This is a genomic window from Flavitalea plasmicola, assembly GCF_030546645.1.
In the GTDB taxonomy this organism is placed as follows: domain Bacteria; phylum Bacteroidota; class Bacteroidia; order Chitinophagales; family Chitinophagaceae; genus Puia.
In genome coordinates, this window is the sequence record NZ_JAUOTO010000008.1 from 1 (window position 1) to 115,343 (window position 115,343).

The window sequence follows — 115,343 nt, forward strand, 5'->3', positions numbered from 1 at the left end:
CTGTTGATGGATGAGTAAAAGTCCAGTGGTGCCGAATTTACAGCGACGGAAGGCACATAGCTGTCGGGAATAACAAAGGGGAAAACCTGCAGCGCCTAATCAAACCTGAAACCTATAACCTAAAACAACCTAAAACAACTCAAAACAACCCAAACCCAAAAACAACCTACTTCAACACCACCCCTCCCAACGCCGGCAAATGCACCCGTACCTCATACCTATCCAGATCCTCATCCACCAACCTCACCCCCACCGAAGGATTAAACACATCCCCCGTCCCCCAATATTTCCGGTCATCACTATTAAATATCTCCTTCCACTCCTTTTTTCCCGACGCGTACACCGGCCAATCCATCCGCACCACAGGCGTAAGATTCAATATCACCAGCAGATCCTCCGCCGGATTCTTCCCTTTACGTCGATAGACGATAACACATTCATCCCTATGCGACAGATCGATCCACTCAAATCCATACATGGAGAACTGGTTCTCATACAATGCCGGCTCGCTCCTCAATAACAGGTTCAGATCCCGCACACAATCCTTCAGTCCCCTGTGACTGTCATATTGCAGCAGATCCCAGGGCAGCTCGCTCTTGTAATTCCATTCCGACGTCGATCCAAATTCGTCCCCCATGAAAAGCAGCTTCCCGCCCGGATGCGTCATCATATAGGTATACATCGCCCGCAAATTGGCAAACTTCTGCCAGTCGTCTCCCGGCATCTTATAAAGCATGGGCGACTTGCCATGCACGACCTCGTCATGGCTCAGCGGCAGCATGAAGTTCTCATCATAAAAATACATCATACTAAAGGTGAACTTATCCTGGTGATGCTTGCGGTTGATGGAGTCGAGCTTGAAGTAATTCAGCGTATCGTGCATCCAGCCCATCATCCACTTCATTCCGAAGCCAAGACCGCCTGCAAAAGTAGGACGGCTTACCCCCGGCCAATCCGTCGCTTCTTCGGCGATGGTCTGAACATCCGGAAAATCCCGGAAGATCGTCTCATTCAGGTCTTTGATAAAGGCAATTGCCTCCAGATTGCCATCCCCGCCATATTCATTGGGTTCCCACCCGCCTGCCTGACGGGAATAGTTCAGCTTCAGCATGGAGCTCACGGCATCCACCCGTATCCCGTCCACATGATAGCAGTCCAGCCAATACCGGGCATTGCTGATAAGAAAGCTCTTCACCTCCCCACGCCTGTAATTGAATATATAGCTGTTCCAGTCGGGATGAAAACCCTTACGCATATCCGCATATTCATAGGTGTTGAGCCCATCGAAGAGATACAGACCATGGGCGTCATAAGGAAAGTGAGAGGGCACCCAGTCCAGTATGACGCCGATGCCCGCCAGATGAAAAGCGTCCACCAGCGCCATAAAGCCCTGCGGATCGCCAAATCGTGAAGTAGGGGCAAAATAACCGGTCCCCTGATAGCCCCAGCTCCCGTCAAATGGATGCTCCATCACAGGCATCAGCTCCACATGCGTAAAACCCATCTCCTTTACATAAGGCACCAGCCGCTCCCTGATCTGGTCATAGCTATTATAACGCTCTTCGTCATTTTTGTCCGGCCGCATCCAACTGGCGAGATGCACCTCGTATACGCTCCAGGGGGCCTGCAGTGAATTGTGCTGCTCCCGCCGCTGTAGCCATTCACCATCATTCCAATGGAATTTCAGGTCCCAGGTGATCGAGGCCGTATAAGGACGCTTCTCCCAAAAATAGGCATAAGGGTCGCCTTTGTCCAGCTCCTGCCCCTGTGTGTTCCGGATATGATATTTATAGGCTTCCCCCTGGGGCAGATCGGGTATAAAGCCTTCCCAGATCCCGCTCCGTTCCAGCCGCACAAATAAAGGATGGCTCTGTGGGTTCCATTTGTTGAAATGACCGATAACAGATATATAGGTGGCGTTCGGCGCCCAGACGGCGAAATAATGCCCATCCGTTCCCCCCACGGTCATGCGGTGCGCCCCAAACAGCTTGTAGAGCTGGTAATGCGTACCCTGTTGAAAATTTTTAATATCCTCATCCGTGAACAGGGAATAGTTCCACACAGGCTTCGTAGTGTCTACGAAATGGATGTCTTCATACTGGGGTGAGTGGGATGTAGCCAATTTTTATTTTTTTTATGCAATTGAACAATTTCTGCATCTGGGCGATAATCACATGCAACATGTGGGTGGAGACCAGGTCTTTAACGTAAATTTAAGGCATCAGTCTTGCATAACCCTTTTTTTACGGATAATTTGTACCCTGAACCCTGGCACAAACCTGTTCATTGAGAAACACATACTTAAATCCATTATTGAATCTTATTCATGCGCCTCCTAATTGCTTTGACCCTGGCCGTCTTTCTGCCTTTTTACTATGCCGTTGCACAATCCACCCCTCCTTCAAAGCCTTTCCTCGCGATAATAAGCGGTCGTCTTGCAGACAGCATCGAAAAGAAGAACCTTTCCAATGGTTCCGTCCTGCTGCTGCAAAAATCGGACTCGATTATCTTCCGGCATGCCCGTACGGATAAAGACGGCAATTTCGAATTGAAGGGTATCCCCCCCGGGCACTACCTGCTGCTGGTGACCTATCCCGCCTACGCCGATTATGCCGACGAGCTGGAAATAACGGACGCTCTCCCCCACGTTCTCCATCCCATTAGCCTGGTGCTGAAAAGCAAGCTGCTGGAAGAAGTGGTGGTCAATGGCAGCAAAGGCGCCATCCGTTTGAAAGGCGACACCATCGAGTTTAAGGCGGATAGTTTCCGGACCCAGGCCGGCGCCACCGTGGAAGAGCTGCTGAAAAAGCTGCCCGGCATCCAGGTGGACAGCAAGGGCAAGATCACCGCCCAGGGGCAATCGGTCCAAAAGGTCCTGGTAGACGGAGAAGAGTTCTTCGGCGACGATCCCACCCTGGTCACGCAAAACCTCCGGGCCGACATGGTGGACAAAGTACAGGTGTACGACAAAAAAAGCGACCAGGCCGCCTTCACAGGCATCGATGACGGCGAAAGGAACAAGACCATCAACCTGAAGCTAAAGGACAATAAGAAGAATGGCTACTTCGGCAAGCTCAGCGGAGGACAGGGCACCGACGGCTATTACGACTACCAGGCCATGTTCAACTTCTTCCGTAAAAAAATGAAGCTGGCCGCTTATGGTATTATCTCCAACACAGGCAAGACGGGCCTGGACTGGAGGGAAAGGGATAATTATGGTCAAAGCAATGCAGGTAACATCGATTATGATGAGACCACCGGCAATTTTCAGTGGACAGGCGTAAGCAATGACTTCGATTCCTGGTCCGGACGTTACGAAGGTCAGGGCATTCCCTCTGTCAAGACCGGCGGCCTGCATTATAATGATAAGTGGGATGACGAAAGGCAATCCATCAACGGCAACTACAAGGCCATGCAGCTGAACGTCAACAACACCAGCACTACCAATTCGGAGAATATCCTGCCGGATTCCTTTTATTTCAACAACCAGACGAAACGCTCCTTCGACCACATCATACGCCATAACGCGGACGGCACTTACGAGATGAAATTCGACTCCACCTCCAGCATCAAGCTCATGGCCAATGGCGGCGTCGATCATAAGACGACCTACAGCGATTTCACCTCTGAGGCCCTGAACAAGGACAGCGTTGTGACAAACAGGAATACCCGTACCCTTTCCACCGTCGGCGACAACCGCGCATTCAACAGCAATATACTTTGGCGAAAAAAGCTGCCTAAAAAAGGACGGACCTTTTCGTTCAACCTGCGGGAAAACTACACCAGCAATGTCTCCAACGGCATACTGAATTCTAACACCCAGTTCTTTGACAACGGCTCGCTGACCCATGACTCGCTGATCGATCAGCATAAGGATTTTCATACGGAAAACATTCTTTTGGACGGCAAGATCACTTATACCGAGCCACTCTCGAAAGTATCTTTTCTGATAATGAACTATGGCCTCTCCGTGAACAACAGCCATTCCAACCGCAATTCCTATAACAGATCGCCGGATGGGAAATACACAACACTTGATTCCCTTTACAGCAACGATTATCAATTCAACGTGCTTACCAATACGGGCGGTCTCGCCTATTCAATGGTAAAGCAAAAGATAAGGATGAATGCCGGGACCAATGTCGCCTTCACCCGGTATGACCAGCGCGACCTGCATATGGATACGACTGCTAAAAGAAGATTTACCAACTGGTATCCCAACGCCAGCATGACGTACTCCTTCTCTTCCCAAAGAAGACTTGCTTTACGCTATAATGGCTTTATGAACCAGCCCAGCCTCAATCAGCTCCAGCCCATTCGTACCAATGACGATCCGCTGAACGTCTACGTTGGCAACCCCAACCTTAAACCTCAGTTCGTCAACCGTTTTGGCCTGAACTTCAATGACTATAAGATCCTGACGGACCGTGGTATCTGGATCGACGTCTCCTATTCATTTACGGAGAATGCCATCAGCAGCAATGTGCTGGATACGATGGGCAAAAGAAGCAGCCAGTCCATCAACGTGGATGGGAACCATAACTATTCAGGCTATCTGGGATATAATTTCAAGTGGAGAAAACCAGCGCTCAACTTCTACGTCTTTTCGAATTTCAATATCAGCAGCAACGCCAATATCATCAACAACATTAAGAATACCACCAACAACGGCAGCTATACTTTCGGGTTCAGCATCTTCAAGTCAAAGGAAAAGAAGTATGAAGCCAGCATCCGGCCGTCCGCTACCTATACAGACAGCCGCTCGTCGATCAACACGCAAAAGCCCGTGAAATACTGGACCTATTCCCTTCAGCCCGAATTCGATGTCTACCTGCCTTTGAAGTTCCAGGTCCATGGCGAAGCCGATGTCAACATCCGGCCGAAGAACGACGCTTTCAGGGGCAATCTCAACAATACCCTTATAAATGGCTGGCTCGGCAAAAAATTCCTGAAGAACGACGCGCTGCTCATAAAAGTCGTAGGGAACGACCTGCTCAATCAGAACGTTGGTTTCAACCGGACAACAAATAGTAACTTTATCAGCCAGAATACCTTTACCAATATCAAGCGGTTCTATATGCTGTCTGTCGTCTGGAACTTCACCAAGGCTGGTACCCCCGCACCCGACAACCGTTAACCATTACAAGACCTATTTATGAAAATATTTGTCGCAACACTTCTTTTACTGCTAACCGCAGGTTTACTGCAGGCGCAGGCGCCTAACGCCATTTTCCTCTCCCAGGGAAAGATCGAGTTCGAAAAAAAACTCAACCAATACGCCCAGCTGGATAATGACGACACCTGGTCAGAGCTGCAGAAAAAAACACTTTCCCAGTTCCGGATCACCTATTTTGACCTCATGTTCACCCGCACGAAGACACTGTACAAACCCGGCCGGGAAGGCAGCGGCACGGCCATGGGCTGGTTCTCGGAAATGCCGGCACAGGAGAATGTCATTTACTCCGATCTGGAGGAGGAGAAAAGCGTCAGTCAGAAAAAAGTATTTGAACAATTATTCCTCGTGCAGGACAGCATCCGCAGGATCAGGTGGAAACTGACCGACGAGACACGTACCATCGCCGGTTTTTCCTGTCGTCGCGCCAACGCCATTATTATGGACTCGATCTATGTGGTAGCCTTTTATACGGATGAGATACTCACGTCCGGCGGGCCCGAATCCTTCAGTGGCCTGCCCGGCATGATACTGGGCGTAGCCCTGCCGCACCAGCATGTTACCTGGTTCGCCACCAAGGTTGAAGCTATCAATGTAAACGATGCCCAGCTTGTATCACCGCAAAAAGGGAAAAAAACAGACAACGCCGCTTTTAAAGAGACGGTCAACGCTGCGCTCAAAGATTGGGGTAAATATGCGCAGCGCTTCCTCCAGGCCATATTTCTGTAAGATCAATCTCCTGAACCAAATTTCTTCAGTTCGAGGATCAGCATTTGCCTTGGTTGAACTTCTATGGGACGATGCAATGGATAATTCATCCCCGTCAATATATCCACCGCTTCGGTAAACCCGGAAGTCCGCTCTGTATAGCGGCCCGCTTCCACTATCGCTGGAATTGAATCCGTATTCATGGCGCATAAGATCGTCTGCTGCGCATCGTACCGGAAATAAACATACAGCCCGTTCTTCGGCACATACTGCATCATCTTTCCCGTGCGCAGGGCCGATGAGCTTTTACGGAACTGCGCCAGCTTCCGAACCAGCCCCTGCACTTCTCTTTCTTCCGTAGAAAGCCCCTCGCCTGTAAAGGCGTTCTTCCTGTCTCCCTGCCATCCGCCTGGAAAATCCAGCCGGACCCAACCGTCCGGGTTGGCAAAGCCTTTCATCAGGATCTCTGTCCCGTAATATAACTGGGGAATGCCCCTGCAGGTCAGCAACCACTGGATCCCCATTTTCTGTTTAGCCACATCCTCACCCAGTTGGGAGAAGATCCGGCTCATGTCATGGTTATCCAAAAAGATGACATTACGCATCGGGTCTTTATACAGAAAATCATTGGCCATGGTATTGTACAGTTTCATCACCCCGTCTGTCCCCCCGGATTTCTCCGTCAGCGCAGGCACAATGCCGTAGAAATTACATTGAAAGTCCACCGCTCCCTGCAGGTTGCTTTTATAAGCATTGATAAGGTTGTTCTCTACAAAAAAAGCCTGGTTGGCCGTCCCATGCACCCAGGCTTCACCAAACAGGGTGATCTTCGGATACTCGTCCGTCAGCGCTTTATTACACCGGTTCATGAACGCAAGGTCATTGTAGATATACGTATCGATCCGCCAGCCATCCACCCCAAAGGTTTCCACGCACCAGATGGCATGCTGAATGAGAAAATTAGCTACGTACGGATCCCCCTGGTTGATATCCGGCATCTCCGTAGTGAACCAACCGTCGCTGGTGATCCTGGCATCGGCCGCCGCCGCATGGGGGTCCATCAGTGGCTGATCCCGGTAGCTTGTCTGCGTGAATTGCGGCCATTGATGCAGCCAGTTCTTCGAAGGAGCATCCTGCACCAAAAAATGAAAACGCCCTACATGGTTGTACACCGCATCCTGTATCAGCTTCATGCCCCTCCGGTGCAGCTCGCCGCTGAGCTTCTTATACAGGGCGGCGCCACCCAGCCGGGCATCGATGGTATAATGGTCCGTGAATGCATAGCCATGCTCTGTCCGGTCGGGCATATCATTCTCCAGCACTGGCGTCATCCACAAAGTAGTAGCCCCCAGCCCCTGCAGATAGTCCAGATGGTCGATGATCCCCTGCATATCACCTCCGTGTCTCAAAAAGATGGAATCCCTGTCCAGTGACTGATCCCGCATGCCGGGAACACGGTCGTTACCCGGATCGCCATTGCTCCACCTGTCAGGCATGAGGAAATAAATAAAATCGGCGCTGGTAACCCCCTGGGCAAACCTGGTGCCATTGCCGCCATTACGCGCAAGCAAAGGATAGTCGATTACTGTGTCAACACCGCTGCCTTTCAACCGTATCTTCACCATGCCCGGGCGGGCCCCCTGCCCGATCCGCAAATCCAGAAATAGATAGTGCGGATTTTGTGCGGGAGACATTTTAACCAGTTGTACCCCGGGATAGCTGATGGCCACCGAGGGGGCGGCTGTCCAGCGGACATCCCGTATCATCAACTGCACCGAAGCTTGTTTCATTCCCACCCACCAATTGGCAGGGTAGACTTTAATTCCATCCCCCGCCTGCAACGACCCGGAAAAAGCCAGGAATAAAATAAGGAAAGCTTTTCTCATATCTGTAGTCTTGTAAATTAAACGCCCGCGGCAAACCCCGCCTTCTCCTGCTGTATCCTTATAGCACCTCCGTCATACACGAACAGCACGCTGATGGCCGCGCAAATAAGACAGAACCCCGCCAGTACGATGGCATAGATGGGTTGATTACCATAAATATGTTTGACGATCCACCCGCCAAAGAGCCCGTTGATGATCTGTGGCAGCGTGATAAAGAAATTGAAGATCCCCATATAGATCCCCATTTTGCCGGCAGGTATACAGCCGCTGAGGATCACATATGGCATGGCGAGTATGCTGGCCCAGGCAAGCCCTACGCCTACCATGGACCAGGTCAGCATCGCCGGGTCCTTGATGAAAAAGATAGAGATAAGCCCGATCCCCCCCGCCACCAGGGACAGGGCATGGGTGAGCTTCCGGCCAATGCGGTTGGCAATAGGCGTTAGTAAAAGCGCATACATCATCGCAATGCCATTATAGACGGCAAAAGCGCTGCCTACCTTATTGCCCGCCTCATTATAAGCCACGCTCTTCGCATAGTCTCCCGACAATCCGTAGACATGCGTGGCAACGGCATCCGTCGTGAATACCCACATGCTGAACAGCGCAAACCAGCTGAAGAACTGCACCAGCCCCAGCTGCTTCATGGTCTTTGGCATCCGGATAAAATCCTTCCATATCTGCCCCACGCCCTCTTTTTCGACGCCTGCCTCCGGCTTTCCATGATATCTTTCATACTCATCAGGCGGATACTCCCGGGAAAAGATCACCGTCACGAGGATGGCAAGGATAAATACGGCCGCCCCGATATAAAAGGCATATTTGATATTATTGGCAATCCCGTCGGCTGCGGCGACCTTACTGACACCTAGCGCAGCCAGTATGTCAGGCAATGCCGAACCCACCACCGCCCCCAGCCCGATCAGAAAGGTCTGCACGGAAAATCCCAGGGTCCGCTGTCTGTCCGGAAGATTGTCGGCTACCAGGGCACGGAATGGCTCCATGGCGACGTTGAACGACGCATCCATCACCATCACGAAGCCGGCGCCCACCCATAATGCTGGAATCCACCCCGCCATCCCGCCCGAATTCGGCAACAGCACCAGCGCCATAGAAGAAAGCAGGGCGCCTGTCAAAAAATACGGCTTACGCCTGCCCAGCCGGTTCCAGGTCCTGTCACTGTAATGTCCGATCAATGGTTGTACGATCATCCCCACCAGGGGCGCCACGATCCAGAACATAGGTAGCTGGTCCACGTCCGCGCCGAAGGAACGGAGGATGCGGCTGGTATTCGCATTCTGTAAAGCAAATCCAAACTGGATACCCATGAAACCAAAGCTCATGGTAAACACCTGCGCGAGGGTCAGGCTCGGCTTAACGGCCGGCCCCTGACGGGAAAGACCAGGGGAAGGGGAAGATGCCATAGCAATCGTTGATTATGTAAAAAATACACGTTAGCCGGCGCAAAGCTTCCCGGACCGGCCCGGGAAGCTTACATGAATTGCATTATATCACAAACCCATTCGGCAGCACAGCCCCTTTCTTGATCACCACAACTCCTTCCTTCACATTGTACAGCGAATGGTCAGTATTCTCCAGGTGATGTCCTCCATTGATGCGCACATCGTCCCCGATGCGGCAATTCTTATCTACGATAGCATTACGGATATAGCAGCGATGCCCGATGCCCACCGTGGGTAGACCATGGCTCCGGGCCTGTTCGATCTCCTCGATGGTCTCATAAAAGTCTACGCCCATCAGGTAACTGCTTACAATGGTGGTACCCGTACCGATCCTGGTGCGGATACCGATGATGCTGTTCTCGATGCGTGACGCATTGATGATACACCCTTCCGCAATGATGGTCTTTTCCAGCGTGGTGCCGCTGATCTTGGCGGGAGGCAGCATACGGGCACGGGTGTAGATCGCTTTTTCGTTGTCAAAAAGGTTAAAATCGGGGATATCCTTGGTAAGCCCCAGGTTGGCCTCGAAAAAAGAAGGGATATTTCCGATGTCTGTCCAGTACCCTTCATACTGATAGCTGACGACCTTGTATTTTTCCAGGGATTGGGGAATTATTTCCTTCCCAAAGTCCGTGGATTCCACATATTCGTTCTGCAAAAGCTCCGACAGCAGCTGCCGGTTGAATATATAAATGCCCATGGACGCCAGGTAATGGCGGCCCTGGGCGTGCATGGCAGGACCCGTATCACTGACCCAGGGGGGCAGCATATCCTTCTTTGGCTTTTCGGTAAAGGAGGTGATATAGCCGTTCTCATCCATCTTCATGATCCCGAAATCGGAGGCTTCCTTATCATTCACCGGGATCGTGGCGATGGAAATATCAGCCCCTTTCTCTTTGTGATGCGCCAGCATTTCCATAAAATCCATCTGGTACAGCTGATCGCCGGAAAGAATGAGCACATATTCGCTGTCAAAGGGTCCCAGATGCCGCAGACATTGCCGTACGGCATCGGCCGTACCCTGGTACCAGGTGGGATTATCCGGCGTCTGTTCAGCAGCCAGGATATCCACGAAAGCAGAGCTGAAAGCGCTGAAATGATAAGTATTCTTAATGTGGCGGTTAAGCGATGCCGAGTTGAATTGTGTCAGCACAAACATCCTCGTGATCCCGGAGTTCAGACAGTTCGAGATGGGAATATCGACAAGCCGGTACTTCCCGGCGATCGGTACGGCCGGTTTGCTTCTGCTGGCGGTCAACGGATACAACCTGGTGCCGGCGCCCCCTCCCAATATGACAGATAAAATCTCTTTAGACATATACAAGCGGTTTATGAATTTGAACGATTTTTTTACCCTACCTAAAGTTACTTATTACAAATCCTAAAATTATACCTAATAATTTCTAATTCCGTGCCATTAACCATATCGTTAACATCCCCGCAACGTTGACCCTATCCCCTGATCGACTCGTAAAGCCGCAGGTAGGACGTCACACTCAATTCCCAGCTGAAATCCAGCTGCATGATATGCCGGCGGATCTCCTTCAGCTTTTCAGCCTGCTGGTATAGCTCCGTCGCTCTCCAGATACCATGTGTAATATCTCCGACGGTGACGTGATTAAATCGAATGCCATATCCTCCCTTATCTCCATAGTCTATCACTGTGTCATGCAGCCCGCCCGTATTCCGTACCACCGGGACCGTACCATACCGCAGCGCATACAGCTGGTTCAGGCCGCAAGGCTCCACCCGGGATGGCATAAGTATAAAGTCTGCGCCGGCATAGATAAGGTGGCTCAATGCCTCATCATACCCGATATAAACATTATAGTCCTCCCGTGACAGCGCTTTCATGGCATTCATCCTGCTTTCGACCTCCGGAAAACCGCTGCCCAGAATAAGAAAGTTCATTCTGCGGCCCGTGTAATAGAAGGAGTCCTCGATGGCCTGCGGCAGCAGGTCCGCCCCCTTCTCCCCTACCAGCCGGCCGATGAAAGTGATCAGCGGCTTTTTCGGATCCAGCTGGAAACGCTGACAGAGCAGCTCCTTATTCTTACGCTTACCCTCCTCCACCGTATCCACCGTATAGTGATCTTCAAAATAGCCGTCCTTGGCGGGGTCCCACACTACATTGTCGATCCCATTGAGAATGCCAGAGCACTTCCCCCGTTCGTATTCCAACAGTGCCTCCAGCCCATTGGCACTGCTCCTCATTTCTTCCAGATAAGTGGGACTGACGGTGGTCACTTTCCAGGCACACTTGATACCGCTGGCCAACGGATTGATGGCGCTGCCCCAGCCCAACATCCCTGTCTTCCATGTATCATAGGCCGGGATATAAGTGCTTTTGTCCCATCCCATCCAACCCTGGTATTGCGCATTATGAATGGTCAGCACCGTGGGCACATCGGCCAGGGACTGATATGCATAGCAGTATTTAAAAAAGAAAGGGATCAATGCCGTATGGTGGTCATGGACATGCACAATGTCCGGCCGGTGCTTCCAGGACACGATCCAGTCCGCCACCGCCACCTGGAAAGCCGTGAACCGTTCAGTATCATCCGTATATCCATACACTTTCTCCCGGTCCAGCAATCCATATATGTCCACCAGGTAAAGATCGAACCCCAGCTTCCCCGTCTGCTCCTTGATCACCGTATAGTTAAACCACCAGCTACCAAGATGGGTATACCCCTTGTGGACCACCTCCCATTGATTGGCATAAAGGAATTTTGTCCGGTACATCGGCATGACAACTTTAGCAACATGCCCCAACTGACGCTGGTATTTGGGTAATGCACCTACTACGTCGCCCAACCCCCCGGCCTTGGCCACCGGATAACACTCCGCCGATACATGTATTATTTCCATTAAATTGTATTAATGCTTAGGCTGTAGGTTGTAAGACAATTGCCATTCAATTTAGGGAAGGTTTTCCATTTAATACTCCGAGGGCGATGAAAAAATTTTTCGCGTCATGAAAACGTGCTATTTTCAACCCCTAATTCCAAAACGGACAGCAATATGCATCAAAAAACCAACTGGGCTCAATTTGGTACCCTCATCAGCGTCTTCTTCTTCTGGGGCTTTGTAGCGGCAAGCAACGATATCCTTATACCCGTATTCAAAGAGAAATTCATGTTGTCACACGCGCAGAGCCAGCTGGTGTCAATCGCGTTTTACGTTGCTTATACGATAGGGTCTATCATCTATATACTTATTTCCAAATCGGTGGGTTCCGACCTGCTCAACAAGATCGGTTATAAGAATGGCATTGCGGTGGGACTGATCATCTCCGCGATCGGCACGTTGCTGTTCTATCCTGCAGCCAACACATCATCTTTTACCCTGATGTTGTCCGGGCTGTTCATCGTGGGACTGGGATTTTCCCTGCAGCAGATCGCTGCTAATCCTTTAGCAATCGTCATCGGCGACCCGGCGACGGGGTCACAACGACTGACCATGGCTGGCGGCGTAAATAATTTTGGCACTACCATCGGACCGTTGCTGGTCAGCTTTGCCATTTTCGGAAGCGTAAGCGCCGCAAATACACATGCCAGCATCGAGGCCGTAAAGACGCCTTATCTTATATTGGGTCTTGCCTTCGTCCTGGTGGCCGTCTTCTTTAAGTTCTCTTCCATTCCTAATAAGATCGACCTGGATACTGTCTCCGCAGAAGCTTCTGAGAATGACAGTAAATTGTTGCACCGCAAGTCGGCTATTTCCTACCCTCAATTATGGATGGGCATGATCGGTATCTTCGTATATGTAGGCGTGGAAGTTTCCACCGCCAGCAATTTACCAAACTACCTGAAGGAGGACCTTGCGATCTCTACGGATAAAGTAGCCCCGTTCATATCCCTTTATTGGGCCAGTCTCATGATCGGCCGTTGGACGGGTGCCGTGGGCGCATTCAATGTGGGCAAGAGCGCTGCGCAGGTGATGCGTTTTGTCATGCCTTATTTGGCGTTTGGAATTTTCCTGATCGTAAACAAGATCGCCCAGCATGACATCACTCCTTTCTATGTATATGCGTTGGTGATCGTTGTAATGATCATCGGAGACCTGCTCAGCAAGGGCAATCCGGCAAGGATGCTTCTGATCTTCTCCTCCTGCGGGATCGCCGCACTTGTCACAGGGATGTTGACGTCTGGCATGGTGAGCGTTTATGCTTTCATTAGCGTAGGACTATTCTGCAGCACCCTCTGGCCCTGCATATTTACCCTGGCCGTAACTGGTCTGGGCAAGCACACCAACCAGGGTAGCAGCTTCCTGATCATGATGATCATGGGAGGAGGCATCATCAGTCTTTTGCAGGGCGCGCTGGCCGACACCGCACTGGGGATCCATTACAGCTACATCATGGGCGCAGCCTGCTTCGCATACCTGGCCTTCTACGCCATCCGGGCTAAAGCACTGCTAAAATCTCAGGGAATTGATTTTGATGCCTTGCAAAGCAGCGGAGGGCATTAAATCTTGCCCTATATTTGCAATCCGCTTATGCAAGCGTTCATAATCCACAAAACCCAGCGTTCATGGCAAAAGCTGCTTCTTCTTACGAATCATTGGCCATCGGCATTGATATCGGGGGCACAGGTACAAAGTTTGGCATAGTTGATCGTATAGGCAATGTATTGTTCTCCAGTGAGATCTCCACAAGAGGACACTCGCAGGTAGAAAGCTTTATCGATGAGCTGCATCACCATCTGTCCATTCTCATTGAAAAAGCCGGCGGCACGGGCCGTATGCGTGGCATAGGCGTAGGCGCTCCCAACGGCAATTACTACAGCGGTACCGTGGAATACGCACCCAATCTCCCCTGGAGAGGTATCATTCCCCTGGCCAAGCTTATACAAAATAAATTCCAGCTCCCTACGATCCTCACCAACGACGCCAACGCGGCCGCCATCGGAGAAATGATGTACGGCGCCGCCAAAGGCATGAAGGACTTTATCATGATCACCCTGGGGACGGGCGTGGGCAGCGGTATCGTAGCCAACGGCAAGCTGATCTATGGCCACGATGGCTTTGCCGGCGAACTGGGTCATACCATCATTATTCCCCACGGCCGCCTGCACGAAGGCACGGGTAAATATGGATCCCTGGAAAGCTACGCTTCCGCCACCGGTGTAAAGCTGACAGCCATCGAAATGCTGGAGAAAAGCCAGGATGCCAGCCTCCTCCGCGATATCCCTAAAAGTCAACTGGATTCAAAAAAAGTATATGACGCCGCCATCCAGGGCGACAAGCTGGCCAAAGCCATCTTTGATTTCACGGGAGAGATCCTGGGCCTGGCCCTGGCCAACTTTGTCATGTTCTCCAGCCCTGAAGCCATCATCCTGTTCGGCGGCCTTACCAAAGCTGGCGACCTTATCCTGAAGCCTACCCGTGACAATATGGAAAGCAACCTGATCCAGGTGTTCCAGAATAAAGTGAAGATTCTTGTCAGCCATCTCAAAGAGTCCGACGCTGCCATCCTGGGCGCCAGCGCCCTGGTCTGGGATATGAAATTATAGATTAAAAATCAGTGGGAATGACCACCCCGCTCCCGGATGAGAAAAACCGCCGGCACAGGCCGTTCGCCTTCTTTGTCAGAAGGCCTGATCGTCGGCTTGCCGTTCACCAGCATACTGCTGCTGCCACCCCCATCCAGGTTCAGCGCTTCATAACATTTAAGGTCGAAAAGGAGCTTTGCCTCCTGTTCCAGCGTGGCGCCTTCGGCCACCCCCGGAGCGCGGCCCTGTATGACCAGCACGATCAGGATGCCGTCCTTCGTATACCCCATAGCGGTACGAGGGTGCTTGTCCTGCTCGCCCCCTGAGAATAATTGCTCTTCTTTATAGGTGATCCTTATGCGGCCATCATGAATAAGCACGGGGCCCCCTCCTACCGCCGTACGCATCTTCCACCACTTCCATTCGATGTCCCGGAGGTCATAGATCGAAGGATCACTTACTTCGCCTTTGGCGACCACCGGCATCTCTTCAAAAGCATAAGGACGCAAGCGGGAAGAGTCCGTAAAAACCCAGGCTACATCAGCCCTTCTTTTCCGGTCGATCCCAATGGCGCCCCGCGTAGGGTAATAATAGACGAGAGAATCATCTCCCCGTCCCTTTAACGAGGGTACGCTATAGGCCACCAGCTTACCATCCTTCATCACCATGCTGATGTTCTCGCTGGTCTCGAAGGAAAAAAAAGTGCAGTTCACCACCAATAAAGGAAATTGTTCCAGCTGGTAGTATTGACTGGGTGTAAATCTCTTACCCTGCCCTACCTGGTCTGAGAAAAGCAGGTGTTTGTCTTTCAGCCGGGCAGAAACATAGTAGGCTATGAAAGGATGACCGTCCAGGCTGTCGGTTCTCCGGTATACATGCACGGAAGGCGGCAATGGCTGGTAAGCGGAATCCACATTTATCCATCCCTTCTGAGCCTCAAGCTGCAAGCTACAGGCTACAAGAAGGCATAAGATAAGTTGCTGGCCCGGCATATATTAAACTTCACTTGTAGCTTGCAGCTCGTCGCTCACAGCCCCTTTCCCCGCTTCCCACTGGGCCCGTCCATAGCCTGGTACGACATGACGCTCGCTGTGATAGGATGACCTTACCAGAGGGCCGCTCTCAACATAATCAAATCCCAGTTCATAGCCGATCTCCCGAAGCTCCGCAAACTCGTCGGGATGCACAAATCGGACAACTGGCAAATGTTTTTTCGTGGGTTGCAGATATTGCCCCAGAGTGATCACGTCCACGCCGCTGCCACGCAGGTCCCGAAGTGTTTGTACTACTTCCTCCTTGCGCTCTCCCAGCCCCAGCATGATCCCGCTCTTCGTACGCATGTTCCCTTCCTTCAAAGCTTTCAGCGTCTCCATGCTACGCCAGTATTTGGCCTGTATCCGCACCTGGCGGGTAAGCCTTTCCACTGTCTCGATATTGTGGGAAACCACCTCAGGCGCCGCCTCGATCAACCTGGCTATATTCTCCCGCTCCGCTTTGAAATCGGGTATCAGGGTCTCCAGCGTAGTATGGGGATTGAGGGCCTTCACCGCCCGGATAGTATGCTGCCAGATAATGCTGCCGCCATCTTTCAGCTCATCCCGGTCCACAGACGTAATGACGGCATGTTTCACCTTCATGAGGTAAATGGCTTCCGCTACCCTTTGCGGCTCATCCCAGTCCACAGGGTCAGGACGACCGGTAGCCACGGCGCAAAACCCGCAGCTCCGGGTACAGATATTCCCCAGGATCATGAATGTGGCCGTTCCCTCTCCCCAGCATTCACCCATATTGGGACAATTGCCGCTTTCACAGATCGTATGTAGCTTATGGGTATCAACCAGCCCGCGGACATGCTTGTAGCTTTCACCGATGGGAAGCTTAACGCGTAACCAGTTGGGTTTCTTTGTTTTAACCTCCTGACTGGAATCGGATCCCCCGCACGGAGAACCATTAGGTTGTTCTTGCATGATGCAAATTTACGCACTTTCTCTTAGCTGCAAGCGACAAGCTTCAAGCGACAAGTAGGGGCTTAATAAATCCTTAGCTTGCGGCTTGCAGCTAACAGCTTGCAGCTACTTTCGACTGCCGAACATGATCTGGACATATGCATTAAAGAAAAAAGTCTTCTGAGGCACCAGCAGGAGCTGGGGTATTTTTGAGAAGTAATATTCGCCTGTCAGCCCCACTTCGATGGCCGTAACGGTCTGGTTAAGCCGGGCATAGTCGAAACGCAGGGCTCCCTTGGCATTCAAACCGGGCTTTATCTTCAAATGTCCCCACCCTACAGTAAAGCCCGAAGCCCCTGTAACAAAATAAGAACTCGTATCGCTGACAAGGTCAAGATAGGTCTTACGGGAAGTTTCCTGTGTCTGGGTATTCTGCACATCCACATAGTAAGGTTTCAGCATTCCAAGGGAAATGCCGCCTGTATAGAGCGCCGTCACCGCTACGCCGTTCTTATTCCCCTTTCCGCCGATGAGATGCTGCTGCCCCACTGCCATCTTGAATATATAAAAATTGTTCAGCTTATAAGGCACCAGGGAGCTGTAGTTGAACTGATCCTGCCCCGAGGATACCTTGTGCTCCTTGGGACTTTTCTTTTCATTTAGCTCAAACTGGTACAGCATCGTCCTGGTAGGCGTCATGAACTTTCCCTTCTCGAAATTTATGCCGTAACCGTCTGTTGCCAGGCGAATGCCGAAGATATTATGCTTGTTGAAAATAAGATCCCCCTCCTCCTCCATCCTTATCAGGTTATCGATCCTTTGCCGCTTGGCATTCTTCCTGCCCCGTCCGGGTTGGGAGACACCCGTGCTGTCCTGGGCGAAAAGGGTTATGCAGATCAGCAGGCTCAGCGTAGACAAGAAAAGTTTCTTCACTGGGGATGTTTTAATTATTCTCGCGTAAATTTAGGTAAAAAAGAACAATGACCTCTACAGTTATTTACGTAGGAGAATTACGAACGGTTGCCACTCACCTGCAATCCGGGACCGATATAGAGACAGATGCCCCCGTGGACAACCAGGGGAAAGGCGAGCGATTTTCCCCCACCGACCTGGTCGGCACTTCCCTTGCAGCCTGTATGGCGACCACCATGGCCATTAAAACGAAGGATCTTGGCCTGAACCTGGAAGGCATGAAGATCTCCACGTTGAAGATCATGAAAGCCGACCCCCGCCGCATCGGCGGTATTGAAATTACCTTTGAATGGCCCCCCAGCTTCCAGGCAGACGAAAAACAAAAGCTCATACTGGAACGTATAGCCCACACCTGCCCCGTGATGTACAGCCTCCATCCGGACATCGAAGTAAAGGTCGAATTCAACTGGGATAAGGTTGCCTTACCGGCCTGATCCTAATAACGCCTTTCCAACAGCGCATTGCAGGCAATGTCTGGGTACACAATATTCCCTTCGCAGCTCCAGCAAGGCCTGGCTGTCGCCTGCATGCCTGTTGTTGACGCCAACACGGGCCCATCCGGCCGTAACGGCATTTTTTTCCGGGCCCAGAACCCTTAACCATCGATTGGCCTTGTCATGATGGGCAGGCTCATTCCTGGTATTCCCATACGCGTATAAAAGAGGTATAAAAGCATTGATAAAAAGGCTGTCCTGCAAAGACTTGCCCAAACGCTTCACCCGGCGTGCCGCCGGTCTGTCAGGTATATAATGTTCTTCCCAATACGGCCCCGCAGTCACTTCCATCAGCCCCCTCAGCTCCCCCGGCTCCCTGGCCTCGATCAACCGGCTGAACCAGGAAGAGCAGGCGCCCACCAGTCTTGCCAATTGCGCCAGCCGTATAGTGGGAAAGCCCGCCGGACGCATACGCAGGAAGTGCACAGGCACTGGTATGGTCTCCAACCGGTGCTTAAGGCGCAAATGACGAAATTCCTGTTGCAGCCACCGTGGATGATCATCCTTCAACACCCCTTCCAGCAACCCGGCCTGGCCCAGCAACAACGCTTCTACCCGCCCTTCCGCATTGCGTTGCCGGGCTAGCAACGCGGCAGACAGGCTCCTGGCGATCATCTCAAAAGCGGTCCCATTCACCGTTCCTCCGAAAGCCCGTGCCATCAGCCACCAGCATGTCTCCTCCCAATGCCAGTGGTTGCACGCAAGCATGGCGCCGACGGAACTGGCCTTGCGCCGCAGCCGGGCTTCCAGCAATTTCGCCTTCCAATTCCGCCACACGTCTTCCGTCACGTCCGTCAACTGCCCCTGACAAGCCACAAAGCTCCGGTCCCTCATCCACTGCCGATACTTGTCCAGGAGCCATTTCGGCACACGGTTTTCCAGCACCAGCGTAGGCATGTTCCGCTCCACTGCATCGTTTGTCCAAACGACATGAAGGATGACATTGCGATAATTCTTATCCGTTTGGTGGGCATGCCGGTCCCAGTCCGAAGCTACCACATGCAGCTCGACAGCGCCAAACCAACAGGTATCCCCTATTTTTATTTTTGCATCGAGGAAATCAGGCCCCTGGTGGACATTGAGCAGTCCCGGCGACAAGACCTGCACCTTTTCGCCTGTGGTTACCCGGAGGTCCCGGGAATTGAAATATTGATATTGCCAGATGTACTGTAATAATGCTTCCTTCATAGCTCTCCAAACTGCGCCAGCTCCTGCACCACGCGGCTGACAGGAAGGCCCATCACGTTGTAAAAATCCCCTTCGATACCCCGGATGCCTACTACCCCTATCCATTCCTGGATGGCATAGGCCCCTGCCTTATCATATGGACGGTATTTATCTACATACGCCTCGATCTGCGCTTTCGTTAGCTCATGGAACCAGACAGCCGTACTGTCCGCAAAAGCAACCTCCTGGTCTCCCCTGGAGAGGATCACGCCCGTTATCACCTCATGCTGATTGCCTGTCAGCCGCATCAGGATGTTGACCGCATCATCCCTGTCCCTGGGTTTGCCGATGATATCTCCCTCCAATACCACCACCGTGTCTGCCGCCAGTACGATCCTGTCGGAAGTAAGCTGCTTTTTCACCGCCAGCGCCTTATTCCGGGCTATATGCACAGGCACCAGCCCCACCGGCAATCCCGTCGGGTACGTCTCCGGTGTATCCGCGACAATGACCTCAAAGTCAACTTCTGCCCATTCCAACAACTGTTTGCGGCGGGGAGACCCGCTGGCAAGTACGATACGTTCCATCATCCTATACTATTTTTATAAAGATCATCGATAATATGCCGGCCAGCATCACCCCCTTGATGTAGCTGCTCAGCAAGTGATATTCGGCCACGGTCACAGCCTTATATAATCTGCGCAGGATCCAGATCAACGGCAGGATCAGCAGGATCGCGCAATAAGGCAGAACGATCCACCACCCATTCTGCAGGACATAGAACTGGATCACCACCAGACTGCCGATAAGCACCACCAGCCAGGTGGCCGCAAACACCTTGGCAGCATTCACACCCCATACGATGGGCATGGTCCTGCATCCATAACGGGCATCTCCATGCATGTCCTCGATGTCCTTCACCACTTCCCGGATCAGCGATATGATGAAGGCAAACCCGCCGTACAGTATCGCGAATTTGAACAACCTCGACAGCAAATAATGGTATACGGGATCCCTGAAGATCACCAGCCTGAACTCCGCCACATACATTACAAGGATCACCCAGGCCGTCATAAGAGAAATAAGAACATTGCCGATCAGGAGCTTGCGCTTGAACGTAGTGCTGTAAAACCATAACAGGACCACACAACCGAGATTTCCCAGCGCCACGAATGGATTATGCACTTTCAGACTCACGTAGGCGCCGATCACAACACCCACGCCGGAAAGGATCCAATGCCATAAGATGGTCCAGCGTCGCTTGATTATCTTTTCCACCACCAGTCTGTCCGGCTTATTCACCCGGTCGATATTCAGGTCGAAATAATCGTTGATGATATAGCCGGCCGCCGCGATCAGGATGGAAGATAATGACAACAGGTAAAACCATGGAGGCCGCAGTACATTTTCATATCCCGTAAAATTTCCTGATTGGAAATCAGGCAGAAGAATACAGTAATAGAAAAGCACCTGCGTCAGAACGATAAATACAAGGTTAGGCCATCGGATCAACCTGAAAAAAGCGCCCAGCAAGCGGGTCATATAGGATAGTTTAGCCATTACTTTGAGGCGATTGAAGTATCCAGATCCCAATGACCGTTCAGCTTCAGGACTTTTTCAATTACATCCCGCACACACCCGTGGCCCCCGTTGAAGGAGGAGATATAGGCTGCAATATGGCGTATCTCCGGGGCCGCATCCGCGGGCGCACAAGCCAGCCCCACCTGCTTCATCACCCCATAATCAGGGATATCGTCTCCCATGTACAACATATCCTCCATCCGCAGACCATGCTCCTGCATATAAGTACGCAGCTTCTCCTTTTTATCCTTCACGCGCAGAAACACATCCTCCACGCCCAACCCCTTCAGACGAAGCCGAACGCCCTCCGACTGCCCCCCGGAGATCACCAGCACCTTGTATCCTTTTTTGATGGCCAGCTGCAGCGAATAACCATCTTTCGTATTCATCGTCCGCCATTGCTCCCCCCCTTCCGTCACTTGTACGCTGCCATCCGTCATTACCCCATCCACATCGAATACAAAAGTTCTGATCGACTTAAATTTTTCAAGAACGCTCATAGCTTAATAGTTTAACTTATCCTGCCTGTCAATGTGTGCAAAACTACCTTAATCCCGGGAAAACTATCTTTCAAATTCATTCCTGGCTCATCTCCCTGATCTGGCGGGTAAACAGCGTATATACCTCTCTAATATCCTTATAGTTACCTATCAATGATAAATGTCTTTCGATCGTTGCCCCATCGCCCCGTGCCGCCGGACCTGTCTGTGCATCCCCGGGCGCTATCCGCGACAGTCGCCCGGCTGTTTCCCGGATCAGGGGAAGCAGCATGGAAAAATCAGCTCCTTCCGCACGGCAATATTCGTCCGCCAGCACATACAAATGGTTGGTGAAGTTATTCACCAGCACGGCAGCCAGATGGAGCTTCAGCCGCGTCTCATTGTCCGCCTCCTTCACCTGACCGCTGATGCTTCGGGCAAGATCGGCTATCCGTTGCCGGTCGTCGGGATCGTTGGCATCCACCAGGAAAGGGATCTCCGGGTACGGCCGCAGCTCCCTGCGAAGGCTTTGCAGGGGGTAAAGCACCCCGCTGTGTGCACTCACCTCCAGCAATATCTCCCTGGGTACGGACCCTGCGGTATGCAGGACCAGCCTGCCTGGCAGGGACAGCACGCGGCCCAATCCCCTGAGCGCATCGTCCGAAAGCGCCACCAGATAGACATCGGCGTCCGGCGAGATATCCTCCCAGCGGGAAACATGCCCGCATGCTAATTCCTGCGCCAGCTGCGCAGCGTGCACAGGCTGCCGGCTGAACACCTGCAAGATCCGGTGTCCCGCCTCCCGGAACTGGCTGCCCAGCACCGTCGCGACATTTCCTGACCCGATGATTACCATCCGCATAGTATCTTCGTTTTTATATGAACTTCCAACAAAAGCTGGCCCTTCGGTATGTACGCGCCAAACTCCATATCCTCTCGCTCGTGTCTCCCGAACGGGCAGCTAAAAAAGCGTTTCAGCTTTTCTGCACACCCCGCCGGAAATCCCCCACAAAGCTGCCCCCGTTGTTTGAAAAAGGGGAAAACCTTTCCTTCCGGCTGGAAGATCACGTCGTTCGCGGCCACCGCTGGCTGCCACACCAGGCATCCTCCGACAGTCTTAAAAAAGCCCTCATCGTGCATGGCTTCGAATCTTCTTCCCGCAATTTCGAACAATATGTCGGCGCATTGCTGAAAAAAGGATACGAGGTCCTGGCCTTCGACGCTCCCGCCCATGGCCTGTCCGGAGGAAGACGCATCACCCTGCCCCTGTACACGGACATGATCCGGACGGTCTATGACCAATATGGACCTGTCCACGCTTTTATGGGACATTCCCTGGGAGCCCTGGCACTGGCCCTCTTCCTGGAATCCATCCCCCACGACGACACCACCCGGATGGCCCTCATAGCGCCTGCAGTGGAAGCCACCTTCGCCGTGGACATGTTCTTTCAGTTATTGGAGCTGTCGGACGAAGTGCGTACAGCATTTGAAGCCTACGAGTACCACCTCTACGGCCTCCCTTTCTCCTGGTTCTCCCTGAGACGGACCCTCGATAAAATAAAGGCTGACATATTATGGGTGCAGGATGAGGAAGATACGATCACTCCGTTGAAAGATACGCTCCCCGTAAAGGAAGAGAGACGTCCCAATATCCGCTTTATCATCACCCGGGGATTGGGACACCGGAAAATTTACCGCGATATGAAGGTCGTGCAGCAGGTGGTAGCCTTCCTTTCCGAAGATCAATGATTCCTTCCCTCCACCATCGGCACAAAGGAAAAATTGTCGAATGCCTCCTCATCGACACCGCCATCCGCGCGTTTGGTGAGACGCAGCATCCGCTGCACCTGGCCCTCACCCGACATCCCTACAGGAATTACCATTTTTCCACCCGTCTTCAATTGCTCCACCAGCTTCGGAGGAATAAAGGGGGCCGCGGCCGTTACGATCACTTTGTCGAAAGGACCATAAGTAGGCAGGCCCTCGAAACCATCTCCGTAAAATAATTTCAGGTTCCTGTATTTTTTCAGATAAGGAAATACCTTATTGGCCTCGAAAAGCTTTTTCTGACGCTCGATCGTATACACCTGGGCACCCATCTCTGCCAGCACGCTGGCCTGGTAAGCGCTGCCCGTGCCGATCTCCAGCACTTTTTCAAATGGCTTTACCTCCAGCAGCTGGCTCTGGTAGGCCACCGTATAAGGTTGTGAAATCGTCTGCCCCTCCCCAATAGGAAAGGCACGGTCCTCATACGCCGTCTTGTCCAAAGCCGAATCCATAAAAAAATGCCTGGGTATGTTTAGCAAGGCGTCCAGCACCCGCTCGTCGGAAATGCCTTTCTGACGGACGAGATCCACCAACTGCTTACGCATGCCCTTGTGCCTGTATGTATCTTCGAATGTTCTCATAATAGCTTCAGCCTGCAAGATAAAGCGTTTGAAAAATATTTATCCTAAACATTTTTCTTTAGTACGGCATGAACCCTTAAATTGTCGCTTATTTTATCTTCAACCACTGCAAAATGAAAATGAAAACAGGCGTTCAGCTGGCATTTATGATGTTCGTAGAGTATTTCATCTGGTGCTCCTGGTATGTCACTATGGCAACTTATATGGGAGAGCACCTTCACTCCTCGGGCATTCAGATCGGTGCGGCATACAGCGCACTTGCCATCGCCACCATGATCTCCCCTTTTTTCATCGGTATGGTTGCCGACCGTTATTTCTCCGCTGAACGCATCATGGGTGTCATGCACCTCCTCGGCGCGGTCCTCCTCTTTGTCGCTTCGACCATTAAAGGTAATTCTGCCTTTTACTGGATCATCCTCCTCTATTCACTGCTCTATATGCCGACCATCGCATTGTCCAACAGCGTCGCCTTTCACCAGATGTCTGATCCCGGCAAACAATTTCCCTGGATCCGCGTCTTCGGGACCATCGGATGGATCGTCGCGGGTTTGCTGGTAGGTTACCTCGGTTGGGAGAAATCCAATGCTACTTTCCACCTGGCCGCGGGAGCTTCCCTCGTCCTGGGCATTGCCAGCTTTTTCCTCCCCAACACCCCTCCCAAAGGCGTCGCTGCCGATGCCTCATCCTCACTGGGGACACAGGCTTTCGTCCTCTTCAAAAACCGTCCCTATCTGATCTTTTTCATAGCCGCTATCCTGGTTTGCATCCCCCTCTCCTTCTACTATGGCTTCGCCAATTCCTTCCTGAATGAGCTGGGTATGAAAAATGCCGCAGGCAAGATGATCATGGGCCAGATCTCGGAAGGTCTCTTCATCGTGGCCATCCCTTTCCTTTTCAACAGCATCGGGGTCAAAAAAATGCTCCTGCTGGGCATGACGGCCTGGATCCTCCGCTATATTTGCTTCGCCTACGGTAATATTGAGACCAGCAGCTGGATGTTGTACGCAGGCATCATCCTGCACGGCGTTTGCTACGACTTTTTCTTCGTCACAGGATATATGTATACGGAAAAGAAAGCAGGTCAGCAGATCAAGAATGCCGCCCAGGGACTTTTCACCTTTGCCACCTACGGATTAGGCATGTTCATCGGCACGTGGTTCTCCGGGTACATTGTCGACGGATATGCGGCAGGTACAGGGCATGACTGGAAAGATATCTGGCTCGTACCCGCCTACATCGCCGCAGGCGTCCTTATCTATTTCATCTTATTCTTCCGGGAAAAAAAACAATTGCCCAATAATTAAACCATCTTATATGCAAAAAATTGCCATGCTGGGCTCAGGCTTCATCGGCCGGTTCTATGCCGAATCCATCCAGGGACAACGCAGCCGCGATAAGATCATCAGTATCTACTCCCGCAGGGAAGAGTCGGCGAAGAAATTTGCCGCAGATTATGGTTGCAGCCATTGGACCACGGATATGGAAGCCTCCATCGCTCATCCCGAAGTCGATGTCGTCTGTATCTCCCTGCCGAACAACTTACATGAGGCAGCCGTCATGCTTTGCTGCAAACACAAAAAAGCCGTCATCTCCACCAAGCCACTGGGACGCAACGCCGCGGAAGCCAAACGGATGCTGGAAGCCGTAGAGACAGCCGGCATCTTCAATGGCTACCTGGAAGACCTCGTCTATACACCGAAATTCCTCAAATCTTATGACAGCGTAAAGAATGGCGCATTAGGCCGGATCCTTTGGGCCAAGTCCCGCGAAACACACCCCGGCCCGCACAGCGAATGGTTCTGGGACATCGGGCAGGCAGGCGGAGGATGCATCCTCGACCTGGGTTGCCATTGCGTGGAGATCGCACGCACCTTCATCGGTAAGGATATAAAGCCCATAGAGGTCATGTGCTGGGCCGACACACAGGTGAAACCCATCGATGCTGAAGACCATGCCATCGGCCTGGTAAAATACGAGAATGGCGCCATCGGTCAGTTCGAGGTCAGCTGGACTTTCCGGGGAGGTATGGACCTGCGCGACGAAGTAATGGGCACCGAAGGGACTATCTGGATGAATAACTTTTTACGCACAGGCCTCGAAATGTTCACCACAGGCAAGGGCGCCGATTACGTGGCGGAAAAAGCAGAGAGCAATACAGGCTGGCTTTTCCCCGTAGGCGATGAGCTCAATGACCTGGGCTATAACCACATGTTTACCGATATGTTCAACGCCATCGAGAAAGGTACGGCCCCCCGCGAGACATTTTACGACGGCTATGTGGTGAATGCCATCCTGGACGCTGCTTATCGCTCCGCCAAATCCAAATTGTGGGAACCTGTACAGCTGGACGTCTGGCGCGGCCGCACCGGCGTCAGCAAGGACAGCCACCTCACCGAGTACGATGCCGAACATTACCTGGTGAAGGAAGAGGTCACCCATTACGGAGCAAAAAAAGTCATCCTCAAACACAAGGCTACCGGGAAGATCAGCGAGCAGACTGTCAATTAAGCAACAGCGCAAATATGTTCATAAAGGCCGCCCGGATATTCGCCGTTTGCTGTGGATTGGCAGTACTGATTTTCTCCGTCCTGCGCGATATCCATTATGACAAAGAATTTCCGGGCGACCTTCGCAATCGTATCGTCGGCGCAAGAATGATCGAAGACGGTCATTCCCCCTATTTTTATAAGTGGCGGAAAGGCGACGGCCTTCGATACTACGATCCCACGAACTTTGATACCGTCAAACCCTCCGCCTGTACATCCACGCCTTTCATTCATCATCTGCTGCGTCCCCTGGCGGACCAGCCCCAGGCGAAGATCTCGCAATACTGGCTGGTCCTGGAATACCTCATCCTGACAGCAATGACGCTCTTTGCCTTTTACCATGCAACAACCAGGGGACAAAAATGGGCCGTCCTTGCCATAGCGCTGCTTTTCCTGCTGACCAATGCCTGGAAATGCCAGGTGTCTCACGGACAGACCTACCTGCTGATACCGGCCTTTGCCACGGTGCTGTTTGCATGCCTCCGGCGCAGGGAAAATATAGGATGGGCCCTGCTGGGAGGACTGGCTGCCGCTTGTATGATGCTGATCCGCCCTTATGCCGTTCTCTTTTTTTTACCCCTGCTATTGCACTTACGGACCTTTCCCCGGAAATGGTTGCTGGCTTTCCTTATCCCGGGCCTGTTGCTGACCGGCTGGATCATCACCAGCCGGTGGGAATACAGCCTCTGGCAGGACTACGCCAGGATGCTGCAGGAACACCTGAAAATAGCGCAGGACCTGCCGCATGACATCCAATACAACGAGCCCGATCCCCATTACCCGCACTGGGAAGGCATAGACCAAGCCATAACCCGCGATGCCATGGCCCACACCCTGTCGAAAGTTTACTCGGAGAATGGCAATATATTCGTATTGTATCGATTGCTGCTGCACCGGAAATTACCGGTGGCCGCACTGGCTGTGCTTAGCCTGGGCACTATCCTGACACTTACGACCCTCTTTTACCGCCGGAACTGCACCCCCCGGCCCGGATCCACTGCGTCAGACCTGACTAGGATGGCTATTTTCGGGTTCTGCCTGTATATGATCGCCGACCTCTTTTCACCCATCTACCGGCACCAGTACTACACCGTGCAGTGGATATTCCCCTTGCTGCTGGCGGGTTCTATCTGGTCTCCGCGATGGAGGACGTGGTACATTGCAATGGCGGCGGGCCTTCTGCTCAGTATCATTCACCTTCCTTTTCTGAAAATGGCCAATACAGTGGGGGAATACATGATCCTGCTGGCATTATTGGCTATATCAGGGCTTTCCCCGGAGAACATAAGCCGTAAATCACGCCAGTAAGGACTTCCCAATTCGCGGAAAAAGCTATGCACACTCGGTGGAAAACATAAGCATTGTTTTTTAGATGTCTATGTTATTTTTGGGTTAGTTCTTTAACGGACGGGGGGCTTCCTACCCCCAACCTTCGATTAAGAACCTGCCGCCCGATACCGTTCTAGTTGGAATTTATTCGAGCCACTGATGTTCACCTAATGTGTTAATCTGCAATCTGTTTTAAAAATGGAGCACGGAAACGAGATCTTATTGAAAGAAAATAAGGACAGGTTTGTCATCCTTCCGATTAACTATCCCAAAGTTTGGGAAATGTATAAAAAGCATGAGGCCAGCTTCTGGACGGCCGAAGAGATCGACCTTGGTCCGGACCTCCAGGACTGGGCTAAGCTAAATGATGGCGAACGCCATTTCATCTCCCATGTACTGGCCTTCTTCGCCGCCAGCGATGGTATCGTGAACGAGAACCTCGCCGTCAACTTCATGAGTGAAGTGCAGCTCCCCGAAGCAAGGTGCTTCTACGGTTTCCAGATCATGATGGAAAACATCCATTCCGAGACCTATGCCCTGCTGATCGACACCTATATCAAAGACCCTCAGGAAAAATATCGCCTGTTCCATGCCATCGAAACGGTCCCCGCCGTCCAGAAGAAGGCCGAATGGGCCCTCCGTTGGATAGAAGGGGGGAATTTCGCCGAAAGACTGGTGGCGTTCGCCGCCGTGGAAGGCATATTCTTCAGCGGCAGCTTCTGCTCCATCTTCTGGATGAAGAAGAGGGGGCTCATGCCCGGGCTTACTTTCAGTAACGAGCTGATCAGCCGCGACGAAGGGCTCCATTGCGAGTTTGCCTGCCTGCTGTATAGTATGCTGCAGAACAAGCTCTCCCAGGATGAAGTATACGCCATCATCGGCGATGCCGTCCGCATCGAAAAGGAATTTATCACGGAAGCATTGCCCGTTGACCTCATCGGTATGAATGCCCGTTTGATGCAGCAGTACATCGAATTCGTGGCCGACCGGTGGCTGGGTGAGCTGGGCTATCCTAAAATGTTCAACGCATCCAATCCATTCGACTTCATGGAAATGATCTCCCTGCAGGGAAAAACCAACTTCTTTGAAAAAAGAGTGGGAGATTATCAGAAGTCTGGCGTTATGTCCGGAAAGGAATCGCAGACCTTCAGCCTGGAAGAGGACTTTTAGCCCTCCCGCTGCTAATAAAACTACTAACCCATTAAGAATACATTATGCAGGTCATTAAAAGAAACGGCAAAAAAGAATCCGTGAAATTCGACAAGATCACGGCACGTATAGAAAAGCTCTGCTACGGGCTCGACAGGAGATTTGTCAACTCCATCGACGTCGCCAAAAAAGTGATCGAGGGCCTCTATGACGGCGTGACCACGACTGAACTGGATAACCTGGCCGCTGAAACAGCCGCCTCTCTCACCGTGAAACATCCGGATTATGCGTTGCTGGCCAGCCGCATCGCTGTAAGCAACCTCCATAAGAACACTATCAAGAGCTTCTCCGGGACAATGAAGTTGTTGTACGAATGCACCGACAGCAAGACTGGCAAGCTGGTGCCCCTGCTGTCCGACGACATATGGGAAGTCATAAGCCTGCATGCGGAATTGCTGGACTCCACCATTATATACGACCGTGACTATGGCTTCGATTACTTCGGGTTCAAGACCCTGGAGAAATCTTACCTGCTGAAAGTGGATGGCAAGGTGGTAGAGCGCCCCCAGCACATGTACATGCGCGTAGCGCTCGGCATTCATAAAGAAGATATCGACAGCGCTATCAAGACCTACCATTTGATGAGCGAACGCTGGTTTACACATGCCACTCCTACCCTCTTCAATGCAGCCACGCCCAAGCCGCAGATGAGCAGCTGCTTCCTCCTCACCATGAAGGACGATAGCATCGATGGCATCTATGACACGCTCAAACAGACGGCAAAGATCTCCCAGAGCGCCGGAGGTATCGGCCTCTCTATCCATAATATCAGGGCCACCGGCTCCTACATCGGGGGAACCAATGGTACCAGCAACGGTATCATTCCCATGCTGCGCGTATTCAACGACACGGCCCGCTATGTGGATCAGGGCGGCGGCAAACGCAAAGGCGCCTTCGCGATCTATCTGGAACCCTGGCATGCGGACGTGTTCGAATTCCTCGACCTGCGCAAAAATCATGGCAAGGACGAGATGAGGGCCCGGGACCTGTTCTATGCCCTTTGGATCCCCGATCTGTTCATGAAGCGCGTGGAAGCCGGCGGCGACTGGAGCCTCTTCTGCCCCCACGAAGCGCCAGGACTGGCAGAATGCTGGGGAGAAGAGTTTGAAAAGCTGTATACCCGGTACGAAGCGGAAGGCCGCGAACGCAAGACCGTTAAAGCCCAGGACCTCTGGTTCGCCATCCTGGACGCCCAGATAGAGACAGGTACTCCTTACCTGCTGTACAAGGATTCCGCCAACCGCAAGAGCAACCAGCAAAACCTGGGTACCATTAAGAGCTCCAACCTCTGCACCGAGATCATCGAATACACATCCCCCGACGAAGTAGCCGTGTGCAACCTCGCCTCCCTGGCCCTGCCCCGGTTCGTCTCCAATGGCGTATTCGATCATCAGAAGCTATACGACGTCACTTACGAGGTAACGAAGAATCTCAATAAGATCATCGACGGCAACTATTATCCCGTGGAAGAAGCGCGTAACTCCAATATGCGCCACCGCCCCATCGGACTCGGAGTACAGGGCCTGGCAGATGTGTTCATCTTGCTGCGTCTCCCCTTCGAGAGCGATAAGGCCAAGCAGCTGAATAAAGAGATCTTCGAGACCATCTACTTTGCGGCCATGACGGCTTCCAAGGACCTCGCTAAGGTCGAAGGCGCCTACGAGACCTTCCCCGGCTCTCCCGCTTCCAAAGGCATCTTCCAGTTCGATATGTGGAATGTAGAACCCACTCTCCGCTGGGATTGGTATCGCCTCAAGGACGAAGTGATCAAATTCGGCGTGCGCAACTCCCTGCTGGTAGCGCCCATGCCCACCGCCTCGACCTCCCAGATCCTGGGTAACAACGAATGTTTCGAACCCTACACTTCCAATATTTACGTGAGAAGGGTGCTCAGCGGAGAATTCGTGGTAGTGAACAAGCACCTGCTGAAAGACCTGGTGGACCTCAACCTGTGGAATGACGACATGAAGAATAAGATCATTTCCCACAACGGCTCCATCCAGCAGATTGAAGAGATCCCCGCCGATATCAAAGAGATCTACAAGACCGTCTGGGAGATCCGTCAGCGTAATATCATCGACATGGCCGCCGACAGAGGCGCCTATATCTGCCAGTCGCAATCCCTTAACCTCTTTGTTGAGACTCCTTCCGCCAGCAAGCTGACCTCCATGCATTTCTACGCATGGAAAGCAGGACTGAAGACAGGCATGTACTACCTGCGCACACAGGCAGCTTCTCAGGCCGTACAGTTCACCGTGGAAAAACAAGGAGGCAAAATGGTCGAGCCGCTGGTGAGCCAGCATAGCCTGAAGGTAGTGGAAGGCAGTGGCATCGAAGACATAGCAGGCCCCTCCTGCAGTATGCAGGACGGATGCGTCACCTGCAGCGCATAGCATAACTCATAAAAAAAACCGGGCCATCTCATTAGATGCGCCCGGTTTTTTTATACATCAGATCGTTTATTTCCCCACCGTATACTTCACCTCTTCCGTCACCCCCTTCCATTGATCCGTCCGGAAAGGCACGGCAGGCAACCCGTCCTTATTAAAAAGATTCGCCTCCCCTGCAAAGTCCGCCCAGCCATAACGCACCGCCACCGGCGCCGTAACACCGTCCTGCCATACCGTCACCGTATTCCCTTCGATGAAAGCCTTCGCATAATGCCACTGATGGTCAGTCCCTGCCACCTCAAAGCCCCGCAGGTATCCATACACGTCCGGCGTGCTCAAGCCGCCACCCACATGATCGAATTGAAGCGTCACCTTGTCCCCACTGGCCTGCATCGACTTATACACAGGCCCGCTGTATTCCAGCGATTGGCCATAGATGTTATGCAGTGCGATGTAGGCCAGCCGCTTGCCGACATCCTGCTTATTCTTTGGATGAATATCCGTGGCATTTCCAATATCCGTCGTCACGGCCATCCCCGTATTGGGCAATGACAAGGTCATCGCCTGCGCCTCCCGCAATTCAGCCCAGGAACTGCCCTTCCCGCTGTTGCCATTTCCGGCATTGAAGCTGGCCAGCTGCACGAAATAAAAAGGGAAATCGCCCTCCTTCCAGCGCGCACGCCAGTCCATGATCATTAACGGGAATCCCTTTCTGTATTGGTATGCCCTGCCCGCATTAGCCTCACCCTGGTACCAGATAGCGCCCCGGATGGTATAAGGTATCAACGGATTGATCATCGCGTTGAACAACAACGTGGGAGCGCTGTTCGGCCCCACGGCTGTACTCATTGCGATGTCGGCAACCCGGAACGACCATTCTCCCGCCAGCGGCAGCTCATGGTCGCCGATGGTGCATTTGAACTCACCCGCATAAATGCCTCCCCCGCCGCCCGTGTCAAGTACGCGGACAGCGATGACATTCCTGCCGGCTTTCAGTAGCCCCGCCGGTATGTTATATTGGCGTTGGGCGGCATAATTGGTCGTCGCGCCCACCTTTGTCCCATTGACGTAAGTCTCATCCGCATCGTCTATCTCTCCCGCCGCCAGCACCGCAGCTTTCCCCGCATCGGCTTCGGAGACCTCGATAACCTTTCTGAACCAGACAACACCATCCAAAGCGTCCAGTCCCAGACCGGCCTGCTCCCAGGTCCCGGGTACCTTCATATGCGGCCATTTGCTGTCATCCAGGTCCGCCGATGCATATTGCGCCTCTTCTCCGGCTGCAGGCATGGAGCCCTGCAGACCAAGGACCACTTTTGTCAAGGCTTCTTTCTTCTGCTGAGCAAGCACTTTCATATCCGCTAAAGGAGGCATGGAAGTGATCATGTCCTTATATTCGTCACTCTGCTCGAATGCACCCTTGCTGGTCCAGGTCTCCACCATGGTGCCGCCCCAGGAAGTATTGATCAGTCCAATGGGAATATGCAGTTTTTGATAAATTTCGCGGGCGAAAAAATAGGCGGTGGCGCTGAAATCTCCCGCCGTCTCCGGACTGCAGACCTTCCAGTCCCCGCTGGGAATATCTTCCTGTGGAGCAAGCGCCGTTGTGTTGGGGACTTTGATGTGACGAATGGCGCTGTAGTCTGCTGCAGCGATCTCCTGCTGATAATTGTTGATCCTTCCCCAGCCGGCTATCTGCATCTCCATATTGGACTGGCCACTGCAGATCCAGACCTCTCCTACCATGACATTGCTGAAAGTCCTGGCAGGACCGCTTTTGCCGGTGACCTTCAGCTCATAAGGGCCACCCGCTGATTCCGGACCAAGCTGCAAGGACCAACGGCCTTGCTTATCCGCTTTGGCCATTCTGGTCTGACCGTGGAATGAAACAGTGATCTTTTCTCCGGCACTCCCCCATCCCCAGACATTAATGGGCTTATCGCGCTGGAGCACCATGTTATCACCGAAAATACGGGGAAGAGAGACAGAGGCAAAAAGGGAAATAGTTACAAATACAAAGAAAGCAAGCAAACAGGTCTTTTTGATCATATGGAACGTTATTAATATCCTTATTTCAATTTCATGTCCTTGATAACGCCTTCGATACGGGCGTTTAGCTCCGCATGGGCACGGTCGAAATCCGCCGCATTCGACAGTTTGGTATGGACGCTGAAATAGAATTTTATCTTGGGCTCCGTACCGGAAGGCCGGGCCGATATTTTCGTGCCGTCCTCCAGGATGAACTGCAGCACATTGGACTCCGGTAGCAGGATGGCCCAGCTCGCTCCTGTCTGGAGGTTCTTGCCGCTCCGCAGCTGGTAATCCAGCAATTCCACCACTGGCGAGCCATTGATCGTAGAAGGTGGCTGGCTTCGGTAAGCCGTCATCATATCAGCGATCTCCTTTTGTCCGTTCATCCCCTTCTTGGTAATGGAGATCAAAGACTCCTTGTAAAACCCATATTGAACATATAGCTCTATCAGCTTGTCGTAGAGGGTATGCCCCTTGTCCTTTTCGTAAGCCGCCATCTCGCAGAGCAGGGCCACAGCACTGACTGCATCCTTGTCCCGCAGGCGATCCCCGATCATCAGTCCATAGCTTTCCTCACCCCCGATTACATAATGCTCGGTATCCTCTTTCTCCTTAATAAGCTCGGCGATATATTTGAAACCGGTAAGTACGTTGTAGCATTTTATATCATTGCGCCGGGCGATTTCATCGATGAGATCGGTGGTTACGATTGTCTTGACAACCATATCATTAGGCTGGGCTATGCCTTTTGCTTTCCGGGCTTCGATCATGTAGTTGAATGCCAGGACCGCCGTTTGATTGCCATTCATCAGTACCCACTCGCCCTTTTTGTCCTTAATGCCAATGCCTACCCGGTCGGCATCCGGGTCAGTACCCAGTAAAATATCCGCGTCTATTTGCTTGGCCTTCTTCAACCCGATGCTCATCGCCTCGCTTTCCTCCGGGTTGGGATAGATCACAGTAGGGAAGTTGCCGTCAGGAGTAGCCTGTTCATCCACGACATGAACATTGCTGAACCCGAAACGCTGAAGCACTTCCGGCACCAGTTTGATGCCCGTACCGTGAATAGGCGTATACACGATACGCAGATTATGTTGTTTTTCAATTACTTCAGGGTATACAGACAGGTCCCGGACCATGCTGATATAGGCTTCGTCCATGTCCTTACCGATCATCGTGATATTGGCTTCCCCCCCTCCCCATTTCACCTCATCGACAGAGGCGATCTTCTCCACCTCCTTTATTACATTCTTGTCATGCGGAGGCACCAACTGCCCCCCATCATCCCAGTAAGCTTTATAGCCATTGTATTCCTTTGGGTTATGACTGGCCGTACAAACGACGCCCCCCTGGCACTGTAGCTGGCGGATCGTAAAGCTTAGTTCAGGCGTAGGCCGGAGAGATTGAAACAGAAACACTTTTATCCCATTGGCAGCGAATACGTTAGCGGTAGTTTCCGCGAAAAATCGGCTGTTGTTCCGGCTGTCATGCGCAATGGCTACCCGGATCTCTTTACCAGGGAAAGACTTCTTCAGATAATTAGCATAGCCCTGGGTAGCCATTCCAACCGTATATTTATTCATGCGGTTGGTCCCTACGCCCATAATTCCCCGAAGTCCGCCCGTGCCGAATTCCAGGTTCCGATAGAAACTTTCGGTCAATTCAGTGGGGTTCTCCTGCTTCAACCGCAGGATCTCGTCCTTGGTCGCCTGATCATAATTTCCTTTAAGCCATGATTCCGCTTTATCCTGTATTGAGACATCCATATCGTTCGTTTTTGCTGTTTGATGAACCCTCGTTCACTAAATTATTGGTTAGGAGGCTAATTTCGGTAAGATCGATAATATTAACAAATCTGACGAGAAAGATTCCCTGGCACTGCGTTATTATTGATAGAAATACTAAATTTGTTACGTCAATCCCCTGAAATACCTCTCACAGAAGTATAACTTCCCATTCACAATATCCGGTGAGAAAATTGCTTCGTTTCTCTGTACCGTTTGATGATGATTTAATTTGTACACCTCTTAACCGGATATCTGGATGACAACTTATTTGTTATTACGCGACAACAAGCAAAGCGGCCCTTATTCCTTCGATGAGTTGAAGGAAAAGGGATTAAAGGCTTATGACCTTGTATGGATTGAAGGCAAGAGCGCAGCCTGGCGCTATCCCAGTGAGATAGAAGAGCTGATCGCCTTCGCACCCATAGTGGAAGAACAACCATTTGATCGTTTCTACAAAAAGCCTTCCCAAATATCGAATGTCCGTCCTTCGGGTAACGAGCCTTCGGCTCGTCCGGGGATTATATCGGCTGCCCCTGCCGGTGAACGGGCTTCTTCCAACCCAATGGTCGCAGCCTCCGTTATGTCCGGCGATACATCCGCGGTTCCCGGCAAACGTATCATCTACGTCACCCTTCCAGCAGGAAAGTCGATCCCGGCCGCCCGTACCCCCGTCCAGGAACAACCGCCCGCGCGAAAAGAAGTAGCGCAGCCCCCCTTGCATGAAAAATATTTGCCGGACCATTCCGCCGCCCCGCAGCCTGCCTTATCACAAGATATGCCTGAGGAGAATCCTTCTCATTACCTGGAAGACTGGAAAGCGGGTGTGGAAATAACGCCCCGTGCCTACAGGCCCCGTCGGTCGTCCCGTCTCGGCCAATCAGTAGTCATGGTACTGACAGTGGTAGCCCTGCTGGCGGCCGGGATCTTCATTGGACTTTCCATTAACAAAAGCTCATTGGGGTTCATAAAGAACGCCTCGCTGCATGACGGCAAGGACAAGCCGGCGTCAGTCAATACCTCTCCCGTGGATCATTCTTCCCAGCCTTTGGCCATTAACAGTCTGCCTCCTTCCATTCCGGCCAGGGATGTCGTTCCAGCTAAAGATAGCATTGTCGCAGCAGCTCCTGCAGGAGCCGCAATAACAAAGGTGCCCGCTCCTAAAGTAAGCAGTCCTGTCAGGGGAAAAGCCGTACCTGCCATACAAAAGTCTCAGGCTGCCGTCACAACAGCCAGGGACTCGTCACTGCTGGCCACACCTGCCGTCCACAGGGAGTCCAGCCACCGGGCAGATATATCCGTGGAGAAAGTAGACAAAGATGTCATCCGGAATAATTTGTCAAATCTTGTCTCCCTCGGCGCCAGTGGCTATACGGTGGGTACATTCGGAGGTATATCCGGTCTGCAGCTCACGGTGAGCAACCGTTCCGTTTACGCATTGGACCTTGTCGTGGTCGAAGTGCAGTATATTCAGGCCAATAAAAAAGTATTTAAGACGGAAAACCTGTATTTTCGAGGTATTGCACCAGGATCAGCGCTGATGCAGGAGGCACCTAAAAGCTCCCGAGGCATAAAAATACAGTACAAGATCACGCTGGTTAATTCAAAAGAGCTGGGTTTGTCCTATTCGGCATTGTAACAAATGAGCCCACGCTGAATCTGATAACTATGGGTTAACGCTTACTCTTTCTCATTTGGCATAGTAGTTGAAACCATGTTACATCCCCTGGTCCCCGCCCCTGTTCAGTAATTGAACTCTTTAAATCGACTTTGTATGAAAAATGCAATGGTGCAACTAGGATTAGTTGTAATAGGCATTGGAAGTATTCACGCTGTTAAACTATTACACACCTCGACTATTCACGCACGGATATCTCCCGCCACGGCCGCTGAGAAAGTTTGGGCTATTCACGGTAAGGATTCTTTGAGGATGATGAGCGATGCCGACGGTCATTATTATTTCATCACACTCCACCCGGGCTATTGGGAACTGAAGGTCGACGCCAAAAAGCCTTACAAAGACATCATAGTCAAATCCGTCGATGTACCTCCGGGGACAGAAAAGGACATGGGCGAATTCACACTGATACAATAATATTTTCAATTACTGTAGGGACGCCATTATCTTTACGTCCTTATGCAAAAGATCCTTCTTTTTGGTGCCGGCAAATCAGCTACCTGTCTGATACAATTCCTGGAAGCCACCGTCACTAGCCGCGAATGGCAGCTGGTGGTCGCCGAAAGCAACCTGCAACTGGCAAACTCCAAACTGGGCAATTCGCACTGCGCTAAAGCCGTACAGGTCAGCGTGGAGGACCAACAACAACGCGATGATCTGATCCGGGAAGCCAGTATCGTCATTTCCCTCCTGCCGCCAGCCCTGCATTTTCTCGTTGCAGCATCCTGCATACAATGGAAAAAACACTTATTGACAGCCTCCTATCTCGACGATAAGATAAAAGCCCTGGAGCCGGCCATCAGGGACAATGGACTTTTGTTTCTCTGTGAAATGGGCCTGGATCCAGGCATCGATCATATGAGCGCCATGCAGCTGATCCATGGTATTCAGCATACAGGAGGCAGGATACATTATTTCCGATCTCACACGGGAGGCCTGGTATCACCTGTCAGCGACAACAATCCATGGCATTATAAGATTAGCTGGAATCCCCGCAACGTCGTACTGGCGGGGGCAGCCGGAGCAAAATACCTGGAGAACGGGCAGGTGGTCTCCCGCACCTATAAGGAATTATTCCGGCAGATCAATGCCGTCAAAGTAAAAGAGCTGGCTTCGTTGGCATGGTATCCCAACCGGGACTCTCTCTCCTATATTCCCGTTTATGGATTGGAGGGGATAAGTACTTTTATCCGCACCACCCTCCGTTATCCTGACTTTATCAAAGCCTGGGATCCTGTCATACAGGCAGGCCTTACGGATGATAGCAATCCCATTACGCAAACCACCGTCGCACAATGGTCAGCAGCTATAGAGCCTCTCATCAATGAAACCAATCGCCCGCAGCTGGAATACCTGGGACTTTTCGATAATACCCCCATTCCCGTGTCGGCCCGCACTTCGGCCGATGTCCTGCAATACCTCCTGGAAACCCGCCTCGCCATGGCCCCCGGCGATAAAGACATGATCGTTATGCTGCATGAGCTGGCTTATACCGACGCAGAGGGACGTCCGGCCGCTACTTCCAGCAGCCTGGTCGTCCATGGCGAAGATCATCTGCGGACCGCGATGGCAAAGACCGTGGGGTTGCCATTGGGCATCGCGGCCGTGTTAATACTGGATGGAAAGATAAAGCTGAGAGGGCTTCACATACCCATTCTCCCGGAGATCTATACGCCAGTTATGGAAGATCTCGCCCGCCAAGGCATCCATTTTAAAGATGAACATTCCTAGTTCACCTCTATGTTCAACGTGTTGAGGATATGATAATCGATATCCCTGAAATACACCGTGTACTTTCCTTTTTGCAGGTACAGCAGATATAATTTCTTCCCGCCCGCAATATAGGTCTGGTCCGCAGGCACCAGCTGCCAGGGTTTGTTCTCGTTCTGTAGCACCTCATCATGGTAATAAGCCTGTACAAGAAATACAGCTGGTGAGCTGGGTTTTACGGTGACAGGCTGCCGCAGCCCCCCTAGGTTAAGCCAGGCAGGCCTGCCGTCCTGGTAAGTCGTGGGAGGATGAATGACGGACAGATCGTACAAGTCGCCATGTATGACATTGACTGGACTATTGTTCACCAGCGCTATGGAAGGCGTCTTCAGGGGATATTTTTGCAGATAAGCCTGGTATAACACCCGGCCATAACCGAAATTACTTTCTTCCGTCATATCCGTCTGGTCGATGGTAAGCGGATCGATACCCGACATTCTTGAAAAGGCCAATGCCATGGGCACAAAGCCATCTTCCCCCGCCTTCTCGCTGATATGCGTATACCCGGCCACCACCAGCATCTTTGATGACGTGTCCTCCTGTAAGGCCCGGTAGATATTCCTGGCCCCGATAGAGTCCCGGGTAGCAGGCAAATGTCCCATTGCCGTATCAACATAGGGCACAAGGCGGTAACCCATCGCCAGGGCTGCCCGCACCAGCTCTCCCATCACAGGTTCTGCCGTATAATAACCCGTGGACAATCGCAGCCGGGACAGCTCCCGGCTGGAAGAATTATTCAGCATTTCCATTGCCAGCGTATGATACCCCTCCTTGTAAAGATCCGCCAGCAAGGACAGCACAAAGGCGCTATGCTGCGGTTTATCATGGGCCTCATTGATCATCACTACCCGCCTGTTCCGGGCGGCAAAATGGATGTATTTCCAGGCATCTACATGCTCCACGTCACGTATTCCCTCCACCATACGGAATACCTTATGACGGGTGGCATCGTCAACGCTGTCATAGCTTTTTTCCAGATATTGCATCGCCGTCTGATAATCACCTGCAAATGCAAAGTACTCGCTGAGCTCGCTGTAATACCCTTTATCCGTGTAGATCTTCCTGAACTTGTCTTCATCCTTGAATGCATGGTAGAAAGGGAATAAGTAATGCAGGTTTCCCTTGGGCATCAGCGTCAGAACATTCAGTCGCGGACTATACCCCGTCGGTATTTCCCGTTTGCTATGCGCCTGCAGCTGCTCGACAGGCACCAATGCCTGGGCATAAGCACCATATGCCACGAAAATAAAGGCCACAGGCAGTAAGATCTTTCTAACAAACGTCATTTGGCCTGCAATATCGCCAACTCTTTGTTAGAAAAAGCCTAAATCACCCAGCTTCCCCCGTAGTTCCTGTACCCCCTGGGAAGCGGGCCGCTCGATAGCCTCCAGATTGGGAATGGAAGAAGTGTAAGGGATCTTCTTATCCACGATGAATTTTGGGACCATACTGCGCGCAAAATCCACCAGCCCGGCTGCAGGATAGACTGCTAACGATGTACCCACGATGACAAAGACATCGGCCGATCGCACCAGGGGAATGGCCTCCTGGATCATGGGCACAGGCTCCTCGAACCACACGATATGCGGTCGCAATTGCGCTCCATCATCCGCCATCTGCCCCAGACGCATATCCTCCCTTATATCATAGATCAGGGACTCATCCATTTCGCTGCGCATCTTGAATATCTCCCCGTGAAGGTGAAGCACCCGCGTGCTCCCCGCCCTTTCATGCAGGTCATCGATATTCTGCGTAATAATATGTACGTCGAAATCCTTTTCCAATTCGGCCAGACCCACATGCGCGGCATTCGGCTCCGCCTTGCACACATCCCTCCTGCGCATATTGTAAAAATCCAACACCAGCTGCGGATTGGCGGCCCACGCTCCCGGCGTGGCCACTTTCGTCACTTCATATCCCTCCCAAAGCCCGTCGCTGTCCCGGAAAGTCCGCAGGCCGCTCTCCGCGCTGATACCCGCGCCGGTGAGGACCACCAGCTTCTTCTTTTTAGTTGCAGTTGCCATGGCCGTAAATTACACAATACCCGGCATTCTTCTTTTCGGGATCATCATTCATTAACCACTTTAATTGCCGCCTTCGTTCCCCGCCACAGCCCCCCTCCCGGTCAACGGCCGCCTTCTCTTCCACCACATAAAACCCAATGCTCCCATCAGCAACAATGGCCATAGACCAACCAATCCCACTATCAACGAGGAGACCCAAAACCAACCGGCTTTAAAAGAATCGCTCAGCTTCCGGAGAAGCGAAGGTTCCACCTCATGCTGAACAGATGCATCCAGCATCTGATAGAAATTCAGCTGGATAGTGCTATAAGCCGCAGCATGCCCAAGGTACGCGATCCTGCCTGCCGCGCCCTCGATCTCCGCTTGTATATTATCGATCTCATGCTGCGTCTGTACGATGTCTTCCCTTGAATGAGACTGCTTCAACATCTCTACATATCGATCCCTCACCTGCCTGCGCGTCTCCAGTCGTGACCGGGTATCCACTATCTGCATCGTCACGTCCTCCGTGGTGATCTTCTTACTCACCAGCTTATCACTGTCCGAGGCCAGCTGCATGACAGTCTCGTCAAAACGATCGACCGGAACCTTTATCGTAATATTATTCTCTATCTTATAAGCCGACTCGTTCTGCTCTTCCTGCGCGATATAACCTCCGGCTGCCTTCACCTGCTCATGCAGCCGTGCCGTGTACGCCTTGAAGTTCTTTACCTCTACATTGAGATTGCCATTCCTTACGATCTTCTTGTCCCAATCCGGATTTGGCGTAAGCGGCGAATGCCCATTCCCGGCAGCCTTCTCTTTTTTCGGGTCACCAGGTTGAGGCCCCGGTTGTTCGTCCATACCTGCGACCGCGGTCGACGAGTCCATGGCCGACGTATTTTCAAGCCTGGACGCCTGGCTGACCACCTTTCTTTCCATCACATCCGATTTTTCAGCATTAGGGTGTTGAGCCGCGTTATTACAGGCAATAGCCAGTACCACCGGCAGCAGCGCCGCCGGCAAGATGAATTTCTTCGCCATCATAAAATTTGTTTTGAGTGTGCTGAGTTACAGATAAAAATGCAGGGAAAACGCTTATTACCTAAACGAAAAGTGGCCGGCCACAGACATTGATACCCGTAGCCGGTAAAAAGTAACCGCAAAGAATTGTTAATGGAATAATAAAAGGCCGTCTATTCCCCTGCCAACTCCAGGATGACCTTCCACTCAGCCTCCTTGACCGTCTGCACAGACAGCCGTCCCAACCGCACCAGGTCCATGGTGGCCAGTCGCTTGTCTGCTTTCACCTGCGCCAGGCTCACCGGATGTTTGAGCTTCCGCTCAGGCTTGATATCCACGGCCAGCCACGCTACCTCTTCCGTTGTTGGGTCCTGATATGATTCTTTCGCGACCTTGGCAATGCCCACGATCTCCGTCGCGCCGGTGCTATGATAATATAATACTTCATCTCCCTTCTTCATCCCCCGTAAATTATTACGTGCCGCATAGTTGCGCACGCCATCCCAGCGCGTTTGTTTATCCTTTACCAATTGATCCCAGCTATATACTTCCGGCTCTGATTTCACCAGCCAATATGCCATATCATTAATTTTTTTCGAATGTACAACAAAAAAAAGGGCACCTATAAATCCATACCCTGACATTTCACCGTATGTATTTGATTCAAAGGATCTTGTTGAAATTCCTGCCGGCGCAGGTACAGGGGCGTCATCCTCGTCATCAACAACGTTTAATGCCTAAATAAGACATAAGAAATTGGTTATCAACACCTATCCGCAAGCAGGGGTTTTTACCGAAGCAACTTTTGAAAAAAAGTTGCTTTTTTTAAATCTAAAAGTCACCGTCCTACGTATGTTTATCCGAGGCCTGGTTTTAACCCTATTTAACGCTTGCGACAGGTTGTTTTAAGGGTCAAGACCATCCGGTTACAATTGTAACTTGGGTGGTCTTATTTTTTTAGGTCAAGTATGCCCCTCCTATAAAATTAATCAGCGATTTACCAACACATCAGCTATATGCATGGTCTTGATGGGGTACCCCTTATGCTTAATATACCCCTCCAGATGCATCAGGCAGGAAAGATCCGTAGAAATAATATAATCAGCCCCCGTCTGCAGGGCATTGTTTACCTTCTGGTCCGCCATGGCTACGGAAATAGATTCAAACTTGACTGCAAAGCTGCCCCCAAATCCACAGCAGGTCTCCACATCGTTCATCTCCAGGAGCTCCAGCCCCTTCACCCGGGACAGTAGCCGTCTGGGCTCCTCCTTTATGCGGCATTCCCTAAGGGCTGCACAGGAATCATGATAAGTAGCCTTCCCGTGTAAGGAAGCCCCAACATCCTCCACGCCCAGCACATTTACCAGGAAATCGGAGAATTCGAATATCCGCTTTCCCAGGTCTTTCACCGTATTGTGAAGAGAAGAATTATTAAATAACGTAGAATAATAATTGCGTACAAATCCAACGCAGGAAGCGCTGGGCGCCACCACGTAATCATGTCCGGAAAAATCCTTCAGGAACTTGGTGCAGACCTCCCTGGCCTCATCCCGGAACCCGGCATTAAAGGCCGGCTGGCCACAACAGGTTTGATTGGCGTTGTACGTTACTTCGGCGCCTGCACGCTCGAGCACGCTCACCATATTGAAGGCCGTCTGCGGATACAGCTGATCTACAAAACATGGTATGAATAACTGGACTGTCAGGGCGCTGTGGGCTGTTTAAAAGTTTTAAGCAGAGAGATCATCTTCAGCGCAGTGATGGCAGCTTCTTCTCCCTTATGACCGTGCTTGCCGCCAATGCGTTCATCCGCCTGCTGCTGATTGTCGACGGTCAGTACGCCGAAAATGGTAGGCACCGGCATCGACATGTTCAGTTGCAATATCCCGTCTGTCACCGCCCGGCATACATATTCAAAATGAGGAGTATCTCCCCGCAACACACAACCCAGGGCGATAAAGGCCCGCGGACGATCGTCCTTATATTTGTGCACCTCCCAGAATGCCTTTATCCCAAACGGGATCTCGAAGGCGCCGGGCACGGTGATCACCTCCTGCACTTGCGCCCCCGAGCGCTCCAATGCAGCCCGGCAACCCTCTTCCAGGGCATCTACGATGGCTGCATTCCATTCGGTACGTACAATAACTACACAGGCATCCTTTTCCTGCAGGATGCCTGTATCGGACTGTAATAAGCTGCTCTTATTGACCTCTGCCATAAATTACTGTGTTACACCTAACCTTGCCAGGTACTTGTCGATCTCTGTTCCCCTGGGCGTGCCGGGATATTTATCCTTGACGATCTTGTACATGGCAATAGCCTCCTGTGTTTTACCCATGCTCTCATATAAATAGCCGCAACGGAAAAGATATTCAGGAGAAAAGAGCTCGTCCTTCTCATAGTAAGTACCAGCTTTTTTGTATTGCTCGGCTGCTTCCTCTTTCTTCCCTTGCTCGGAATAAGCATCGCCTAATAAGCCGAAAGCCCGCACCTGCAATTGTTTGACAGGCGTAGAGAAGTCTTTCAGGTATTTTACCGCGTTGTTAAAGTCGCCCAGTTTCAGGTAGCAGCTGCCTGCATAAAAAGAGGACAGGTTCGCGGCCTTCGTACCCCCATATTTCGAAATGATCTTCAGAAAACCAGGGTTTACATTGTCGCCATTCAGTGCCAGCCGGGCAGAATCCATGCGATAATATTCTTCCGCGCGGAAGATAGCGTCATTGGCCTTGGCTTCCTTTGGTTCGCTGACCAGGTTCTTGTAGGCGAAATAACCGGCTACGATGAGCACCAGCACCAAAATACCATAGCTGGCTTGTTTCCCCCATCGCTCCCAGAAATGCTGTAACTGATCGACTGGGTTCTTCTCCCCTTCCAGGTGCGCCGGATGTTTGATCTCTGACATTGTTTTGTTTTATTGTTCTTTTAATAAGTTAGTGCCTCAGGCTGGTTGCAAAACGCTAGTCGACGATGAACGGGTAATCCTTATCGACATATACATCTTTCAATACTTCGGAATCATCCGGCCACGGAGACTCTTCGGCAAATTTCACCGACTGGGCCACCGTACCTTCTACCCGCTTGTTGATCGCATCGATCTCTTCCTGTGTAGCATACTTCTTCGTGAGGATCGTGTTCAACACCATGCCGATGGGGTCCTTTGCCTTGTACTCATCCACCTCTTCCTTGGTACGGTATTTCTGCGGGTCGGAAATAGAGTGTCCTTTATACCGGTAAGTTTTGATCTCCAGCAAGGTAGGACCATCACCCTGGCGTGCCCGCTTTACAGCTCTTGCAACGCCGTCATGCACGGCCTCAGCGCTCATACCGTCGATGGAGTCCGCCGGCATTTCATAGGCATCGGCCAGCTTATAGATATCTACGACATTAGACGTCCGCTCTACGGAAGTGCCCATGGCGTAATTGTTGTTCTCGCAAATAAATACCACCGGCAGCTTCCAAAGCATTGCCAGGTTAAATGTCTCATGCAGCATACCCTGACGGGCAGCGCCATCGCCAAAGAAAGTGAGACACACATTGTCCGTACCCTTGTATTTTTCCGCAAAGGCCAGGCCGGCACCCGTTCCGATCTGCGCGCCCACGATACCATGTCCGCCAAAGAACTTCACATCCACGCCAAAGAAGTGCATACTTCCCCCCTTTCCTTTGGCTGCCCCGGTGGCTTTACCATACAGCTCGGCCATGCAGGCATCCGCACTGACCCCCTTGGATAAGGCCAACCCATGGTCACGATAGGCGGTAATAAAGGGATCATCGGGTTTGGTTGCCGTCATGCATCCCGCAGCGATAGCTTCCTGCCCAACATAGGCATGAAAAAAACCACGGATCTTGCCCTCCATCTTATACTTTTCCTCTGCCATCAGCTCAAACTGACGTATGAGCTGCATCAGCTCATACCAGTACAGGTAGGTCTCTTTTGAAAACTTAGTAGCCACTTTTTGAGAATTTGAGTTTTTCGCCGCCAGGCACGGGGCCCATTTTGATAGGAGCCCCTGCGCGAGTCACCGGCGGGGGCAAATATACGGGGGAAAAAGGAATTTTCGGCGTTATCTTGCGGCTGAAAATATTCAACTTGCTATTCCTAAAGGAGATATCGCTGGTGCAATTCAAAAACTATGAACAGGCCTCTTTCCGGTTTGGAGAAAGGATCGTAGGCATTTGCGGCAGTAATGGCGTGGGGAAGACCAACCTCCTGGATGCCATCTACTATCTCTGCTTTACCAAAAGCTATTTCACCCGTCAGGATCAGCTCAGCGTACACAAGGGCGCTTCCGGCTTCCGCATCGAAGGAAAATTCGAAAAAGAACAGCAACCCCTCGATGTCGTTTGCATACTAAGGGAAACGGGTAAAAAAGAGCTGATCTCGGGGGGCGAACCCTGCGAACGCTTTTCCCGGCACATCGGGCGCCTGCCCTGCGTGATCATTGCTCCTGACGACGTGCAGATCATTACAGGCGGCAGCGAAGAAAGGCGCCGTTTCCTGGATGCCCTCCTTTCCCAGCTGGACCCCGCCTATCTGCAGGCCCTTATTGAATACAACCGGGTGCTCCAACAACGAAACAGTTATCTTAAATCACTGACAGACAATAGGATAAAGGACAATGGACTGCTGGAGGTCTACGATTCCCAACTCGTCCGCCCCGGCGCCTATGTTTTTGAGAAACGCAAGACCTTCCTCAGGGACCTGCTGCCCCTGGTGGAACAATTCTATCTGCAGATAGCCGGTTCACCGGAACCGCTTGCTTTTACTTACGACAGCCTGCTGCTCGATACCTCCTTTGCAGACCTCCTGCGCAGCTACCATGAAAAAGACCGCTACCTTCAACGCACTAATGCGGGTATCCATAAGGACGATATCGATATTCGTTATGGGGCGCAGCCTTTCAAGTCGCTAGCTTCCCAGGGGCAGCGGAAAAGCCTGCTCTTTGCGCTCAAACTGGCTGAATACGAAATGCTCAGGCAATACAAGGGATTCCCACCCCTCCTGCTCCTGGATGACGTATTTGAGAAATTGGACGCTCACCGGATGCACAACCTCCTGGATAAGGTCTGCCTGCAGAATGAGGGGCAGATCTTCATCACCGATACTCATGGGGACCGTATCCGCCAGGAACTGGAAAAACTGAAGATCCCCTGCCAGATCATATCGCTGTAACTTTCCCTAAAATATTTTACATTTAGTTTTTCATGCAGCCCGAAAACCAATCGTTATGCCGTCCGACCTGGAATCATCCATCGCATTCTTAGAATCGACCAATAGCCCTGTGAATGCCTACTTTTCTTTCACCGTCGATGAGACGGGCGAATACGGTATCATTAAAGCCAATAAAGAAGGTCTCCGTCTCTACGCCGCCGAGATGCTGAAGAAATCCATAGAGCTGGAGCAAAAACAGGACGGACAGCCCCTGTTCTTTGGCCACCTGGAATGGGTGGTCAGCGATGCCGGGTACGACCTCATTGCAGGCGTCATCCCGCAATACCAGTCCCGCGCCGAAATACTCGATTCCCGGAATACGCCCCTGGACGAACAACATGAAAAAAAGCCGGTTGCGCCTGAGGAAGAAAAGCCCCGCCGCTCCGGATGCCTGTTCTCCCTCCTGCTGTGGGTAACCTTCGGAATAATTCTGCTTGCCGCACATAAAGCTTTCCTAACTTGCACCTATGGGAGAATATTCACTAGGTGAGGCATTGCGAAAATTCCTGGATAACAGCCGTCTGAAAGGCGCCGTCCAGGCGCTCAGGATAGAAGAGATCTGGGAAGAGATCATGGGTAAGACCATTGCCAGATACACCGAGAAGATCGAGATCCACGGTCATACGTTGTATATCAACACTTCCGTGGCCCCGCTCCGCCAGGAGCTGGTGTACCAGAAAGACACCATCATACAAAGGGTGAATGAAGCACTCGGGGAAAAAGTTATAAAAGAAGTCATTATAAAATAAAGGCTATGCCCGCCGTACTCTGGGATCTACCGCTCCGTACAGCACGTCAGCCAGCAGACCGATCAGGATAAAGAAAAAGGAAGACACCAGCACCGAGCCCATCACCACAGGAAAGTCCAGCTTTGACAAAGCATCCACCGTTACTTTCCCAATCCCCTTCCACCCGAATATATACTCGACGAAAAATGCGCCTGCCAACAGCTCTGCAAACCATCCTGTGATTGCCGTGATCACAGGGTTCAATGCATTGCGTAATCCATGCTTCCACACCACGACATACTTCGGCAGTCCCTTCGCATAGGCCGTCCGGATATAGTCCTGGTCCAGCACCTCCAGCAGGGATCCCCTTGTCAGCTGCGCAATGATAGCCATGGGACGGATACCCAACGTAACTGCCGGCAGGATCAGGTTACGCAGCTGCAGCTGTCTGCCGGTAAATGGGTCTGTGTCAAACAGGCTGCCCGTCATGTACAATCCCGTTTGATCGCTCAGGACAAAGCCGAATACATAGGCAATGACGATCCCCATAAAAAAAGAGGGCGCCGATATTCCCAATACGCTGGTGAAGATGGCCGTGGTATCCATCCAGGTGTTCTTCTTCACTGCGGCCAGCACCCCCAGCGCCACGCCTGTTACGGTCGCGATGAACATAGCCGCCAGCGCCAGCAGGATCGTCCCGGGCAACGCCTCCATCAGCACCGCACTCACGGCTCTCTTCGTCTGGTAGCTCCGTCGCAGGTATGGCCACTTCAATCCCAGCTTCGTTTCGCCGCCTATGAATACCCCCCTGAGCCCCTTCTGTGCGATCTCTTCCTTCGAGTGGATCCCGATAGGGCTCACATCATCCAGGTAAAGCAGGAATTGCTTCCAACGAGGCTGGTCCAGGTACAGCTCCTTGCGGATATTCTCCTGGGTGGCGGCATCGGCGCGTTGCCCCATCACCAGGCGGGAAGGGTCTCCGAAACCCTGGAAGAGGAAAAAAACGGCCACCACCACCCCCAGCATCACCAGCAGTCCATAAATGATTTTCTTGATGAGATATCGTATCATGGTTCGTGTAAGATCGTCGTTGCACCCGGCAAAGCATTGATATCCGGCAAAGCCTGTCCCAGGTCCGCATAGCTCCATTTGTGAAGGATCACGCCGTTTTTCAGCAGGTACAGCGTTGGGTTAGCCCGCGCGGCCGTTTTGATCGCCGTCGCATCGCACTTAAAGATGGCAGCATCCGCACTGATGCCCGCCTTTTCCGTCCAGGCCGCCACGTTATCATAGTTCCCCGTGATAAAATAGAGGGGGATCTGCTTCGCCTTTATCATAGTCAGTATGAGGCTGAACTCTTTCATCCAGGGCGTAGGATATTCCTCCAGCTCCTTGGTGAAAAAGAAAAGCTTATAGCCCTTCTGATCCAATATTGCCTGGGTGGTATCCGTCCCTCCGGCAGTGATCAGGTTGAAGTCCTTGATAGCAGGTTCCGCATTCCCCTTCCGGACGAGTTTGTCAAACCTGTTAATGAACTTATACGTGTCGTCGAAATCCGCAGGAAAATTGTTGCCGCTGATCTCCAGTCGTTTACCGTTCTTCTCATATACCATGGTGATCACTGTGCTGTCCGGGATGGCGCCCGGCGGCGCTTTCATCTTCTCGGGCATGTCCGTCCCTGCACGGTAAGGCAGGCAGTCCACCACTGGCAGGTGCACCAGCACATACCATTGAAAAGAAAAGGACAACACGGTCGTCAACACCAGGATGGCAAGGCTCGCTACCTGGGAAAGCAGGGGTTTGATACTTCTTTGAGTAAAGAACAGGAAGAGGATCAACACCAGCAGGATAAGGTCCTTGGTAAAAGACTGGCCCGCAGTGAGGGGGATACAGTCTCCAAAACAACCGCATTCCCGCACCTTCCCGGATAAATAGGCGTAGCCGGTAAGGAAGGTAAAGAAAATGATCAGCACCAGCAGCAGCCAGCTGAACAGCTTCATCCGCCATCCCAGCAGGATGGCCACTCCCGCCACGATCTCAAAAACGATCATGACGATGGAGAAGATCAATGTGAAATTATCCAGCCAATGGATGTTCCACACTTCAAAAAACTCCTGCATCTTATAGCTGAGGCCCAGCGGATCATTGGCTTTCACCAATCCGGAGAAAATGAACAGGACGCCCACAATGACACGGGCAATGCTAACTAGTATTTTCATATATAGGTCCAAGCGACCAGCTGCAAGCCAGTCTATTTATGTTTAATTAATAATTTCAACTCTATTAAACCCAGCTCGAAGCTTGTAGCTTGTGGCTTGTGGCTTGCAGCCGAACTCACCCCCCGTGCTTCCCCTCCGCGATCAATATCAACGCGAATACCGAATAATTTATGATATCGATATAATTGGAATCGATGCCTTCGCTGATCAGCGTCTTTCCATCATTGACCACGATCTGCCTTATCCGCAGGATCTTCATCAGGATCAGGTCCACAAAGCTTTCCTGGCTCATATCCCGCCAGGCCTCCCCATAGTCATGGTTCTTATCCAGCATGGTGCTGCGGGCCAGCGCAGCCTTTTCATCATACCATTTGGCCGCCTCTTCCGCCGGCATCTCTTCTATGGACTCCGATCCCGTGATCGACAGCTGTATCAGTCCGATGATGCCGTAGTTCACCATTGCCCGGAACTCTCCCGCCTTGTCCTCTCCCACCCGCTGTACCCCCGCTTCCTGCAGGGTGCGGATACGCCTGGCCTTGATAAACAGCTGGTCGGCAATGGAAATGGGACGCAGTACCCTCCAGGAAGTGCCATAGTCCCTGGTCTTCTTGAGAAATATATCCCTGCATGAAAGTACGGCCGCGTCATATTGTTGATTGGTGCTCTGCTCCATCATACAAATATATGGGACATATCTTAGTCATATCTTAGCATGAAAAATAAAATCAACCCGCGATGTTCACCTTGAATGGCAGGGGTAAATTACTGGCAGCCGAAAGGCCACTGGTAATGGGTATCCTCAACAGCACACCCGATTCCTTTTACGGAGGCAGCCGTTTCAACGACGATGCGGCATTTCTGCAGCAGGCGGAAAAAATGGTGCGGGAAGGGGCCGCCATCCTTGACATCGGAGGCCAGAGCACACGACCCGGAGCGGCATGGGTGGGTGAAGAAGAGGAACTGCGCCGTGTGGTTCCCCGCATAGCCCTGCTGAGCCGGCAGTTTCCACAAACCTTTCTGTCCGTGGATACCTGGTATGCTCGGGTGGCACAGGAAGCCGTAGCCGCCGGCGCCTCGATGGTGAATGACGTCAGCGGGGGCCTGCAGGACCCCGCCATGCTGCCCGCCATAGGCCGCCTGGGCGTCCCCTATGTCTGCATGCATATGAAAGGCACCCCCGCTACCATGAATAAGGAGGCTGTCTACGCGGACGTCACGAAAGAGGTGCTGGACTTCTTCATCAGCCGGGTACAGGATTGCAGAGATGCGGGTATCAGGGATATCATCCTGGACCCTGGTATGGGTTTCGCCAAGACAAGGCGGCATAACCTCGAATTACTGCACAACCTCTCCGTCTTCTGTATGCTGGGTTACCCCATCCTGTTAGGCGTCTCACGGAAATCCACCATCTATAAATTGTTAGACATCACTCCTGAAGAGGCGCTGAATGGCACCACCGTCCTTAACACCCTGGGACTGGTCAACGGAGCGGATATTCTACGGGTCCATGACCCCAGGGAGGCGCGGCAGGCCATCATCCTGGCGGAGGCGTATAAAGAGGCCGCAGCCCCATGATCTTTCCAAAAAAAGATCGCGCCCTGCCTTTCGGCGGGCGCGACCTGTATGTACAATACTATAACTTATAGGCTACTTATGCGGCTGTTGTTGCGGCCTGCCCTGCTGCTGGGGCATCTGCGGCATAGCGGGCATGGGCTGCTGCTTGGGCGCATCTGTCACATCGGCAATCTCTACGTCGAAAATGAGGTTCTCGTAGGGTTTGTGGCCGGGCCCGGGGGATTGGTCATATGCCAGGAATGCGGGGATGTATAAGGTACCCTTACCGCCTTTTTTGAATTTTCTCAGGCCATCATCCCAGCCCTGTATGATCTGCGCCTGTCCTACAACGAATTTGTAGGGTTCGCCAGGACCCTTCATGTTGGATTCAAACTCCTTCCCTGAAGGCAGCAGTTTGCCGGTGTAACGTACGGACACCTGCTTGCCTGAGTCCACCTGGGGACCGTCACCGGGGGTGTTAACCACCACATACGTGCCTTTTTCCGTCTTTTCAGCCTTGATATTGTTCTTGGCGAGATAATCCTCCACCGCTTTTATTTCCCTTTGTTTTTCACCTGCCATCTCCTGTTCCATATCCTTTGTCTTGTCCTGCAGGGTGGGGAACACGTCCAATACCCGGAACGCAATGGTCAGCTTGTCCTTCTTATGGATGAAGGGAGGCAGCTGTCCGCCAAAACGCTTCTGCAGCGTATCGGCCATCTCAACGACAATGGCGCTGTCACCCTTACGCAATAATGGGAAGATCTCCGTGGGACTATAGACAGGACGTGCGCTATCCACCTGGATATACACGGGCATCCCGCCTTCGGAAGAATACAGGACGGAGTCGCGTACTTTTTGTATAAAATGTACTTTCAGAAATTCTCCCTTTTTGGCCACCGGATTCTTCTTATCGGTGATGATCTTATATAGCAGGCCGCTCTTTGTCTTCTTATATTCCTGACTTGTGCAGGATATAGCCCCCATCAGGACCAGACCGGCAAATGCATATAACGAAATCTTTTTCATGTAGCTTTAATTATTGTAATTGTGATGAATTCTCTTTTACTGCCTGGATAAAACGCTGCACCGTCTGCTCCAGCGTATCGCTGCTGCGCCCGCCGGCCGCGTTAAAATGTCCTCCTCCTTCAAAATACTTACGGGCAAACGTATTGACATCGAAGTCCCCCTTGCTCCGGAAAGAACATTTGACCTCTTCGTCCCGGTCGATAATAAGAGCTGCCATCCTGATCCCCTGGATCGTTAAGGGGAAATTGACAAGTCCTTCCGTATCGCCCGTCTTGATCTCAAAACGCACGAGGTCCTTCCAGGGAATGGCGATAAGCGCCGTATTATGCTCGTAATAGATCTCCATTTTGGTCTGCAGGACATACCCGAAGAACCGGAGCCGGTTTTCCAAAAAATTATCGAAGAGGTCCTCATGGATCTTCGTATGGTTGAAGCCGGTATCTTTCAATACGGCTACCATCCTGTGCACCGCCGCAGACGCCGCGGGAAACCTGAACGAGCCTGTGTCGCTCATGACGCCGGCATACAGGCACACCGCCACATCCTGATTGATCTTACCGGTATGCCCGCTGGCTGCGATCAGGTCGTAGACCATTTCACAGGTGGAGCTCTTTCCCGTATTGCTTATCCCGTAGGTAAAGCTTTCACTTTCCGGCTGCTGGTGATGATCGATGAGGATCTTCTCGCAGGTGAGCTTCCGTAATTTCTGCGCCATATGCCTCGTCCGGCTCAAAACATTGAAGTCCAGGCAAAACAACCATTCCGCCTGGTCCAGGACGGCATTGGCTTTCTCGGTGCTGAACTCATAGTCGATCACCCCGCTGCAGGCCGGCATCCATTTCAGCCAGTCCGCCCAGTTCGTAGGCGAAATGACCGTAGGGGTATGCCCCAGCTGCTTCAGAAAATGGAAAAGCCCCAGCGCAGAGCCCATGGCATCGGCGTCTGGCTTTTGATGCATGGTAATCACCACCTTCCGGGGTTTCGCCAGCAATGGATATATATCTTCGATCGGCCGCATATAAGAGGCTGCAAAGGTGCATAATTAAAATTCAAATCCCAAATAAACCAAAAACTATACCTTACCTTTGCTCCCCAAAAATCACACTGAAAATATGAGCAATCGAACTTTTACCATGATCAAACCGGATGCCTTCTCTAAAGGACACTCCGGCGCTATTCTTGACAAGATCATTAAAAGCGGCTTTCGTATCGTGGCCCTGAAGCTCACCCAGCTGTCCGCAGGCAAAGCAGGCGAATTTTATGCCGTTCACAGCCAGCGGCCTTTCTACGGAGAGCTGGTAAGTTTTATGAGCAGCGGCCCCATCATTGCGGCTATTCTGGAAAAAGACAATGCTGTAGCGGATTTCCGTAAGCTCATCGGCGCCACAGACCCCTCCAAGGCTGACGAAGGTACCATCCGTAAATTATACGCTGCTTCTGTTGGCGAGAATGCCATTCACGGCAGTGACAGTGACGAGAACGCAAAGATCGAGGGCGACTTCTTCTTCAGCGGTCTGGAAAGAATATAAAACTGTTGACCCTTCCTGTGCTGGTCCGCCACTGCAGGAAGGGTTAGTTTTTCACTGGCGTGAGGGTATAGCCCCGCTTTCTTAACAAATCGATCACGCCATTCTCCCCTGGTAAATGTGCGGCTCCTACGGCTATCAGCAGGGATTTTCCGGGTAATACGGTGGTAAGGTAAGTCGCCCATTTCCGGTTGCGCCCATATAATAAAACGTCCATGTAGCTGCTCATCCCCGGATCGCCCTTCCTGCTAAGAGAATCGAGGCGATCAAGGTCCTGTTCTTTGTATACGGTTGCCAGCTCCATGGTCGTCTTCCTGTTATACTCACTGCTATCCACATAATTCACCAGGTCTTTCGCCTGTTGCTCGTAAGGGATACTGTCGAACAGGCTTGCCTGGAACTCTGCTGTCTCCAGCCCGTTCACCGGCTTGTTTTGCAGCTCCTTCATGATCATCAGCTCCATGCCGTCCGTCGTCTTGCATCCAAGGCTTGCCTCTTCGATCAGGGCACTGACCAGCATGGGCTTGAATCGTTCCAGCATTCCAAATGGGAGCATGGGAGGATGCTGCGTAAAATAAGCCTTCACCCGCTCGTAATCTTTGGGCGACAGCAGATCGGATAATTTCTTGCTGTCATTCATCCGCATGTATTTGAGCGCGCCCAGCATCCCCGACATATCGCTGAGATTGATCTCGAAATAGACCTCATCGCAATGTGCGATCACTGACCGCAGGCTATCGCTCAGTCGTGCATCTTCCGCACACAATACATGCATGGTCCCAAACAGATAGGAAGGTTTTGCCAGACCCTTGCCGGAGATCTGCCATAATAAAGTGTGAGGTGTCTGCGAAAAGCCAAGACCGGCGGACAGCAATCCCGCCGATAATAATATTGAATGCCTCCACCGGCGGATCTTATGCAACTGAAGGCGCGATCGCTTCTTGTCCATACATCTGGTCTTTGAATTTTAATGACGGGGAAGGCAGGAAAGGTCCCAATCCCAGCTGTTCCCATTTTTTATCTACTGCCGCTATCGTAGCGTCGTCCGCCACAATGATATTCGGCCAGTCGCGCTGAAAGTTATCGAATTCCGGGGTTTTTCGGGTACCATCCAATCCCAGGCAGGCGAATATTTTTTGAGGTTCCTTCCTGGATGGCCTTTCCGTCACCAAATGGTCCCGCCGCGGGTCCAGGTTGTTGCAGCACCTCCACAACGCTACCGGCAGGTCTTCCGCATCCACCGTATGCTCCACATAAACGACCATTTTGATCCCTTCCATTTCTTCCAGCTGGCAAAGGGCCGTATGCAAAGCGCTGATATGGCCCGGCCGCTGTTTTTTGACACTGAGGATCAGACAGGGGATATCCCGTTGCAGCAGGCTGAGATTGGCCTTTTTGATCTCCTGGAATTGTCCCATCAGCAGGGAGGCCGAGAGCCCCTTGTCCACGGGGGCAGCCACCAGATACCGCTCGTCGTATTCTTCTTCCGTTTTAGCAGTCCCATCGATACACATCTTACCCCCAAAACCCAGCTTACTGCAGCTGTGATCCAGGACGTCCATGGGGCCCTGGGAAAAATAAGCATCCGTGGCCGGGTTGAAATGACGCAGAACTGCAGCCGCCAATGCAGGATAATCCTGTATAGTGGCATCCTGGTCCGCGATGACCAGGATCTTGTTGAACATCATTTGCCCCGCTCCCCACATGGCATTCATCACTTTCTGGGCCTGCCCGGCATAGTCTTTTTTGATCTTGGTGATGACCAGGTTATGGAATACCCCTTCCACGGGCATATCCATATCGATGATCTCGGGTATCAACGTCATTTTTATAGGAGCCAGAAATATCCTTTCAGTGGCCTTCCCCAGCCAGGCATCTTCCTGAGGCGGAATGCCCACGATGGTAGCCGGGTATACGGCATTCCTGCGATGGGTAATAGCCGTGATATGGAACCTGGGGTACCAGTCCGGCAGGGAATAATAACCGGTGTGGTCGCCAAAGGGCCCTTCCCAGATCATTTCTTCGTTGGGATCCACATACCCCTCGATCACAAAATCCGCATCGGCGGGCACTTCGATCTCCGGCTGCGTAATACACTTTACCAGCTCCACTTTTTTCTTCCGGAGAAATCCCGCCAGCATATATTCATCCACATTCTCCGGCAGAGGCGCCGTAGCGCTGTACGCATAAGCCGGATCACCCCCCAAGGCTACAGCCACCGGCATCCGCTGCCCCGTCTTTTTATATTCAGAAAAATGTTTGGCGCTGACTTTGTGTTTATGCCAATGCATACCCGTCAGGGTGGGCCCGAACACCTGCATCCGGTACATACCCACGTTCCGGTTGCCATTGTTAGGATCTTTCGTATGGATAATGGGTAAAGTGACGAAGGGTCCGCCATCTTTAGGCCAGCATGTGATAACAGGAAGGACGCCGATATCCGGGTTTTCAAGCACCACTTCCTGGCACTCCCCCCTACCGCTCTTCACCTTAGGCATCCAGCTGGCAAACTGCCCCAATTTGGGAAGCAGCTTCAATTTGTCCAGGATGCTTTCCCTCGGAGCCGACAACATATGGAACAGACCTTCGATCTCACGCGTCACGTCGTCCAGGTGCTCCACCCCCAGCGCCATGCACATCCTCCTTTCACTGCCATAAGCATTCATCAGCACGGGAAAGTCAGTGCCCGTATTTTCGAAAAGCAATGCCTTTCCTCCATGGCCGCTCTTGCTGATCCTGTCGGTGATCTCCGCTATCTCCAATTTCGGGTCCACATAGGTCTTGATACGCACCAGTTCCCCTGCCCTTTCCAGGGCCTGAATAAATTCCTGCTGATTTCGATAAGCCATGCTGTTATAATTTCACTTTTCTTCCAGTAAGACGAACGGCGGACCAGATGATCCGCCGTTGCAAAATTATATCAGAAACCCGTGCCCTTTCAATAAACTTTTTCCGGGCAGTCGTAGACCCCCTTTCTTCGCCTGTATTCCTGTACGCCGCGCCTGGTGTTGATGCCGATGGTTATACGTATACCGGAGATATAGTACCAGTCCTTTGTCTTATGATTCCCCCTTATCGTGCCATCTTCGGGATAGGCCCCGCCCGTTTTTAGCTCGCTGCCGCGATAAGCCATTTTTACGGCATCCGGCCCGCGCGCCGCCAGCAGCGTCGCCCGATCGACATAGGTAGTGCTCACGTCATCCAGATAATCGGTGAAAAGCTTGCGTAAACCTATCTCGTAAGCGATGACGACGTTATCCGTCACCCTCATCTTGATGCCGCCGCCGAATGGAATAGCTATCTGCGTCAAATTATAGGGCTTCCGGTCCGGGTAGGCCGCCAGCCCCTCGCCTTCCGTACTCAGCTGGCGCAGGTACAGCTTATGCCCCAGGCTGTCGAAAGCAAAGGGATTGAAATGATAGAGGGCAAATCCCCCAAATGCATAAGGGGTGAACCGATGCTGGTTAAGGTCGAGTAAATTGTATTCCAACAGCAGGTTACCTTCATAAATGCGGCTCTGAAAGCTAAGATTACGGGCAACGACATCAGGCTTATTGCTATACGCATCCGAGGCGCCCACTTTTGCATAGCTGAGATTCCCTAAAATGGAAAAATGAGCGCTGAGATCATATTGAAGGCCGCCGCTGAAAGCAAAATGCGCTTGCTGGGTCGTATAACCTCTGCGTTGGAGGTCACCGATGTAATTAGAAAAACCTCCTAAAATATTGACATGCCATTGGGCCTGGACCAGGAAAGGGGATAACATTCCCAGCAATAAGAATTTCTTCATTCTTAGTTTAATTTTTTGTTGATGACGTCGGACGAATGGACGATAAAGGCGGTTTTACGAAAGGATGACGGGATCGAAGGGGACTGTTTAAAACAGGCTTGGTAGAATTAGACCAATGAGTATGTAGATTTTAAGAAGATGCTAGAGTAAACGCAAGTATTGAGCCAATTATTAAAAATTTAACAGCCAAAAAAAAGTTAAAGCGATCGGACCTCAAAAAACGAATTTTTTTCGGTAAATCAAAGTTTTTTCTTTTACCTTTGCACCCCTGGAATCGTTTGATCCTGGTGTAATTCAATAGGATAGGTTCCGGGACGAACCTCCGGTTCGTGTTCCCAAAGGCAGATTTTTTTCGGGACGTAGCGCAGCCCGGTAGCGCACTTGCATGGGGTGCAAGGGGTCGCTGGTTCGAATCCAGTCGTCCCGACAAAACAAAAATCAGCACAGCCTCCGCGATAGCGGAGGCTTTTGCGTTTTGAGCCGGACGCGTCGAGCTCGCTCGAAAGCGGAAGGTGAAAAATGCAAAAAAGCCCGAAGGGCTGTGCTGATTTGTTTTAGGCCTCCCCTCTCTGGATCACCGAGGCCGGTAGGCCGAAGGTAATCCAGTCGTCCCGACGAACAAGAAGCCCGCAGCGATAGCTGCGGGTTTTGTTTTTTCGGTAGCGTAACCCAATTGCCCTCTTTCTTATGATTTTTCTGGCTGTATGTAAGACTTCTTTGCTTTTCAGAGCGGTCTCTATCCATCTATATGATTCTTTACCCTCAACAGGCGCTATTTTTTCGAGTTACACCGAGGATGGGGAGGTGCCTTTGGAGTAGACATGCGTTGTCAAAAACACCCCCTTTAAAAGGCAAGAATGCCGGTTTTTTAGGGGGTGTGGCGAGAGTAATTTTGGTTAAAATTAATTACTATGACAACGGAAACTCAGGTTAACAAACCAAGCAAACAAGTAGAAGAAGTAGGTAAATGGTGGCTGAAGATCGTTGAAGCCGCTCCCAAACATGAGTCGCTCGATGCGGCGCGGGATTTTGGTGAAAACTGGCAAAGTCTTACGGCAGAGCCGGGTGGAGTGGATTATATCGAAACGAACGCGGGGGGTGTCCCGGCAATGTGGGCAGTGCCGAAAGGGGCCGTGCAAGACAGGGTCCTGCTGTGTCTTCACGGCGGCGGCTTCTTTTCAGGTTCGATGTATACGCACCGGAAAATGTTTGCTCACCTGGCGAAAGCCGCCGGCGCCAAGGCATTGATCCTGGACTATCGCCGCACCCCCGAGCATGTGCATCCGGCGCAGGTCAACGACACGGTCACGGCGTATGAATGGCTGCTAAGCCAGGGAATCGAGCCCCATCACATCGCCTTTACAGGAGATTCGGCGGGGGGCGGCCTGGCGATCACCGGGTTGTTGCTTGCCCGGGACAAAGGTCTTCCTTTACCGGCTGCGGCATTACCGATGTCCCCCTGGTTTGATATGGAAGCAGTCGGAGATTCGATGGACTCCAATAACGGGAAGGATCTGTTGCTGCAGCGCGATTGGGTGAAGTCTATGGCGCTGATGTTTGTCGGAGAAGGGGGCAATATCAAAGATCAGTATGCAAATCCGTTGTATGGAGATCTGAAGGGGTTGCCGCCGATCTATATCCATGTCGGCGGAGACGAGGTATTACTGGATGATAGCCGGCGTTTGGCGGAGAAGGCCATGCAAGCTGGTGTTGATATAAAGGTGGACATTTTCCCGGGGATGCAACATACGTTTCAGATGGCTGCGGGACGTGCTCCGGAATCGAACGACTCTATTAACCGGCTCGCCGAATGGGTAAAACCCAAACTTGGATTGCTTTAACCACAAACACAATCATATTATGGAAAAAATAGTTGGGTTTGCCGGCGCCCTCATCGTTATCACCGGCCAGGTGATCTATATCCTGAACTGTCTGCAAAGAAAAATTACCCCAAGCGTGCTGACATGGTTCGGCTGGGCGGTTCTGATGTGCATCACGCTAATCTCGCAGATCAACCACGGGGGATGGCAGTGGAGCATGACGGCAATCGCGTTTTCAACAGTGGGTTGTTTGGTGATCACGGTTGTGGCCTGGTTAAGCAACAATTATTCCATTCGACGCAGCGATCTGAAGTTCGTGGCGGCAGGCTTTTGCTGTGTCGTTGTGTATGTTCTTTCTGCCAATCCCTGGGCAACGACGATATTCGCGATCATTTCAGATGCATTGCTCGGCGCCCCTACGATTGTAAAAGCGTGGCGGGAGCTGGCACAGGAACGATCGGTATCATGGGTGTTAAGCACGACGTCAGCCGTGCTTGCCCTTTTTATCTGCATCGGCCATGAGATTATTTACTTCCTGTTCCCCGCCTATCTGTTGCTTTACAATGGAACGATGGTGCAGATGACCTGGATCCGGCGGCAACGGTAATCCAGCCAATCATAACATGGCTGTCTTTCGCGCATATTTTTTTCGGTAATCGCGGGGAGACATGCCGGTCAGTTTCTTGAAGACCATTCTGAATGTCTTAATATCTTCGTAGCCGGCCACGCCAGCGAGGTCGATCAACTGCAGATCGTCACTTTCCAGCGCTTTCTTTGCCGCTTCTACCCTGACCCGCTGAAGATATTCTATCGGCGTATTATTGGTGGCCGCTTTAAAGCGACGGATAAAATTCCTTCTGCTGGTATGAGTTAAGGCCGAAACCTGGTCGATAGAGATATTGGAGGAATAGTTCTGCTCGATATAAGCCTGGATTTTCAGGATTTCGTCATCATTATGTTGACGCTGACCTGTAAATACTGCGAAATGAGCCTGGCTTAAGGAATCGGTGTCGATAGAATACGCCTTACTGATTGCGAGGGCGGTTTCCCGCCCGCAAAACCTTTCGATCAGGTAAAGAATCAGCTTTAGCGAAGCAAAGGCGCCGCCACCGGTGTAAATCCCATCCTGATCGGTGATGACCTTGTCCGATCGCAATCTTACCTGCGGGTACCGCAATTGCATTTCATCAGTCACCGACCAATGGGATGTAGCCGCCTTACCATTTAGTAATCCGGCTTCCGCCAAAAAGAAGCTTCCGACGCAAAGGCTGGCAATCTCTGTTCCGGATCTTCGCATCGATTTGATCCATTCGATGATGGCCCCGTATTTCTCGAGGATATTTTTGCTCGCGCCGTCGAATCCGGGGATGACGATAAGATCTGTTTGGGTTACTTTTTGGATAGCAACCTGGCGAATAAAGCGAGCGGTTCCCCCCAACTGGATACTTTCGGGTCTTTCGCCCACCAGTTCCAGGTCGAAAGCAGGTGATTCGCCAATTCTTTCAAGATAACGATTTGCGCCGGAGAAAAGATCCAAAGCGCTGGTTGCGCTTGACCAGTATACATCTTCATGGATCAGAATCGATACTTTCTTCATTGATAAGCGGATAAGTGCGTGGAATATAAATTTACTCACAATTCATCACATTGGGTTGGTTTTCAAGAAATAATTTTGATAGATTGGTTGAATGAAAAAACATTTTCCCGCTTTTTGTGTAATCCTTCGGCGCTAAATATCACCACCTTCCTTATTCTGCCGGAGGGCTCTTTCAATTCGTTTATCGGGGATTAGCCATATCAAAGCAGCAGCGAGGTAAATTACACCTGAAATGATAGAATTCAGCCAGGCTAAGGCCATAGCAGTGATGTACAGGAAAGGCGATATCTTACCTTTTAAATCTTTACCAATAGCTTTTGCCAGCAATGAATTCTTACCCTCATTCTTAATGATGCGGCTTTGTAAAATGTAATAGGCTACGCCCGCCATTAAGAGAACAAAACCATATAGGGTCATAGGAGCCGCGGCAAAATGGTTTTCACCTATCCATCCGGTTGCAAAGGGGACCAATGACAACCAAAACAAGAGATGTAGATTTGCCCAGAGTATGCCGCCGGTAACCATGCTAACAGCAGACATCATATGATGATGATTGTTCCAATAGATGCCAATGTAAATGAAGCTTAGCGCATAGCTGAGAAAAATAGGATAAAGCTCTTTCAGATCGGAAAACCGTTCACCGTGGGGCACTTTTATTTCCAGCACCATAATTGTAATAATGATTGCCAGCACACCATCGCTAAAAGCTTCAAATCTTGTTTTTTTCATCGCGTTAGTTCAGCTCTTTTGTTATTGACATAATCAAATATACGCAATAACCTATACCGTATTTAATCCATAAATTGTGACCATGAACAAATATTCCATCATTATCATCTCCCTGCTCACCTCTACCCTGCTTTCCTTCCCTGCCCATAGCCAATCCAAGAACGACGCACTAAGCGTCGTGCTCATCCGCCATGCAGAAAAACCAAAAGAAGGCTATACGCTGAATTGTCAGGGCGTCAACAGGGCCAGGGAATTGCCGAATGTCCTTTATGCTAAGATCGGCCTTCCCCGCGTAATATATGTCCCATCATTTACAGAAAGCGACCCCACCAAACATGCAAGAATGTATCAGACCATTCTTCCATTTTCCTCCAAATACAATCTACCGATCAATAATACTTACAAAGTGAACAACATCGCCGGTGTCTCCCGCGATATCCTGAAACAAAAAGGAACAGTGCTCGTCGTATGGGAGCACAAAGGGCTGGTCGACATCGCAGAAGAACTGGGAGTGGAAGACAAATTACACTGGAAAGACGGGGATTTCGACAGTATCTGGATCATCACTTTCAGCAAGAAAGGAAAGGCAAGGTTGACCATAGATCACGAAGGGCTGCATCCTTCCACAGCGTGCCATTGATAGAAATGAAAAATCCCGGACGATGCCGGGATTGCAAGGAATATGATTATTTAATTAGTGCGCTGTCTGTGCATCATGCTTCTGTCTGCGGATGGCCCTGCTGTTCCTGTTCTGCTCACGGTTCAACTTACGCTTTTCGGCCGGCGTTACAACACCATCAGCTTTAGCCTCCCGTTTGTCATTGGCCACTTTGGCCTGCCTCGCTTCCAGTCTCCTGGTTTCACGGGGAGTCAATGCTCCGCTGGCGGCACCTTGCTGGATCCGCTCCTGTTGATTGACCTGACGCCCGGTAGCCACCGGAGTAGCAGTCTGCGCGGATACTTTTGATAATGCACCGGATAAGAGTAACACGACAGCTGATACAAAAAGTTTAGATTTCATTTTTCGGATTTTAAGTATTGGACAATGATGGATAACACCGGTTTAATAACAGAAAAATTATATTTTTATTTTACTGCATGTCCTTATAACCCCAGCAGATCTTCGATCAGGATAACGCTGACAGACCGCCTAAATTGAACCATTTGCCAACTCATTTTGGAAACGAGTTCTTCCCTTATTGGTTCGCTAGCGATTATGTCTATATAGATATGATAATCAATTGAATATGTCGCTGATATAAATTATATAAAATATATTTGTATCTGTAACAAAATAAATATCCTTAATTTACACTTGTTAAATATAACGCGTGTATTTAACCGGATCACTGCCCTATCAATACTCCTGCCTCTTTTTATTCATCCTTAATGCTTTCATCATGAAAAAAATGCTTGTCATTGGGCTATTAATTCCGTTGATCGGAATGGGCCAGACGAAAAATGTCATCAGCTCGACCAGGGTGTTTTCCAAGCCGGAAAAGATCGCTGAATTTGAAAAAGCACTCGCCGCACACGCCCAAAAATATCACACGGGCGACTGGAAATGGCGGGTATGGAGCATCGACTCAGGCCCTGATGCCGGTGGGTATATGATAACAGAGGGCCCCAATAGCTGGACAACCATGGATGGCCGGGGCGATCTCAGCGCAGAACATACTGCTGACTGGGAAAAGAACATAGCGCCATTGACTGTGAACCAAGGCTCTCAAAGCTATTTTGAATTCATCACCGATCTGAGCACAGTAGAGATCACCGATTATGCCGATAAGATCCTCATCAATCATATGATCGCTAAGCCCGGCAGGATCTTCACCGTACGGGACCTGATCAAAAAAATGAAAAACGTATGGCAGGCCGGGAAAGAATCAGTCGCAGTTTACCGGGCCGTAGCATCGGGAGATCCAGCCTTCCTGACGGTGACAAGACTGAAACAGGGATTAAAAGAAATAGATGAGAGCTTTCGCGGCCCTTTAAATGATCGATACAATACTGCCAACGGAGCCGGATCGTTCGATGCATTTTTGAAAGACTATGCGGACGCAGTGGAAAGACGTTGGTCAGAGTTATTGATATACAAACCCGAATTAAGTTCAAAATGATCTTTTAGGAAGGCGGCTCCCTATTTGGCGGCTGCGCCAGCCGCCTTCCTGACCTTCGTTACGGCCTCGGTTGGTACCGGTGTATTTACCTTGTTAAACCTCCCCTCGACATACGTGAGGATCGATGCGACGGCGTGGTCGTCCAGGAACGCTTCGTGCGCAGGCATCACACCATTGAAAGTCTTTCCATTCACCTGGATCTCCCCCTGCAGTCCGTGCAGCAAAACCCCGATCAGCCGGTCCTTATTCCCCCTGATCCAGTCAGAGCCTGCCAGGGGCGGATAGCGGCTGTTGTCTCCTTTACCATCCCGTTGATGACATCCTGCACAGTAAGAGTTATACAGGATAAGCCCTTCCATTTCGCCCCCCTGGCCCAGATTATCCTTCACCTCATCCGGCGTTTTTATATAGGACCGGGATTTCCGGCCTTCCATCTGCGCCAACTGGGCCTCCCCGAATTTATTTTTGTCCGCCCTGTACATCACCCGCCATATCTTTCCTTTATTTGATTCAGTAATATACAGCGATCCATCGGGTCCTTCGGCAAGTCCCATTGGCCTGTAGACTGCATCATGCGTGTTGACTACCGTATCTACTCCGGTGAAACCATCGGCAAAGACCTCCCATTTCCCTGCCGGCTTCCCATTTTCAAACGGAACAAAACAGACGATATAACCTGCCTGGGGATAAGGCGAACGATCTGTAGACCCATGAAAAGCAACAAAGGCGCCCTTTTTATACCGTTCAGGAAATTGATTGCCCTGGTAAAATAATAAGTCCATGGGTGCCCAATGCCCCGGGAAAGCCATGACCGGCGTATCATAAGCAGCCGCCCTGCCCACTTTTTTCCCATCGCCGCCATAAGCCGGCTGCAGCACATTTTTCCCTTGCAGCTGGTCGTAATAAGCATAAGGCCAACCAAAATCCGCATGCTCCCTCACCTTTAACAAAGGCTCTGCAGGAAGCACAGCCGCTTGCCAGGGAGTATAAATCGCAGGATACCGGGTATGAAAATTGTCCATTCCATTCATCACTGCATACAAAGCATTATCCATGGGACTCCAGGCGATGCCCAATACACTCCGGATGCCCGTGGCGTATTTAACACCGTCCTTTTGTGTCTGCCCTTGCTTACTGTCGCTGAATTTCCAGATCCCTGCATGTATAGCAAGATCAGGCGAGGGATCCACTCCTTTACCGCCTGGCATCCCTGCAGGACCAGCAGTATTCATATCCTGGCCCCCATCATCGGGAGCTCCGAAAGGGATATACATATGGCCCTCATTGTCGAAGGCCAGCGGTTTCTGCGAATGCCAGTGTTTCAACAGATCCGCCTCATCATCCGTGAAGATCACTTCCGTTTTCCCGGTTGGGATCAGTTCCCCCGGGGTTAATTTATTCCGCAACACATATTTCACCGTGGAGGTATACAGGTAACCTTTATGAATGGACATCCCTGCCGGCAGACCGCCTTCATCCTTGTAGTCACCGAAATAAGCTATGACATCCGCCTTGCCGTCATTATTGACATCCCGTAGAGCGACGGTTCCGCCTCTCCCGTGCATGACGTCATTGTATGCCAGTTTAACATAGACATCCCCATTGTGATTCACCGTAAGATGCCTTGCCCTCCCGATGCTGTCAGCAACTACCACCGCCTCAAAGCCTCCGGGCAGCAAGAGTCCCCCATTATTCCGGTCGCCCGGCGGTATGCCTGGTGCTTCTTTGGTCTTACATTGAATACAGGCTGCCAGGACGACAACAGCCAAAAGAACGGCCAGTCTGAGGGAGCGTATCATAAAGTTAAATTACAGCTGCTGCAAAGAAAAAATTGGTCAAATGTGACTAATTATTTCCTTAGGACCTGCCATAAAAAACGGACCACGGGTTCGTTGGCCTAAGGCCCATCATAAAATGTTTGGCGCCGGGGTTACATTTCAGAGAACCCCATAGGCGCCAAACAAAAATCCAGGCCGGTCTTCGGACCAGCCTGGTACTTTAACTGTGGATCTGTGGAATGGCAGGTTGTTCATGCTCGTTTTCCGGCATATGCCCGACGGCAAACTCCTTTGACTCACATCTTTGTTCAAAGCGGAATTTTCCAAACACAGGATGGGTGCGCCGGGCAGCCGTTTAAAAAGTTCATGGCGTGGCGGAAACAGGGGCGGACAGATAAGGGGGAAGACGGAATGGTGAAAGGGGGATATGGCAGATAAGATAGGAGAATAAAGATACGATATTCCGGGATTCAACAAATTTTTTTCAGGGAGGTTAATCATGCCTTATACAGATCTCCGTTGAGATACTTTAAACCCGAATCGACTATAATGGTAACGATCTTCTTCCCTGCACCGATGATCCTTGCTCTTTGTAGGGCGGCCCAGACATTCGCCCCTGAAGTGATCCCTCCAAATATCCCTTCCAGCCTCGCCAGCTTTCTTGCCGTTGCATAGGCATCTTCATCCGACACAGCCATGATCTCATCCGCCAGGTCCAGCCTGCAGATAACCGGCACGAATCCTGTCCCAATCCCTTCTAACCTGTGCGACCCTGAAATATCCCCTCCTGAAAGAGCACGCACATGCAAGGGCTCAATGGCGATGCACCGGATGCCGGGCAGCTCTCTTTTAAACACCTCGGCGTTGCCGGAAAAGCACCCGCCCGTGCCAACGCCCATAATAAACTCATTTATGTTCTTTCCAAGAACGTCGATGATCTCTCCTGCCATGTGATGATAAGCGTTCCTGTTGTCAATGTTGTTAAACTGGTTTGTCCAGAAAGTATTGGGTTCTTTGCTTAATTCCCTTGCTCTTGCAACCAGGGTATCAATGAGTTTTGCCGTTATCAAACCATTGCCGCTCGGGATGACCTCGAGCTCCGCTCCGAACGCACGCATGGTCTGAAGCTTTTCCTTCGCAAAAGCATCAGAGGATACAAAAAGCGCCCGGTATCCTTTATTGGCACATACCATCGCCAATGAGCCGCCCGTGCTGCCTCCCGTGTATTCAACAACTGTCCCCCCGGGCTTGAGCTCCCCTCTTCTCTCGGCCCCTTCGATCATAGAGAGTGCCATCCTGTCTTTCATGCTGCCGGTGGGATTTGCACCCTCATACTTTACATAGATGTCTGCAGAGCCGGGCTCTGACAACCTTTCTAATTTTATCAACGGTGTTTTTCCTATTGCGCTCATATTTTATGGTATGAGGCCCAAATATACTTATGTTTCACATTTGGTAAAGAGCGCCTTACGCCTCAGGGACTTCTTCCAGCCGGTGATACACCTTCAATCCCCTTTCCCTGGCAATTCTCACATCTTCATCCGCCCCTTTGGAAGTACCTTCCATCCGGAACACCGCATCACATTTTTCCAGCAGCCGGTGCGCCACCGGGTATAAAATTTCTTCATACGCCGCATCCCCGGGCTTTTGGAAGCCGGCAAGATGGAGCAAGGGCAACGCAACCCATTCCCCGATCATGGGAATATGTCCCAGCCGGAACAAAGGCAATGCCACTGACTCCAGCCTGCGCAGGTTTTCCTGCATAAGCCGGGGATCGTCATTTGTCCCGCTGCGATAGGGACCAGCAATCAGAATGAGCATGATCTTACATTTTTTCACAAAGGAAATGCATCAGGCAGGAAAAGGGCTTAATATAGTTTAAGAAATTATCCTTTTGGCCCTGTTTGCCCTGATCGTGCTTAAAAACTCAGGAGTTATACCCAGATAAGATGCTATTTGCTTCTGCGTGATCTTTTCCGCAATCAAAGGATATTTGTCCAGGAAATGAATGTATCGTTCCTCCGCCGGGAGCGACAGTTTCTCTATCATTCTCAGCTGCTCCCGGATATAGGCATTTTGCATAAGTATCCTGAAAAACCGCTCGAATTTCGGCACCTTCAGATAAAGCGTATCCAGGTCATCTTTCTTTAACTGGAATATGCTGCTGGACTCGATCGCCTCGATATTAAGGATCGCAGGCCGCAGATGGATGAAACAAAACATGTCAGTTATCCACCAATCCGGGAGGGCGAACATCACCGTTGTTTCCTTTCCCTCCTTATTGATATGATAAGCCCGCAAGGCGCCCGCGTTCACAAAACTGATGGTTTTACACAGCTGCCCCTCTTTTAAGACGAGCCCCTTTTTGGGCACTTTCACCTCCTGTAACAGGGAAATAAAATAAGCAGCCTCTTCCTTTTCAAGGGAGACGTGCTTTCCAACATGCTGCAATATCAGATCGTGTGTCATTAGCTGGTTATTTCAAAATAACAATAACCATTGAATATACACCAATCGTATCTTTATTACATGATTAGACCCAGGCTTTTAGGCGTTTTACTCTGCTACAATGACGCAGACATCCTTGAGGATGCCATCCGCCATTTACTGGACAATGATCATGACCTGGTCGTTTGGGACCACGGCTCGGACGATGGAACGTCCGCCATATTGGACAAATACAAGCCTTATCTGATGGAACGCAGGCTGATCCCCCGCTCATTCGATTTCTACCGCCTGTACCAGGCCATGTCCGAACATCTTATCACCGCTTACACCCACCAATATGACTGGATATCATGGCCCGACCAGGACGAGATACTCGAAGGTCCGGACAGATCGGCGAAATATGACCAGTGGATCGCTAAAGTCTACGAAGAAGGATATGATTACATTCAGTTCAATAACTTCAATTTCTGGTTCACCGCAGACGACGACCCGTCGATCATCTCTCCTTTGGATCGTATAAGACACTATTGCCTCTTCCCCGATTGTGCCCCTCGTATCAGAAGCTGGCGGGCCGCAAATACGAATATCAGGTTATTCAACCACAATCCCATAGAGGGCAAAAAACTCCCCTACTATTTCAATCTTCGGCATTACCCCATGCGCAGCACCGAGCAAATGCTCCGCAGACTGAACAAAGACCGGGCAGACCTGGAAAGAGAAGGCGCCAATTATCATTACAACAATATGAAGCTGGCAATGGAACAACATAACATGCTGGTAGATCCCTCCTCCCTGCATGTGGATGACGGCAGCAGCGAGCTCGACCATAGCGTCACTTATAACTGGAGGAATATTTATGGCTACGGCCCGTCAAAAGGTTAATTTTTGCACCGTGCTTGACAATCCGGCTATTTTTCTTTTACTTTGTAATTCAAAGTGCTTTTAATTTAAAACCATGCTGCGGTTCAACCTTCGTTATTTCCTGCTCGCCCTCCTCCTTCTGGGAGCAGAGATCTTCATTGGCTCCTGCCTGCACGACAGCATCATCCGCCCTTACGGGGGAGATTTCCTGGTCGTGATCCTCCTGTATTGCCTGGTTAGAAGCTTTTTAAATACGCCTGTCCTGGCCACTGGCCTGGCAGTGCTCCTGTTCGCCTATCTGATCGAAACGCTCCAGTATTTCAGACTGGCGGACCGCCTGCATCTCCCGTATCATTCCATACCCCGTATCATGCTGGGAGACTATTTCACCTGAACGGACATCCTTTCCTATACCTTGGGGATCGCATCGGTCATCCTCCTGGAAAGAAGCCGCATCACGAAACCCTTCTACCATGAGCAGCCCGTTTGTAAATAATGATTCCATTGTCAGGAAGATCTGGGGCAATGCCGACACCGTGCTGCTGATCTTCGCCGGCGCCGCTGCCGAATTTCCTTTAAATAAGGCAGTCGACTGGCTTTATTACACCGGCCGGTTGCCCGCCGATCCTCTGGGAAGACTGTTCTCCACCGTACAGTATGCGCAGCAGATCGTTTTCTCCGGGCACGAAGAGGCCCTTGCAGCCATCGACAGGATCACTGCCATTCACAAGGCAGTCGAAGCAAGCCGGGGTGATAAAATACCCGATGTCGCTTACCTCGACGTATTATTTATGCTCATCGATTATTCCATCCGGTCTGCGGAATTGATGGGACGCAAACTGAACATCGCCGAAAAAATGGAGATCTTCGACGTATTTCACCGCGTCGGATCTCGTATGGGACTAAAGCGCCTTCCCCCGGACTATGAGCGATGGCTGATCATGCGGTCAGCGTACCTGCAACCCAATCTGCTCCGCAGCACTTTTACGGAGGACCTTTACCGTCAGTATAAGCGGCACCTGGGCGCCATTCGGTATTATATTCTTTTACAGGCACAGGCCATGGTGGCGCCCGCAAAGGTTCGCAAGCTCCTGTCCCTTCCCTCTTTGACAATCCTATACCCTGTCCTGCTTGCTTACAAAGTGTTTAGGATCCTGAAATTCGACAAGCTTATCAAAGCATTGCTATTGCCCGCCGCCTATAAGGTCCAGATAGCCAGTCTGGACAGGGGCTGAAATGTTGTCCTGAATACCCCTCCGGTTTGTCTTTTTCACGCACCGATGGTGACATGCGATCCCCGTATGTTTACAAAAACAAATCAATCCATGCTATTAAAAAACAAAAATGCGATTATTTACGGTGGAGGGATGTCCCTTGCTGGTTCCGTCGCACGCGCTATGGCCCGGGAAGGAGCCAATATCTTCCTTGCGGGACGCAATTTGGCCTCTCTCCGAAAAGTCAAAGACGATATCAACCGCACTGGCGGCAGAGCCGTCGCAGCGGAAGTGGACGCTATGAATGAAACTTCCGTCAATGAACATATGGCAATCGTATCAGCAGCGGCCGGCTCCATTGATATTGCATTCAATCTGATTGGAATTTCCAATGTCCAGAACATTCCTTTGACGGAAATGGATCTGCACGATTTCGTTCATCCCGTCACTGATGCCATGACCACTCATTTCCTGACGGCTGCTGCCGCCGCCAGGATCATGATCCGGCAAAGATCCGGCGTGATCCTGTCCCTGACCGCTACACCGGGCGGCATCGCCTACCCGCTGACAGGCGGCTTCGGCCCCGCATGCTGCGCCATCGAGGGCTTTTCCCGGAACCTGGCTTCCGAGGTCGGCCCGTATGGTGTAAGGGCCGTCAACATCCGCTCAGCCGGCTCGCCGGATTCGCGGCCATTCGTGGAAGCCATCGTCAATAAGCCTGACCTGGTTAAACCCATTCTGCAAAAAATGGAAAATGACACCATGCTGAAAAAGCTTCCGCTGATGGAGGATATCGCTAATGTCGCTGTTTTTCTTTCCTCGCCCCTGGCCGCAAAAGTTACAGGGGTTACCATCGACGTCACGGTCGGTACCACCACCGGCATCGGCAGAACGGAGATCCCGTTCAAATGAGATCAGGCTCCCTCCAGCGGGTACGGACCTTCGGCAAATGTCGCGTCGTGATAGCCCTTCGCCCCTATCATACGCGCCAGGGGACTGCGGAAGTCCTCACCGGTCCGTAGACTGGAAAGGACATGACCGAAATCATATCGCGGAGTCCAACCCAGCTCATTCCGCGCACGGTCGTTGACATATACCCGGTCTATGCCAGGGAACATCTTCCATCCGCGGCGGGCGTATTCCGCCTCATAGCCGGCTACGCGGCGTCGCAGGACCCCAGGCGCCTGCGTGCGCAGCTCAGCCAGATCCTCCCGCTCAAATGGTGTTGTAGCGCTGATAATATATTTACCCCAGCCGATTGACGGCGCTTTTTCCATGGCAGCCAGGTGGGCGCTGACGACATCCGCCAGGTCAACCCTCCTGTACAAGAACTCATTGACCTTGGCATTTGCATCCTCATAATGCTGCCGCACCTCTTTCCTGTCATCTTCCTCCGGAAAAAAACGCGATGTTCTCAGTACCAGACAAGGCAAGCGATGATTGCGATAGAACAAAGCACAAAGATCTTCCGCCGCGATCTTCGTCACACCGTAAATATTCTTGGGAATGGGAGCGACATCCTCTGTGATCCAGGCTGCGGGCTCTCCGCGGGAAGGCACCAGCGCATCACCGAAAGTGCTGGTGGTGCTGGTAAATACAAACGAACTCACCCCCGCCATTACCGCTTCTTCCAGTAAGTTGAGGGTCCCCGTGATATTCGTGTCGACAAAATCCTGCTTTCGATGTGTGCCCACATGAGGTTTGTGCAATGTCGCCGTATGAAGGACTACTTCTACGCCCGCGATACAGCTTTTGACAAAAGTCCGGTCGGCGATGGTCCCCACCCTGCTGGTGTATTCTGAACGTAAGATGTCCAGGCCGACGACGGTATGATCACTGTCCTGCAATGTACGAATGATGGCTTCGCCGAGGTGACCGGCACTGCCCGTGACTAAGATCTTCATAGCCTATAAAGTTAAACATCTTAACTTAGTCAAAAAAAAGTCATGGTAGCATTCTTAGGCATGGGGCTCCTGGGATCCAACTTCGTCAGGGCTATGATCAATAAAGGAAACAGGGTCAATGTATGGAACAGGACCGCATCAAAAGCTATGGCATTAGAGCAGTACGGCGCCAAAGCCTTCGCGAATGTCTCTGACGCGGTAAAGGATGCAGATACCATCCACCTCACGCTGAAAGATGACGCAACAGTGGACGAAGTGCTGGCAATGGCCACCCCCGGCCTTAAGCCCCGCGCCATCATTATAGATCATACCACCACTTCCGTACCGGGCGCCATTCAAAGGACAAACGCGTGGAAGGAGAAAGGATTTACCTATTTGCATGCCCCCGTATTCATGGGCCCTCAAAATGCACTGGACAGCACCGGTTATATGCTGGTCTCCGGCGAACAGGCGCTGATCAGCAAACTGGAACCTGAATTATCCAAAATGACAGGCAAGCTTCTCAATTTCGGACCGGAAGAGGGGAAGGCCGCAGGCATGAAGCTCACCGGCAACTGTTTTCTGGTGGCTTTCACAGCAGGTATCGCAGACACGCTGGCACTGGCTAAAGCAATGGATATCCCTGTCAGCGACCTTTCCACCCTGTTTGATGCCTGGAATCCCGGCGCCATGCTGCCGGCCCGGCTTAAAAGAATGACCAGCGGCGCTTACGACAAGCCGTCCTGGGAATTGAACATGGCACGGAAAGATACCGGACTCTTCATACAGGCGGCGCAGCAGAAAGGAATACCGCTGGTTGTAATACCAGCCATAGCCGATGAAATGGACCGCTGGATAAAAAAAGGACATGGCAATGACGACTGGACGGTGATCGGGTCCGGCGCTGTTTCCCATTAGACATCATCCAGTACTTCCGTAAGCTTGTCAAGCATTTTTCCCCACGCTATTCTGGCCTGCTCGATAAAATTTTCCTGGCCCGACGGCATCTCGTGGGTCAACGTCACCTCGCACCCATCGATGATGGGCGCTATTTCAATGACGATCCGGGACTCGCTGCCAGCCGGGTCCTGACGGACCGTCCAACTGAACACCAGACGACGGGGACGCTCGATCTCGATGTACTCACCAAAATGATCGAACGCTTTTTCCTGCCGGCGAACGATATAAGAAAATGTCCCCCCTGTCCGCGGATCGTTGGTAAGACTTACGATGGCTTCGTCGCGCACTCCCGGGCCGAACATGAACCGGCCGACCATCCGCGTATCGAGAAAAGCATCGAAAACGCGCTCGGGCGCTGCGGAGAATAGCGCGGTCACGGTGGCGCGCACAGGAAATTTTGCAGACATCGCTTTCATTTTTTGTTTGGAGATACAAAACTTATGCCCTTAACGGGAAATCATGATCCCTCCATGGCCGCCAGCCGGATGATGTCCTTCCCTTCGATAATTTTCCGTTCATACCCCTGCTTTACCACCCGGATCATGGCCAACGCCAGCTCCTGCAGGGTGCAAAAGCCCGAAGGATACAGCGCTCTCCCCAGCGGGAATAACCATTGGGTGTATTTATAAATGCTGTGCGTTCTCGCCAGTCCCGGGATCGGCTTGATAAATCCGGGTCTAAAGGCAAACACCTGCCGGAAAGGAAGGCGCATAAGATCATTTTCCGTCTTCCCCTTCACCCGCGCCCAACGAATCCTTCCCTTTTCGCCGCTGTCGGTGCCGGCCCCCGAAACGTAGCAAAAACTCATGTCAGGGTTTCGTCTGCTAAGCGTTTCTCCCATCTGCATCGTCAGGGTATACGTGGTTTGAAAGTACTGCTCCGCATTCATTCCGACTGAGCTGACGCCCAGGCAGAAAAAACAGGCGTTATAACCTGCGAGCCGGTGCTCGATGGCAGCGAGATTGAAAAGATCCGGATGGACGATCTCAGTGACCTTGGGATGGCTGACACCCGAAGGCTTCCTGTTGATCAGGAGTATAGCGCTTACATCCGGCCGCCGCAGACACACATGTAATACCCCTTCGCCTACCATGCCGGTAGCGCCCGTAATGATGGTCCTGATGGATGGTTGGCTCATATTATTGTATTTCCATGTTCCGGAAAGTTACAAAAAAAACGCCCCTGGAGAGGGGCGGTCCGTTCTATTATGAAAAACAAAGTATTTAAAAATTATTCAGCACCGTGGACTGTGAAAGATATTTTTTGGAAGGATAGTAGATGAAAAAACAGCTCCCATTCTTCACCAGGGGAATGATCTCATCGCTCACTTCGCTGGGAATGGCAGGGCAGCCGAAAGTGGTTCCCATCACTCCATACTTATGCAGGATCCGTAAGCTTACATAAGGAGCGCCATGAATGACGATGCTGCGTTTATAAGCATTGTCATTGAACCCCTTGTCAAGGCCTTCGATCCGAAGGGACAAACCATTCACGCCCTGATAGGTCTTGCGGGTGACATAAAAGCCCAGGCTGCTTTTGCAGGACTCTTCCTGATTGGAGAATGAGCTGGCATATTCTTCTCCGGAATTGATCCCATGGGCGACGAAAGTTTTATACAGGATCTTTTTATTGCGTACATCAATGACATACATCCTTTCCTTACTGGAAGACTGACTGAAATCACAAATGGTCAGCAGGTCCGTCTTCTGCAATTTCCCCTGTTTCAGAAGATGGTGGTAACCCAACCAGGCATACTCAAATGCCTTGAGGCTCAGGTCCTCGTTCTCCAGATCCATCATATCATACATGCCAAGGGCCGTATTCATCACTATCTTGTATTCTGCCTTCATGGCAGCCATGCGCATCACCCGTCTGGACGCTGCAGCTTTGGCAACTTCTGCCTCAGCCCTGGCCGCTTCCGCCTTTGCCAGCTCGGCGGCACGTGCGCACACTGCTTCGGCGGAGACTTTATAATGAATGAATTTCCTGATAAGGTCGGCGGAATGATAGTCGCCGAATGTCCGGGTACTGATTTCGTTCTCACCTGCTACCAGCACGGCAGGAGCTGTCAGGATAAACAGCATCAGCAGGATCTTGGAGGGGTTCGTGAATACTTTGTATTTCATAAAAACGGATTTGTATATACGTTCCAATGCGTGTACCAAATCCTTTTTTATTAAAAGCCAATAACTTACACATATTTCGGCCCTATATTCAATCCCAATTCCGGAAATTTTTCTCTTTTTTAGGAGTTTCCCTGTATCAAAAAATAAAAACAGGGATGAAAACATCCCTGATTTACCAAACCTAACTGCCTATGAAGACTATACAAACTTAAAACCTACTTTTTACTATGCGCTTGTAGTTTATATACGACAAACAGCCTGAATTAGATTTCACACCGCCAACTTTTTTTCTATTCCCCCAGCTGCACTACAAAATTGTCCGTCTTTGGCGGCAGACACATCTCATTGGTGCACACCTGGTAGGTAAGGGATCCGCTAACGCTGGTCCTGACATTCCCTTTTACCTTGACTACCTGGACAAAATCCACCTGGTTGGCATATTGATTAGCCTGGATGCCGGATGCTTCATCCTTCCATTTTTCCATGGCTCCTATTTCCCTGATCTTCCCCATAAGACCCACCAGGGGATTGGGCTTAAACCTGATCTCTGTCGGCTGGGCAACCGCGTCCTCCGGTTGCTTTTGGGAATAAGCGTGCCATCCGGTTTGCAGCTGGGCGGTTAAATGCACTTCGTAGGTCTTGTCGGCAACTTTGCGGGCGCTGTATTGCCAGGCGATGGGATGAAGCCCCCGTTGCCCGCTGGCGGCCAACAAGGTGTGAACGAGAACGAAAAATACTACAGAATGTCTCATATACAATTTTTTATGAGGAAAACATACCCCATGGAAAGCTTTGAAATTTATGGCATATAATTTTCACCCTTATTATCTAAACAAACACCTGAACATGAACTTCGGCCGGTTCTTCCTTCGTGTATATGCGATCTGGCAGTTTATCACGCGTTTTTTCAGGGAAGTTCTCCTCCCGCCCTACGAATACAAAGAGATCATTAATCAATTCTTCCAGGTAGGCATCCGTTCCCTCTCCATCATCACGCTCACAGGCTTTATCACCGGGGTGGTATTTACCAAACAGTCCCGTTCCTCCCTCGCAGAATTTGGGGCTGCCTCATGGCTGCCTTCCCTGATAGCCATAGCCCTGATCCGGGCACTGGCCCCTCTGGTGACGGCCCTGATCATTGCCGGCAAGGTGGGCTCCAATATAGGGGCGGAACTGGGGTCAATGAAGGTCACCGAGCAGATCGACGCCATGGAAGTATCTTCAACCAATCCATTTAAGTTCCTGGTAGCCAGCCGCATACTCGCCACAACCGCCATTGTGCCCGTCCTGGCCATCTATATGGGCTTTGTAGGGCTCATGGGCGCCTACATGAATGTGCATCACAATGAGCAAACCAGCTTCACGTCTTTTTTTCAGTCGGCATTTATGAAGATCACTTTCCTGGACGTGTGGGTCCTGCTGCTGAAATCCGCCGTCTACGGCTTCACCATCGGGGTGGCAGGTTGTTTCAACGGCTACAATGCCGACCAGGGCACAGTGGGAGTAGGACGGGCCGCGAATACCGCCGTCGTTGTATCTATGTTCCTGATCTTTATAGAGGAAATGATCATTGTCCAATTGGTTAACTATTTCAAACATGGCTAACAGTATGGCAAAGACAATCAGCACGCCCATCGATCGCAGCCGTCCCGTCATTTCCATCCGGGGCCTGAAGAAAGGATTTGGGAACATGCAGGTGCTTAAAGGGGTGGACCTGGACGTATACCATGGAGAGAATCTGGTAGTGCTGGGCCGGTCGGGCAGTGGCAAATCGGTCCTCATAAAGATCATGGCGGGTCTGCTCAAACCCGATGCAGGCACTGTCAGCGTCCTGGGCAGGGACATTGCCCGTCTGAATACGAAAGAATTGCAGGCGCTGCGCACACGGATCGGGTTCTCTTTCCAGAACAGCGCACTCTATGACGGCATGGATGTACGCGCCAACCTGGAATTCCCCCTGGTGCGAAACAAGCGGCACCTCAGCCACAGCCAGATCGATGCCGCCATTGCCAAGGTGCTGGATGACGTCGGTCTCTCACAGACCCTTTACCAGATGCCTTCCGAATTGTCGGGCGGACAGCGTAAAAGGATTGGCATTGCCCGGACGCTGATCCTCCAGCCGGAGATCATGCTCTACGACGAACCAACGGCCGGTCTGGACCCCGTCACCAGCGTGGAGATCAACGACCTCATCAATGAAGTGCAGGAGCGCTACCATACCAGTTCCGTCATCATCACCCATGACCTCACCTGCGCAAAGGCAACAGGCGACCGGCTGGTCATGCTGTCGGAAGGACAATTTCTACGACAAGGCAGCTTCGAGGAAGTATTCGATACAGATGACCCCAAGGTCAAAAACTTTTATAATTACAATTTTATAGCAGGATCATGAGCGAGCAGAACAATAAGAAACAGATGGCCGTAGGCGCCTTCATCTTCACCGGACTAGCCATCCTCGTCATCGGCATATTCACCATTGGAGGCCAGCGGAAAGCTTTCGTGAAAACCTTTCGCCTCGAAGCCGTGTTTGAAGATGCCCAGGGATTGCAGGCAGGCAACAATGTATGGCTTTCCGGCATAAAGGTCGGTACAGTGAAAAAAGTGGCTTTCGATGCGGGCTCCGGAATAGAAGTGACCCTCAATGTGGAAAAAGAGGCGCGGTCACATATCCATAAGGATGCCACCGCACGCGTTACCACGGACGGGCTCGTGGGCAACAAGATCCTGGTCATCGACGGCGGCACGCCTACCGCTCCCCTGATAGCAGAAGGCGATAGTCTCAGGGGACAGCACCAGGGCAGTACGTCCGAAATGATGGCCACCCTGCAGGCCAGCAATGCCAATCTGCTGGAGATCACGGGTAATCTGAAAACCATCAGTAAAAAGCTGGCTGCCGGCGAAGGCACGCTCGGACAGCTGATCAATGATCCCTCCCTGGGCAATGGATTAAAAGCGTCCATCGGCAGCTTACAGGCGGCATCGGAAGGCAGCGAAAAGATCATACGCAATTTGCAGCATTATACGGCCGATCTTCGCAGACCGGGAACACTGGCCGATCAACTCGTCACCGATACAACGGTCTTCTTTAACCTAAAAGCCACTGTGGCAAAATTGAATGAAGCTGCCAATACCGCATCCGCCTTCGCGCTGCAGATGCAGCGCACCGGAGAGGGGATCGACAAAAGCCTCAGCGATCCCGGTAAGCCGATCGGTCTGCTCCTGAATGACCAGGAGACGGCCGACAATCTTCAACGCACCATAAAAAACTTACGTGTATCCAGCAAAGAGCTGGCCGACGATCTCGAAGCCGTGCAACATAGCTGGCTCTTGAGAGGATTTTTTAAGAAAAGGGACAAATAGCAAGGGGGAATATTTTCTATTAAGTCACTTGAACTGAAACCACACCAAGGCTATGGCGGATAAGGTCATCAGCACCAGCGCCAGTCCGCCCAATATGTTCGACCCCCGCTTGTTGACCTCCGCACCCATGATCTTTGGGTTGTTACATATATGCATCACCAGCGCGATCATCACGGGCGATGTCAGGCCGTATAAGATCGCCGTATACAACAGGGCCTGTATCGGGCTGATGTTCAGAAAGTCCAGGCATAGCCCCGCCACCAGGGAAAGCGCCAGCGTCACATAAAAGCCTGGCGCCTGGTTGAATTTCTTATCCAATCCCTGCCGCCAGTTGAAAGTCTCCGTCACGATGTAGGAAAGAGAGCCGCCCAGGACCGGAATAGCTAAAAACCCTGTGCCTATCACTCCTATCGCAAAAAGCGCATAGGCCATCTTTCCCGCCAATGGTTCCAGCGCGCTGGCCGCCTGCTCCACGGTATCGATCCGGCGATGTCCCGCGTTGAACAGCACCACCCCCGTCGTCAGGATGATGAAGAACATCACTACATTGGAGAACAACATCCCTGAATAAACGTCCTTTTCCATTTTCACCATGAATTTCCGGTCGATCACCACTTTCCTGTGGGAACGGGCATTGTTGAGATCCTCCGCTTCCATGGTGGCCTGCCAGAAGAACAGATAGGGGGAGATGGTCGTGCCCAGGATGGCGACCAGGATCTCGAAAAAACCCCTGTCCATACGGATGGTGGGTATCACCGTATGCCTTAGTACCTCTCCCCATTTCACATGCACCAGGAAAGGGATCACCAGGTATAACAGCAGCACCAGGCAAAGCCATTTCAATATCCCCGCCAGTCGCTGGTAAGGCCACCGAATGACACAAAACAGGATCAGGCCGGTGAAAAATATCTCGAAAGCAAACACCGGCACCGCCGGTAACAGCATATGCGCCACGGCCCCCATTCCTTCTATGTCCGCCCCAATGTTGAGCACGATGGCCGGAAAGCTGAACACCATCATCGCAACGCCTAATTTTTTAGGATAATGTTCGCGCAATACACCGCTCAATCCCTTACAGGTGACAATGCCGATCCGGGCGCACATCTCCTGAATGGATGCCATTAGTGGATAGGTGAGCAACGCCGTCCAGAGCGTGCTCAATCCAAATCCGGCTCCCGCCTGCGAATAGGTTGCAATGCCGGATGGATCATCATCGCTGGCTCCCGTGATCATACCCGGCCCCAATACTTTCCATGTTTTAGCAATACGAACTTTGATACTGGTAAGCTTATTCATGTCGGATGGTGAAGAATTTCTACAATATACTATTAATATCATGCCATCCGCGCCTGACTTAGCCTTGGCATCTGTTTTGACCTATCTCCCTCATCGTGAATATTACCTTACAAAAGATCGGCGCCTGGTATGATCCCGCCGGCAGCAGCTTCATCGTCTGGGCTCCGGCATGTAAAAAAGTAGAACTGATCCTGGAATCGCCGCCGCCCACTGCCCACCCCATGATGCCGGATGGCGTGGGCTACTGGCGGATCACGCTGCCCGTCCCGGCCGGTACGCCTTATCGGTTCCGTTTAAACGAAGAGAACAGTTACCCGGATCCCGCCTCCTTCCATCAGCCGCAAGGCGTTCATGAACCATCGGTGCTTGTCAGCCGGACGGACCCGTCCGCTGGGGACGAAGACTGGAAAGGCATTCCACTGAGCAATATGATCATATATGAGTTGCATACCGGCTGCTTTTCAGATACCCACGATTTCGACGGCATCATCCGGCGACTGGACTACCTTGATGAACTGGGCATCAATACCATCGAGCTGATGCCCATGGGACAATGCCCCGGACAGCGCAACTGGGGGTATGACGGAGTGGCTCCCTTTGCCATCCAGCATTCCTATGGGGGCATCAGGGGCTTTCAGCGCCTGGTAAAAGCAGCCCACGCCAAAGGCATAGCCGTGCTGGTCGATGTGGTCTATAATCACCTGGGCCCCGAAGGCAATTATCTCCCCTTCTACGGCCCCTATTTCTCCGAACGCTATCGTACTCCCTGGGGCAGTCCCCTGAATTTCGATGGCCCCTGGTCCGATGGCGTACGGAATTTCTTCCTGCAGAACGCCCGCATGTGGCTGGAAGACTACCAGGTCGACGGCCTTCGCCTGGATGCCGTACACGCAATATATGATTTCAGCGCCTGTCATTTTATGCAGGAGCTCAAAGACCTGGCCCTGGACATCGAAACAAGGACCGGCAGGAAAAAAATTCTCATCGCCGAGATAGACCTTAATGATCCCCGCTATATCAATTCTGTGGAAAAAGGAGGCTACGGACTGGATGGCCAATGGGTCGACGAGTTCCACCACGCACTGCGCGTGCTGCTGACAGGCGAGCGCAATGCCTATTATGAAGACTTTGGCGATATCACCCACCTGGAAAAAGCATTTCGCCATACCTATGTATACAATGGCATCTACTCTCAACACCGTAAAAAAACCTTCGGAGGTTACGCTGACCAGCATCCCTTTAGCCAGTTCGTCGTCTTTTCGCAGAACCATGACCAGGTGGGCAACCGGCCCATGGGTGACAGGCTGACGCATAATGTAAGCTTTGAACAACTCAAGCTGGCCGCTGCCACCGTGCTGTTATCCCCTTACGTTCCCCTCCTCTTCATGGGAGAAGAATATGGAGAGAAAAACCCTTTTCAGTTCTTTACGGATTTCTCGGACCCTGCCCTGATAGAGGCAGTCAGGGCAGGCCGCAAAAAGGAGTTCCCCGCCTTCGCAGAGGGTCTTGTACCGCCGGACCCGCAATCCGAAGAAACATTTCTTCGCAGCAACCTGTCCTGGCATTTCCGGGAAGGCCAGGGTGCCACGCTCCTGGCATACTATCGCCACCTGATCCGGCTGCGAAAGACACGCCCCGCCCTCCAGGGCATGACCAGAGAGGAATTTCACCTCTATCCCCTGGAAGGACAAACACTGTCGTTCGAAAGAAAGATCCTTACCGACCAGGTCTATGTCTGGCTTCATTTCGGCGACAGTCCCGCAATAATACACAACCCTACCGGATGCGCCTTACGCAAAATATTCGATTCCGCCGCCGCTGCATGGTGCGGACCCGGCGAAAAGATCAATAACGGGAAGATTGAACTACAGCCCTATTCAGCAGTTGTCTACGAAAAAATTATCTCATGACCCCACCCGCTTCGACATACCGGATCCAATTACACGAAGGATTTAATTTCCGACAATTAGAAGGTATAATTCCATATTTACATGATATAGGGATATCCTGCATCTACGCCTCCCCCATTACCCGGGCCATCAAAGGCAGCCAGCACGGCTATGACGTCACCGACCCGCAGGTCATCAGCCCGGAGATCGGCACCGAAGAAGAGCTGGCACAGATCACCGCACTTCTAAAAAAATATGAAATGACGTGGGTACAGGACATAGTACCCAATCATATGGCTTATGAAAGCACCAACGCCTGGGTAAGGGATGTCTTGGAAAAAGGGAAAGCATCCCCTTACTATTCTTTTTTCGACCTCGAGCCTGGCTCCTCCACCCTGCTGGGAAATAAAATAATGGTTCCCTTTCTGGGGAGCACCCTCACCGAATGCCTGCAGAAAAAAGAGCTCAGGCTGGATTTCACGGGTGAAAGGTTTGTTCTCCGCTATTATCAGCAGGAATACCCGGTAGCCATTTCCTCCTATCAGTGGATCTGCACCGTGCGTCCGGGATGCCCTCCTTCCCTGCTGAAAGCGATCGATGCGCTGGAACAGGAGCCTTGTCACCATGGCGACGACCCCAATCCGGCTGCCGCCTTTCCCGCGCCAGCCGATCTGCCGATGAGCTTCGATGAGGAATCGCTCGCATTCATTCACGCACAGGTGGCCTTTTTCAACGGGCATGCTTCCCTGCTGAAGGAACTGATGGACCTCCAGCACTATGTACTGACCCACGCCCACCTGGCAGCTACGTTTATTAATTACAGGCGCTTCTTCACGGTCAATAGCCTTATCTGTCTGCGCATGGAAGATGAACACGTCTTTGATACGTATCACCGGCAGCTCCGCTGCTGGTACGATAAAGGATATATACAGGGCCTTCGCGTGGATCATATCGACGGGCTTGCCGCACCGGACCAATACATACGCCGGTTGAGACAGACATTCGGCAATGACTGTTACATCGTCGCGGAAAAGATCCTGGCGGCGGAAGAACAGGTTCCGGCCGCCTGGCAGCTCCAGGGAACCACTGGCTACGATTTCCTTGCAGCCGCCGGCGCCCTCTTCACGGATCCCGACGGGTTTCATCAGATAATAAGTTTCTACCGGGAGAACATCGTCGCGGACATGCCGGCATACGGAACGCTGGCGTTTGAAAAAAAACGCCATTTCCTCCTTACCTACATGGGTGGAGAGCTGGATAACCTGGTGCGGCGCGCCGGCGTCGCGGAGGCAAATAAAGACAGGTTCAGGAACGCTCTTGCCATTTTTATGTCCTCGTTTCCCGTTTACCGGCTGTACCCTGACACCGGCGGGGATCCCAACTTGCCCGACCTTTCTGCTCCGCTCGAGGCCGTACCTGAAAATGATCGCCCGCTGCTGCAAGCCGCCCTTGCCAACGGCAGCTTCCTGGCCCGCCTCATGCAGTTCACCGGCCCGCTGGCAGCCAAAGGCATCGAAGACACCCTGTTTTATGTGTACGATCCGCTCATCGCCCGGAATGAAGTTGGGGACTCCCCGGACGTAATAAGCCTGAGTCCTGCAGCTTTCCACCAAAAGATGGCCCTCCGTCAGAAGACATGGCCTCACTCCATGAACGCAGGCACCACCCATGACACTAAAAGAGGGGAGGACAGCCGGATCCGGCTCTGCTGGCTCAGCTCCACACCTGATGAATGGATCGCAGCCGTCACCAAATGGCAGGAGATCAACAAACCCGGCATACAACCCAATGATGAATATTTTATTTATCAATCTCTGTTGGGTGGGATTCCGCCGGACCTGGTCATTACGGACGTATTCCGGCAGCGCTTTCATGGCATGCTTACCAAGGCCTTGCGGGAAGCGGGGACTGTCACCCGCTGGGATGCCCCTGACGAGTCCTATGAAAAAAAATGCCATGCCTTCCTGGATGCCATCCTGGACACGGAATCTCGCTTCATGGAAGACTTCATTCCCTTTGCCTATAAATGTATGCATGAGAGCGCCCGCTTTGCGATCGCCCAGCTTTTGCTGAGGCTGACCGCTCCCGGCGTTCCCGACATCTACCAGGGCGCTGATGGCTGGGAGCTAAGCTTCGTCGACCCCGATAATCGTCGCCCGGTGGACTATGACCTTCGCCGTCAAATGCTGAAAGATATACAGGAACATGAACAAAAAGGGAACGAAGCTGTCCTTGATTACGTGAATGCACGCCAAACCAGCGGAGCGGCCAAACTTTACACGATCTATAGAACGCTGGCCTGGCGCAGCCGCCATCGTTCCGTCTTCGAAAAGGGTGCTTACATTCCCGTGGATATTGCAGGCCCCCATCTTGCCTACATCCGCCGCCACCAGGAGGATTGGGTACTGGTCATCGTTCCGCTGATCCGGATGGCGGCGGCTCATGCAGACGTCCTGTCTGTCCTGCTCCCGGGTGATGCACCTGTCACCTGGACAGATACATTCACAGGCGCCACTTTTCAAACTTCCGGCAACCATCTCGTCCTCGACAGCCTCCTGGAAAAATATCCCGTGGCAATGCTTACGGGGAGCAATACTTGATTCATTACCTTTACAGCCTATGCCACTATTAGCCATCGTTCGCCATGGGCAATCCGTCTGGAACCTGGAGAATCGCTTCACCGGGGAAACGGATGTAGACCTCACGCCCCTGGGCCGGCAGGAAGCAATTACCGCTGGTAAAAAGCTGGCGCATATCCCGTTCACATGCTGCTTTACCTCCATCCTGAAAAGGGCGATCGAAACACTTGACCTGATATTGCAGCAAATCCATGGGAAGGATCTGCCGGTCATACGGGATAAAGCGCTCGATGAACGCAACTACGGACAGCTGCAGGGCCTTGACAAGGCTGCAACAGCGGAAAAATATGGCGAAGAGCAGGTGGCGCTCTGGCGCCGCAGCTACTCTGTTCGCCCTCCCGGAGGAGAAAGTTTGAAAGACACCGCCGCCCGGGTCATCCCCTACTATACGGGAAACATCGAACCGCATCTGAAAAAAGGAGAGAATATATTGATCGTCGCGCATGGCAATAGCCTTCGCGCCCTTATGATGCACCTGGAACACATCGGAGAAGATACCATTGCCACAGTGGATCTGCCCACCGGGACACCCAGGCTATATACATTCGATGAAAAGCTACAGCTGCAAAATGTCGTCTATCTGTGACCTTCGGTCAGCACGACGAATTCCTGCTCCAATGTCGGCGAATGCTGATAAATTGCTTTGATAAACAAGGGCCCCCTGGAAGCAAACCAGGGCATGAAATTCTCAATCCGCTCCTGCAGCCCATTCCCTGGAAATAAAGCCGTCCGCAAAGCATGGATCTGCCGCTGCCGGTCGCTAAACTTTCTTTTTTCTGCCTTCAGCAATTTCTTCTCCAACTCCTTCAAAGGATGCAACGCCTTTGCCTGCAGTGCCTCCACATGCTGCACCAGCGTGGGGTCTACGGGTCGGGCGCGATCCTTCAGGGCGCCGTAGTACTTTTCCGCTTCCACGATCTCCTTTTCCATGCTCACCTTTTGCTGCGCCTCCCGTTTTACCAGCTCATTCAGCAGAACTTCCTCCGAATGAAAAAGATCTTTTATTTGCAGCCCCGCATTGGCCGTCCGCTCGGCCCACAACGATTCCACCAGTAAAAAAGAGTTTCGCAGGATCAACAGGGGAAATGGTCTCCCATAATGTTGGAAGAGCGCCTTCAGCTCCAGCCAGTACGCGGTTTCTCCACCCCCTCCGATGAACGCGATGTTCGGCAGGATGGTCTCCTGGTAAAGTCCCCGCAGGATCACATTCGGGCTGAACCGTTCCGGACTGCGGTGTAGCTCCTCCCGTATTGCCTCGGGAGAGAACCTCAGATCCGAATCATGTACCTTGAAGACATCTCCCACCCGTTCTATCCTCCCTCGGAGATCCCCTTCCAGGTAAAAAAGGTTAATGGGACGGGGATTGGCCTGCACCTTATATTGCGCCGGCATCCGCCCAATGGTTTCCTCAACGATCTTACAAGGCGCCTGCTGGAAAAGGTCGTCCTCAAAAACAGGGATCATCAGCCGCTTGAGACTGGCCCTGTCCGGGATAAGCACCACCAGTCCGTATTCCGCAAAAAGCCAGTGCAGGAGCCGGAAAGTGGCTGTTTGTATGTCGGGGCTTTTCAGATAAAAGGCTTTTACTTTTTCCATCAGCCCGCTCCCAAATGGCTGAACAGACAACTCGCCTTCCACCCTGCTCAAGATCTGTTCCAGTCCCTTCGTTTTCATCCGGCCCACAGCCCCCTTCTGCTGGGTACCCCATTCCAGCTTCTCTCCATTGAGATGAATATTGCCCAGCTCCTCCAGGTCGGCGTCCTCACTGCCCATGTAAAAGACAGGCACGACATGAACATCGGGCCACTCCCGTTTCAGCCGGTCCGCCAGCTTGATAATGTGGACGATCTTGTAGATGAAATAAAGAGGACCCGTAAAGATGGCAGGCTGATGAGCCGTTACTACCGTGAATGTATTTTCCTCCAGCAGCCGGTCGATATTTGCGGTCACCAACGGCGAAGCTTCCACAGCCTGGTATTGTTCCCGCAGCGCCTCCACCAGCGTCTTCCTGTCTACCGGCGCTTTCTTTCGCGCCTCCAGCGACGCCCGCATGCCTTCCATGCTGACAGGATGTTCATAAAAAGAGGACAGCGCAGCGGCTCCGCCCAGATATTCGGTAATGATCTTCGAAAAATAACCTGTCTGCTGGTATGGCAAATGATGCGGGTTCCACTCCATAAAAGTAAAAATAGGGATATCAGGCGAATTCCTGGTCACCGGACACCACAACAGACAAGTCAGTGGTTTGTTTACAACACCTGAAACCCATACGCATACGGATCATCTTCGGGATCAATGGTAATGGTATTGTACCCATACACCTTTGCCCAACCCTCGATGCTGGGTACGATCGCCGGCCTCCCCGCCACCGTCGTAGCCTTCTCCACCCTTCCGGTAAAGCTGCTGCCGATGATGCTTTCATGAATAAACCGGTCCCCCTCCTTCAATTTGCCTTTGGCAAACCACTGGGCCATCCGGGCCGAAGTACCCGTCCCGCAAGGACTGCGATCGATCGCCTTGTCTCCATAAAATACTGCATTACGCGCCGTAGCTCCCGGGTCAATGGTCGCTCCGGCCCAGAGGATATGCGTGCAGGTATGGATGGTGGGATTTTCGGGGTGCACGAACTGATGGGCCTCGTTGATCCGCTTTCGCATGATCCTGCTCCAGCTAATTAATTGATCAGCAGTATAATGTTCTAATCCTTTGAAATTTTCCTGAAGGTCGACGATCGCGTAAAAGTTCCCGCCATACGAGACATCCACCCGCAATGCGCCAAGATCCGGACATTCCACCGCCACATTTTCCGCAGCCAGGTAAGCAGGGACATTTGTCAGCTTGACAGACCTCACCTTCCCCCCCTCCTGCGTGTATTCGATCAATACCAATCCCGCCGGCGCTTCCATCCGGACAAATCCGGGTTGCCTGGGTTGAATAAGCCCTTCTTCCAACGCAATGGTGATCGTCCCGATAGTCCCGTGCCCGCACATGGGCAGGCAGCCGCTGGTCTCTATGAACAGGACAGCCACATCGTTCATCGGATCATGGGGCGGATAAAGAATGCTGCCGCTCATCATGTCATGGCCCCGTGGCTCAAACATCAATCCCTTACGTATCCAGTCATATTCTCTTAAAAAATGCTGCCGTTTCTCACTCATATTCCGGCCCTCCAGTACGGGGCCCCCACCAGCTACCAGCCGCACAGGGTTGCCGCAGGTATGCGCATCGATGCAGAAAAAAGTCTTCTTCATGTAAGTCTGATAAAAGTTGGTTTAGGCAAGCGCTCCGTTGCTCAGCTGATCGTTCACCATTCTCCAGATGCCCAGCGGATTGCCATTCTTCACCGCATCCGGCAGCAAATCGTCCTCCCAGTTCTGGAAGCTCAGCGGACGGACCCAACGCTTGATCCCGTCAGCTCCCACCGAAGTAAAGCGGCTGTCCGTAGTCGCGGGGAATGGACCTCCATGCTGCATGGACAAGGCCACCCGGACACCCGTAGGAACACCGTTGTGGATCAGCCGTCCGCAGATGTCCTGTACCAGGTCCACCAACTCCGTATGCTCCTTGATATCTTTTGCGGTAGCCATCATGGTGCAGGTAAGTTGTCCTTCCAGGTGGGTGGCCACTGCCAGTAATTCTGCTGCATCGGCACAACGGATGACCAGAGAATAAGGCCCGAACACTTCCTGGTGCAACAAGGGATTGGAAAAGAACGCCTTTGCCGTAGCCGATGCGATGGTAGGCACGCCCTGCTCCTGCTGTGGCTGCATTTCCGACACGGACACGGTCTCTACCTCTTGCTGTTGCAGCGCCGCCTTCCGTTTCTCTCCATATGCTTTGGCGATGCCGGCATGCAGCATCGTCCCAGGCGCTGTTTTAGCGATGGCCGCTCCCAGCTCTTTAATAAAGACCTGCAGGTCCTCGTTATCGATGCCCACGATCAGGCCGGGATTGGTACAGAATTGTCCCGTCCCCAGCGTGATAGAGCCGGCGCAAAGAGCGGCGGTCTCCTTAGCCGATTGTTTCAGCTTACCAGGCAAAAGAAAAATTGGATTGATGCTTCCCATCTCGGCAAATACCGGGATCGGCGCCTTACGCTGGTTGGCCCAGTCAAATAAGGCCTTACCCCCGCCATAAGATCCCGTAAATCCTACCGCGCGTGTATGCGGATGCGTGACAAGGGCCTTGCCCGTTTCAAAGCTGGCCCCGTGTACATGAGCAAACACACCTTTAGGCATGCCACATTTTTCAACGGCCCTCAAAATGGCGCCCGCCACCAGCTCCGAAGTGCGGGAGTGCGCAGGATGCGCTTTTACCACGACAGGACAGCCTGCGGCAAGAGCCGAAGCCGTATCTCCTCCCGCCGTCGAATAAGCGAAGGGGAAATTGCTGGCGCCAAATACGACGACAGGCCCCAACGGCACCTGCATCTTACGGATATCGGGATCGCCTTTCTCCGGATTAGCCGTATCGATCCTCGCCTCCAGCCAATGTCCCGCCTCACAGGCAGCCGCATAGCTCGTCAGCTGAAAGATCGTCCTTGCCCGCTCATTCTTTACCCTTGCTTCCGGCAAATGCGTCTCTTCCATCACCGTATGTATCAGCTCATCGCCTATGGCCTCCATTTCCACCCCAATGGTCCGCATGAGATCGGCACGTTGCTTCAGGGTGGTCTTCCGGAATTGCATAAAAGCCTTCCAGGCTTCCTGCATCACCTGGTCTATTTCCTGTTCAGTAGCATCTTTGAATGGCATGATAAAGTTTTAATCGTTGGCAAATCTATACGTTCTATGAGCAGCGCCCATAGCATCAATTAATCAGTTCTTTACAGATTTTAACTCTTCTCAGGTGCGTCTACCACCTCTCCTTCCAGATCATAATCGTAAGCCTTCGTGATCTTCACATATACAAATTCCCCGATGGGCAGTTTCTCCTTGCTGTGTATGATCACCTCGTTGTCCACTTCCACCGAATCGAACTCCGTCCGGCCCAGCCATCTGCCCGCCTCTTTCTTATCGATCAATGTCCTGAACACTTGTCCCACCTTCTCCTGGTTCTTCTCGAACGAGATCTCCTGCTGCACTTCCATGATCTCCTCTGCCCTGCGTTGTTTCTCCGCCGCCGGAATATCATCGGCCAGCCCATGAGCGGACGTCCCTTCCTCATGCGAATAGGTGAAGATCCCTACCCTGTCAAAACGATGCTCCTGCAGGAAGCCTTTCAGTTCCTCCACATCCTCCAGCGTCTCTCCGGGGAAGCCAGTGATCAGGGTCGTACGCAGGCAGATGCCTGGCACCCTTTCCCTGATAGTATGAATGAGGTCGGTCATTTCCGCCCGCGTGATCTGCCGGCGCATGGCCTTCAGCATCGGATCGCTGGCATGCTGCAATGGCATATCCAGGTATTTGCAGATATTGTCCCTTTCACGCATCACATCTAACACCTCCAGCGGGAACTTGGAGGGGTAGGCATAATGTAAACGTATCCACTCGAGGCCTTTTACATCCGCAAGCCTATGTAATAGCTCCGGTAACATCCGCTGCTTATAAATATCCAGCCCGTAATAGGTCAGCTCCTGGGCAATGAGCAGTATTTCCCGGACCCCTTTCCGTACCAGGCCTTCCGCCTCCTTCACCAGCTCCTCGATCGGCCGGCTGATATGCCCGCCACGCATCAGCGGGATGGCGCAAAATGCGCAGGTGCGGTTACAGCCCTCCGAGATCTTAAGATAGGCATAGTGCCTGGGTGTCGCCAGCAATCTTTCGCCCAGCAGCTCCGCCTTATAGTCTGCCTCGAATTGCTTCAGCATCAGGGGCAGCTCCATGGTTCCAAACCAGGCATCCACTTCAGGGATCTCTTTTTCCAGGTCTTCCCGGTAACGGTGGCTAAGACAACCGGTCACATACACCTTATCCAGGTTGCCGCCTTTCTTCAGGGCCACCTGGTCCAGGATCGTATTGATGGATTCTTCTTTCGCCTTGTCGATAAACCCGCAGGTATTCACCACTACGATGTTATGATCCTTCTTACCGCTTTCATGCACCACATCGATGTCGTTGGCCCGCAACTGCCCGCTCAGCACCTCACTGTCTACCATGTTCTTGCTGCAACCTAATGTGATGATATTGACCTTATCCTTCTTTAATGTTCTTGTCTTCATAATTGAGGGCACAAAGGTACCAACAATTGGGGTATCGTTGCTAAATTTGGAAGATATGGCCACTTCCCCTCTGACAAAACTGTTCAAGGAGTTTTTTGATAGCGAAAAAGCCGGTGGCCTGATCCTGGTCGGCTGCACGGCAGCGTCGATCCTGCTGACAAACACCGCCGCGGGCGATGCCTGGCTTCATTTCTGGCATGCCCGGCTGGACCTGTCCTTCGCAGGGATCGCTCTCGATCATACCATCGAACATTGGGTCAACGACGGTCTCATGGCTATATTTTTCCTCCTGGTAGGACTGGAAATTGAGCGGGAACTGTATATAGGCGAGCTGGCCGACCTGAAAAACGCCCTGTTGCCAGTCTTTGCAGCCGTAGGCGGCATGCTGATACCCGCCGGCATTCACTTCCTTTTCAATCACGGAACACCGACCCAGGGCGGTTTCGGGATCCCGATGGCCACGGACATCGCCTTTGCCCTTGGCGTGCTCTCGCTGCTGGGGAACAGGGTCCCGGCTTCGGTCAAGATCTTCCTGACAGCCCTGGCTATCATCGATGACCTGGGTGCTATCCTCGTGATCGCCTTCTTTTACACGAAGTCCCTTTCCCTCACCTGGCTGGCCCTGTCCATCGGCATCTTCCTGCTCTTATTGGTCCTTAATAGATTAAAAGTCAATAAGCTGGTGTTCTATGTCATTCCGGGTATCATCATGTGGTACTGCATGCTGCGATCGGGCATTCATGCCACCCTCAGCGGAGTATTGCTGGCCTTTGCCATACCTTTCAGGAAGGCCCCTTCCGTCAACCCTTCGGAGATCCTGCAGCATGCGCTGCATAAACCTGTGGCCTATATTATCCTCCCGCTCTTTGCCCTGGCCAACACGGGCATCCTCCTCGCCTCCGGCTGGACTGCCAGCCTATCCAGCCCCAATAGCCTGGGCATCATCGCAGGTCTGATCCTGGGCAAGCCCACGGGCATTCTGTTGTGCTGCTGGCTGGCTATCCGCACCCGGCTCTGCCGCCTGCCTGCAGACATGCAATGGTCCCATCTCGCAGGGGTAGGTGTGCTGGCTGGCGTCGGCTTTACCATGTCCATTTTTATAGCCAACCTCGCCTTTGGGCAGGTGACAACCATCGAATTCTCCAAGATCGCCGTCCTGACGGCATCCCTTCTGGCCAGCATCCTGGGGTTCGCTTTGCTCCGTCTTTATCAGATTAAGAAATAGATTTATTTGTATGTGTCTAAATATCTACCCATATAGGCAGAAGAATGAAACTTGGCACAGTTTTTCCATATTTTTGCACAAAATGAACAAATTATGAGAAAAGCCCTATTCGCATTTTCAGCACTGGCACTATTCACCATCAGCAGATCTTCAGCCCAGTCAATGGGTAGCGACTATCAGACAGCAGTGGGCGTTAAGTTCTGGCCCGGCGCCATCACAGTCAAACACTTCATTAAGGATAACACTGCCCTGGAAGGTCTGGCGAGTTTCTGGGACCATGGCTTCCGTTTCACCGGTCTGTATGAGATCCATGGAGACATCAATGGTGCACCCGGTCTGAAATGGTATGTAGGTCCCGGCGCCCATCTGGGGTGGTATAATGGCAACTGGCATCATGGAGATTATTACTACAGAGACGGCGGATTTTCCCTGGGTATCGACGGAGTATTAGGATTGGATTATAAGATCAATGGCGCCCCTATTGCCCTTAGCCTGGATATCAATCCATTTTTAGAGTTAGCTAACCACACCTATGTTGACGTTTGGGGCGGACTGGGTGTCAGATATACCTTTTAAGAAATAAAAAGACCCGCCTGAGCGGGTCTTTTCATTTAAACTTTTTATTTAAGCAGGCCTTTCCAAATTAAATAAGCTGTCCACAAATTCATGTTTGTCGAAGACCAGCAGGTCCTCCATTTTCTCTCCTACTCCAATGAACTTTACAGGGATCTTGAACTGGTTGGCGATGGCCAGCACCACTCCTCCTTTTGCCGTCCCATCCAATTTCGTGATGGCCAGGGCTGATACTTCTGTCGCGGCGGTAAATTGACGGGCTTGTTCCAATGCATTCTGACCAGTGCTGCCGTCCAGCACGAGCAACACTTCATGGGGGGCATCCGGCATGATCTTTTTAACCACCCTGCTGATCTTGCTGAGCTCTTCCATCAGATACGCTTTATTGTGGAGCCTCCCGGCCGTATCGATGATCACCACATCCGCTCCACGGGCCACCCCGCTCTGAACGGTATCAAAAGCCACCGCCCCCGGATCCGACCCCATGCCCTGCTTCACAATGGGTACGCCTACGCGCTCGCTCCAGATGGTCAGCTGGTCCACAGCCGCCGCCCGGAAAGTATCTGCCGCGCCCAGCAGCACCGACTTACCGGCTTTCTTAAAGTTGTATGCCAGCTTGCCGATGGTCGTCGTTTTACCTACCCCGTTCACCCCCACCACTAAAATGACATGGGGCTTATGTCCGGAAGGGACCGTGAAGTCCCGGTAGGACTGCTCGGGGGCATCCACCAGCATCGCTTCGATCTCCTCCTGTAATATCTTATTCAACTCGCCCGTACCAAGATATTTATCCTTCGCCACCCTCTTTTCGATCTGCCTGATGATCGCCACCGTAGTGTCAATGCCGACGTCCGCACTCACCAACGCATCCTCCAGGTTATCCAGCACTTCCTCATCCACCGTGCTCTTCCCCGCAATCGCCTTGGTCAATTTAGACAGGAAGCCTTCCTTGGTCTTCTGCAGCCCCTGGTCTAAACTTTCTTTTTCTTTCTTGCCGAATAGCTTATCGAGAAATCCCATATGCTGATATTATGGATTAAATATACTTAACAAACAAAAAGCCGTCCCCACCGAGAGACAGCTTTTATAGATCTTACTAAACCCGATAATTTACTTTTGTGCCAGGAATTCCTTGATCTTGTCCTTATGCACGATGGCTTCCTTGAAGGTATAAGCCCCGGATTTAGGACTGCGCACGGCGCGGATCACTTTCGTCCAGTTCTTGGCCTCGGCAGCAGCCTTGGCATCCTTGGTCTTGATAGCGGTTTTTGCAGCTTTTGCCATGATTATTTAATTTCTTTATGAACAGTTACTTTCTTTAAAATAGGATTGTACTTTTTCAACTCCAGGCGTTCCGGAGTGTTTTTCTTGTTCTTCGTGCTGATATACCGGCTGGTACCAGGCTTACCGCTGTTCTTATGTTCGGTACATTCGAGGATCACCTGGACCCTGCTGCCTTTCTTTGCCATAATTTGGACTTTTTAGAAATAATTTAAATCTTTTCGCCGTCGGCTCTCAATTGCTTTACAACAGTGTACAGACCATTCTTGTTGATCGTACGCAGCCCTTCCGAAGACACTTTCAAAGTGATCCACTTGTCCTCTTCGGCCAGGAAAAAGCGCTTGGTCTGCAAGTTGGGTAAAAACCTGCGCTTAGTCTTTATATTTGAGTGCGAAACGCTGTTTCCGCTAACCGGCACCTTACCCGTGATCTGACAAACTCTAGCCATGAAAACTATTTTTAGGACGGCAAAGGTCCTTAAATTTTCGCAATTATCAAAAAGAAATATCTCTTTTTTCAACGAGTTGTACACACCGGTGGATTACGCGTCCTTGGAAAGGTCCTGATATTGTCTTACAGCGAAAAAGCTACCAGATAATCCCCCATCGGCGTTCCCAGCTTGGCATGTCCGCCCGCAGCGATCACAATATACTGTTTTCCAGCGATGGAATAGGTCATCGGTGTAGCCTGGCCCCCTGCCGGTAATGCATATTCCCAAAGCAAAGCCCCTGTCCGTTTATCAAATGCCCTTAGATGGCTATCCATGCTGGCCGCCACGAACACCAGGTTGCCTTCCGTAACGATCGCCCCCCCGAAATTGATCGAGCCCCAGTTTCTTGCCTCCGGGTATTGCCGCGGGTCCATCATATACCCCAGCGGCACTTCCCATTTTTTCAGGCCTGTATGCAGGTCGATAGCCAGCAGGGTGCCCCAGGGTGGCTGGCTTTGCATGATAAACCCTTTTTCCGGGCCTGCTTTGAAAAGGTAACCCCGTTTCATAATATAAGGCGTACCCGCCTGCCGCCCCGTTTCCGCCCGCATTATTTCCTCACTTTCCCGTTCCAGTTGTCCTACTTCCTCCCGGGGCAACATCCGGATCACAGCCGGCACCCGGTTGATATTCGTGATGAGCAGCTGCTGCACGGGATCGTAGCACATGCCGCCCCAATGGATCCCTCCGACATTGCCGGGCGCCATGATACTGCCCTGGTAACTGGGCGGGGTAAATGGTCCCTTGTTCAATAGTTTCTCCACCCGCCGGACAGCTTCCTCTTTTTCCGCCGGCGTAGGGCCCCAGGCATCCGCCACGCTAAAGCCCTGCAAACCCAGCGGCGCCGGGAGCACCGGAAAGGGCTGGGTGGGCCAGGCTTCCTCCCCGTTGACCGTAGAAGCGGGTACGGGCCGCTCTTCCACAGGAAAAAGAGACTTTCCCGTCTCCCGGTCCAGGATGAATACATGCCCCATCTTCGTGCCCACCGCCACAGCCGGTACCTTCCGTCCGCCTTTCGTCACGGTGATCAGCATCGGCTGGGCCGCAATGTCATAGTCCCATAGATCATGATGAACCACCTGGAAATACCAGGCCATTTTACCCGTGGCCGCATGCAGCGCAACGACGGAATTGGCATAGAGATTCTTACCCTTTCGCTCCCCCCCATAATAGTCCGGGCTTGGGCTGGTGGTCGGAACAAAAACAAGTCCCCTCTCCGCATCCGTCGATAACACCGACCAGGCGTTGGCCCCGCCCGTTCTCCCGACATTAGGCCCCACCCAGGTCTTGCCGGCTGTGTCTCCGGGATCATGGACGGCAATAGGATCCCAGGTCCATCGCAGGTTGCCGCTGTGCACATCATAAGCCCGGACGACTCCCGGAGGATAGTCCATCCGCTGGTTGTCCCCCAGGGATGATCCTACGATCACCATATCGCCCATGATGGCAGGAGGGGACGTTTCCGCAAGGTCTTTCCCAAGTCCTTCTTTCAGGTCCACCGCACCCTCTTTTCCAAAATAAGGTATCGGCTTACCTCTCGCAGCATCAAGGGCGATTAGCTGGCCATCGAGCGTGGCTATAAATATCTTTTGGGGCGTCGCACCCGCGGGCCACCCCGCTACTCCTCTCGAAGCCATGTCGGAGTAACCCCTGTGCAGATCGATGTGCGGATCATACACCCATTTCTCCTTGCCATCGGCCGCATTTACCGCTATGACCCGGCTGCTGGCCGTGCTAAAATACAATGTGCCCCCTATCATGATCGGCGTTGCTTCAAAAGCAGCCTGCTCCATCTTATTGGTCCCCTCATAGGTCTTTAGCTCACCGGTGCGATAGACCCATGCCAGCTTGAGCCGGCTTACATTGCTGTCATTGATCTGCCGGAGCTTCGCATAACGGCCGCCCCCCGCATCGCATCCATAAAAAGGCCACGCACCATCACGCGTTTGCCCGATGGTTGATAGGGCCGGCAGCAGAAAGACGCACAGCAACAGCTGATATCTCGTTACTTTCATAGAATTATTTTTTTTAAATGTACCATTTGACTGAGCCGCGCGCAATCATCTTTGACCAATAGGCGTTTTATGTTGACATGCGGCATTTGATAATAATTATTTAATTTACCATTCCCTTTTGCATTCTCTACTTTGCGCAAAATGGGCATAATGGCAGAATTAATGAAAAGAAAAACGATAGCAAGGGATATTAGCTGGCTTTCATTCAATAGCAGGGTCTTGCAGGAGGCCGCCGATCCTTCGGTACCCCTGCGGGAAAGGATACGGTTCTTAGGCATTTTCTCCAATAATATGGACGAGTTCTTCCGGGTAAGGGTAGCCACGCTGAAAAGAATGAGTGAATACAGCGGCCGTAAGACCAGGATCAATATGCACCTGGAAGTATCTCCCGATAAGATCCTGGGTGATATACAATCCATGGTCATGGAACAAAACGAGGAGTTTGACACGATCTGGAGCGATATCCGTAAGGAAATGGAAAAGGAGAAGGTATTCCTGGTGTCGGAAGATCACCTGGACCAGACCCAGCAGCAATTCATCCAGAATTACTTCGAAGAAGAAGTTCGCTCCAATATCATCCCCCTCATGATCGAAAGCATCCCCCAGTTCCCTTACCTGCGGGATAAATCCATCTACCTGGGTGTGGTGCTTTCCCGGCAGGATGGGAGCATGAAGCGAAAGTATGCATTGATAGAAGTTCCCAGCAGGGTATTGGGCCGTTTTGTCCAGCTGCCCTCCGCAACGATGGATGAACATCACATCATCCTGCTGGAAGACATTATCCGGTATAACCTCCGCAGCATCTTCGCTTATTTCGGCTACGACACCTACGGTTCCTGGGCCTTCAAGGTCACCCGCGACGCAGAGATCGACATCGACAACGACATCTCCACGACGCTTATACAAAAGATCGAAAAAGGTTTGAAGAATCGCCGCCGGGGTAAGCCGGTGCGCTTCGTTTATGATAAGGAGATGGACAGTCACCTGCTGGAATACCTGATGAAGCGGCTGAATCTTGCCCGGAAAGACAACCTGATGCCCGGCGGCCGCATCCATAATTTCAGGCATTTTATGGACTTTCCGGACGTATTCCATAAAAAAGGCCAGCGGAAAAAACCCTTCACGCACCCGCTGCTGATTAAGACACCCCGGGTGACGGACGTAGTGCTGGACCAGGACGTCATGCTGCACTTCCCCTATCATTCGTTCAACCCCGTGATCGATATGCTCCGGGAGGCCGCCATTGACCCCAACGTCACTACGATCAAGATCACATGCTACAGGCTGGCGAGCAATTCCAAGATCATCAACACCCTGGTCAATGCCGTAAGGAATGGCAAGCACGTCACGGTCATGCTGGAGCTCCGGGCCCGCTTTGATGAAGAAGCTAACCTGGAATGGAAAGAAAGATTGGAGGACGAAGGCGTAAAAGTGCTCATCGGCATCCCCAACATTAAGATCCATGCCAAGATCTGCCTGATAAAAAAACGCATCAATAACTTCACCATCCACTATGGGTTCGTCAGCACAGGCAACCTCAACGAAAAGACGGCGAAAGTATATGGCGATCATTGCCTGCTGACATCGGACAGGCATATCATGGCCGACGTGAACAGGATCTTCAATTACCTGGAAAAGTGGAAGGAAGGGACGGATTCGCTGAGAGCCTGCAAAGCGCTGATCCCCTGCCCTACCAGTCTGCGGAGAGAGCTGATAAAGATGATCACCAGGGAGATCAGGCTGGCAAAAGAAAAAAAGCCCGCTACGATGACCTTGAAGATGAATTCGCTTTCAGACGAAGAGCTGATCGACAAGCTCTACGAAGCAGCCCGGGCCGGGGTGGAAATAAAGCTCATCATCCGCGGTATATTCTGCATGTTCTCCGAGAACAGCAAGTTCATCATTCCCGTAAAAGCCATCAGCATCATCGACGAATATCTCGAACATGCCAGGGTCTTTATCTTCGGCAACAATGGGAAAGAGAAAGTTTACATATCTTCGGCGGATTGGATGGTGCGCAATCTGGACCACCGCGTGGAAGCCACGTGCCCTGTGCTGGATCCCACGATCCGGCATGAATTGATTAAGATCCTGGACATCCAGCTGGCGGACAACGTAAAAGCCAGGTGGCTGGACAATGAATTGCTGAACAAATACAAGAAGGACAACCCGGACGTGAAAGTGAGATCCCAGATCGAGATCTATAATTATTTGTACCATAAAGCGCTCCATGGAGAAGAAACAAAACCATCTGAAATACCGCAAATACCACCCATAACTCATGCGACTGGCAGCTATTGATATCGGGAGCAACGCGGCAAGGCTGCTTATCTCTGACGTATCCATCAACAACGGAAAGACAGAATTCAATAAGATCAACCTGGTCCGCGTCCCGCTGCGCCTGGGTTTCGATGTCTTTGAAAAAAAGGAGATCTCTCCGGAAAAGACCGACATGATCCTCCATACCATCAAGGCGTACAAGCATCTCCTGGACGCCTATGGCGTGCTCCATATAAAGGCGGCGGCCACCTCTGCCATGCGCGATGCCGTCAACGCCCGGGCCATCATAGACCGCGTCCGGAATGAGACTGGTATTCCCATCGAAGTCATCAGCGGGGGCAACGAAGCCGCATTGATCTATGAGAACCATATCGCGGAAAACATGGACAAGGACCACGCCTATCTCTACATCGACGTAGGCGGGGGAAGCACGGAGCTGACTTTTTTTGCGGGGAATAAGCTGGTTTTTTCCGCGTCTTTCAACATCGGTACCATCCGGCTGCTGAAAGGCCAGGTCGCCGTCAACCAATGGGATAATATGAAGGACTTCATCAAGAAAGAGACAAAGGACTTCCCCAATAATATGATCGCCATCGGCTCAGGAGGAAATATCAACAAAATATTCTCTCTGTCTAAACGCAAGGAAGGCAAATCCCTCCACATCGATCTGCTGAAGGACTATTACAAGGAGTTCTCTAATTTTTCCCTGGCCGATCGCATGCGGCTTTACAAGCTGCGGGAAGACCGCGCTGATGTCATCGTCCCCGCCCTGCAGATCTACATCAATGTAATGCGATGGGCCAATGCGCAGGAAATTTATGTGCCTAAGATCGGCCTTGCGGACGGCCTTATACAACACCTGTACGCCGACCTGAAAAAAAAGGGTATTACCTGATCTAAAAACTTACTACCTTAGCCTCCCCTTAAACCTTAGCTACCCTTAAATTTTCCCCTTATGTCAGTACACACAGACGTTAAGAAAGTGACCACCAATACGCTGCAGAAAATGAAGCAGACGGGGGAAAAGATTTCCATGATCACTGCCTACGATTATTCATTCGCCAGGATCTTCGACGCGGCAGGCATCGACGTCATCCTTGTCGGCGACTCCGCTTCCAATGTAATGGCAGGCCACGAAACCACGCTCCCCATCACCCTCGATCAGATGATCTATCACGCGTCCTCCGTGCTGCGGGCCGTGAACAGAAGCTTCGTCGTCGTCGACCTGCCTTTCGGCTCCTATCAATCCAACTCCAAAGAAGCCCTGGCTTCCGCTATTCGCATCATGAAGGAGACCGGCGCACATGCCGTCAAACTGGAAGGAGGCGAAGAGATCCTGGAATCCGTTAAAAGGATCCTCGCCGCAGGAGTGCCCGTCATGGGCCACCTGGGCCTTACCCCCCAGTCCATCTATAAATTCGGTACCTATACGGTACGCGCAAAGGAAGAAGCTGAAGCAGAAAAACTTAAAAAGGATGCGCATATCCTGGAAGATGCCGGTTGCTTCGGACTGGTGCTGGAAAAGATACCGGCCCTGCTGGCCAAAGAGGTTTCCGAAAGTCTCCACATTCCCACCATCGGCATAGGGGCAGGAAAACATTGCGACGGTCAGGTCCTCGTCATGCATGACCTCTTAGGCATCAATACCGAGTTCAAACCCCGCTTCCTCCGCCGTTACCTGGACATACACGAACAAACCACCGCCGCTATCCAGCAATACATTCACGATGTAAAATCCCGGAGCTTCCCTAACGAGCAGGAACAATACTAGTTTCCCCCGCAGAAGCATTTTTTCATACAGAATGCCGGTTGAATGATTTTTTATAATCATTTATTGTTAACTTGAAGTAACCAAAGCAAATTGTATGAGAAAACCGATCCTGGTGTTTATTATGTTAATTATTTATGTCTATGCGCACGCTCAGAATACCCTTAAAGGTAAAGTGACGGACAGCAGGACAGGAAATCCCGTATCAGGGGCATCAGTTAAAGTAAAACATTCAAAAACAGGCACTTCTACTGACAATAGCGGTAGTTTTACGTTACAGGTCAAACAGGGAGACCTCCTGGAGGTCAGCAGCATCGGTTATACCACCCAAACAATCACCGTTTCCGACGTCGCCACCGTCACTATTGTCCTGGAACCCAGCTCCACTGAATTGAAAGAGATCGTTTTCGTGGGCAGCCGGGGAGCGGGAAGGGCCAAGACCGAGACCCCCGTCCCGGTGGATGTCATTAAGATCAACCAGATCGACCTGCCCACCGCCAAAATGGACCTGACGTCTGTCCTGAATATAGCGGCCCCCTCTTTCAACTATAATAAACAGAGCGGCGCGGATGGCGCCGACCATGTCGACCTTGGTACCCTGAGAGGCCTGGGCCCTGACCAGACACTCGTGCTCATCAACGGCAAGAGAAGGCACCAGACGGCCTTTGTCGGCTTGTTCGGCACCCGCGGCAGAGGCAGCTCAGGAGTAGACCTCAACGCCTTCCCCGAAGCTTCCGTTGACAGGATAGAGATCCTGCGTGACGGCGCTTCCGCCCAATATGGCTCCGATGCCATCGCCGGCGTCATCAATATCATCCTTAAGAAAGACCCCGGTCACCTCAGCGTCAACGCAGGCTGGGGCGGCTACTACGATCATAAATTCAATTCACGGAAATTCAATGCCGGCAACCAATACTATTCCGGCAGCGCCATCGACGGCAACACCTTTACTTTATCGCTCAACGATGGGATCGCTCTTGGCAAAAAAGGAGGATTCATTAACATAGGAGCCGACTTGCTGCTGCAGGGGAAAACTTACCGGCAGGCTGATACGGCTAACTGGCAGACCGATAAGAATGCCCTGCCTTTTATCAACAGCGGGCGCAGGGCCTTCGGTGACGGGTCACTCAAATCCGGCGGCCTTATGTACAATATGGAGCTGCCGGCCGGCGGCGCGACATTCTATTCCTTTGGCGGATATAATTACAAGGCTTCCGACGCTTACGCCTACTCCCGCAACTGGAGCGCCAAACCCGAACGTTTTCCCGTAGACAATAACGCCGATCTGCTGTTCGTACCCGGCATCATGCGCAAAACCAATGACGGAGAGACCTATTATAACCCTCATATACAAACGCATATCCAGGATGCTTCCCTTGCGCTGGGTATCAAAGGAACGACGGCAAACGCATGGACCTGGGACCTGAGCAATACCCTGGGAAGAAATGACTTCCATTACTACGGTGACAAGACCTTTAATGCCTCCAACATTGGTAAGACCACACCCACTCACTTTGACGACGGCGGTTTCAACTTCCTGCAGAACACCGTCAACCTGGATTTCGGCAAGTCATTCAAATCCGTAGCCAGCGGACTCAACCTGGGCCTGGGCGCCGAGTTCCGGTATGAACGATACGCCATCTATAAAGGGGAATTTGGCTCTTACGGAGCATATGACTCCAACGAACGGATCTATTCCAACCTGATTGGAGATGGCAATGGCGACTCCCTCCGCGCTCCCGCGGCCGGCGCACAGGGCTTTCCCGGCTTCAGCCCCGCAGATGTCAAGACAGCCCACCGCACGAACCTGGGTCTTTATGCCGACGCTGAATTGAATATCACCAATGCCTGGCTCGTGGATGGCGCCGTCCGGTTTGAACATTATTCCGATTTCGGCTCCGTCGCCACTGTCAAGCTGGCCACCCGCTATAAGCTGCTGGACAACCTGAATATCCGCGGCTCCGTCAGCACGGGCTACCGGGCCCCTTCCCTGCAGCAGATCAATTTCAGCAATACCCTTACTTCCTTCAGCGGCGGCGCCCTCGTGCAGAGCCGGATCGCCGACAACAACGACCCCATCACCCGCGCGGCAGGTATCCCGAAGCTGAAAGAGGAAACCTCGGTCAATGCCAGCGCCGGCTTTAGCTGGAAAGCAGCCAAAGGGCTCACCTTCACCGTGGATGGCTACTGGGTAAAAATGAAGAACAGGGTCGTCCTCTCTGGTCTCTTCAGCAAGGATGACGCCACGCTGCCCGCTTCCTTCACTTCGCAGTTCCCGGCTGATGTATCTACCGTGCAATTCTTTTCCAATGCGGTTAATACTACCAATAAAGGCATCGATATCATAGCCGATTACGCCGCCCGCTGGGAAAAGAACAGCTTCCATGTCCTGCTGGCTGGCAATCTGCAAAAAATGACCATCGATGAGATCCATGTCCCTGCAGCGCTCAACGGCACCGTGCTCAACCAGAAGACGTTTTATAGCGACAGGGAAAAAGCGTTCCTGCTGGCCTCAGCGCCCAATCATAAATTTGCCCTCAGCCTGGATTACAATTTCGATAAGTTCGGCTTTGGCACCCATTTCACCTATTTCGGCAAGATCAAGCTGATGGGCTTTGGCGCCGCCACCGCCGACAATCCAAACCAGACAGGTATCAATCCCATGGTGCCCACCGACGCAGATGATACGAAGCTGGTACCTGAAATATTCAACTTCAATGGCAAAACGGTCACAGATGTCTACGCATCCTACAAGCTCTGCAGTCATGCAACCGTCTTCATCGGCGCCGACAACTTATTCAATATTCATCCTGACCTGGGTGTAAATCCCCAGGCGAAAGGCTGGGCAGGCGACAACGAGTCCGGCGGCCCCTGGGACAGCGTCCAGATGGGCTTCAACGGTCTCCGCCTCTTCGGTAAACTTGCTTTGACCTTCTGATCTTCAAAGGAACGGCCCGTCAGGGCCGTTCCTCCATTCACCGGTGTAATTCCTCCATTCATCTATATTATTTCTTCCCTAACACCCACGGCCCATAGATTTGAGGTGGATATGGAGAAAAGGATTGTACAGATCATCATTCACATCGCAGCCTGGGTCTGCTTTCTCATGGTGCCATTCGTATTTTACCCAAGGCCCAGGGAAATTTCCTTTTTCACGGAAAAATATTTTCTGGTCTCCTTCATTATTACCAATAGCCTGCTCATTACCTTCTATTATCTCAATACTTTCTTTTTCATTCCCAAATGGCTGGATCAAAAAAAGTTCCTTACCTATGGGTTGATCATACTGGCGCTGCTCATATTCTTTGGATGCCTTCCCCGCATCTACCATTATTTTTTTGCCAGCTGGCAAACGCCTCCGCCGGGCCCCCGGCCCCCCGGCAGACCCCGCAATTTCCAGCAGCCCCTCCTCCAACCCGGCAATATTGCCGTATTCCTGCTCATCTTCGTATTCAGCACCGGCATCAAAGTAATCAATCAATGGCTGCGATCCGAACAGCGCAACAAGGAGATCGCCAATGAAAAAGTAAACGCCGAGCTCTCTTTCCTGAAAGCGCAGATCAACCCCCATTTCCTCTTCAATACCCTTAATAACATTTACGCGCTGGCCTCCGCACAGTCCGACAAGACTGCCCCTGCCGTCATGAAACTTTCCAGCATCATGCGCTATGTGCTGACGGAAGCCCGCAATGATCTGGTCCCGCTGGAAAAGGAGATCCAGTTCACCACGCATTATATCGAATTGCAGAAAATGCGCCTTACCGATAAGTCCAGCATCGCGTTCAACGTAAAAGGCGATCCCCTGGGCAGACAGATCGCACCTCTCCTGCTGCTGCCTTTCGTGGAAAATGCTTTTAAATATGGCGTAAGCACCAGGGAGATCTCCCCCATCTGCATTTTGTTGGAAATAAAGAAAGATTCGATGTACTTTAGTGTGACAAATCATAAGCATATCAATACCTTATTGAGGGCGGCGGACAATACGGGTATTGGTATCCAAAATACCCGGCGCAGACTCGATCTGCTCTATCCGGACCGCTATGATCTTGCCATTGACGACGGACCCGTTGAATTTACTGTTCATCTAAACATTCAGGTATAATGCTGACATGTATAGCCATCGACGACGAGCCATTGGCGCTGGAGGTATTGAAAAAATACATCGCCAAGATCTATTTTCTCGACCTGAAAGGTGCTTTCACCGACCCTTTCGAGGCGCAAAAAATGATGGACACCGCTCCCGTGGATATCCTCTTCCTGGATATTCAAATGCCGGACATCAATGGCATCGAATTCTCCCGCATCATCAATAAGAAAAATACCGCTGTCGTATTCACCACCGCCTTCAGCGAATACGCCGTGGAAGGGTTTAACGTGGATGCCATCGATTACCTGCTAAAGCCCATTGAATACGATCGCTTTCTCAAAGCCGTATATAAAGCCAAGGAATACGTCGATTACCTCACCAGCCAGGAGCTGCAGGAAGGATATATCTTCGTCAAATCCGATTACCAGATGGTAAAGGTAAACCTGAAAGAGATCCTCTACATCGAAGGGCTGGACGACTACATCAAGATCTACCTTCCCGGCAGATCCATTCTCACCCTGATGACACTGAAGACCATCGCCCTGAAACTCCCTGCCCGCGAATTCATACGCGCCCATCGATCCTACATCGTACCTATCAGCAGGATCGAGCACATCAGCAAAAGCAAGATCAGGATTGGGGATAAAGAGATCCCCATCGGGGTAAGCTATAGCGAAAGTTTCTTCGCCGCGATGGAAAACAAGCTCAACTAGTTGATCCTCACGCATCGTTCTCCTGAAAGGAGACACAACCCTTATTTCAAAATTTACGTATTAATGAATGCCGGCCTGGTAGAAGCCGGCAAAAAGGACCAGTTTTTTCATAGTAGATTTTAAGTTAAGGTTGAGGCCACTGGTTAGTGGTTAGTTTTCCCTAAATTGCTTGCGTTTTGCATAAAACGCAAGCAATTTTAATTATGGACTTCCTCAAAGACTTAAAGATCAGTGCTGATAACACCGGTACCTCCACCGGCGCCCGATGGATAGCAGCCAAAACGCCTTCCCTCACTTCTGTTTCTCCCGTGAATGGCAAGACCATTGCCAGCGTCACTACCACAGATAAAGAAAGCTATGACTCCGTGGTACGAACCGCAGAAGCCGCATTCCTGGAATGGCGTACCTGGCCGGCCCCCCGCAGAGGCGAAGTCGTCCGTCAGATGGGCGAAGCCCTCCGGCATTATAAGACCCCCCTCGGCAAGCTGGTGTCCTACGAAATGGGAAAAAGCCTGCAGGAAGGATATGGGGAAGTCCAGGAAATGATCGATATCTGCGATTTTGCCGTCGGCCTCTCACGTCAATTGCATGGTTTGACCATGCATAGTGAAAGACCCGCTCACAGGATGTACGAGCAATGGCATCCCCTTGGCCTGGTAGGCATTATCTCCGCCTTTAATTTCCCCGTAGCCGTATGGAGCTGGAATAGTATGCTGGCATGGGTATGTGGAGATGTATGCATCTGGAAGCCTTCTGAAAAGACCCCGCTCTGTGCAGTGGCCTGCCAACACATCGTCGCTGAGGTCTTCGCCCGCAACAACGTACCTGAAGGCGTAAGCAACCTCATTACCGGCGCCCGCGACACGGGCGAATGGCTGGCAGCTGATGAAAGGATCGCACTGGTATCGGCCACGGGTTCCACACGCATGGGCAAAGCCGTAGGCGCCGTCGTAGCAGCACGGTTGGGCAGATCGCTGCTGGAGCTGGGAGGCAACAACGCCATCATTATCTCCCAGGACGCAGACCTGAACATTGCCATACCCGGCGCCGTCTTTGGGGCCGTAGGTACAGCGGGCCAACGCTGCACCACCACCCGGCGCCTCATCATCCACGAAAGTATCTACGACAGGGTAAAAGAAAAGCTGACTACGGTATATCAGCAACTACGCATCGGCGATCCCCTGGATGAAAAAAATCATGTAGGCCCCCTCATCGACAAAGATGCCGTCCAAAATTATCTCAGGGCCATCGAAGCCTGCAAAAAGGAAGGCGGCCGATTCCTCATAGAGGGCGCTGTTCTCCAGGGCGAGGGTTTCGACAGCGGGTGTTACGTCCGGCCATGCATTGCAGAAGCCGCGCCTGATTATGCCATTGTCCGGCATGAAACCTTTGCCCCCATCCTTTACCTGCTGAAATACAAGACCCTGGATGAAGCCATCGCCATCCAGAACGGAGTGCCGCAGGGACTCTCCTCTTCCATTATGACCCTCAATCTGCGGGAAGCAGAACAATTCCTTTCGGCCGGCGGCAGCGACTGCGGGATCGCCAACGTCAACATCGGGACCTCGGGCGCAGAGATCGGTGGCGCCTTCGGCGGAGAAAAAGAAACAGGTGGCGGAAGAGAGAGCGGCAGTGACGCCTGGAGAGCCTATATGCGTCGTCAGACCAATACCATCAACTATTCCACTCAACTGCCACTGGCACAAGGGATAAAGTTCGACATTTAAATCCTTGCCGGCAAAGAGGAGATGCAATGCCGCAATAGCGAAAAGGCAAAATAATTCATTCATTTGGACGTTATTGCCTACAGATCACCCACAAACTATGATGAATTCCGGTACCAAAGCCTCTGCTGCATATAAGAAACTTATACCCCTGCTGGCCCTGGCGCTCATCGGATCCATCCCTTCCATGGCCCAGGTGAGATTGGGTGTCCTTGGAGGGCTACATAGCTCTAAGGTATTGGAAAAGAACAATATACCCGGGTGGGACACCGCTATAAAAAAATTCCAGACGACAAGGTCCGGTTTTCAGCTGGGGCTTATCCTGGAAGTCCCTCTTGGCCATAAAGGCTTTTTCTTCCAACCCGCCATTACCTACACTTCAAAAGGGAAAAAATATACGAAGAACAATGACTCGGCCACCAGCTACCTGGAAGACACCATCTATACCCGGCAAAATCTGAATATCAATTACATCGACATTCCGCTGAACTTCACTTATAAGTTCTACTTCTCGGCCAACCATAAGAACAGCTTTTTCCTCAGCGCCGGGCCCCAGATCAGCTTCTTTTACAGCGGCAAGACGACCAATGAAACCCTCAAGCACACCGCCACCAAATATACCAATGAATCCACGCCTGTTACAGTGGGTAAAGGTGTCAATACCTATAAAACAATGGACCTGGGCGTAGATGGCAGGGCAGGCTTCGAGCTGGGAAACATCATGCTCAGCGCTTATTTCAGCCAGGGCCTGACCAGCTTTTACAACGCGTCTTACGAAGGCACCTTCCACCATCAGCTGGCGGGCGTCTCACTGGGCATATGGCTGACATCCACCGGCGTCCCCGTACCTCCAAAGAAGAAGATCGCCAAAGACAGCGATAATGACGGCACGCCGGACGACCTGGATTACTGTCCCCTTATGGCAGGGCCGGCTAAATCACGCGGCTGCCCCATTCCCGATTCGGACCGGGATGGCATAGATGACGAACATGATTCCTGCAGAAATATTCCAGGCCTGGCACGCTATAATGGCTGTCCGATCCCCGACACCGACCACGATGGCGTGAATGACGAAGAAGATAAATGCCCCGACCAACCCGGCCTGGCCCGGTACAACGGATGTCCCATCCCTGACAGGGACGGCGATAGTGTCAATGATGAGGAGGATAAATGCCCCGATACCCCTGGTACGGTGGAAAACCAGGGCTGCCCCCTGATTAAGAAAGAGGTAAGGGAGAAGATCAATTTCATCGCACGCAATATCCTGTTCACCTCCGCCAGCGATCACCTTACGGATAGCTCCTTCCTGGCGCTGGATGCACTGGCTGCGCTGATGAAAGATCATCCCGAATGGCACCTCACCATCGAAGGACACACGGATAACAGCGGTAACGCCCGGGCTAACAAGCTCCTTTCGCAGAAAAGAGCCATTGCAGTCCGCAATTACCTGGTGAAAAAAGGCATACCCGAAAACCATCTGACTGCCTCCGGACTGGGACAGGAACAGCCGATCGGAGATAACAATACGGCCGCCGGCAAGGCCGCCAACCGACGCGTGGAATTAAAGCTCAGCCAGGAGAACCAATAAAATAACAGATAAGACGCCAATTTTAACAAGTCTATAAGGGCCATCCATGTAATTTTTGACATGTGATGGCCTATGTTTTATTATTTTACATAATAGTTAAAAAACTACCTACACACATGAAGCAAAGTTCTAAGGGGTTGCTGGGGATCCTCCTGTTGGGAGCCTTTCCACTAATGATGTTTGCACAGGGAAATTCGGTAAAGACAGAGCTGCCCAAAGGATGGCATCTGCTGGATAAGGATCAGGACGGCTATTATGGCATCAGCATAGACAAAGCCTATGAGTTTACCAGGGCCAAAAAATTAAAAAGCAAACAGGTCCTGGTGGCGGTCATCGACTCCGGCGTCGATACCCTGCATGAGGACCTGAAGAATATTATCTGGACGAATCCCAGGGAGATTCCCGGTAATGGCATCGACGACGACCACAACGGCTATATAGATGACGTCCATGGCTGGAATTTCATCGGGGGCAGGGATGGCCACAACGTAAAGGACGACGCACAGGAAGAAGCCAGGGTATACTACCATTTCAAACAGCAATTCGATGTCCAGCAGCTCGATTCCAGCAAATGGAGCCAGGACGATAAGGATAATTACCGTATGTGGGTAAAGGCACGCAAGACCATCATGGGCGACGGCATTGAAAGCAGTGTAGACCTGTTAATGCTTCACCGTGTGCTCTCGGCTTGTGTGAAAAGCGATAGCATCCTCCAGCAGGCGATGGGCAAAGCGGAATATACCGGGAACGATCTGGATACTTTCCAGACAGCGAATCCTGAAACCAAAAGCGCAAAATCTGTGTTCCTCTACCCTTTCAAGGCCAATAAGATCATGGATATGACCAACAAGGCCTTCCTCAATGAGTTCAGCGAGCAGGTAGACCAGGAAGAGAAAAAAGCTTCCGCCAAAAAAACACCCCCCAGGGACTACCGGAAAGAAATTGTAAAAGACAACGAAGAGGATATAAACGACCGCTACTACGGCAACAATGATGTAATGGCCGAAGACCCCATGCACGGCACCCACGTATCCGGCATCATCGGGGCGGAAAGAGGAAATGGCAAAGGCATGGATGGCATTGCTGATAACGTCCGCATCATGATGATCCGTGCCGTTCCCAATGGAGACGAACATGACAAGGACATCGCCCTGGCCATCCGCTATGCAGTGGATAATGGCGCCCGGGTCATCAATATGAGCTTTGGTAAAAATCTCTCCCCCGAAAAGAAATGGGTGGATTCTGCCGTCAGATATGCAGAAAGCAAAGGCGTGTTGTTGATCCATGCCGCCGGCAACGATAATGCAGATGTAGATACCGCTGACAACTTTCCCAATCCCAATATCCTGCATTCAGACTACACCGCCTCCAATTGGATCACGGTAGGAGCCAGCAGCGACCCGCTGGCCGAACCCGGATTTAGAAGCTATACAGCCTCCTTTTCCAACTATGGCAAGCAGGAAGTCGACGTATTCGCCCCGGGCACCCGTATCTATTCTACCCTGCCGGGAGGAAAGAATTATGGCAACCTGCAGGGCACCAGTATGGCAGCCCCGGTAGTCGCCGGTCTGGCCGCCTTCATCCTGGAATACTATCCCGGCTTAAGCCCGCAGCAGGTGAAATACTGCATAGAGCATTCTGCAGTACCTCCTCCTGCCAAGGTCAAAAAGCCAGGGGCCGAAGACGAAATGGTCAACCTTTCCGACATCAGCCGCTCCGGAGGTATCATCAATGCCTATGAGGCCATAAAGCTGGCGGCTACCCTCTCGACCACCGATGCACATCGCAATGATAAAATACAGAGATCAACGTTAAGCAATAAAAAAGACTAAAAGAGAAAGCCGGGCCATCTCATTAGATTCGCCCGGCTTTGTTTACTTTTACCGCAAAAATAGCATGCTTCCCCGTTCAGAGATTATACCGGCCGAATTCTACCAGCCTTATCTTGACCTGGTAAAAGAAGAGGATATTCAAAAGGCTTTGGAAAAAAATACCCGGCAGTTCCGGAAATTCCTGAAAAAGATACCCCGTAAAAAAATAGATTATGCCTATGCCGAAGGCAAATGGACCATCCGGGAGATGTTGCAGCATATCATAGACGCTGAAAGAGTGTTCGCCTATAGAGCATTGACCTTTTCCCGCCTGGATGCCAACCCCCTGCCCGGCTTTGACGAGAACTCCTGGGCCGCCAATTCCGGGGCGTCGGAACGCAGCTGGAATGACCTGCAGGAAGAATGGTCCGCTATCCGGAAAGCCACCATTCTATTGTACGGCTCTCTTACAGACCATCAGCTGGGTTTCAGAGGACAGGCAAATGGACGCCCGCTCAATGCCTTTACCATCGGCTTTATCATCGCCGGGCACGTAGCCCATCATATGCGGATCCTGAAAGAAAGATATCTATAAAAAAAACCGGGCGATTTCGCCCGGTTCCTTTTTTTTATTTGTTATACACCAGATTTTTCTGTGTGATCATATCGTCGAGAACGTTCACCGCTTCTCCCAGGTAAATATCATTCCGTTTATCTTTCAGCCATGACTGGAAACGGGTACCCTTATCCTTATCATTGTCATATTTGTGGGCATCCTGCGGCAACGCCGAAACATTCAGCTCACTGGCACCCGCCAGCTTGCTCAGCGTTTCTATCTGCTTGATGGTAGCCTTGATCTGCTTTTGCTCCTCCCTGTACTTCTGCAGGCTCAGGGGGAATACTTTGTCGTTCTCCTTGCTGAGCCATTCCGCATCTGCACGGATCAGGTTGAAAGCGGAATTGTTCTTCAACCGCTCGTTGCTCATGCCTTTGATGATATTCAGGTCATAAGCATATTTCCAGGGAGTATAATCCGCTTTCTGGATCTCATCCCACGGCAACGCATCGGGATTGTCTTTCTCGCGTATCTTGGAATATTCATACAGATCGGGAAGTACAATGTCCGACGCCACACCCCGCAGCTGCGTGGAACCGCCGCTGATCCTGTAAAACTTTTGTAACGTCAGCTTCAGTGTGCCCAGTTCGCTGTTGGCCTCCATGAAGCCCAGGCTCTTGTCCAGGCCGATATTACGCTGTACCGTACCCTTGCCGTAAGTGGTTGTGCTGCCGATGATCACGCCTCTGTGATAATCCTGTATCGCAGCCGCAAAGATCTCGGAAGCGCTGGCGCTCAATTCATTCACCATTACGGCAAAAGGCCCGTCATACAGCACGCTCTTATCATGGTCAGGCAGGATCTGAGGCTTGCCATCCCTGTCTTTCACCTGGACGATGGGGCCCTGCTCAACAAACAGCCCGGCCATCTGCACGACGTCATATAAGGAACCACCTCCATTGAAACGCAGGTCCAGTACGATACCATCCACCTTCTGCTCTTTCAGCTTCATCACTTCCCTGGCTACGTCTATCGAACAGCGATTCCCTTTGGGATTGTCAAAATCCGCATAGAACTCAGGCAGGTAAATATAACCGATCTTCCCTTTGGAAGAATTGACGATCGCACTCCGGGCAAAGGTCGCCTCATCCTGTACGATCTCATCCCGGATGAGAGAAATGACCTTCGTAGAACCGTCCGCCTTCTTCAGGGTCAACCGGACTTCCGTCCCCTTGGTACCCCGGATCAGCTTTACAGCATCCTCCACCTGGAACCCCGTGAGGTCCACAGGCTCCTGCGCCCCTTGCGCCACCTTCGTAATGACATCCCCCACCGTCACCTGCCCGGACTTCCACGCCGGGCTGCCCGTCACCAGCGTAGTTATTTTGATATTACCTTCCTCTTCCCGGAGCGAGGCTCCAATGCCAAAGAAATGTCCGCTCATCTGCTCGTCAAAATACCTTTTCTCCACTGGCGGAAAATAATCGGTATGGGGATCCATCGACTGCACAATGGTCTGTACAAACATGTTGAAACGGTCGTCGTCATTGACTTTCACTTTCAAACGATCGTAAAAACGGTCCATTACTTTCATTGCCTTGCCGCGGGCCTCTTTTTCCAGGTCCTCATTGCTGCGGGCCACGAAACCAGGCTTGTTTTTGCTGGCTTCCTGCTGGTCCAGCAGGTCGGAATACCTTTCCAGGGTCAGGTATTTCAGGCGTTTCCGCCAGGATTCCTTCCTTTCAGCCTCATTCTTCGGAAATTGGGCTTTATCATAGTTCTGATCGACAGAGTCATTGACGCTGAAATCAAATGGCCTGGAGAGAATATCCTTATACAACACCTCGGTCTCCGCCAGGCGCTTCTTATACACCTCGCTGACAGAAGGTACGAACTGGATGGGCGCCTTCCCCTGGATCTCGTCGTCGATGCGTGTCTCATATTTGCTCCGCAAAGCCTCTACGTCGGAGGCCAGCAGGACATTCTTCTCCACATCCACGTCCGACAGGTACTTTGCAAAGACCTCCTTGGAGAACTTATCATCCAGCTGTTTGGGGCTATAGTGTATCTGTTCGAGCATTTCCCCTACGTTCTTCAGGATCTTTTCGTATTTGGTGGGAGGGTTCTCCCCTATTCCTAAGGTCCTGAACGCGACGAAGATACCCGCTCCAAGAATCAATAGAACGATCGGCAAGTTTCTTTTACTAAACATATACATAAACACTTTTTGCATAACTAATCAAATGTAACGATTATCTCAATGGTATGTTGTCGCTTAAACCCATTATTAACATCCGTTTTGGCATAAATTCCATGAGCGGAAAACGCCCGGACCGCCTGTTTACCCATCATAAGTCAGTTTTCATGCCAACGTTTTAACCTTCCTTCCGATAATTTCCGGCGGTTTCGGAAAAGTTTGTTTTGGAGGAATTTCAAATTGACTTAAATTTGCGTCTTGTTCGACGGGGATCATCCCCGATATGGTGGTTGTAGCTCAGTTGGTTAGAGCATCAGATTGTGGTTCTGAGGGTCGTGGGTTCGAGCCCCATCATCCACCCTAAGCTCCTCGCAAAACGAGGAGCTTTTTTATTAAAAACGCTCAATATGACGACTATCAGCTGGTGGCTGTATACCATTCCCTTTATATCCGCTTTCATTCACTGGCTTACGATCTGGATGGCATTGAAGCTGCTTTTTCACCCCCGCCAGCCCAAAAAGATCCTGGGATTTACCCTTCATGGCGTCTTCCCCAAACGTCAGCAGCAAATCGCCGAAAGTCTCGGCAGGATCGTCGGCCAGGAGCTCCTCTCCTACCAGGACATCGAACAGACCATCGCCAACCCCGCCAACGTACAGAAAATGCTGCCCCTGGTGGAAGAGCACATCGACAACTTTCTGCGCAATAAATTGAAGGAAAGCATGCCCATGATCGCCATGTTCATCGGCGATAAGACCATCAGCCAGCTAAAAGGCGTCTTCATGAAAGAGCTGGAAGACCTCTTTCCTATTATTATGAAAAACTATGTAGCGCACCTGAAAAATGATCTCGACCTGGAAAAGATCGTAGTGGAAAAGATCGCCAATTTCTCCTCAGACAGGCTGGAGTCCATGCTCAATCAAATCCTCACCAAAGAATTCCGGTTCGTAGAGGTCATCGGCGCAGCACTCGGATTTCTCATCGGAGTAGTCCAGATCATGCTCACTTTTTTAATGCGCTAGCCCTACTATAGCCGTTTTGGGACCGCTCGTATAGAATGAATGCTTTTCATCCTGTTTTTCATCCAATTTTGCCCCCAAATTGATGTTAAGCTCATGAGTAAGATCTGGTTAATGTTTATGGTAGTGATAGCAGCCCTGACGGTCAAAGCACAGGTGCCGGATATGGGAGGAAATGGCAGACAGCGGGGTGGGTTTGGCAATGGCCAGGCCGCTAATATCGGGCATTTTTATGGCCGGGTGGTCGATGCAAAGACCGACAAGGGCCTGGACGGAGTCTCCATCCAGCTTATACAAAGTAAATTCGACACCGTCACCCGCAAAAGACGGGATACGGTGATCTCCGGCATGATCACGGGCCGCAAAGGTAACTTCAGCCTCGAAAACCTCCCTCTCTTCGGCAACTTCCGCCTTAAGATCACTGCCATCGGTTATGGCACCTATGAACAGAAAGTGGCATTCGAAATGAAAATGGGAGCCGGCGGACGCGGAGACATGCAGCAGGCGCTCAACGCCGTGGATAAAGACCTGGGAAACATCAAGCTCACCGAAGACGCCCAAACCCTGGGACAGGTGACCGTCACCGCCTCCAAGCCGCTGATCCAGATGGGTGTCGACCGGAAGATCTATAATGTGGAAAAGGACATCTCTGCCCAGGGAGGCACAGGCGTGGACGTCATGAAGAATGTGCCATCGGTGCAGGTAGACATCGACGGGAATGTCACCTTGCGCAACAGCACGCCCACCATCTTCGTGGACGGACGACCCACCACGCTCACCCTCGACCAGATCCCGGCCGACGCCATTCAAAGCGTGGAGATCATCACCAACCCCGGCGCAAAATATGATGCCTCCGGCGGTACGGCCGGCATCCTTAATATCGTCCTGAAAAAGAACCGTAAGGCTGGATATAATGGTAACGTACGGGCAGGCATCGACCAGCGCGGCCGCTTCAACCTGGGAGGTGATATCAACGTCAAGCAGGGGAAGATCAATGTATTTGCCAATGCCAACTACGGCCAACGCAAGTCCATTTCGCCCGGGACTACCGACCGCTTCACATTTTCCGGCGAGCCGCACGATAGCCTGCACCAATATGACTATAATGTCAACAAAGGTTATTTTGCTTTCGGCCGCTTTGGGATCGATTATCTCATGGACAACCGCAATACCCTTTCCATCTCCGGCAACCTCGTACGCGGTCATTTCAATCCCAATACCGCCAGCGACCTCAACGTGGATACCCTCTTCCCTTCCGGCACCGCCTATTCCTACACCCGCCGTACTTCCAATTCGTCGGGCAACTTCAGGAACCATGGCGCCATGCTTAGCTTTAAACATACTTTTCCCAAAGCCGGGGAAGAGCTGACGGCCGATGTCAACTATGGCAAAGGCTCCAATGACAATCTTAATTTTGTCAATTCCGATATCTATCCCGTAAAAGGGAATACCAGCTATTACACCTACAATCAGCGGCAGACAGGCGATGGGGACAATGAGTTCATCACGGCGCAGACAGATTATGTCAGGCCGCTGGGCGAGA

104 protein-coding genes and 2 tRNA genes (1 of these 106 running past the window's edge) are annotated in these 115,343 nt (G+C 51.7%); 51 read left to right on the top strand and 55 right to left on the bottom strand.

From position 1 onward, the window contains the following. Nucleotides 1-166: 166 nt before the first annotated feature. The gene (gene glgB, locus Q4E93_RS27935; protein WP_303591001.1) at nt 167-2,122 is read right to left on the bottom strand and encodes a 1,4-alpha-glucan branching protein GlgB; all 1,956 of its coding nucleotides are present in this window, start codon (nt 2,120-2,122) and stop codon (nt 167-169) included. Between the two features lie 204 nt (nt 2,123-2,326). Here glgB and Q4E93_RS27940 point away from each other — a divergent pair, with 204 nt between their 5' ends. Both Q4E93_RS27940 and Q4E93_RS27945 read left to right on the top strand, forming a co-directional pair. Next, on the top strand, nt 2,327-5,137 hold the full coding sequence (locus Q4E93_RS27940; RefSeq protein ID WP_303591002.1) for an outer membrane beta-barrel protein: 2,811 nt from the start codon (nt 2,327-2,329) through the stop codon (nt 5,135-5,137). An 18-nt stretch (nt 5,138-5,155) separates the two neighbouring features. Continuing rightward, a complete protein-coding gene (locus Q4E93_RS27945; RefSeq protein ID WP_303591003.1) occupies nt 5,156-5,902 on the top strand; it encodes a GLPGLI family protein in 747 nt (248 codons plus the stop codon). A 2-nt stretch (nt 5,903-5,904) separates the two neighbouring features. On the opposite strand, the gene Q4E93_RS27950 is transcribed toward Q4E93_RS27945, so the two are convergent. The 4 genes from Q4E93_RS27950 to Q4E93_RS27965 all read right to left on the bottom strand — a co-directional run bounded on the left by Q4E93_RS27950 (nt 5,905) and on the right by Q4E93_RS27965 (nt 12,101). Further along, nucleotides 5,905-7,767 (bottom strand): alpha-amylase family glycosyl hydrolase, encoded by a 1,863-nt coding sequence (locus tag Q4E93_RS27950; protein WP_303591005.1) that lies wholly within the window; start codon nt 7,765-7,767, stop codon nt 5,905-5,907. 17 nt (nt 7,768-7,784) lie between these two features. Beyond that, nucleotides 7,785-9,191: an MFS transporter gene (locus tag Q4E93_RS27955; protein WP_303591007.1), complete on the bottom strand. Its 1,407-nt coding sequence runs from the start codon at nt 9,189-9,191 to the stop codon at nt 7,785-7,787. 82 nt (nt 9,192-9,273) lie between these two features. Further along, on the bottom strand, nt 9,274-10,548 hold the full coding sequence (locus Q4E93_RS27960) for a glucose-1-phosphate adenylyltransferase (RefSeq protein ID WP_303591009.1): 1,275 nt from the start codon (nt 10,546-10,548) through the stop codon (nt 9,274-9,276). A 134-nt stretch (nt 10,549-10,682) separates the two neighbouring features. Beyond that, entirely contained in the window at nt 10,683-12,101 is a 1,419-nt protein-coding gene (locus tag Q4E93_RS27965) for a glycogen synthase (protein ID WP_303591011.1), read from the bottom strand. A gap of 153 nt (nt 12,102-12,254) precedes the next feature. Here Q4E93_RS27965 and Q4E93_RS27970 point away from each other — a divergent pair, with 153 nt between their 5' ends. Beyond that, the gene (locus Q4E93_RS27970) at nt 12,255-13,703 is read left to right on the top strand and encodes an MFS transporter (protein WP_303591013.1); all 1,449 of its coding nucleotides are present in this window, start codon (nt 12,255-12,257) and stop codon (nt 13,701-13,703) included. Between the two features lie 62 nt (nt 13,704-13,765). Continuing rightward, nucleotides 13,766-14,746: an ROK family protein gene (locus Q4E93_RS27975; protein WP_303591015.1), complete on the top strand. Its 981-nt coding sequence runs from the start codon at nt 13,766-13,768 to the stop codon at nt 14,744-14,746. Between the two features lie 8 nt (nt 14,747-14,754). On the opposite strand, the gene Q4E93_RS27980 is transcribed toward Q4E93_RS27975, so the two are convergent. From Q4E93_RS27980 to Q4E93_RS27990, 3 genes are all read right to left on the bottom strand, one after another. Next, entirely contained in the window at nt 14,755-15,639 is an 885-nt protein-coding gene (locus Q4E93_RS27980) for a phosphodiester glycosidase family protein (protein ID WP_303591017.1), read from the bottom strand. 81 nt (nt 15,640-15,720) lie between these two features. After that, on the bottom strand, nt 15,721-16,692 hold the full coding sequence (gene lipA, locus Q4E93_RS27985) for a lipoyl synthase (protein WP_303591018.1): 972 nt from the start codon (nt 16,690-16,692) through the stop codon (nt 15,721-15,723). 105 nt (nt 16,693-16,797) lie between these two features. Then, on the bottom strand, nt 16,798-17,604 hold the full coding sequence (locus Q4E93_RS27990; protein ID WP_303591020.1) for a hypothetical protein: 807 nt from the start codon (nt 17,602-17,604) through the stop codon (nt 16,798-16,800). 47 nt (nt 17,605-17,651) lie between these two features. On the opposite strand from Q4E93_RS27990, the gene Q4E93_RS27995 reads away from it, so the two are divergent. Continuing rightward, a complete protein-coding gene (locus Q4E93_RS27995; RefSeq protein ID WP_303591022.1) occupies nt 17,652-18,077 on the top strand; it encodes an OsmC family protein in 426 nt (141 codons plus the stop codon). On the opposite strand, the gene Q4E93_RS28000 is transcribed toward Q4E93_RS27995, so the two are convergent. The 5 genes from Q4E93_RS28000 to Q4E93_RS28020 all read right to left on the bottom strand — a co-directional run bounded on the left by Q4E93_RS28000 (nt 18,066) and on the right by Q4E93_RS28020 (nt 22,226). Beyond that, nucleotides 18,066-19,325, bottom strand: a complete 1,260-nt coding sequence (locus Q4E93_RS28000) for a DUF2851 family protein (protein WP_303591024.1) — start codon at nt 19,323-19,325, stop codon at nt 18,066-18,068. The genes Q4E93_RS27995 and Q4E93_RS28000 overlap by 12 nt on opposite strands. Next, nucleotides 19,322-19,894, bottom strand: coding sequence for a Maf family protein (locus Q4E93_RS28005; protein ID WP_303591026.1), 573 nt, complete (start codon nt 19,892-19,894; stop codon nt 19,322-19,324). The genes Q4E93_RS28000 and Q4E93_RS28005 overlap by 4 nt, the downstream gene beginning before the upstream one ends. Before the next feature lies 1 nt (nt 19,895). Continuing rightward, nucleotides 19,896-20,846, bottom strand: coding sequence for a geranylgeranylglycerol-phosphate geranylgeranyltransferase (locus Q4E93_RS28010; RefSeq protein WP_303591028.1), 951 nt, complete (start codon nt 20,844-20,846; stop codon nt 19,896-19,898). A gap of 17 nt (nt 20,847-20,863) precedes the next feature. Continuing rightward, nucleotides 20,864-21,385: a KdsC family phosphatase gene (locus tag Q4E93_RS28015; RefSeq protein WP_303591029.1), complete on the bottom strand. Its 522-nt coding sequence runs from the start codon at nt 21,383-21,385 to the stop codon at nt 20,864-20,866. A 76-nt stretch (nt 21,386-21,461) separates the two neighbouring features. After that, a complete protein-coding gene (locus tag Q4E93_RS28020) occupies nt 21,462-22,226 on the bottom strand; it encodes a Rossmann-like and DUF2520 domain-containing protein (protein ID WP_303591031.1) in 765 nt (254 codons plus the stop codon). Between the two features lie 17 nt (nt 22,227-22,243). Here Q4E93_RS28020 and Q4E93_RS28025 point away from each other — a divergent pair, with 17 nt between their 5' ends. Next, nucleotides 22,244-23,113 carry an alpha/beta hydrolase gene (locus Q4E93_RS28025; protein ID WP_303591033.1) on the top strand — a complete coding sequence of 290 codons (870 nt, stop codon included), beginning with the start codon at nt 22,244-22,246 and terminating at the stop codon, nt 23,111-23,113. On the opposite strand, the gene Q4E93_RS28030 is transcribed toward Q4E93_RS28025, so the two are convergent. Beyond that, entirely contained in the window at nt 23,107-23,772 is a 666-nt protein-coding gene (locus tag Q4E93_RS28030; RefSeq protein ID WP_303591035.1) for a protein-L-isoaspartate(D-aspartate) O-methyltransferase, read from the bottom strand. The genes Q4E93_RS28025 and Q4E93_RS28030 overlap by 7 nt on opposite strands. A 113-nt stretch (nt 23,773-23,885) precedes the next feature. Here Q4E93_RS28030 and Q4E93_RS28035 point away from each other — a divergent pair, with 113 nt between their 5' ends. The 5 genes from Q4E93_RS28035 to Q4E93_RS28055 all read left to right on the top strand — a co-directional run bounded on the left by Q4E93_RS28035 (nt 23,886) and on the right by Q4E93_RS28055 (nt 31,249). After that, nucleotides 23,886-25,076 (top strand): nucleoside permease, encoded by a 1,191-nt coding sequence (locus Q4E93_RS28035; protein ID WP_303591037.1) that lies wholly within the window; start codon nt 23,886-23,888, stop codon nt 25,074-25,076. Between the two features lie 10 nt (nt 25,077-25,086). Continuing rightward, the gene (locus Q4E93_RS28040) at nt 25,087-26,280 is read left to right on the top strand and encodes a Gfo/Idh/MocA family protein (protein WP_303591039.1); all 1,194 of its coding nucleotides are present in this window, start codon (nt 25,087-25,089) and stop codon (nt 26,278-26,280) included. 14 nt (nt 26,281-26,294) lie between these two features. Further along, nucleotides 26,295-27,626 (top strand): hypothetical protein, encoded by a 1,332-nt coding sequence (locus Q4E93_RS28045; RefSeq protein WP_303591042.1) that lies wholly within the window; start codon nt 26,295-26,297, stop codon nt 27,624-27,626. A gap of 219 nt (nt 27,627-27,845) precedes the next feature. Further along, nucleotides 27,846-28,817, top strand: coding sequence for a ribonucleoside-diphosphate reductase small subunit (locus tag Q4E93_RS28050; RefSeq protein ID WP_303591043.1), 972 nt, complete (start codon nt 27,846-27,848; stop codon nt 28,815-28,817). Nucleotides 28,818-28,861: 44 nt separating this feature from the next. Beyond that, nucleotides 28,862-31,249: a ribonucleoside-diphosphate reductase subunit alpha gene (locus Q4E93_RS28055; RefSeq protein ID WP_303591044.1), complete on the top strand. Its 2,388-nt coding sequence runs from the start codon at nt 28,862-28,864 to the stop codon at nt 31,247-31,249. A 66-nt stretch (nt 31,250-31,315) separates the two neighbouring features. On the opposite strand, the gene Q4E93_RS28060 is transcribed toward Q4E93_RS28055, so the two are convergent. Continuing rightward, nucleotides 31,316-33,295: a sialate O-acetylesterase gene (locus Q4E93_RS28060; RefSeq protein ID WP_303591046.1), complete on the bottom strand. Its 1,980-nt coding sequence runs from the start codon at nt 33,293-33,295 to the stop codon at nt 31,316-31,318. A 20-nt stretch (nt 33,296-33,315) separates the two neighbouring features. Then, nucleotides 33,316-35,043 (bottom strand): phospho-sugar mutase, encoded by a 1,728-nt coding sequence (locus Q4E93_RS28065; RefSeq protein ID WP_303591048.1) that lies wholly within the window; start codon nt 35,041-35,043, stop codon nt 33,316-33,318. 277 nt (nt 35,044-35,320) lie between these two features. On the opposite strand from Q4E93_RS28065, the gene Q4E93_RS28070 reads away from it, so the two are divergent. The 3 genes from Q4E93_RS28070 to Q4E93_RS28080 all read left to right on the top strand — a co-directional run bounded on the left by Q4E93_RS28070 (nt 35,321) and on the right by Q4E93_RS28080 (nt 38,470). Beyond that, nucleotides 35,321-36,700, top strand: coding sequence for a DUF4339 domain-containing protein (locus Q4E93_RS28070; protein ID WP_303591050.1), 1,380 nt, complete (start codon nt 35,321-35,323; stop codon nt 36,698-36,700). Nucleotides 36,701-36,835: 135 nt separating this feature from the next. After that, complete coding sequence (locus Q4E93_RS28075; protein ID WP_303591052.1) at nt 36,836-37,156, top strand: hypothetical protein; 321 nt, start codon at nt 36,836-36,838, stop codon at nt 37,154-37,156. A gap of 42 nt (nt 37,157-37,198) precedes the next feature. Further along, complete coding sequence (locus tag Q4E93_RS28080; protein ID WP_303591054.1) at nt 37,199-38,470, top strand: saccharopine dehydrogenase C-terminal domain-containing protein; 1,272 nt, start codon at nt 37,199-37,201, stop codon at nt 38,468-38,470. On the opposite strand, the gene Q4E93_RS28085 is transcribed toward Q4E93_RS28080, so the two are convergent. From Q4E93_RS28085 to pdhA, 8 genes are all read right to left on the bottom strand, one after another. Then, complete coding sequence (locus tag Q4E93_RS28085; RefSeq protein ID WP_303591056.1) at nt 38,467-39,795, bottom strand: hypothetical protein; 1,329 nt, start codon at nt 39,793-39,795, stop codon at nt 38,467-38,469. The genes Q4E93_RS28080 and Q4E93_RS28085 overlap by 4 nt on opposite strands. A 27-nt stretch (nt 39,796-39,822) precedes the next feature. Further along, a complete protein-coding gene (locus Q4E93_RS28090; RefSeq protein ID WP_303591057.1) occupies nt 39,823-40,533 on the bottom strand; it encodes an SIR2 family NAD-dependent protein deacylase in 711 nt (236 codons plus the stop codon). A gap of 60 nt (nt 40,534-40,593) precedes the next feature. Then, on the bottom strand, nt 40,594-41,559 hold the full coding sequence (locus Q4E93_RS28095; protein WP_303591059.1) for a DUF4349 domain-containing protein: 966 nt from the start codon (nt 41,557-41,559) through the stop codon (nt 40,594-40,596). Nucleotides 41,560-41,708: 149 nt separating this feature from the next. Then, nucleotides 41,709-42,116: an EVE domain-containing protein gene (locus tag Q4E93_RS28100; protein ID WP_303591060.1), complete on the bottom strand. Its 408-nt coding sequence runs from the start codon at nt 42,114-42,116 to the stop codon at nt 41,709-41,711. Between the two features lie 408 nt (nt 42,117-42,524). Then, a complete protein-coding gene (locus Q4E93_RS28105) occupies nt 42,525-43,241 on the bottom strand; it encodes a (Fe-S)-binding protein (RefSeq protein ID WP_303591540.1) in 717 nt (238 codons plus the stop codon). Beyond that, a complete protein-coding gene (gene ribH, locus Q4E93_RS28110; RefSeq protein ID WP_303591061.1) occupies nt 43,238-43,753 on the bottom strand; it encodes a 6,7-dimethyl-8-ribityllumazine synthase in 516 nt (171 codons plus the stop codon). Before ribH ends, Q4E93_RS28105 begins: the two co-directional genes overlap by 4 nt. Nucleotides 43,754-43,756: 3 nt before the next feature. Beyond that, a complete protein-coding gene (locus tag Q4E93_RS28115) occupies nt 43,757-44,437 on the bottom strand; it encodes a YfgM family protein (RefSeq protein WP_303591063.1) in 681 nt (226 codons plus the stop codon). A 55-nt stretch (nt 44,438-44,492) separates the two neighbouring features. Continuing rightward, complete coding sequence (gene pdhA / locus Q4E93_RS28120; RefSeq protein ID WP_303591064.1) at nt 44,493-45,488, bottom strand: pyruvate dehydrogenase (acetyl-transferring) E1 component subunit alpha; 996 nt, start codon at nt 45,486-45,488, stop codon at nt 44,493-44,495. Nucleotides 45,489-45,625: 137 nt separating this feature from the next. Here pdhA and recF point away from each other — a divergent pair, with 137 nt between their 5' ends. From recF to Q4E93_RS28135, 3 genes are read left to right on the top strand one after another with little or no spacing between them, the layout of a single operon-like run. Further along, a complete protein-coding gene (recF, locus tag Q4E93_RS28125; RefSeq protein WP_303591065.1) occupies nt 45,626-46,708 on the top strand; it encodes a DNA replication/repair protein RecF in 1,083 nt (360 codons plus the stop codon). A 55-nt stretch (nt 46,709-46,763) separates the two neighbouring features. Further along, a complete protein-coding gene (locus Q4E93_RS28130; RefSeq protein WP_303591067.1) occupies nt 46,764-47,237 on the top strand; it encodes a hypothetical protein in 474 nt (157 codons plus the stop codon). Continuing rightward, nucleotides 47,215-47,496 (top strand): DciA family protein, encoded by a 282-nt coding sequence (locus Q4E93_RS28135; protein WP_303591069.1) that lies wholly within the window; start codon nt 47,215-47,217, stop codon nt 47,494-47,496. Before Q4E93_RS28130 ends, Q4E93_RS28135 begins: the two co-directional genes overlap by 23 nt. A gap of 3 nt (nt 47,497-47,499) precedes the next feature. On the opposite strand, the gene Q4E93_RS28140 is transcribed toward Q4E93_RS28135, so the two are convergent. The 3 genes from Q4E93_RS28140 to Q4E93_RS28150 all read right to left on the bottom strand — a co-directional run bounded on the left by Q4E93_RS28140 (nt 47,500) and on the right by Q4E93_RS28150 (nt 50,370). Continuing rightward, nucleotides 47,500-48,546, bottom strand: coding sequence for an ABC transporter permease (locus Q4E93_RS28140; RefSeq protein ID WP_303591071.1), 1,047 nt, complete (start codon nt 48,544-48,546; stop codon nt 47,500-47,502). Next, complete coding sequence (locus Q4E93_RS28145) at nt 48,543-49,694, bottom strand: BT_3928 family protein (protein ID WP_303591073.1); 1,152 nt, start codon at nt 49,692-49,694, stop codon at nt 48,543-48,545. The genes Q4E93_RS28140 and Q4E93_RS28145 overlap by 4 nt, the downstream gene beginning before the upstream one ends. A gap of 115 nt (nt 49,695-49,809) precedes the next feature. Beyond that, a complete protein-coding gene (locus tag Q4E93_RS28150; protein ID WP_303591075.1) occupies nt 49,810-50,370 on the bottom strand; it encodes a DUF1599 domain-containing protein in 561 nt (186 codons plus the stop codon). Nucleotides 50,371-50,429: 59 nt separating this feature from the next. Between Q4E93_RS28150 and folP the strand changes: the two genes are divergently transcribed. Then, nucleotides 50,430-51,269 carry a dihydropteroate synthase gene (folP, locus tag Q4E93_RS28155; protein ID WP_303591076.1) on the top strand — a complete coding sequence of 280 codons (840 nt, stop codon included), beginning with the start codon at nt 50,430-50,432 and terminating at the stop codon, nt 51,267-51,269. Nucleotides 51,270-51,341: 72 nt separating this feature from the next. On the opposite strand, the gene Q4E93_RS28160 is transcribed toward folP, so the two are convergent. Then, nucleotides 51,342-52,277, bottom strand: a complete 936-nt coding sequence (locus Q4E93_RS28160) for an FKBP-type peptidyl-prolyl cis-trans isomerase (protein ID WP_303591077.1) — start codon at nt 52,275-52,277, stop codon at nt 51,342-51,344. Nucleotides 52,278-52,287: 10 nt separating this feature from the next. Continuing rightward, the gene (locus tag Q4E93_RS28165) at nt 52,288-53,295 is read right to left on the bottom strand and encodes a DHH family phosphoesterase (protein ID WP_303591079.1); all 1,008 of its coding nucleotides are present in this window, start codon (nt 53,293-53,295) and stop codon (nt 52,288-52,290) included. A 94-nt stretch (nt 53,296-53,389) separates the two neighbouring features. Here Q4E93_RS28165 and Q4E93_RS28170 point away from each other — a divergent pair, with 94 nt between their 5' ends. Further along, complete coding sequence (locus Q4E93_RS28170) at nt 53,390-53,806, top strand: nucleoside-diphosphate kinase (protein ID WP_303591081.1); 417 nt, start codon at nt 53,390-53,392, stop codon at nt 53,804-53,806. A 43-nt stretch (nt 53,807-53,849) separates the two neighbouring features. On the opposite strand, the gene Q4E93_RS28175 is transcribed toward Q4E93_RS28170, so the two are convergent. The 3 genes from Q4E93_RS28175 to Q4E93_RS28185 all read right to left on the bottom strand — a co-directional run bounded on the left by Q4E93_RS28175 (nt 53,850) and on the right by Q4E93_RS28185 (nt 57,593). Next, nucleotides 53,850-54,752: a TraB/GumN family protein gene (locus tag Q4E93_RS28175; protein ID WP_303591083.1), complete on the bottom strand. Its 903-nt coding sequence runs from the start codon at nt 54,750-54,752 to the stop codon at nt 53,850-53,852. Then, the gene (locus tag Q4E93_RS28180; RefSeq protein ID WP_303591085.1) at nt 54,718-56,652 is read right to left on the bottom strand and encodes a menaquinone biosynthesis decarboxylase; all 1,935 of its coding nucleotides are present in this window, start codon (nt 56,650-56,652) and stop codon (nt 54,718-54,720) included. Before Q4E93_RS28180 ends, Q4E93_RS28175 begins: the two co-directional genes overlap by 35 nt. A gap of 89 nt (nt 56,653-56,741) precedes the next feature. Further along, on the bottom strand, nt 56,742-57,593 hold the full coding sequence (locus Q4E93_RS28185; RefSeq protein ID WP_303591087.1) for a DUF6089 family protein: 852 nt from the start codon (nt 57,591-57,593) through the stop codon (nt 56,742-56,744). A gap of 353 nt (nt 57,594-57,946) precedes the next feature. On the opposite strand from Q4E93_RS28185, the gene Q4E93_RS28190 reads away from it, so the two are divergent. From Q4E93_RS28190 to Q4E93_RS28200, 3 genes are all read left to right on the top strand, one after another. Beyond that, nucleotides 57,947-58,020: transfer RNA gene (locus tag Q4E93_RS28190), tRNA-Pro, on the top strand. 484 nt (nt 58,021-58,504) lie between these two features. Beyond that, on the top strand, nt 58,505-59,434 hold the full coding sequence (locus Q4E93_RS28195; protein WP_303591089.1) for an alpha/beta hydrolase: 930 nt from the start codon (nt 58,505-58,507) through the stop codon (nt 59,432-59,434). Between the two features lie 19 nt (nt 59,435-59,453). Next, nucleotides 59,454-60,020 carry a hypothetical protein gene (locus tag Q4E93_RS28200; protein WP_303591091.1) on the top strand — a complete coding sequence of 189 codons (567 nt, stop codon included), beginning with the start codon at nt 59,454-59,456 and terminating at the stop codon, nt 60,018-60,020. A gap of 9 nt (nt 60,021-60,029) precedes the next feature. Here the strand turns inward: Q4E93_RS28200 and Q4E93_RS28205 are convergent, their stop codons facing one another. Both Q4E93_RS28205 and Q4E93_RS28210 read right to left on the bottom strand, forming a co-directional pair. Further along, nucleotides 60,030-61,010, bottom strand: a complete 981-nt coding sequence (locus Q4E93_RS28205) for a GlxA family transcriptional regulator (protein ID WP_303591092.1) — start codon at nt 61,008-61,010, stop codon at nt 60,030-60,032. Between the two features lie 132 nt (nt 61,011-61,142). After that, a complete protein-coding gene (locus tag Q4E93_RS28210; protein WP_303591094.1) occupies nt 61,143-61,739 on the bottom strand; it encodes a TMEM175 family protein in 597 nt (198 codons plus the stop codon). A gap of 82 nt (nt 61,740-61,821) precedes the next feature. Here Q4E93_RS28210 and Q4E93_RS28215 point away from each other — a divergent pair, with 82 nt between their 5' ends. Beyond that, on the top strand, nt 61,822-62,379 hold the full coding sequence (locus Q4E93_RS28215) for a histidine phosphatase family protein (protein ID WP_303591095.1): 558 nt from the start codon (nt 61,822-61,824) through the stop codon (nt 62,377-62,379). Between the two features lie 54 nt (nt 62,380-62,433). Here the strand turns inward: Q4E93_RS28215 and Q4E93_RS28220 are convergent, their stop codons facing one another. Continuing rightward, entirely contained in the window at nt 62,434-62,760 is a 327-nt protein-coding gene (locus Q4E93_RS28220) for a hypothetical protein (protein WP_303591097.1), read from the bottom strand. 237 nt (nt 62,761-62,997) lie between these two features. Between Q4E93_RS28220 and Q4E93_RS34500 the strand changes: the two genes are divergently transcribed. Together Q4E93_RS34500 and Q4E93_RS28225 are read left to right on the top strand one after the other, a co-directional pair. Beyond that, the gene (locus Q4E93_RS34500) at nt 62,998-63,129 is read left to right on the top strand and encodes a hypothetical protein (RefSeq protein ID WP_368501907.1); all 132 of its coding nucleotides are present in this window, start codon (nt 62,998-63,000) and stop codon (nt 63,127-63,129) included. Nucleotides 63,130-63,139: 10 nt separating this feature from the next. Then, entirely contained in the window at nt 63,140-63,859 is a 720-nt protein-coding gene (locus Q4E93_RS28225) for a hypothetical protein (protein WP_303591099.1), read from the top strand. Nucleotides 63,860-63,879: 20 nt separating this feature from the next. On the opposite strand, the gene Q4E93_RS28230 is transcribed toward Q4E93_RS28225, so the two are convergent. From Q4E93_RS28230 to Q4E93_RS28245, 4 genes are all read right to left on the bottom strand, one after another. Then, a complete protein-coding gene (locus tag Q4E93_RS28230; protein ID WP_303591100.1) occupies nt 63,880-65,658 on the bottom strand; it encodes a PQQ-dependent sugar dehydrogenase in 1,779 nt (592 codons plus the stop codon). Nucleotides 65,659-66,134: 476 nt separating this feature from the next. Beyond that, the gene (locus Q4E93_RS28235; RefSeq protein WP_303591102.1) at nt 66,135-67,049 is read right to left on the bottom strand and encodes a PLP-dependent cysteine synthase family protein; all 915 of its coding nucleotides are present in this window, start codon (nt 67,047-67,049) and stop codon (nt 66,135-66,137) included. Between the two features lie 55 nt (nt 67,050-67,104). After that, on the bottom strand, nt 67,105-67,458 hold the full coding sequence (locus tag Q4E93_RS28240; RefSeq protein WP_303591103.1) for a hypothetical protein: 354 nt from the start codon (nt 67,456-67,458) through the stop codon (nt 67,105-67,107). A 57-nt stretch (nt 67,459-67,515) separates the two neighbouring features. Next, nucleotides 67,516-68,106 (bottom strand): Crp/Fnr family transcriptional regulator, encoded by a 591-nt coding sequence (locus Q4E93_RS28245; RefSeq protein ID WP_303591104.1) that lies wholly within the window; start codon nt 68,104-68,106, stop codon nt 67,516-67,518. Between the two features lie 60 nt (nt 68,107-68,166). Here Q4E93_RS28245 and Q4E93_RS28250 point away from each other — a divergent pair, with 60 nt between their 5' ends. The 4 genes from Q4E93_RS28250 (at nt 68,167) to Q4E93_RS28265 (ending at nt 71,072) form a co-directional block, all read left to right on the top strand. Next, on the top strand, nt 68,167-68,967 hold the full coding sequence (locus Q4E93_RS28250; protein ID WP_303591106.1) for a glycosyltransferase: 801 nt from the start codon (nt 68,167-68,169) through the stop codon (nt 68,965-68,967). Between the two features lie 73 nt (nt 68,968-69,040). Then, nucleotides 69,041-69,340, top strand: a complete 300-nt coding sequence (locus tag Q4E93_RS28255) for a ribosomal maturation YjgA family protein (protein WP_303591108.1) — start codon at nt 69,041-69,043, stop codon at nt 69,338-69,340. 79 nt (nt 69,341-69,419) lie between these two features. Next, on the top strand, nt 69,420-70,181 hold the full coding sequence (locus Q4E93_RS28260) for an oxygenase MpaB family protein (RefSeq protein WP_303591110.1): 762 nt from the start codon (nt 69,420-69,422) through the stop codon (nt 70,179-70,181). A 90-nt stretch (nt 70,182-70,271) separates the two neighbouring features. Then, nucleotides 70,272-71,072 carry an SDR family NAD(P)-dependent oxidoreductase gene (locus tag Q4E93_RS28265; protein WP_303591112.1) on the top strand — a complete coding sequence of 267 codons (801 nt, stop codon included), beginning with the start codon at nt 70,272-70,274 and terminating at the stop codon, nt 71,070-71,072. A 2-nt stretch (nt 71,073-71,074) separates the two neighbouring features. Here Q4E93_RS28265 and Q4E93_RS28270 read toward each other — a convergent pair whose 3' ends face one another. Next, the gene (locus tag Q4E93_RS28270; RefSeq protein ID WP_303591114.1) at nt 71,075-72,064 is read right to left on the bottom strand and encodes an NAD-dependent epimerase/dehydratase family protein; all 990 of its coding nucleotides are present in this window, start codon (nt 72,062-72,064) and stop codon (nt 71,075-71,077) included. Between the two features lie 42 nt (nt 72,065-72,106). Between Q4E93_RS28270 and Q4E93_RS28275 the strand changes: the two genes are divergently transcribed. Further along, a complete protein-coding gene (locus Q4E93_RS28275) occupies nt 72,107-72,961 on the top strand; it encodes an NAD(P)-dependent oxidoreductase (protein WP_303591115.1) in 855 nt (284 codons plus the stop codon). Here Q4E93_RS28275 and Q4E93_RS28280 read toward each other — a convergent pair. From Q4E93_RS28280 to Q4E93_RS28295, 4 genes are all read right to left on the bottom strand, one after another. Continuing rightward, nucleotides 72,958-73,410 carry an SRPBCC family protein gene (locus tag Q4E93_RS28280; RefSeq protein WP_303591117.1) on the bottom strand — a complete coding sequence of 151 codons (453 nt, stop codon included), beginning with the start codon at nt 73,408-73,410 and terminating at the stop codon, nt 72,958-72,960. The two genes, Q4E93_RS28275 and Q4E93_RS28280, sit on opposite strands and share 4 nt — an antisense overlap. 50 nt (nt 73,411-73,460) lie before the next feature. Then, a complete protein-coding gene (locus Q4E93_RS28285) occupies nt 73,461-74,141 on the bottom strand; it encodes an NAD-dependent epimerase/dehydratase family protein (RefSeq protein ID WP_303591118.1) in 681 nt (226 codons plus the stop codon). A gap of 85 nt (nt 74,142-74,226) precedes the next feature. Further along, entirely contained in the window at nt 74,227-75,129 is a 903-nt protein-coding gene (locus Q4E93_RS28290; RefSeq protein ID WP_303591119.1) for a murein L,D-transpeptidase catalytic domain family protein, read from the bottom strand. A 290-nt stretch (nt 75,130-75,419) separates the two neighbouring features. After that, the gene (locus Q4E93_RS28295) at nt 75,420-75,881 is read right to left on the bottom strand and encodes a protein-disulfide reductase DsbD domain-containing protein (RefSeq protein WP_303591120.1); all 462 of its coding nucleotides are present in this window, start codon (nt 75,879-75,881) and stop codon (nt 75,420-75,422) included. A gap of 49 nt (nt 75,882-75,930) precedes the next feature. On the opposite strand from Q4E93_RS28295, the gene Q4E93_RS28300 reads away from it, so the two are divergent. From Q4E93_RS28300 to Q4E93_RS28310, 3 genes are read left to right on the top strand one after another with little or no spacing between them, the layout of a single operon-like run. Further along, nucleotides 75,931-76,734 carry an MlaE family ABC transporter permease gene (locus Q4E93_RS28300; RefSeq protein WP_303591121.1) on the top strand — a complete coding sequence of 268 codons (804 nt, stop codon included), beginning with the start codon at nt 75,931-75,933 and terminating at the stop codon, nt 76,732-76,734. A gap of 4 nt (nt 76,735-76,738) precedes the next feature. Continuing rightward, nucleotides 76,739-77,521, top strand: coding sequence for an ABC transporter ATP-binding protein (locus tag Q4E93_RS28305; protein ID WP_303591122.1), 783 nt, complete (start codon nt 76,739-76,741; stop codon nt 77,519-77,521). Then, a complete protein-coding gene (locus Q4E93_RS28310) occupies nt 77,518-78,489 on the top strand; it encodes an MlaD family protein (protein WP_303591124.1) in 972 nt (323 codons plus the stop codon). The genes Q4E93_RS28305 and Q4E93_RS28310 overlap by 4 nt, the downstream gene beginning before the upstream one ends. Nucleotides 78,490-78,513: 24 nt before the next feature. Here Q4E93_RS28310 and Q4E93_RS28315 read toward each other — a convergent pair whose 3' ends face one another. Further along, nucleotides 78,514-79,785, bottom strand: coding sequence for an NRAMP family divalent metal transporter (locus Q4E93_RS28315; protein WP_303591125.1), 1,272 nt, complete (start codon nt 79,783-79,785; stop codon nt 78,514-78,516). A gap of 95 nt (nt 79,786-79,880) precedes the next feature. On the opposite strand from Q4E93_RS28315, the gene treZ reads away from it, so the two are divergent. Genes treZ through Q4E93_RS28330 form a run of 3 tightly spaced genes read left to right on the top strand, consistent with a single transcriptional unit; the run spans nt 79,881 to nt 84,899 of the window. Then, on the top strand, nt 79,881-81,695 hold the full coding sequence (treZ, locus tag Q4E93_RS28320; protein WP_303591127.1) for a malto-oligosyltrehalose trehalohydrolase: 1,815 nt from the start codon (nt 79,881-79,883) through the stop codon (nt 81,693-81,695). Next, nucleotides 81,692-84,274, top strand: coding sequence for a malto-oligosyltrehalose synthase (treY, locus tag Q4E93_RS28325; protein WP_303591129.1), 2,583 nt, complete (start codon nt 81,692-81,694; stop codon nt 84,272-84,274). Before treZ ends, treY begins: the two co-directional genes overlap by 4 nt. Before the next feature lie 19 nt (nt 84,275-84,293). Then, nucleotides 84,294-84,899 carry a 2,3-bisphosphoglycerate-dependent phosphoglycerate mutase gene (locus Q4E93_RS28330; protein ID WP_303591131.1) on the top strand — a complete coding sequence of 202 codons (606 nt, stop codon included), beginning with the start codon at nt 84,294-84,296 and terminating at the stop codon, nt 84,897-84,899. Here the strand turns inward: Q4E93_RS28330 and bshC are convergent. The 4 genes from bshC to rimO all read right to left on the bottom strand — a co-directional run bounded on the left by bshC (nt 84,890) and on the right by rimO (nt 90,473). Then, complete coding sequence (bshC, locus tag Q4E93_RS28335) at nt 84,890-86,491, bottom strand: bacillithiol biosynthesis cysteine-adding enzyme BshC (protein WP_303591133.1); 1,602 nt, start codon at nt 86,489-86,491, stop codon at nt 84,890-84,892. The genes Q4E93_RS28330 and bshC overlap by 10 nt on opposite strands. 71 nt (nt 86,492-86,562) lie before the next feature. Further along, nucleotides 86,563-87,564 carry a 4-hydroxyproline epimerase gene (locus tag Q4E93_RS28340; protein WP_303591135.1) on the bottom strand — a complete coding sequence of 334 codons (1,002 nt, stop codon included), beginning with the start codon at nt 87,562-87,564 and terminating at the stop codon, nt 86,563-86,565. A gap of 21 nt (nt 87,565-87,585) precedes the next feature. Continuing rightward, nucleotides 87,586-89,067, bottom strand: coding sequence for an aldehyde dehydrogenase (NADP(+)) (locus Q4E93_RS28345; protein WP_303591137.1), 1,482 nt, complete (start codon nt 89,065-89,067; stop codon nt 87,586-87,588). Between the two features lie 80 nt (nt 89,068-89,147). Further along, nucleotides 89,148-90,473 carry a 30S ribosomal protein S12 methylthiotransferase RimO gene (gene rimO, locus Q4E93_RS28350; RefSeq protein ID WP_303591139.1) on the bottom strand — a complete coding sequence of 442 codons (1,326 nt, stop codon included), beginning with the start codon at nt 90,471-90,473 and terminating at the stop codon, nt 89,148-89,150. 55 nt (nt 90,474-90,528) lie between these two features. Here rimO and nhaA point away from each other — a divergent pair, with 55 nt between their 5' ends. Beyond that, entirely contained in the window at nt 90,529-91,698 is a 1,170-nt protein-coding gene (gene nhaA, locus Q4E93_RS28355; RefSeq protein WP_303591141.1) for a Na+/H+ antiporter NhaA, read from the top strand. Nucleotides 91,699-91,791: 93 nt separating this feature from the next. After that, nucleotides 91,792-92,274 carry a hypothetical protein gene (locus Q4E93_RS28360; RefSeq protein ID WP_303591143.1) on the top strand — a complete coding sequence of 161 codons (483 nt, stop codon included), beginning with the start codon at nt 91,792-91,794 and terminating at the stop codon, nt 92,272-92,274. Between the two features lie 48 nt (nt 92,275-92,322). On the opposite strand, the gene ftsY is transcribed toward Q4E93_RS28360, so the two are convergent. The 5 genes from ftsY to Q4E93_RS28385 all read right to left on the bottom strand — a co-directional run bounded on the left by ftsY (nt 92,323) and on the right by Q4E93_RS28385 (nt 96,057). Then, nucleotides 92,323-93,291 (bottom strand): signal recognition particle-docking protein FtsY, encoded by a 969-nt coding sequence (ftsY, locus tag Q4E93_RS28365; protein WP_303591145.1) that lies wholly within the window; start codon nt 93,289-93,291, stop codon nt 92,323-92,325. Nucleotides 93,292-93,381: 90 nt separating this feature from the next. After that, a complete protein-coding gene (locus Q4E93_RS28370) occupies nt 93,382-93,555 on the bottom strand; it encodes a DUF4295 family protein (protein WP_303591147.1) in 174 nt (57 codons plus the stop codon). A gap of 2 nt (nt 93,556-93,557) precedes the next feature. Continuing rightward, on the bottom strand, nt 93,558-93,740 hold the full coding sequence (gene rpmG, locus Q4E93_RS28375) for a 50S ribosomal protein L33 (protein ID WP_303591149.1): 183 nt from the start codon (nt 93,738-93,740) through the stop codon (nt 93,558-93,560). 23 nt (nt 93,741-93,763) lie between these two features. Beyond that, nucleotides 93,764-94,000, bottom strand: a complete 237-nt coding sequence (gene rpmB / locus Q4E93_RS28380) for a 50S ribosomal protein L28 (RefSeq protein WP_303591151.1) — start codon at nt 93,998-94,000, stop codon at nt 93,764-93,766. A 125-nt stretch (nt 94,001-94,125) separates the two neighbouring features. Beyond that, entirely contained in the window at nt 94,126-96,057 is a 1,932-nt protein-coding gene (locus Q4E93_RS28385) for a pyrroloquinoline quinone-dependent dehydrogenase (protein WP_303591153.1), read from the bottom strand. Between the two features lie 150 nt (nt 96,058-96,207). Between Q4E93_RS28385 and ppk1 the strand changes: the two genes are divergently transcribed. The 10 genes from ppk1 to Q4E93_RS28435 all read left to right on the top strand — a co-directional run bounded on the left by ppk1 (nt 96,208) and on the right by Q4E93_RS28435 (nt 110,623). Then, on the top strand, nt 96,208-98,358 hold the full coding sequence (ppk1, locus tag Q4E93_RS28390; RefSeq protein ID WP_303591155.1) for a polyphosphate kinase 1: 2,151 nt from the start codon (nt 96,208-96,210) through the stop codon (nt 98,356-98,358). Further along, nucleotides 98,339-99,232 carry a Ppx/GppA phosphatase family protein gene (locus tag Q4E93_RS28395; protein ID WP_303591157.1) on the top strand — a complete coding sequence of 298 codons (894 nt, stop codon included), beginning with the start codon at nt 98,339-98,341 and terminating at the stop codon, nt 99,230-99,232. Before ppk1 ends, Q4E93_RS28395 begins: the two co-directional genes overlap by 20 nt. A 60-nt stretch (nt 99,233-99,292) precedes the next feature. Beyond that, nucleotides 99,293-100,108, top strand: coding sequence for a 3-methyl-2-oxobutanoate hydroxymethyltransferase (panB, locus tag Q4E93_RS28400; RefSeq protein ID WP_303591159.1), 816 nt, complete (start codon nt 99,293-99,295; stop codon nt 100,106-100,108). Between the two features lie 94 nt (nt 100,109-100,202). Then, nucleotides 100,203-103,043, top strand: a complete 2,841-nt coding sequence (locus Q4E93_RS28405; RefSeq protein ID WP_303591161.1) for a TonB-dependent receptor — start codon at nt 100,203-100,205, stop codon at nt 103,041-103,043. A gap of 111 nt (nt 103,044-103,154) precedes the next feature. Beyond that, nucleotides 103,155-104,207 (top strand): sensor histidine kinase, encoded by a 1,053-nt coding sequence (locus Q4E93_RS28410; RefSeq protein ID WP_303591163.1) that lies wholly within the window; start codon nt 103,155-103,157, stop codon nt 104,205-104,207. Then, complete coding sequence (locus Q4E93_RS28415; protein ID WP_303591165.1) at nt 104,207-104,905, top strand: LytR/AlgR family response regulator transcription factor; 699 nt, start codon at nt 104,207-104,209, stop codon at nt 104,903-104,905. Before Q4E93_RS28410 ends, Q4E93_RS28415 begins: the two co-directional genes overlap by 1 nt. Nucleotides 104,906-105,108: 203 nt before the next feature. Then, a complete protein-coding gene (gene amaB / locus Q4E93_RS28420; protein ID WP_303591167.1) occupies nt 105,109-106,632 on the top strand; it encodes an L-piperidine-6-carboxylate dehydrogenase in 1,524 nt (507 codons plus the stop codon). A 97-nt stretch (nt 106,633-106,729) separates the two neighbouring features. Then, a complete protein-coding gene (locus tag Q4E93_RS28425; RefSeq protein ID WP_303591169.1) occupies nt 106,730-108,217 on the top strand; it encodes an OmpA family protein in 1,488 nt (495 codons plus the stop codon). 116 nt (nt 108,218-108,333) lie between these two features. Continuing rightward, nucleotides 108,334-110,049, top strand: a complete 1,716-nt coding sequence (locus tag Q4E93_RS28430) for a S8 family peptidase (RefSeq protein ID WP_303591170.1) — start codon at nt 108,334-108,336, stop codon at nt 110,047-110,049. Between the two features lie 64 nt (nt 110,050-110,113). Continuing rightward, the gene (locus Q4E93_RS28435; RefSeq protein WP_303591172.1) at nt 110,114-110,623 is read left to right on the top strand and encodes a DinB family protein; all 510 of its coding nucleotides are present in this window, start codon (nt 110,114-110,116) and stop codon (nt 110,621-110,623) included. 34 nt (nt 110,624-110,657) lie between these two features. Here Q4E93_RS28435 and Q4E93_RS28440 read toward each other — a convergent pair whose 3' ends face one another. After that, complete coding sequence (locus tag Q4E93_RS28440; protein ID WP_303591173.1) at nt 110,658-112,796, bottom strand: carboxy terminal-processing peptidase; 2,139 nt, start codon at nt 112,794-112,796, stop codon at nt 110,658-110,660. A 271-nt stretch (nt 112,797-113,067) separates the two neighbouring features. On the opposite strand from Q4E93_RS28440, the gene Q4E93_RS28445 reads away from it, so the two are divergent. The 3 genes from Q4E93_RS28445 to Q4E93_RS28455 all read left to right on the top strand — a co-directional run. Next, nucleotides 113,068-113,141, top strand: a tRNA-His gene (locus Q4E93_RS28445). A gap of 47 nt (nt 113,142-113,188) precedes the next feature. Beyond that, nucleotides 113,189-113,803, top strand: a complete 615-nt coding sequence (locus tag Q4E93_RS28450) for a DUF445 domain-containing protein (RefSeq protein WP_303591175.1) — start codon at nt 113,189-113,191, stop codon at nt 113,801-113,803. Between the two features lie 93 nt (nt 113,804-113,896). Next, nucleotides 113,897-115,343 carry the 5' portion of a TonB-dependent receptor gene (locus Q4E93_RS28455; RefSeq protein WP_303591177.1) on the top strand. Its footprint extends 1,256 nt past the window's final position, so the window shows 1,447 of its 2,703 coding nt (coding positions 1-1,447); the start codon lies at nt 113,897-113,899; its stop codon lies off the right edge, out of view.

What these genes read in the sequence shown, in the direction of transcription:
- Q4E93_RS27940 (WP_303591002.1), top strand. Translation starts at nt 2,327, where the DNA reads ATGCGCCTCCTAATTGCTTTGACCCTGGCCGTCTTTCTGCCTTTTTAC.
- Q4E93_RS27945 (WP_303591003.1), top strand. Translation starts at nt 5,156, where the DNA reads ATGAAAATATTTGTCGCAACACTTCTTTTACTGCTAACCGCAGGTTTA.
- Q4E93_RS27950 (WP_303591005.1), bottom strand. Translation starts at nt 7,767, where the DNA reads ATGAGAAAAGCTTTCCTTATTTTATTCCTGGCTTTTTCCGGGTCGTTG.
- Q4E93_RS27955 (WP_303591007.1), bottom strand. Translation starts at nt 9,191, where the DNA reads ATGGCATCTTCCCCTTCCCCTGGTCTTTCCCGTCAGGGGCCGGCCGTT.
- Q4E93_RS27960 (WP_303591009.1), bottom strand. Translation starts at nt 10,548, where the DNA reads ATGTCTAAAGAGATTTTATCTGTCATATTGGGAGGGGGCGCCGGCACC.
- Q4E93_RS27965 (WP_303591011.1), bottom strand. Translation starts at nt 12,101, where the DNA reads ATGGAAATAATACATGTATCGGCGGAGTGTTATCCGGTGGCCAAGGCC.
- Q4E93_RS27970 (WP_303591013.1), top strand. Translation starts at nt 12,255, where the DNA reads ATGCATCAAAAAACCAACTGGGCTCAATTTGGTACCCTCATCAGCGTC.
- Q4E93_RS27975 (WP_303591015.1), top strand. Translation starts at nt 13,766, where the DNA reads ATGGCAAAAGCTGCTTCTTCTTACGAATCATTGGCCATCGGCATTGAT.
- lipA (WP_303591018.1), bottom strand. Translation starts at nt 16,692, where the DNA reads ATGCAAGAACAACCTAATGGTTCTCCGTGCGGGGGATCCGATTCCAGT.
- Q4E93_RS27995 (WP_303591022.1), top strand. Translation starts at nt 17,652, where the DNA reads ATGACCTCTACAGTTATTTACGTAGGAGAATTACGAACGGTTGCCACT.
- Q4E93_RS28000 (WP_303591024.1), bottom strand. Translation starts at nt 19,325, where the DNA reads ATGAAGGAAGCATTATTACAGTACATCTGGCAATATCAATATTTCAAT.
- Q4E93_RS28005 (WP_303591026.1), bottom strand. Translation starts at nt 19,894, where the DNA reads ATGATGGAACGTATCGTACTTGCCAGCGGGTCTCCCCGCCGCAAACAG.
- Q4E93_RS28010 (WP_303591028.1), bottom strand. Translation starts at nt 20,846, where the DNA reads ATGACCCGCTTGCTGGGCGCTTTTTTCAGGTTGATCCGATGGCCTAAC.
- Q4E93_RS28015 (WP_303591029.1), bottom strand. Translation starts at nt 21,385, where the DNA reads ATGAGCGTTCTTGAAAAATTTAAGTCGATCAGAACTTTTGTATTCGAT.
- Q4E93_RS28020 (WP_303591031.1), bottom strand. Translation starts at nt 22,226, where the DNA reads ATGCGGATGGTAATCATCGGGTCAGGAAATGTCGCGACGGTGCTGGGC.
- Q4E93_RS28025 (WP_303591033.1), top strand. Translation starts at nt 22,244, where the DNA reads ATGAACTTCCAACAAAAGCTGGCCCTTCGGTATGTACGCGCCAAACTC.
- Q4E93_RS28030 (WP_303591035.1), bottom strand. Translation starts at nt 23,772, where the DNA reads ATGAGAACATTCGAAGATACATACAGGCACAAGGGCATGCGTAAGCAG.
- Q4E93_RS28035 (WP_303591037.1), top strand. Translation starts at nt 23,886, where the DNA reads ATGAAAATGAAAACAGGCGTTCAGCTGGCATTTATGATGTTCGTAGAG.
- Q4E93_RS28040 (WP_303591039.1), top strand. Translation starts at nt 25,087, where the DNA reads ATGCAAAAAATTGCCATGCTGGGCTCAGGCTTCATCGGCCGGTTCTAT.
- Q4E93_RS28045 (WP_303591042.1), top strand. Translation starts at nt 26,295, where the DNA reads ATGTTCATAAAGGCCGCCCGGATATTCGCCGTTTGCTGTGGATTGGCA.
- Q4E93_RS28050 (WP_303591043.1), top strand. Translation starts at nt 27,846, where the DNA reads ATGGAGCACGGAAACGAGATCTTATTGAAAGAAAATAAGGACAGGTTT.
- Q4E93_RS28055 (WP_303591044.1), top strand. Translation starts at nt 28,862, where the DNA reads ATGCAGGTCATTAAAAGAAACGGCAAAAAAGAATCCGTGAAATTCGAC.
- Q4E93_RS28060 (WP_303591046.1), bottom strand. Translation starts at nt 33,295, where the DNA reads ATGATCAAAAAGACCTGTTTGCTTGCTTTCTTTGTATTTGTAACTATT.
- Q4E93_RS28065 (WP_303591048.1), bottom strand. Translation starts at nt 35,043, where the DNA reads ATGGATGTCTCAATACAGGATAAAGCGGAATCATGGCTTAAAGGAAAT.
- Q4E93_RS28070 (WP_303591050.1), top strand. Translation starts at nt 35,321, where the DNA reads ATGACAACTTATTTGTTATTACGCGACAACAAGCAAAGCGGCCCTTAT.
- Q4E93_RS28075 (WP_303591052.1), top strand. Translation starts at nt 36,836, where the DNA reads ATGAAAAATGCAATGGTGCAACTAGGATTAGTTGTAATAGGCATTGGA.
- Q4E93_RS28080 (WP_303591054.1), top strand. Translation starts at nt 37,199, where the DNA reads ATGCAAAAGATCCTTCTTTTTGGTGCCGGCAAATCAGCTACCTGTCTG.
- Q4E93_RS28085 (WP_303591056.1), bottom strand. Translation starts at nt 39,795, where the DNA reads ATGACGTTTGTTAGAAAGATCTTACTGCCTGTGGCCTTTATTTTCGTG.
- Q4E93_RS28090 (WP_303591057.1), bottom strand. Translation starts at nt 40,533, where the DNA reads ATGGCAACTGCAACTAAAAAGAAGAAGCTGGTGGTCCTCACCGGCGCG.
- Q4E93_RS28095 (WP_303591059.1), bottom strand. Translation starts at nt 41,559, where the DNA reads ATGATGGCGAAGAAATTCATCTTGCCGGCGGCGCTGCTGCCGGTGGTA.
- Q4E93_RS28100 (WP_303591060.1), bottom strand. Translation starts at nt 42,116, where the DNA reads ATGGCATATTGGCTGGTGAAATCAGAGCCGGAAGTATATAGCTGGGAT.
- ribH (WP_303591061.1), bottom strand. Translation starts at nt 43,753, where the DNA reads ATGGCAGAGGTCAATAAGAGCAGCTTATTACAGTCCGATACAGGCATC.
- Q4E93_RS28115 (WP_303591063.1), bottom strand. Translation starts at nt 44,437, where the DNA reads ATGTCAGAGATCAAACATCCGGCGCACCTGGAAGGGGAGAAGAACCCA.
- Q4E93_RS28130 (WP_303591067.1), top strand. Translation starts at nt 46,764, where the DNA reads ATGCCGTCCGACCTGGAATCATCCATCGCATTCTTAGAATCGACCAAT.
- Q4E93_RS28135 (WP_303591069.1), top strand. Translation starts at nt 47,215, where the DNA reads ATGGGAGAATATTCACTAGGTGAGGCATTGCGAAAATTCCTGGATAAC.
- Q4E93_RS28140 (WP_303591071.1), bottom strand. Translation starts at nt 48,546, where the DNA reads ATGATACGATATCTCATCAAGAAAATCATTTATGGACTGCTGGTGATG.
- Q4E93_RS28145 (WP_303591073.1), bottom strand. Translation starts at nt 49,694, where the DNA reads ATGAAAATACTAGTTAGCATTGCCCGTGTCATTGTGGGCGTCCTGTTC.
- Q4E93_RS28150 (WP_303591075.1), bottom strand. Translation starts at nt 50,370, where the DNA reads ATGATGGAGCAGAGCACCAATCAACAATATGACGCGGCCGTACTTTCA.
- folP (WP_303591076.1), top strand. Translation starts at nt 50,430, where the DNA reads ATGTTCACCTTGAATGGCAGGGGTAAATTACTGGCAGCCGAAAGGCCA.
- Q4E93_RS28160 (WP_303591077.1), bottom strand. Translation starts at nt 52,277, where the DNA reads ATGAAAAAGATTTCGTTATATGCATTTGCCGGTCTGGTCCTGATGGGG.
- Q4E93_RS28165 (WP_303591079.1), bottom strand. Translation starts at nt 53,295, where the DNA reads ATGCGGCCGATCGAAGATATATATCCATTGCTGGCGAAACCCCGGAAG.
- Q4E93_RS28170 (WP_303591081.1), top strand. Translation starts at nt 53,390, where the DNA reads ATGAGCAATCGAACTTTTACCATGATCAAACCGGATGCCTTCTCTAAA.
- Q4E93_RS28175 (WP_303591083.1), bottom strand. Translation starts at nt 54,752, where the DNA reads ATGGACAAGAAGCGATCGCGCCTTCAGTTGCATAAGATCCGCCGGTGG.
- Q4E93_RS28180 (WP_303591085.1), bottom strand. Translation starts at nt 56,652, where the DNA reads ATGGCTTATCGAAATCAGCAGGAATTTATTCAGGCCCTGGAAAGGGCA.
- Q4E93_RS28185 (WP_303591087.1), bottom strand. Translation starts at nt 57,593, where the DNA reads ATGAAGAAATTCTTATTGCTGGGAATGTTATCCCCTTTCCTGGTCCAG.
- Q4E93_RS28195 (WP_303591089.1), top strand. Translation starts at nt 58,505, where the DNA reads ATGACAACGGAAACTCAGGTTAACAAACCAAGCAAACAAGTAGAAGAA.
- Q4E93_RS28200 (WP_303591091.1), top strand. Translation starts at nt 59,454, where the DNA reads ATGGAAAAAATAGTTGGGTTTGCCGGCGCCCTCATCGTTATCACCGGC.
- Q4E93_RS28205 (WP_303591092.1), bottom strand. Translation starts at nt 61,010, where the DNA reads ATGAAGAAAGTATCGATTCTGATCCATGAAGATGTATACTGGTCAAGC.
- Q4E93_RS28210 (WP_303591094.1), bottom strand. Translation starts at nt 61,739, where the DNA reads ATGAAAAAAACAAGATTTGAAGCTTTTAGCGATGGTGTGCTGGCAATC.
- Q4E93_RS28215 (WP_303591095.1), top strand. Translation starts at nt 61,822, where the DNA reads ATGAACAAATATTCCATCATTATCATCTCCCTGCTCACCTCTACCCTG.
- Q4E93_RS28220 (WP_303591097.1), bottom strand. Translation starts at nt 62,760, where the DNA reads ATGAAATCTAAACTTTTTGTATCAGCTGTCGTGTTACTCTTATCCGGT.
- Q4E93_RS28225 (WP_303591099.1), top strand. Translation starts at nt 63,140, where the DNA reads ATGAAAAAAATGCTTGTCATTGGGCTATTAATTCCGTTGATCGGAATG.
- Q4E93_RS28230 (WP_303591100.1), bottom strand. Translation starts at nt 65,658, where the DNA reads ATGATACGCTCCCTCAGACTGGCCGTTCTTTTGGCTGTTGTCGTCCTG.
- Q4E93_RS28235 (WP_303591102.1), bottom strand. Translation starts at nt 67,049, where the DNA reads ATGAGCGCAATAGGAAAAACACCGTTGATAAAATTAGAAAGGTTGTCA.
- Q4E93_RS28240 (WP_303591103.1), bottom strand. Translation starts at nt 67,458, where the DNA reads ATGCTCATTCTGATTGCTGGTCCCTATCGCAGCGGGACAAATGACGAT.
- Q4E93_RS28245 (WP_303591104.1), bottom strand. Translation starts at nt 68,106, where the DNA reads ATGACACACGATCTGATATTGCAGCATGTTGGAAAGCACGTCTCCCTT.
- Q4E93_RS28250 (WP_303591106.1), top strand. Translation starts at nt 68,167, where the DNA reads ATGATTAGACCCAGGCTTTTAGGCGTTTTACTCTGCTACAATGACGCA.
- Q4E93_RS28255 (WP_303591108.1), top strand. Translation starts at nt 69,041, where the DNA reads ATGCTGCGGTTCAACCTTCGTTATTTCCTGCTCGCCCTCCTCCTTCTG.
- Q4E93_RS28260 (WP_303591110.1), top strand. Translation starts at nt 69,420, where the DNA reads ATGAGCAGCCCGTTTGTAAATAATGATTCCATTGTCAGGAAGATCTGG.
- Q4E93_RS28265 (WP_303591112.1), top strand. Translation starts at nt 70,272, where the DNA reads ATGCTATTAAAAAACAAAAATGCGATTATTTACGGTGGAGGGATGTCC.
- Q4E93_RS28270 (WP_303591114.1), bottom strand. Translation starts at nt 72,064, where the DNA reads ATGAAGATCTTAGTCACGGGCAGTGCCGGTCACCTCGGCGAAGCCATC.
- Q4E93_RS28275 (WP_303591115.1), top strand. Translation starts at nt 72,107, where the DNA reads ATGGTAGCATTCTTAGGCATGGGGCTCCTGGGATCCAACTTCGTCAGG.
- Q4E93_RS28280 (WP_303591117.1), bottom strand. Translation starts at nt 73,410, where the DNA reads ATGTCTGCAAAATTTCCTGTGCGCGCCACCGTGACCGCGCTATTCTCC.
- Q4E93_RS28285 (WP_303591118.1), bottom strand. Translation starts at nt 74,141, where the DNA reads ATGAGCCAACCATCCATCAGGACCATCATTACGGGCGCTACCGGCATG.
- Q4E93_RS28290 (WP_303591119.1), bottom strand. Translation starts at nt 75,129, where the DNA reads ATGAAATACAAAGTATTCACGAACCCCTCCAAGATCCTGCTGATGCTG.
- Q4E93_RS28295 (WP_303591120.1), bottom strand. Translation starts at nt 75,881, where the DNA reads ATGAGACATTCTGTAGTATTTTTCGTTCTCGTTCACACCTTGTTGGCC.
- Q4E93_RS28300 (WP_303591121.1), top strand. Translation starts at nt 75,931, where the DNA reads ATGGCATATAATTTTCACCCTTATTATCTAAACAAACACCTGAACATG.
- Q4E93_RS28305 (WP_303591122.1), top strand. Translation starts at nt 76,739, where the DNA reads ATGGCAAAGACAATCAGCACGCCCATCGATCGCAGCCGTCCCGTCATT.
- Q4E93_RS28310 (WP_303591124.1), top strand. Translation starts at nt 77,518, where the DNA reads ATGAGCGAGCAGAACAATAAGAAACAGATGGCCGTAGGCGCCTTCATC.
- Q4E93_RS28315 (WP_303591125.1), bottom strand. Translation starts at nt 79,785, where the DNA reads ATGAATAAGCTTACCAGTATCAAAGTTCGTATTGCTAAAACATGGAAA.
- treY (WP_303591129.1), top strand. Translation starts at nt 81,692, where the DNA reads ATGACCCCACCCGCTTCGACATACCGGATCCAATTACACGAAGGATTT.
- Q4E93_RS28330 (WP_303591131.1), top strand. Translation starts at nt 84,294, where the DNA reads ATGCCACTATTAGCCATCGTTCGCCATGGGCAATCCGTCTGGAACCTG.
- bshC (WP_303591133.1), bottom strand. Translation starts at nt 86,491, where the DNA reads ATGGAGTGGAACCCGCATCATTTGCCATACCAGCAGACAGGTTATTTT.
- Q4E93_RS28340 (WP_303591135.1), bottom strand. Translation starts at nt 87,564, where the DNA reads ATGAAGAAGACTTTTTTCTGCATCGATGCGCATACCTGCGGCAACCCT.
- Q4E93_RS28345 (WP_303591137.1), bottom strand. Translation starts at nt 89,067, where the DNA reads ATGCCATTCAAAGATGCTACTGAACAGGAAATAGACCAGGTGATGCAG.
- rimO (WP_303591139.1), bottom strand. Translation starts at nt 90,473, where the DNA reads ATGAAGACAAGAACATTAAAGAAGGATAAGGTCAATATCATCACATTA.
- nhaA (WP_303591141.1), top strand. Translation starts at nt 90,529, where the DNA reads ATGGCCACTTCCCCTCTGACAAAACTGTTCAAGGAGTTTTTTGATAGC.
- Q4E93_RS28360 (WP_303591143.1), top strand. Translation starts at nt 91,792, where the DNA reads ATGAGAAAAGCCCTATTCGCATTTTCAGCACTGGCACTATTCACCATC.
- ftsY (WP_303591145.1), bottom strand. Translation starts at nt 93,291, where the DNA reads ATGGGATTTCTCGATAAGCTATTCGGCAAGAAAGAAAAAGAAAGTTTA.
- Q4E93_RS28370 (WP_303591147.1), bottom strand. Translation starts at nt 93,555, where the DNA reads ATGGCAAAAGCTGCAAAAACCGCTATCAAGACCAAGGATGCCAAGGCT.
- rpmG (WP_303591149.1), bottom strand. Translation starts at nt 93,740, where the DNA reads ATGGCAAAGAAAGGCAGCAGGGTCCAGGTGATCCTCGAATGTACCGAA.
- rpmB (WP_303591151.1), bottom strand. Translation starts at nt 94,000, where the DNA reads ATGGCTAGAGTTTGTCAGATCACGGGTAAGGTGCCGGTTAGCGGAAAC.
- Q4E93_RS28385 (WP_303591153.1), bottom strand. Translation starts at nt 96,057, where the DNA reads ATGAAAGTAACGAGATATCAGCTGTTGCTGTGCGTCTTTCTGCTGCCG.
- ppk1 (WP_303591155.1), top strand. Translation starts at nt 96,208, where the DNA reads ATGGCAGAATTAATGAAAAGAAAAACGATAGCAAGGGATATTAGCTGG.
- Q4E93_RS28395 (WP_303591157.1), top strand. Translation starts at nt 98,339, where the DNA reads ATGCGACTGGCAGCTATTGATATCGGGAGCAACGCGGCAAGGCTGCTT.
- panB (WP_303591159.1), top strand. Translation starts at nt 99,293, where the DNA reads ATGTCAGTACACACAGACGTTAAGAAAGTGACCACCAATACGCTGCAG.
- Q4E93_RS28405 (WP_303591161.1), top strand. Translation starts at nt 100,203, where the DNA reads ATGAGAAAACCGATCCTGGTGTTTATTATGTTAATTATTTATGTCTAT.
- Q4E93_RS28410 (WP_303591163.1), top strand. Translation starts at nt 103,155, where the DNA reads ATGGAGAAAAGGATTGTACAGATCATCATTCACATCGCAGCCTGGGTC.
- Q4E93_RS28415 (WP_303591165.1), top strand. Translation starts at nt 104,207, where the DNA reads ATGCTGACATGTATAGCCATCGACGACGAGCCATTGGCGCTGGAGGTA.
- amaB (WP_303591167.1), top strand. Translation starts at nt 105,109, where the DNA reads ATGGACTTCCTCAAAGACTTAAAGATCAGTGCTGATAACACCGGTACC.
- Q4E93_RS28425 (WP_303591169.1), top strand. Translation starts at nt 106,730, where the DNA reads ATGATGAATTCCGGTACCAAAGCCTCTGCTGCATATAAGAAACTTATA.
- Q4E93_RS28430 (WP_303591170.1), top strand. Translation starts at nt 108,334, where the DNA reads ATGAAGCAAAGTTCTAAGGGGTTGCTGGGGATCCTCCTGTTGGGAGCC.
- Q4E93_RS28435 (WP_303591172.1), top strand. Translation starts at nt 110,114, where the DNA reads ATGCTTCCCCGTTCAGAGATTATACCGGCCGAATTCTACCAGCCTTAT.
- Q4E93_RS28440 (WP_303591173.1), bottom strand. Translation starts at nt 112,796, where the DNA reads ATGTTTAGTAAAAGAAACTTGCCGATCGTTCTATTGATTCTTGGAGCG.
- Q4E93_RS28450 (WP_303591175.1), top strand. Translation starts at nt 113,189, where the DNA reads ATGACGACTATCAGCTGGTGGCTGTATACCATTCCCTTTATATCCGCT.